This is a genomic window from Pseudorhizobium tarimense (assembly GCF_022968135.1).
Lineage (GTDB): Bacteria > Pseudomonadota > Alphaproteobacteria > Rhizobiales > Rhizobiaceae > Neorhizobium > Neorhizobium tarimense.
On record NZ_JALJRA010000006.1, the window covers coordinates 123829 to 232030 of the forward strand.

129 protein-coding genes and 3 tRNA genes (1 of these 132 cut by a window edge) are annotated in these 108202 nt (G+C 60.9%); 86 read left to right on the forward strand and 46 right to left on the reverse strand.

The features are described from left to right. Window positions 1-2: 2 nt before the first annotated feature. From MUU54_RS08630 to dnaE, 25 genes are all read left to right on the forward strand, one after another. A tRNA-Asp gene (locus tag MUU54_RS08630) sits at window positions 3-79 on the forward strand. Between the two features lie 61 nt (window positions 80-140). Next, window positions 141-217, forward strand: a tRNA-Asp gene (locus MUU54_RS08635). 397 nt (window positions 218-614) lie between these two features. Beyond that, entirely contained in the window at window positions 615-980 is a 366-nt protein-coding gene (locus MUU54_RS08640) for an NADH-quinone oxidoreductase subunit A (protein ID WP_247243629.1), read from the forward strand. Then, window positions 971-1552 carry a NuoB/complex I 20 kDa subunit family protein gene (locus MUU54_RS08645; protein ID WP_247243630.1) on the forward strand — a complete coding sequence of 194 codons (582 nt, stop codon included), beginning with the start codon at window positions 971-973 and terminating at the stop codon, window positions 1550-1552. Before MUU54_RS08640 ends, MUU54_RS08645 begins: the two co-directional genes overlap by 10 nt. A gap of 15 nt (window positions 1553-1567) precedes the next feature. Next, window positions 1568-2170, forward strand: a complete 603-nt coding sequence (locus tag MUU54_RS08650) for an NADH-quinone oxidoreductase subunit C (protein WP_247243631.1) — start codon at window positions 1568-1570, stop codon at window positions 2168-2170. Window positions 2171-2248: 78 nt separating this feature from the next. Then, the gene (locus tag MUU54_RS08655) at window positions 2249-3439 is read left to right on the forward strand and encodes an NADH-quinone oxidoreductase subunit D (RefSeq protein WP_247243632.1); all 1191 of its coding nucleotides are present in this window, start codon (window positions 2249-2251) and stop codon (window positions 3437-3439) included. 74 nt (window positions 3440-3513) lie between these two features. After that, on the forward strand, window positions 3514-4461 hold the full coding sequence (gene nuoE, locus MUU54_RS08660) for an NADH-quinone oxidoreductase subunit NuoE (protein ID WP_247243633.1): 948 nt from the start codon (window positions 3514-3516) through the stop codon (window positions 4459-4461). Between the two features lie 88 nt (window positions 4462-4549). Next, entirely contained in the window at window positions 4550-5854 is a 1305-nt protein-coding gene (gene nuoF / locus MUU54_RS08665; protein ID WP_247243634.1) for an NADH-quinone oxidoreductase subunit NuoF, read from the forward strand. Window positions 5855-5858: 4 nt separating this feature from the next. Further along, window positions 5859-6488: a helix-hairpin-helix domain-containing protein gene (locus MUU54_RS08670; protein WP_247243635.1), complete on the forward strand. Its 630-nt coding sequence runs from the start codon at window positions 5859-5861 to the stop codon at window positions 6486-6488. Between the two features lie 54 nt (window positions 6489-6542). Then, a complete protein-coding gene (gene nuoG, locus MUU54_RS08675; RefSeq protein ID WP_247243636.1) occupies window positions 6543-8624 on the forward strand; it encodes an NADH-quinone oxidoreductase subunit NuoG in 2082 nt (693 codons plus the stop codon). Window positions 8625-8632: 8 nt separating this feature from the next. Beyond that, complete coding sequence (nuoH, locus tag MUU54_RS08680; RefSeq protein ID WP_247243637.1) at window positions 8633-9679, forward strand: NADH-quinone oxidoreductase subunit NuoH; 1047 nt, start codon at window positions 8633-8635, stop codon at window positions 9677-9679. A 40-nt stretch (window positions 9680-9719) separates the two neighbouring features. Then, a complete protein-coding gene (gene nuoI / locus MUU54_RS08685; RefSeq protein WP_247243638.1) occupies window positions 9720-10211 on the forward strand; it encodes an NADH-quinone oxidoreductase subunit NuoI in 492 nt (163 codons plus the stop codon). 128 nt (window positions 10212-10339) lie between these two features. Beyond that, window positions 10340-10954, forward strand: coding sequence for an NADH-quinone oxidoreductase subunit J (locus tag MUU54_RS08690; RefSeq protein WP_247243639.1), 615 nt, complete (start codon window positions 10340-10342; stop codon window positions 10952-10954). Window positions 10955-10978: 24 nt separating this feature from the next. Then, window positions 10979-11287 carry an NADH-quinone oxidoreductase subunit NuoK gene (gene nuoK / locus MUU54_RS08695; protein ID WP_029618603.1) on the forward strand — a complete coding sequence of 103 codons (309 nt, stop codon included), beginning with the start codon at window positions 10979-10981 and terminating at the stop codon, window positions 11285-11287. A gap of 7 nt (window positions 11288-11294) precedes the next feature. Further along, the gene (gene nuoL / locus MUU54_RS08700) at window positions 11295-13295 is read left to right on the forward strand and encodes an NADH-quinone oxidoreductase subunit L (protein WP_247243640.1); all 2001 of its coding nucleotides are present in this window, start codon (window positions 11295-11297) and stop codon (window positions 13293-13295) included. Continuing rightward, a complete protein-coding gene (locus MUU54_RS08705; RefSeq protein ID WP_247243641.1) occupies window positions 13295-14806 on the forward strand; it encodes an NADH-quinone oxidoreductase subunit M in 1512 nt (503 codons plus the stop codon). The genes nuoL and MUU54_RS08705 overlap by 1 nt, the downstream gene beginning before the upstream one ends. An 18-nt stretch (window positions 14807-14824) precedes the next feature. After that, window positions 14825-16267 (forward strand): NADH-quinone oxidoreductase subunit NuoN, encoded by a 1443-nt coding sequence (nuoN, locus tag MUU54_RS08710; protein WP_247243642.1) that lies wholly within the window; start codon window positions 14825-14827, stop codon window positions 16265-16267. A 2-nt stretch (window positions 16268-16269) separates the two neighbouring features. Continuing rightward, window positions 16270-17040 (forward strand): biotin--[acetyl-CoA-carboxylase] ligase, encoded by a 771-nt coding sequence (locus tag MUU54_RS08715; protein WP_247243643.1) that lies wholly within the window; start codon window positions 16270-16272, stop codon window positions 17038-17040. Window positions 17041-17047: 7 nt separating this feature from the next. Next, window positions 17048-18715 carry a ribonuclease J gene (locus tag MUU54_RS08720; RefSeq protein ID WP_247243644.1) on the forward strand — a complete coding sequence of 556 codons (1668 nt, stop codon included), beginning with the start codon at window positions 17048-17050 and terminating at the stop codon, window positions 18713-18715. A gap of 11 nt (window positions 18716-18726) precedes the next feature. Further along, window positions 18727-19131: a methylmalonyl-CoA epimerase gene (mce, locus tag MUU54_RS08725; RefSeq protein WP_247243645.1), complete on the forward strand. Its 405-nt coding sequence runs from the start codon at window positions 18727-18729 to the stop codon at window positions 19129-19131. 78 nt (window positions 19132-19209) lie between these two features. Next, window positions 19210-19479, forward strand: a complete 270-nt coding sequence (locus MUU54_RS08730; RefSeq protein WP_247243646.1) for a DUF1467 family protein — start codon at window positions 19210-19212, stop codon at window positions 19477-19479. 443 nt (window positions 19480-19922) lie between these two features. Beyond that, window positions 19923-21245 carry a proline--tRNA ligase gene (gene proS / locus MUU54_RS08735; RefSeq protein ID WP_247243647.1) on the forward strand — a complete coding sequence of 441 codons (1323 nt, stop codon included), beginning with the start codon at window positions 19923-19925 and terminating at the stop codon, window positions 21243-21245. A gap of 44 nt (window positions 21246-21289) precedes the next feature. Continuing rightward, entirely contained in the window at window positions 21290-22597 is a 1308-nt protein-coding gene (locus MUU54_RS08740) for a lipoprotein-releasing ABC transporter permease subunit (RefSeq protein ID WP_247243648.1), read from the forward strand. 14 nt (window positions 22598-22611) lie between these two features. Continuing rightward, window positions 22612-23295: an ABC transporter ATP-binding protein gene (locus MUU54_RS08745; RefSeq protein WP_247243649.1), complete on the forward strand. Its 684-nt coding sequence runs from the start codon at window positions 22612-22614 to the stop codon at window positions 23293-23295. A gap of 312 nt (window positions 23296-23607) precedes the next feature. Next, window positions 23608-27096: a DNA polymerase III subunit alpha gene (gene dnaE / locus MUU54_RS08750; RefSeq protein ID WP_247243650.1), complete on the forward strand. Its 3489-nt coding sequence runs from the start codon at window positions 23608-23610 to the stop codon at window positions 27094-27096. A gap of 16 nt (window positions 27097-27112) precedes the next feature. Here dnaE and MUU54_RS08755 read toward each other — a convergent pair whose 3' ends face one another. The 3 genes from MUU54_RS08755 to MUU54_RS08765 all read right to left on the reverse strand — a co-directional run bounded on the left by MUU54_RS08755 (window position 27113) and on the right by MUU54_RS08765 (window position 30245). Then, entirely contained in the window at window positions 27113-28441 is a 1329-nt protein-coding gene (locus MUU54_RS08755) for a L,D-transpeptidase family protein (RefSeq protein WP_247243651.1), read from the reverse strand. Window positions 28442-28549: 108 nt separating this feature from the next. Continuing rightward, a complete protein-coding gene (locus MUU54_RS08760) occupies window positions 28550-29839 on the reverse strand; it encodes a DNA polymerase IV (protein ID WP_247243785.1) in 1290 nt (429 codons plus the stop codon). Window positions 29840-29936: 97 nt separating this feature from the next. Next, window positions 29937-30245 carry a DUF3572 domain-containing protein gene (locus MUU54_RS08765; RefSeq protein WP_247243786.1) on the reverse strand — a complete coding sequence of 103 codons (309 nt, stop codon included), beginning with the start codon at window positions 30243-30245 and terminating at the stop codon, window positions 29937-29939. Window positions 30246-30378: 133 nt separating this feature from the next. Between MUU54_RS08765 and MUU54_RS08770 the strand changes: the two genes are divergently transcribed. Together MUU54_RS08770 and MUU54_RS08775 are read left to right on the forward strand one after the other, a co-directional pair. Continuing rightward, window positions 30379-30750 carry a response regulator gene (locus MUU54_RS08770; protein WP_029618618.1) on the forward strand — a complete coding sequence of 124 codons (372 nt, stop codon included), beginning with the start codon at window positions 30379-30381 and terminating at the stop codon, window positions 30748-30750. 16 nt (window positions 30751-30766) lie between these two features. Continuing rightward, window positions 30767-32137, forward strand: a complete 1371-nt coding sequence (locus tag MUU54_RS08775; RefSeq protein WP_247243652.1) for a PleD family two-component system response regulator — start codon at window positions 30767-30769, stop codon at window positions 32135-32137. Between the two features lie 611 nt (window positions 32138-32748). Here MUU54_RS08775 and rpmG read toward each other — a convergent pair. The 10 genes from rpmG to MUU54_RS08825 form a co-directional block, all read right to left on the reverse strand. Then, window positions 32749-32916, reverse strand: a complete 168-nt coding sequence (gene rpmG / locus MUU54_RS08780; RefSeq protein ID WP_239999234.1) for a 50S ribosomal protein L33 — start codon at window positions 32914-32916, stop codon at window positions 32749-32751. A 92-nt stretch (window positions 32917-33008) separates the two neighbouring features. After that, on the reverse strand, window positions 33009-34193 hold the full coding sequence (locus MUU54_RS08785) for an MFS transporter (RefSeq protein ID WP_247243653.1): 1185 nt from the start codon (window positions 34191-34193) through the stop codon (window positions 33009-33011). Between the two features lie 190 nt (window positions 34194-34383). Beyond that, window positions 34384-34836 (reverse strand): DUF983 domain-containing protein, encoded by a 453-nt coding sequence (locus MUU54_RS08790; RefSeq protein ID WP_247243654.1) that lies wholly within the window; start codon window positions 34834-34836, stop codon window positions 34384-34386. A gap of 10 nt (window positions 34837-34846) precedes the next feature. Further along, the gene (gene rnr / locus MUU54_RS08795; protein WP_247243655.1) at window positions 34847-37189 is read right to left on the reverse strand and encodes a ribonuclease R; all 2343 of its coding nucleotides are present in this window, start codon (window positions 37187-37189) and stop codon (window positions 34847-34849) included. Next, the gene (topA, locus tag MUU54_RS08800) at window positions 37186-39846 is read right to left on the reverse strand and encodes a type I DNA topoisomerase (protein ID WP_247243656.1); all 2661 of its coding nucleotides are present in this window, start codon (window positions 39844-39846) and stop codon (window positions 37186-37188) included. Before topA ends, rnr begins: the two co-directional genes overlap by 4 nt. 408 nt (window positions 39847-40254) lie before the next feature. Beyond that, on the reverse strand, window positions 40255-40602 hold the full coding sequence (locus tag MUU54_RS24955; RefSeq protein WP_354532068.1) for a DNA-processing protein DprA: 348 nt from the start codon (window positions 40600-40602) through the stop codon (window positions 40255-40257). After that, entirely contained in the window at window positions 40551-40847 is a 297-nt protein-coding gene (locus MUU54_RS24960) for a hypothetical protein (protein ID WP_354532038.1), read from the reverse strand. Before MUU54_RS24960 ends, MUU54_RS24955 begins: the two co-directional genes overlap by 52 nt. Before the next feature lie 2 nt (window positions 40848-40849). Then, window positions 40850-41455 (reverse strand): glycerol-3-phosphate 1-O-acyltransferase PlsY, encoded by a 606-nt coding sequence (gene plsY, locus MUU54_RS08815; RefSeq protein ID WP_247243787.1) that lies wholly within the window; start codon window positions 41453-41455, stop codon window positions 40850-40852. Window positions 41456-41480: 25 nt separating this feature from the next. Further along, a complete protein-coding gene (locus tag MUU54_RS08820) occupies window positions 41481-42770 on the reverse strand; it encodes a dihydroorotase (protein WP_247243657.1) in 1290 nt (429 codons plus the stop codon). After that, window positions 42767-43708, reverse strand: a complete 942-nt coding sequence (locus tag MUU54_RS08825; RefSeq protein ID WP_247243658.1) for an aspartate carbamoyltransferase catalytic subunit — start codon at window positions 43706-43708, stop codon at window positions 42767-42769. Before MUU54_RS08825 ends, MUU54_RS08820 begins: the two co-directional genes overlap by 4 nt. A 121-nt stretch (window positions 43709-43829) precedes the next feature. Between MUU54_RS08825 and MUU54_RS08830 the strand changes: the two genes are divergently transcribed. Continuing rightward, window positions 43830-45482, forward strand: a complete 1653-nt coding sequence (locus tag MUU54_RS08830; RefSeq protein ID WP_247243659.1) for an acyl-CoA dehydrogenase family protein — start codon at window positions 43830-43832, stop codon at window positions 45480-45482. Here MUU54_RS08830 and MUU54_RS08835 read toward each other — a convergent pair. Next, window positions 45464-46399, reverse strand: a complete 936-nt coding sequence (locus MUU54_RS08835; RefSeq protein WP_247243660.1) for an AEC family transporter — start codon at window positions 46397-46399, stop codon at window positions 45464-45466. The genes MUU54_RS08830 and MUU54_RS08835 overlap by 19 nt on opposite strands. A gap of 157 nt (window positions 46400-46556) precedes the next feature. Here MUU54_RS08835 and MUU54_RS08840 point away from each other — a divergent pair, with 157 nt between their 5' ends. Together MUU54_RS08840 and MUU54_RS08845 are read left to right on the forward strand one after the other, a co-directional pair. Further along, on the forward strand, window positions 46557-47201 hold the full coding sequence (locus MUU54_RS08840; protein WP_247243661.1) for a TetR/AcrR family transcriptional regulator: 645 nt from the start codon (window positions 46557-46559) through the stop codon (window positions 47199-47201). A 308-nt stretch (window positions 47202-47509) separates the two neighbouring features. Beyond that, entirely contained in the window at window positions 47510-47833 is a 324-nt protein-coding gene (locus tag MUU54_RS08845) for a DUF6105 family protein (RefSeq protein WP_247243662.1), read from the forward strand. On the opposite strand, the gene ruvX is transcribed toward MUU54_RS08845, so the two are convergent. Then, on the reverse strand, window positions 47779-48264 hold the full coding sequence (ruvX, locus tag MUU54_RS08850) for a Holliday junction resolvase RuvX (protein ID WP_247243663.1): 486 nt from the start codon (window positions 48262-48264) through the stop codon (window positions 47779-47781). The genes MUU54_RS08845 and ruvX overlap by 55 nt on opposite strands. A 115-nt stretch (window positions 48265-48379) precedes the next feature. On the opposite strand from ruvX, the gene MUU54_RS08855 reads away from it, so the two are divergent. The 4 genes from MUU54_RS08855 to MUU54_RS08870 all read left to right on the forward strand — a co-directional run bounded on the left by MUU54_RS08855 (window position 48380) and on the right by MUU54_RS08870 (window position 51482). Beyond that, a complete protein-coding gene (locus MUU54_RS08855; protein WP_247243664.1) occupies window positions 48380-49084 on the forward strand; it encodes a metal-dependent hydrolase in 705 nt (234 codons plus the stop codon). An 86-nt stretch (window positions 49085-49170) separates the two neighbouring features. Then, entirely contained in the window at window positions 49171-49458 is a 288-nt protein-coding gene (gene gatC, locus MUU54_RS08860) for an Asp-tRNA(Asn)/Glu-tRNA(Gln) amidotransferase subunit GatC (RefSeq protein ID WP_247243665.1), read from the forward strand. A 57-nt stretch (window positions 49459-49515) separates the two neighbouring features. After that, complete coding sequence (gatA, locus tag MUU54_RS08865; RefSeq protein ID WP_247243666.1) at window positions 49516-50997, forward strand: Asp-tRNA(Asn)/Glu-tRNA(Gln) amidotransferase subunit GatA; 1482 nt, start codon at window positions 49516-49518, stop codon at window positions 50995-50997. A 20-nt stretch (window positions 50998-51017) separates the two neighbouring features. After that, a complete protein-coding gene (locus MUU54_RS08870) occupies window positions 51018-51482 on the forward strand; it encodes a GNAT family N-acetyltransferase (protein WP_247243667.1) in 465 nt (154 codons plus the stop codon). A gap of 27 nt (window positions 51483-51509) precedes the next feature. On the opposite strand, the gene MUU54_RS08875 is transcribed toward MUU54_RS08870, so the two are convergent. After that, window positions 51510-51767: a YjhX family toxin gene (locus tag MUU54_RS08875; RefSeq protein ID WP_247243668.1), complete on the reverse strand. Its 258-nt coding sequence runs from the start codon at window positions 51765-51767 to the stop codon at window positions 51510-51512. A 278-nt stretch (window positions 51768-52045) separates the two neighbouring features. On the opposite strand from MUU54_RS08875, the gene MUU54_RS08880 reads away from it, so the two are divergent. The 3 genes from MUU54_RS08880 to MUU54_RS08890 all read left to right on the forward strand — a co-directional run bounded on the left by MUU54_RS08880 (window position 52046) and on the right by MUU54_RS08890 (window position 54650). Further along, the gene (locus MUU54_RS08880; protein WP_247243669.1) at window positions 52046-52555 is read left to right on the forward strand and encodes a GNAT family N-acetyltransferase; all 510 of its coding nucleotides are present in this window, start codon (window positions 52046-52048) and stop codon (window positions 52553-52555) included. Window positions 52556-52639: 84 nt separating this feature from the next. Further along, window positions 52640-54142, forward strand: a complete 1503-nt coding sequence (gene gatB / locus MUU54_RS08885; protein ID WP_247243670.1) for an Asp-tRNA(Asn)/Glu-tRNA(Gln) amidotransferase subunit GatB — start codon at window positions 52640-52642, stop codon at window positions 54140-54142. A 4-nt stretch (window positions 54143-54146) separates the two neighbouring features. Continuing rightward, entirely contained in the window at window positions 54147-54650 is a 504-nt protein-coding gene (locus tag MUU54_RS08890; protein ID WP_247243671.1) for a GNAT family N-acetyltransferase, read from the forward strand. Between the two features lie 40 nt (window positions 54651-54690). Here MUU54_RS08890 and MUU54_RS08895 read toward each other — a convergent pair whose 3' ends face one another. Continuing rightward, window positions 54691-55086, reverse strand: a complete 396-nt coding sequence (locus MUU54_RS08895) for a hypothetical protein (RefSeq protein WP_247243672.1) — start codon at window positions 55084-55086, stop codon at window positions 54691-54693. A gap of 63 nt (window positions 55087-55149) precedes the next feature. Here MUU54_RS08895 and MUU54_RS08900 point away from each other — a divergent pair, with 63 nt between their 5' ends. The 3 genes from MUU54_RS08900 (at window position 55150) to MUU54_RS08910 (ending at window position 56632) form a co-directional block, all read left to right on the forward strand. Beyond that, on the forward strand, window positions 55150-55614 hold the full coding sequence (locus tag MUU54_RS08900) for a GNAT family N-acetyltransferase (protein WP_247243673.1): 465 nt from the start codon (window positions 55150-55152) through the stop codon (window positions 55612-55614). A 108-nt stretch (window positions 55615-55722) separates the two neighbouring features. After that, window positions 55723-56121 (forward strand): NADH:ubiquinone oxidoreductase subunit NDUFA12, encoded by a 399-nt coding sequence (locus MUU54_RS08905; protein ID WP_247243674.1) that lies wholly within the window; start codon window positions 55723-55725, stop codon window positions 56119-56121. Window positions 56122-56212: 91 nt separating this feature from the next. Next, window positions 56213-56632, forward strand: a complete 420-nt coding sequence (locus MUU54_RS08910) for a DUF2155 domain-containing protein (RefSeq protein WP_247243675.1) — start codon at window positions 56213-56215, stop codon at window positions 56630-56632. Between the two features lies 1 nt (window position 56633). Here the strand turns inward: MUU54_RS08910 and aat are convergent, their stop codons facing one another. The 6 genes from aat to MUU54_RS08940 all read right to left on the reverse strand — a co-directional run bounded on the left by aat (window position 56634) and on the right by MUU54_RS08940 (window position 63491). Next, on the reverse strand, window positions 56634-57251 hold the full coding sequence (gene aat, locus MUU54_RS08915; RefSeq protein WP_247243676.1) for a leucyl/phenylalanyl-tRNA--protein transferase: 618 nt from the start codon (window positions 57249-57251) through the stop codon (window positions 56634-56636). 10 nt (window positions 57252-57261) lie between these two features. Continuing rightward, entirely contained in the window at window positions 57262-58605 is a 1344-nt protein-coding gene (gene accC / locus MUU54_RS08920; protein WP_247243677.1) for an acetyl-CoA carboxylase biotin carboxylase subunit, read from the reverse strand. 8 nt (window positions 58606-58613) lie between these two features. After that, entirely contained in the window at window positions 58614-59084 is a 471-nt protein-coding gene (accB, locus tag MUU54_RS08925; RefSeq protein ID WP_247243678.1) for an acetyl-CoA carboxylase biotin carboxyl carrier protein, read from the reverse strand. A gap of 28 nt (window positions 59085-59112) precedes the next feature. Continuing rightward, window positions 59113-59550 carry a type II 3-dehydroquinate dehydratase gene (gene aroQ / locus MUU54_RS08930; protein WP_247243679.1) on the reverse strand — a complete coding sequence of 146 codons (438 nt, stop codon included), beginning with the start codon at window positions 59548-59550 and terminating at the stop codon, window positions 59113-59115. A 120-nt stretch (window positions 59551-59670) separates the two neighbouring features. Next, the gene (locus MUU54_RS08935; RefSeq protein WP_376742075.1) at window positions 59671-60429 is read right to left on the reverse strand and encodes a DsbA family protein; all 759 of its coding nucleotides are present in this window, start codon (window positions 60427-60429) and stop codon (window positions 59671-59673) included. Between the two features lie 212 nt (window positions 60430-60641). Then, window positions 60642-63491, reverse strand: coding sequence for an Rne/Rng family ribonuclease (locus tag MUU54_RS08940; RefSeq protein ID WP_247243680.1), 2850 nt, complete (start codon window positions 63489-63491; stop codon window positions 60642-60644). Between the two features lie 291 nt (window positions 63492-63782). Between MUU54_RS08940 and MUU54_RS08945 the strand changes: the two genes are divergently transcribed. The 4 genes from MUU54_RS08945 (at window position 63783) to prfB (ending at window position 69262) form a co-directional block, all read left to right on the forward strand. Further along, complete coding sequence (locus tag MUU54_RS08945) at window positions 63783-64106, forward strand: hypothetical protein (RefSeq protein WP_247243681.1); 324 nt, start codon at window positions 63783-63785, stop codon at window positions 64104-64106. Beyond that, window positions 64106-65332: an N-acetylmuramoyl-L-alanine amidase gene (locus MUU54_RS08950; protein ID WP_247243682.1), complete on the forward strand. Its 1227-nt coding sequence runs from the start codon at window positions 64106-64108 to the stop codon at window positions 65330-65332. Before MUU54_RS08945 ends, MUU54_RS08950 begins: the two co-directional genes overlap by 1 nt. Window positions 65333-65578: 246 nt before the next feature. Next, a complete protein-coding gene (locus tag MUU54_RS08955) occupies window positions 65579-68035 on the forward strand; it encodes a penicillin-binding protein 1A (protein WP_247243683.1) in 2457 nt (818 codons plus the stop codon). A gap of 95 nt (window positions 68036-68130) precedes the next feature. Next, window positions 68131-69262 (forward strand): peptide chain release factor 2 gene (gene prfB, locus MUU54_RS08960; RefSeq protein ID WP_247243684.1). Its coding sequence is split into 2 segments (ribosomal slippage): window positions 68131-68199 and window positions 68201-69262, totalling 1131 coding nucleotides; the frame shifts between segments, so codons are not numbered across the junction. 71 nt (window positions 69263-69333) lie between these two features. Here prfB and MUU54_RS08965 read toward each other — a convergent pair. Continuing rightward, entirely contained in the window at window positions 69334-70107 is a 774-nt protein-coding gene (locus tag MUU54_RS08965; protein ID WP_247243685.1) for an NAD kinase, read from the reverse strand. A gap of 172 nt (window positions 70108-70279) precedes the next feature. Between MUU54_RS08965 and MUU54_RS08970 the strand changes: the two genes are divergently transcribed. After that, window positions 70280-70355: transfer RNA gene (locus tag MUU54_RS08970), tRNA-Thr, on the forward strand. 82 nt (window positions 70356-70437) lie between these two features. On the opposite strand, the gene MUU54_RS08975 is transcribed toward MUU54_RS08970, so the two are convergent. Then, window positions 70438-71469, reverse strand: a complete 1032-nt coding sequence (locus tag MUU54_RS08975) for a tyrosine-type recombinase/integrase (protein WP_247243686.1) — start codon at window positions 71467-71469, stop codon at window positions 70438-70440. A 184-nt stretch (window positions 71470-71653) separates the two neighbouring features. Further along, window positions 71654-72133: a hypothetical protein gene (locus MUU54_RS08980; RefSeq protein WP_247243687.1), complete on the reverse strand. Its 480-nt coding sequence runs from the start codon at window positions 72131-72133 to the stop codon at window positions 71654-71656. Window positions 72134-72249: 116 nt separating this feature from the next. On the opposite strand from MUU54_RS08980, the gene MUU54_RS08985 reads away from it, so the two are divergent. Further along, window positions 72250-72558: a hypothetical protein gene (locus tag MUU54_RS08985; protein ID WP_247243688.1), complete on the forward strand. Its 309-nt coding sequence runs from the start codon at window positions 72250-72252 to the stop codon at window positions 72556-72558. Window positions 72559-72666: 108 nt separating this feature from the next. After that, window positions 72667-72816: a hypothetical protein gene (locus MUU54_RS08990; protein WP_247243689.1), complete on the forward strand. Its 150-nt coding sequence runs from the start codon at window positions 72667-72669 to the stop codon at window positions 72814-72816. A gap of 41 nt (window positions 72817-72857) precedes the next feature. Here the strand turns inward: MUU54_RS08990 and MUU54_RS08995 are convergent, their stop codons facing one another. The 8 genes from MUU54_RS08995 to MUU54_RS09030 form a co-directional block, all read right to left on the reverse strand. Continuing rightward, window positions 72858-73253, reverse strand: a complete 396-nt coding sequence (locus MUU54_RS08995; protein ID WP_247243690.1) for an HNH endonuclease — start codon at window positions 73251-73253, stop codon at window positions 72858-72860. A 102-nt stretch (window positions 73254-73355) separates the two neighbouring features. After that, on the reverse strand, window positions 73356-74102 hold the full coding sequence (locus MUU54_RS09000) for a recombination protein NinB (RefSeq protein ID WP_247243691.1): 747 nt from the start codon (window positions 74100-74102) through the stop codon (window positions 73356-73358). Further along, window positions 74099-74734, reverse strand: a complete 636-nt coding sequence (locus MUU54_RS09005) for a lambda exonuclease family protein (RefSeq protein ID WP_247243692.1) — start codon at window positions 74732-74734, stop codon at window positions 74099-74101. The genes MUU54_RS09000 and MUU54_RS09005 overlap by 4 nt, the downstream gene beginning before the upstream one ends. Next, window positions 74727-75587 carry an ERF family protein gene (locus MUU54_RS09010; protein WP_247243693.1) on the reverse strand — a complete coding sequence of 287 codons (861 nt, stop codon included), beginning with the start codon at window positions 75585-75587 and terminating at the stop codon, window positions 74727-74729. Before MUU54_RS09010 ends, MUU54_RS09005 begins: the two co-directional genes overlap by 8 nt. Continuing rightward, entirely contained in the window at window positions 75575-75808 is a 234-nt protein-coding gene (locus MUU54_RS09015) for a hypothetical protein (RefSeq protein ID WP_247243694.1), read from the reverse strand. Before MUU54_RS09015 ends, MUU54_RS09010 begins: the two co-directional genes overlap by 13 nt. Window positions 75809-75812: 4 nt before the next feature. Further along, complete coding sequence (locus tag MUU54_RS09020) at window positions 75813-76235, reverse strand: hypothetical protein (protein ID WP_247243695.1); 423 nt, start codon at window positions 76233-76235, stop codon at window positions 75813-75815. Next, window positions 76232-76492, reverse strand: coding sequence for a hypothetical protein (locus tag MUU54_RS09025; protein WP_247243696.1), 261 nt, complete (start codon window positions 76490-76492; stop codon window positions 76232-76234). Before MUU54_RS09025 ends, MUU54_RS09020 begins: the two co-directional genes overlap by 4 nt. Beyond that, window positions 76489-76827 (reverse strand): hypothetical protein, encoded by a 339-nt coding sequence (locus MUU54_RS09030; RefSeq protein ID WP_247243697.1) that lies wholly within the window; start codon window positions 76825-76827, stop codon window positions 76489-76491. The genes MUU54_RS09025 and MUU54_RS09030 overlap by 4 nt, the downstream gene beginning before the upstream one ends. A gap of 158 nt (window positions 76828-76985) precedes the next feature. Between MUU54_RS09030 and MUU54_RS09035 the strand changes: the two genes are divergently transcribed. Then, window positions 76986-77303: a helix-turn-helix domain-containing protein gene (locus MUU54_RS09035; protein ID WP_247243698.1), complete on the forward strand. Its 318-nt coding sequence runs from the start codon at window positions 76986-76988 to the stop codon at window positions 77301-77303. Between the two features lie 123 nt (window positions 77304-77426). Here the strand turns inward: MUU54_RS09035 and MUU54_RS09040 are convergent, their stop codons facing one another. The 3 genes from MUU54_RS09040 to MUU54_RS09050 all read right to left on the reverse strand — a co-directional run bounded on the left by MUU54_RS09040 (window position 77427) and on the right by MUU54_RS09050 (window position 78821). Then, a complete protein-coding gene (locus MUU54_RS09040) occupies window positions 77427-77744 on the reverse strand; it encodes a hemolysin XhlA family protein (RefSeq protein ID WP_247243699.1) in 318 nt (105 codons plus the stop codon). Continuing rightward, on the reverse strand, window positions 77731-78045 hold the full coding sequence (locus tag MUU54_RS09045) for a hypothetical protein (RefSeq protein WP_247243700.1): 315 nt from the start codon (window positions 78043-78045) through the stop codon (window positions 77731-77733). The genes MUU54_RS09040 and MUU54_RS09045 overlap by 14 nt, the downstream gene beginning before the upstream one ends. Window positions 78046-78110: 65 nt before the next feature. Next, entirely contained in the window at window positions 78111-78821 is a 711-nt protein-coding gene (locus MUU54_RS09050; RefSeq protein ID WP_247243701.1) for an XRE family transcriptional regulator, read from the reverse strand. Window positions 78822-78893: 72 nt separating this feature from the next. Between MUU54_RS09050 and MUU54_RS09055 the strand changes: the two genes are divergently transcribed. The 17 genes from MUU54_RS09055 to MUU54_RS09135 all read left to right on the forward strand — a co-directional run bounded on the left by MUU54_RS09055 (window position 78894) and on the right by MUU54_RS09135 (window position 88324). Beyond that, window positions 78894-79091, forward strand: coding sequence for a helix-turn-helix domain-containing protein (locus tag MUU54_RS09055; protein ID WP_247243702.1), 198 nt, complete (start codon window positions 78894-78896; stop codon window positions 79089-79091). Next, window positions 79088-79537, forward strand: coding sequence for a helix-turn-helix domain-containing protein (locus MUU54_RS09060; RefSeq protein WP_247243703.1), 450 nt, complete (start codon window positions 79088-79090; stop codon window positions 79535-79537). The genes MUU54_RS09055 and MUU54_RS09060 overlap by 4 nt, the downstream gene beginning before the upstream one ends. A 9-nt stretch (window positions 79538-79546) precedes the next feature. Continuing rightward, a complete protein-coding gene (locus MUU54_RS09065) occupies window positions 79547-79840 on the forward strand; it encodes a hypothetical protein (protein WP_247243704.1) in 294 nt (97 codons plus the stop codon). Continuing rightward, a complete protein-coding gene (locus MUU54_RS09070; RefSeq protein ID WP_247243705.1) occupies window positions 79837-80127 on the forward strand; it encodes a hypothetical protein in 291 nt (96 codons plus the stop codon). Before MUU54_RS09065 ends, MUU54_RS09070 begins: the two co-directional genes overlap by 4 nt. A 1-nt stretch (window position 80128) precedes the next feature. Further along, a complete protein-coding gene (locus MUU54_RS09075) occupies window positions 80129-80359 on the forward strand; it encodes a hypothetical protein (protein WP_247243706.1) in 231 nt (76 codons plus the stop codon). 221 nt (window positions 80360-80580) lie between these two features. Then, window positions 80581-81018 carry a hypothetical protein gene (locus MUU54_RS09080; RefSeq protein ID WP_247243707.1) on the forward strand — a complete coding sequence of 146 codons (438 nt, stop codon included), beginning with the start codon at window positions 80581-80583 and terminating at the stop codon, window positions 81016-81018. Between the two features lie 5 nt (window positions 81019-81023). After that, window positions 81024-81572 (forward strand): hypothetical protein, encoded by a 549-nt coding sequence (locus MUU54_RS09085; RefSeq protein ID WP_247243708.1) that lies wholly within the window; start codon window positions 81024-81026, stop codon window positions 81570-81572. A gap of 81 nt (window positions 81573-81653) precedes the next feature. Then, window positions 81654-82007, forward strand: a complete 354-nt coding sequence (locus tag MUU54_RS09090) for a winged helix-turn-helix domain-containing protein (protein WP_247243709.1) — start codon at window positions 81654-81656, stop codon at window positions 82005-82007. Beyond that, window positions 82004-82627: a hypothetical protein gene (locus tag MUU54_RS09095; protein ID WP_247243710.1), complete on the forward strand. Its 624-nt coding sequence runs from the start codon at window positions 82004-82006 to the stop codon at window positions 82625-82627. The genes MUU54_RS09090 and MUU54_RS09095 overlap by 4 nt, the downstream gene beginning before the upstream one ends. Next, on the forward strand, window positions 82624-84105 hold the full coding sequence (locus tag MUU54_RS24770; RefSeq protein ID WP_247243711.1) for a DnaB-like helicase C-terminal domain-containing protein: 1482 nt from the start codon (window positions 82624-82626) through the stop codon (window positions 84103-84105). The genes MUU54_RS09095 and MUU54_RS24770 overlap by 4 nt, the downstream gene beginning before the upstream one ends. Next, window positions 84105-84785 (forward strand): hypothetical protein, encoded by a 681-nt coding sequence (locus MUU54_RS09105; RefSeq protein ID WP_247243712.1) that lies wholly within the window; start codon window positions 84105-84107, stop codon window positions 84783-84785. The genes MUU54_RS24770 and MUU54_RS09105 overlap by 1 nt, the downstream gene beginning before the upstream one ends. Next, window positions 84782-85108, forward strand: a complete 327-nt coding sequence (locus MUU54_RS09110; RefSeq protein ID WP_247243713.1) for a hypothetical protein — start codon at window positions 84782-84784, stop codon at window positions 85106-85108. Before MUU54_RS09105 ends, MUU54_RS09110 begins: the two co-directional genes overlap by 4 nt. Continuing rightward, window positions 85105-85692, forward strand: coding sequence for a hypothetical protein (locus MUU54_RS09115; protein WP_247243714.1), 588 nt, complete (start codon window positions 85105-85107; stop codon window positions 85690-85692). Before MUU54_RS09110 ends, MUU54_RS09115 begins: the two co-directional genes overlap by 4 nt. Further along, window positions 85689-86141, forward strand: a complete 453-nt coding sequence (locus MUU54_RS09120; protein WP_247243715.1) for a hypothetical protein — start codon at window positions 85689-85691, stop codon at window positions 86139-86141. Before MUU54_RS09115 ends, MUU54_RS09120 begins: the two co-directional genes overlap by 4 nt. A gap of 125 nt (window positions 86142-86266) precedes the next feature. After that, a complete protein-coding gene (locus tag MUU54_RS09125) occupies window positions 86267-86773 on the forward strand; it encodes a hypothetical protein (RefSeq protein WP_247243716.1) in 507 nt (168 codons plus the stop codon). Between the two features lie 121 nt (window positions 86774-86894). Further along, window positions 86895-87800: a hypothetical protein gene (locus MUU54_RS09130; RefSeq protein WP_247243717.1), complete on the forward strand. Its 906-nt coding sequence runs from the start codon at window positions 86895-86897 to the stop codon at window positions 87798-87800. Further along, window positions 87800-88324 (forward strand): hypothetical protein, encoded by a 525-nt coding sequence (locus MUU54_RS09135; protein WP_247243718.1) that lies wholly within the window; start codon window positions 87800-87802, stop codon window positions 88322-88324. Before MUU54_RS09130 ends, MUU54_RS09135 begins: the two co-directional genes overlap by 1 nt. Window positions 88325-88410: 86 nt before the next feature. Here the strand turns inward: MUU54_RS09135 and MUU54_RS09140 are convergent, their stop codons facing one another. Continuing rightward, window positions 88411-88581 carry a hypothetical protein gene (locus tag MUU54_RS09140; protein ID WP_247243719.1) on the reverse strand — a complete coding sequence of 57 codons (171 nt, stop codon included), beginning with the start codon at window positions 88579-88581 and terminating at the stop codon, window positions 88411-88413. Window positions 88582-89234: 653 nt separating this feature from the next. On the opposite strand from MUU54_RS09140, the gene MUU54_RS09145 reads away from it, so the two are divergent. Beyond that, complete coding sequence (locus MUU54_RS09145) at window positions 89235-89558, forward strand: hypothetical protein (protein ID WP_247243720.1); 324 nt, start codon at window positions 89235-89237, stop codon at window positions 89556-89558. Beyond that, window positions 89515-91038 carry a phage terminase large subunit gene (terL, locus tag MUU54_RS09150; protein ID WP_247243721.1) on the forward strand — a complete coding sequence of 508 codons (1524 nt, stop codon included), beginning with the start codon at window positions 89515-89517 and terminating at the stop codon, window positions 91036-91038. Before MUU54_RS09145 ends, terL begins: the two co-directional genes overlap by 44 nt. Here terL and MUU54_RS09155 read toward each other — a convergent pair. Together MUU54_RS09155 and MUU54_RS09160 are read right to left on the reverse strand one after the other, a co-directional pair. Further along, entirely contained in the window at window positions 91032-91451 is a 420-nt protein-coding gene (locus tag MUU54_RS09155; RefSeq protein WP_247243722.1) for a hypothetical protein, read from the reverse strand. The genes terL and MUU54_RS09155 overlap by 7 nt on opposite strands. An 88-nt stretch (window positions 91452-91539) precedes the next feature. Further along, window positions 91540-91986, reverse strand: coding sequence for a GNAT family N-acetyltransferase (locus MUU54_RS09160; RefSeq protein ID WP_312038816.1), 447 nt, complete (start codon window positions 91984-91986; stop codon window positions 91540-91542). A gap of 92 nt (window positions 91987-92078) precedes the next feature. Here MUU54_RS09160 and MUU54_RS24775 point away from each other — a divergent pair, with 92 nt between their 5' ends. Continuing rightward, complete coding sequence (locus tag MUU54_RS24775) at window positions 92079-93461, forward strand: DUF4055 domain-containing protein (RefSeq protein WP_247243724.1); 1383 nt, start codon at window positions 92079-92081, stop codon at window positions 93459-93461. Here the strand turns inward: MUU54_RS24775 and MUU54_RS09170 are convergent. Both MUU54_RS09170 and MUU54_RS09175 read right to left on the reverse strand, forming a co-directional pair. Continuing rightward, window positions 93452-93655 carry a hypothetical protein gene (locus MUU54_RS09170; RefSeq protein WP_247243725.1) on the reverse strand — a complete coding sequence of 68 codons (204 nt, stop codon included), beginning with the start codon at window positions 93653-93655 and terminating at the stop codon, window positions 93452-93454. The two genes, MUU54_RS24775 and MUU54_RS09170, sit on opposite strands and share 10 nt — an antisense overlap. A gap of 98 nt (window positions 93656-93753) precedes the next feature. Continuing rightward, entirely contained in the window at window positions 93754-94167 is a 414-nt protein-coding gene (locus MUU54_RS09175) for a (R)-mandelonitrile lyase (protein ID WP_247243726.1), read from the reverse strand. A gap of 100 nt (window positions 94168-94267) precedes the next feature. On the opposite strand from MUU54_RS09175, the gene MUU54_RS09180 reads away from it, so the two are divergent. From MUU54_RS09180 to MUU54_RS09190, 3 genes are all read left to right on the forward strand, one after another. Then, window positions 94268-95059, forward strand: coding sequence for a hypothetical protein (locus MUU54_RS09180; protein WP_247243727.1), 792 nt, complete (start codon window positions 94268-94270; stop codon window positions 95057-95059). Between the two features lie 97 nt (window positions 95060-95156). Further along, window positions 95157-96161, forward strand: coding sequence for a hypothetical protein (locus MUU54_RS09185; RefSeq protein WP_247243728.1), 1005 nt, complete (start codon window positions 95157-95159; stop codon window positions 96159-96161). A 53-nt stretch (window positions 96162-96214) separates the two neighbouring features. Then, window positions 96215-96802 carry a hypothetical protein gene (locus MUU54_RS09190; RefSeq protein WP_247243729.1) on the forward strand — a complete coding sequence of 196 codons (588 nt, stop codon included), beginning with the start codon at window positions 96215-96217 and terminating at the stop codon, window positions 96800-96802. A 374-nt stretch (window positions 96803-97176) separates the two neighbouring features. Here MUU54_RS09190 and MUU54_RS09195 read toward each other — a convergent pair whose 3' ends face one another. Further along, window positions 97177-97590, reverse strand: a complete 414-nt coding sequence (locus tag MUU54_RS09195; protein ID WP_247243730.1) for a hypothetical protein — start codon at window positions 97588-97590, stop codon at window positions 97177-97179. Window positions 97591-98014: 424 nt separating this feature from the next. Here MUU54_RS09195 and MUU54_RS09200 point away from each other — a divergent pair, with 424 nt between their 5' ends. After that, entirely contained in the window at window positions 98015-98434 is a 420-nt protein-coding gene (locus tag MUU54_RS09200; protein WP_247243731.1) for a hypothetical protein, read from the forward strand. A 2-nt stretch (window positions 98435-98436) separates the two neighbouring features. Beyond that, window positions 98437-98925 (forward strand): DnaT-like ssDNA-binding protein, encoded by a 489-nt coding sequence (locus MUU54_RS09205; protein WP_247243732.1) that lies wholly within the window; start codon window positions 98437-98439, stop codon window positions 98923-98925. Window positions 98926-98958: 33 nt separating this feature from the next. On the opposite strand, the gene MUU54_RS09210 is transcribed toward MUU54_RS09205, so the two are convergent. Continuing rightward, window positions 98959-99798 (reverse strand): hypothetical protein, encoded by an 840-nt coding sequence (locus MUU54_RS09210; protein ID WP_247243733.1) that lies wholly within the window; start codon window positions 99796-99798, stop codon window positions 98959-98961. 106 nt (window positions 99799-99904) lie between these two features. Between MUU54_RS09210 and MUU54_RS09215 the strand changes: the two genes are divergently transcribed. The 4 genes from MUU54_RS09215 to MUU54_RS09230 are packed head-to-tail and all read left to right on the forward strand — an operon-like array spanning window position 99905 to window position 102005. Next, complete coding sequence (locus tag MUU54_RS09215) at window positions 99905-100312, forward strand: hypothetical protein (RefSeq protein ID WP_247243734.1); 408 nt, start codon at window positions 99905-99907, stop codon at window positions 100310-100312. A 27-nt stretch (window positions 100313-100339) separates the two neighbouring features. Further along, complete coding sequence (locus MUU54_RS09220; protein ID WP_247243735.1) at window positions 100340-100525, forward strand: hypothetical protein; 186 nt, start codon at window positions 100340-100342, stop codon at window positions 100523-100525. Continuing rightward, window positions 100522-101559 (forward strand): phage minor head protein, encoded by a 1038-nt coding sequence (locus tag MUU54_RS09225; RefSeq protein WP_247243736.1) that lies wholly within the window; start codon window positions 100522-100524, stop codon window positions 101557-101559. Before MUU54_RS09220 ends, MUU54_RS09225 begins: the two co-directional genes overlap by 4 nt. Continuing rightward, window positions 101559-102005: an HK97-gp10 family putative phage morphogenesis protein gene (locus tag MUU54_RS09230; RefSeq protein WP_247243737.1), complete on the forward strand. Its 447-nt coding sequence runs from the start codon at window positions 101559-101561 to the stop codon at window positions 102003-102005. The genes MUU54_RS09225 and MUU54_RS09230 overlap by 1 nt, the downstream gene beginning before the upstream one ends. Here the strand turns inward: MUU54_RS09230 and MUU54_RS09235 are convergent. Continuing rightward, window positions 101983-102177, reverse strand: a complete 195-nt coding sequence (locus tag MUU54_RS09235; protein WP_247243738.1) for a hypothetical protein — start codon at window positions 102175-102177, stop codon at window positions 101983-101985. The genes MUU54_RS09230 and MUU54_RS09235 overlap by 23 nt on opposite strands. Before the next feature lie 18 nt (window positions 102178-102195). Here MUU54_RS09235 and MUU54_RS09240 point away from each other — a divergent pair, with 18 nt between their 5' ends. Genes MUU54_RS09240 through MUU54_RS25190 form a run of 4 tightly spaced genes read left to right on the forward strand, consistent with a single transcriptional unit; the run spans window position 102196 to window position 103919 of the window. Continuing rightward, window positions 102196-102624, forward strand: coding sequence for a DUF4128 domain-containing protein (locus MUU54_RS09240; RefSeq protein ID WP_247243739.1), 429 nt, complete (start codon window positions 102196-102198; stop codon window positions 102622-102624). A gap of 12 nt (window positions 102625-102636) precedes the next feature. Beyond that, window positions 102637-103131 (forward strand): phage tail tube protein, encoded by a 495-nt coding sequence (locus MUU54_RS09245; protein ID WP_247243740.1) that lies wholly within the window; start codon window positions 102637-102639, stop codon window positions 103129-103131. Between the two features lie 9 nt (window positions 103132-103140). Then, entirely contained in the window at window positions 103141-103557 is a 417-nt protein-coding gene (locus MUU54_RS09250) for a hypothetical protein (RefSeq protein ID WP_247243741.1), read from the forward strand. Then, a complete protein-coding gene (locus MUU54_RS25190; RefSeq protein WP_435532479.1) occupies window positions 103557-103919 on the forward strand; it encodes a phage tail assembly chaperone in 363 nt (120 codons plus the stop codon). Before MUU54_RS09250 ends, MUU54_RS25190 begins: the two co-directional genes overlap by 1 nt. Here the strand turns inward: MUU54_RS25190 and MUU54_RS09260 are convergent. Next, window positions 103912-104307: a hypothetical protein gene (locus MUU54_RS09260; protein ID WP_247243743.1), complete on the reverse strand. Its 396-nt coding sequence runs from the start codon at window positions 104305-104307 to the stop codon at window positions 103912-103914. The two genes, MUU54_RS25190 and MUU54_RS09260, sit on opposite strands and share 8 nt — an antisense overlap. Window positions 104308-104367: 60 nt before the next feature. Here MUU54_RS09260 and MUU54_RS09265 point away from each other — a divergent pair, with 60 nt between their 5' ends. The 5 genes in view from MUU54_RS09265 to MUU54_RS09285 are tightly spaced (at most 1 nt apart) and all read left to right on the forward strand, a layout consistent with a single transcriptional unit that may run on beyond the window. Continuing rightward, window positions 104368-106527 (forward strand): phage tail length tape measure family protein, encoded by a 2160-nt coding sequence (locus MUU54_RS09265; protein WP_247243744.1) that lies wholly within the window; start codon window positions 104368-104370, stop codon window positions 106525-106527. Beyond that, the gene (locus MUU54_RS09270; RefSeq protein ID WP_247243745.1) at window positions 106527-107165 is read left to right on the forward strand and encodes a hypothetical protein; all 639 of its coding nucleotides are present in this window, start codon (window positions 106527-106529) and stop codon (window positions 107163-107165) included. Before MUU54_RS09265 ends, MUU54_RS09270 begins: the two co-directional genes overlap by 1 nt. Beyond that, a complete protein-coding gene (locus MUU54_RS09275) occupies window positions 107162-107314 on the forward strand; it encodes a hypothetical protein (RefSeq protein WP_247243746.1) in 153 nt (50 codons plus the stop codon). Before MUU54_RS09270 ends, MUU54_RS09275 begins: the two co-directional genes overlap by 4 nt. Then, a complete protein-coding gene (locus tag MUU54_RS09280) occupies window positions 107314-107946 on the forward strand; it encodes a DUF2163 domain-containing protein (protein WP_247243747.1) in 633 nt (210 codons plus the stop codon). Before MUU54_RS09275 ends, MUU54_RS09280 begins: the two co-directional genes overlap by 1 nt. A 1-nt stretch (window position 107947) precedes the next feature. Next, window positions 107948-108202, forward strand: the 5' portion of a protein-coding gene (locus tag MUU54_RS09285; protein WP_247243748.1) for a DUF6950 family protein. Its footprint extends 207 nt past the window's final position; only the first 255 of its 462 coding nucleotides appear in the window; the start codon lies at window positions 107948-107950; its stop codon lies beyond the right edge, outside the window.

The following is a 108202-nucleotide window of genomic DNA, read 5'->3' on the forward strand; positions in this document are numbered from 1 at the left end:
GCGCGGGTGTAGCTCAGTCGGTTAGAGTGCCGGCCTGTCACGCCGGAGGTCGCGGGTTCGAGCCCCGTCACTCGCGCCATTCGATCCTCGAAATGCCGATGTTCATGCCTTGAATGCCGGTCCAGCCGCAAGGCTTATGCGCGGGTGTAGCTCAGTCGGTTAGAGTGCCGGCCTGTCACGCCGGAGGTCGCGGGTTCGAGCCCCGTCACTCGCGCCACTTCTACGGATTTTCAGTCCCAGTCCTCCGTTATTTAGAAATTGCTTTAATTTCTTTTTCTGCCTCTTGTTTGGGAAGGGGAGGGTGTTTACATCGGGTCCGGGTCGAACGCGGCTGCTCGACCCGGTACGGCGGCAGATGTCGTTGTTTTTCCGAAACTACCTCGGCTTCGTTCTTCTAAAGGCTCGGCTGCAGCTTGCCCAAGTGACGTGGGGCTGCTGTCCAAAAGACTGTCCTGTTGAACTGTGCCACTTCGGCGCGGATCGAGGAGTCTAAATGTCTTGCGTGCGGGCGTGCGCTGCGGTAGTCACGGGCCAAATGCAGTGCACGTTCGCTTTGCCCGTGCATTGCTGATTGAGCGCCTCCCGGCGCTATCGGCAAGCAGGGATCGAATACCATGAGTGAACTCCTCACTTCCTACATCCCGATCGCGATATTTCTCGGCATTTCCCTCGTGATTGGACTGGCTCTGCTGATTGCGCCGTTCGCCGTGGCCTACAAGGCGCCCGATTCGGAAAAGCTTTCAGCCTACGAATGCGGCTTCAACGCATTCGATGACGCCCGCATGAAATTCGACATCCGATTCTATCTGGTGTCGATCCTGTTCATCATCTTTGATCTCGAGGTTGCATTCCTCTTCCCGTGGGCTGTGTCCTTCGGGGAAATCGGCTGGTTCGGCTTCTGGTCAATGATGGTCTTTCTCGCCGTCCTGACGGTCGGCTTCATCTATGAGTGGAAGAAAGGAGCGCTGGAATGGGAGTAGTCGATCACGGCAACACCCTCGTCGCGCCGCAACCCAAGGGCATCATCGATCCGAACACCGGCAAGCCGGTGGGCGCCGATGACCGGTTCTTTGGCGAGATCAACAACGAACTCGCCGACAAGGGATTTCTCGTCACCTCGACGGACGAGCTGATCACCTGGGCCCGTACGGGCTCGCTGATGTGGATGACCTTCGGTCTCGCCTGCTGTGCCGTGGAAATGATGCAGATGTCGATGCCGCGCTACGACGCCGAGCGTTTCGGCTTTGCCCCGCGCGCTTCGCCGCGCCAGTCGGACGTGATGATCGTCGCCGGCACGCTGACCAACAAGATGGCGCCCGCGCTCCGCAAGGTCTACGACCAGATGCCGGAGCCGCGTTACGTCATATCCATGGGCTCCTGCGCTAATGGCGGCGGCTATTACCACTACTCCTATTCGGTGGTTCGGGGCTGTGACCGCGTGGTGCCTGTCGACATTTATGTCCCGGGCTGTCCCCCCACGGCCGAGGCGCTGCTTTACGGCGTGCTTCTGCTGCAGAAGAAGATCCGCCGCACCGGCACGATCGAGCGCTAAGGGCGAGGACCTGACATGAATGAAGCCCTGAGAGATCTCTCGGCCTATATCGCCGAAGTGCATCCGGAACTGGTGCAGTCGTCCGACTTCGCCTTCGGCGAACTGACGCTGACGGTTGCGCCGGAGAACCTCGTTGCGATGCTGACCTTCCTGCGCGACGACGTGCAGTGCGCCTTCGTCAACTTCATCGATATCTGTGGCGTCGACTGGCCGCAGCGCGAGAAGCGCTTCGATGTCGTCTACCACCTGTTGTCGCCGCGCCAGAACACGCGCATCCGCATCAAAGTGCTGGTCGGCGAAGACGAGGCGGTGCCCTCTGCTTGCGGCGTCTACCCCGGCGCCGACTGGTTCGAACGCGAAGCTTGGGACATGTACGGCATCCTGTTTACAGGCCACCCGGACCTGCGTCGCATCCTCACCGACTACGGCTTCGAAGGTCACCCGTTGCGCAAGGACTTCCCGACGACCGGCTTCGTCGAGGTTCGCTATGACGACTCCGCCAAGCGGGTTGTCTACGAGCCTGTGGAGCTGCGCCAGGAATTCCGCAGCTTTGACTTCTTGTCACCTTGGGAAGGCACCGACTACGTCCTTCCGGGGGACGAAAAAGCGAAGGCCTAAGGAACTGGCGTCTCGGCGCCGGTCGCTGCTTTTCATTCCGCCCGTTGCGGCTTGGCCGCTCGGCATGGAGCTGACAGAATGAACGAACATAACGTCCGCAACTTCAACATCAATTTCGGGCCGCAGCATCCGGCAGCACACGGCGTGCTTCGGCTGGTGTTGGAGCTGGACGGCGAGATTGTCGAGCGCGTCGATCCGCATATCGGGCTGCTGCATCGCGGCACCGAAAAGCTGATCGAGACGAAGACCTACCTGCAGGCGCTGCCTTATTTCGACCGTCTCGACTACGTTGCGCCGATGAGCCAGGAGCATGGCTATTGTCTGGCGGTCGAAAAGCTGCTCGGCATCGAGGTCCCGATCCGCGGCCAGCTGATCCGCGTTCTCTATTCGGAAATCAGCCGTATCCTGTCGCACCTCCTGAACGTCACCACTCAGGCGATGGACGTTGGCGCGCTGACCCCGCCGCTCTGGGGGTTCGAGGAGCGCGAGAAGCTGATGGTGTTCTACGAGCGCGCGTCCGGCTCGCGCATGCACGCCGCCTATTTCCGTCCGGGTGGTGTGCATCAGGATCTGCCGCCGGAACTGGTCGAGGATATCGGCGCCTGGTGCGATCCGTTCCTCGGCACGCTCGACGACATCGACGAGCTTCTGACCGGCAACCGTATCTTCAAGCAGCGTAACGTCGATATCGGCGTGGTGAAGCTTGAAGACTGCTGGGCCTGGGGCTTCTCTGGCGTCATGGTGCGCGGCTCGGGTGCCGGCTGGGATCTGCGCAAGTCGCAGCCTTACGAATGCTATGCCGACATGGATTTCGATATTCCGGTCGGCAAGAACGGCGACTGTTTCGACCGCTACTTGATCCGCATGATCGAGATGCGGGAATCGGTGAAGATCATGAAGCAGTGCGTCAACCGGCTGCTGGGCGACGCCCGGGTCGGTCCGGTGTCGTCGCTGGACGGCAAGGTCGTTCCGCCGAAGCGCGGCGAGATGAAGCGTTCGATGGAAGCGCTCATCCACCACTTCAAGCTCTACACGGAAGGCTATCACGTTCCGGCCGGCGAGGTGTATGCAGCGGTCGAAGCGCCCAAGGGTGAGTTCGGCGTCTATCTCGTCGCCGATGGCACCAATAAGCCGTATCGCCTGAAGATCCGCGCCCCGGGCTATGCGCACCTGCAGGCGATGGATTTCATGTGCCGCGGCCACCAATTGGCGGACGTTTCCGCAATCCTCGGCTCCCTCGATATCGTGTTTGGCGAGGTCGATCGCTGATGGCTCATAAGCTTGCTTCAACGGGTGCTGCGGCAGGGCAGTGCGGTTCCAAGACTGATAAGGCGTAAGAAAGAATGTCCGTTCGTCGACTAGCCGAAGACAATGTGCAACCGGCAGCATTCGCCTTCACCGAGGAGAATGCCGGCTGGGCCGAGGCGACCATCCGCAAGTACCCGTCGGGGCGTCAGCAGTCCGCTGTGATTCCACTTTTGATGCGGGCGCAGGAACAGGATGGCTGGGTGACACGCGCTGCGATCGAGTTCGTCGCCCAGAAGCTCGAGATGCCGTATATCCGCGTGCTCGAAGTGGCGACCTTCTACACGCAGTTCCAGCTGAAGCCGATCGGCACGCGCGCCCACGTCCAGGTTTGCGGAACGACGCCCTGCATGCTGCGTGGCTCCGAAGACCTAATCAGGGTCTGCAAATCGAAGATCCACGCCGAGCCTCTCGAAGTCAACGAACGCGGCACGCTGTCATGGGAAGAGGTCGAATGTCAGGGCGCCTGCGTCAACGCGCCAATGGTCATGATCTTCAAGGACGCCTACGAGGACCTGACGCCTGAGCGGCTGGAAGAAATCATCGACGCGTTCGACGCCGGCCGCGGGAAAGAGGTGAAGCCCGGTCCGCAGGTGGATCGTCATTTCTCTGCACCCGAAGGCGCGCCTGTCACTCTGCTCGCTGCAGAAAAGCCTGCACGCAAGAAGCCGGAGCCGAAGCCGAGTGAGGCGGAAGCCTCTGCGGCCGGACCAGTACCCCCGACCGATGCCGCCCGCCCGAAGGATACGGCAGAAGAAAGCGATCCTTCCATCAAGACACCGCTGACCGACAAGGCCGCTTCAAAGCGCCGGGTGAAGGCCGCCGAAGAGCAGCCGCTTTCAGGCACGGCCGCAACGACGAAACCGGATCGCAAGCGCGCCGGCAGTGCCGCTGAAGGTGCGCCGCCGGAGCCGGGTGCCGTTTCCGGCGACGCCAAGCCAAAGCGCACACGCAAGAAGCCGTCGCCGGAAGGTGAGGCTTCGTGACCAGTGCTAGTTCTTGTGCGGCCTCACTGTTGAGCCGCATGATGCATATCAATGGCCGACGCGGGTCGGCGGACCGGTGGAACAGATCATGCTAAAAGACCAGGATCGCATCTTTACCAACATCTACGGTCTGAAGGACAAGTCCCTGAAGGGCGCGATGGGCCGCGGCCACTGGGATGGCACCAAGCAGATCATCGAGAAGGGCCGCGACTGGATCATCGATGAGATGAAGGCGTCGGGCCTGCGCGGTCGCGGTGGCGCTGGCTTCCCGACCGGCCTGAAGTGGTCCTTCATGCCAAAGGAATCCGACGGTCGCCCACATTATCTCGTCGTCAATGCCGACGAGTCAGAGCCCGGCACCTGCAAGGACCGTGACATCATGCGCCACGATCCGCATACGCTGATCGAGGGCTGTGTGATTGCCGGCTTCGCCATGGGCGCCCACACCGCCTACATCTATGTTCGCGGCGAGTATATTCGTGAGCGCGAGGCGCTGCAGGCGGCCATCGACGAATGCTATGACGCCGGGCTGCTGGGCGCCAACAACAAGAACGGCTGGGACTTCGACATCTTCGTCCATCACGGCGCCGGCGCCTATATCTGCGGCGAAGAAACCGCACTCCTGGAGAGCCTTGAAGGCAAGAAGGGACAGCCGCGCCTTAAGCCGCCGTTCCCGGCCAATATGGGCCTCTACGGCTGCCCGACCACGGTTAACAACGTCGAATCGATTGCGGTTGCCCCAACCATCCTACGTCGCGGTGCATCCTGGTTCTCCTCCATCGGCCGTCCGAACAATGTCGGCACGAAGCTGTTCATGGTCTCCGGCCATGTAAACAAGCCCTGCACCTTCGAAGAGGCCATGGGCCTGTCTTTCCGCGAGATCATCGATCAACACTGCGGCGGCATTCGCGGCGGCTGGGACAACCTGCTGGCGGTCATCCCCGGCGGTGCGTCGTGCCCGGTCGTGCGCGGTGAGGACATGGCCGACGCAATCATGGACTTCGACGGTATGCGCGAGGTGAAATCCTCCTTCGGCACCGGCGGCATGATCGTCATGGACAAGTCGACCGACATCATCAAGGCGGTCTGGCGTATCGCTGCCTTCTTCAAGCATGAGAGCTGCGGCCAGTGCACTCCGTGCCGCGAAGGCACCGGCTGGATGATGCGGGTGCTCGAGCGCATGGTGCGCGGCAACGCGCAAAAGCGCGAGATCGACATGCTCTTCCAGGTTTCCAAGCAGATTGAAGGCCACACAATCTGCGCGCTGGGTGATGCAGCCGCATGGCCGATCCAGGGCCTGATCCGGAACTTCCGTCCGGAGATCGAGGCACGGATCGACCGTTACACCCACAACGCGATGGCCGACGGTGCGGTCATGGAAGCTGCGGAGTAACAAGGTGAAGAAGCCGGTGACAGGGCAGCACGAGAGCCAGGAAGGAACGGCAGCCGAACGGCCGGCGACTGATCCTGCTCGCGCGCCCTTCGCCGACGCATTCGCGTTGAACCCGCTGATGGCCCAGTCCGCAGCCGCGATGGCGGCCGCGACCGCTCTCGGGATGACGATAGCGGGCCAGTTCGCTGGTGCTTTCTTCGGCGCCCTTCAGGGTGCGATGGAGGCGCAGAATCGCCTCGATACCGGTGCCAACCGGCAGGCGGCAGAACCGAAGGAAGCCCCAGTGCGCGCCGAGGCTCAGGCGCCATCCGCTGAGGCAACTGAGCCGAAGGTGAAACGGAAGCCCGAGCCGCCGAAGCCGGCAGTTGAGGCGAGCAGAACTGCGAGAAAACCGAGGGCTACGAAGCCGGTCGGGCAGCGATCAACCACGACGAAAGCTGCGGGCAACCTGAAGCAGATCTCAGGGATCGGCCCGAAGCTCGAGAAGGTGTTGAACGATATGGGCGTCACGCGCGTCGACCAAATCGCCGCATGGACGGCCGACGAGGTTACCAGATTCGACGAAGCGCTCGGGCTCGATGGACGGATCGACCGGGATGACTGGGTCGGCCAGGCCAAGAAGCTGGCAAAGTAAGGATTTTTCTCCGGCTGACGGCTGCGGGATTGAACACAGGACGTAAGTGATACGATGGCAAAGCTGAAGGTTGACGGCAAGGAAATCGAGGTTCCGGATCATTTCACGCTGCTTCAGGCGTGCGAGGAAGCCGGCGCTGAAGTTCCGCGTTTCTGTTTCCACGAGCGCCTGTCTGTGGCCGGCAACTGCCGCATGTGTCTGGTTGAGGTAAAGGGCGGACCGCCGAAGCCGGCGGCCTCCTGTGCCATGGGCGTGCGAGATATCCGCGGTGGCCCGAACGGCGAACTCCCAGAAGTCTACACCAACACGCCGATGGTCAAGAAGGCCCGCGAAGGCGTGATGGAGTTCCTGCTCATCAACCATCCGCTCGATTGCCCGATCTGCGACCAGGGTGGCGAGTGCGACCTGCAGGACCAGGCCATGGCCTTTGGCATGGACGCTTCCCGCTACACGGAAAACAAGCGCGCGGTCGAAGACAAGTACATCGGCCCGCTCGTCAAGACCGTGATGAACCGCTGCATCCACTGCACGCGCTGCGTCCGCTTTACGACCGAAGTCGGCGGCATTTCCGAGCTCGGCCTGATCGGTCGCGGTGAGGATGCCGAGATCACCACCTATCTCGAACATGCCATGACGTCGGAACTGCAGGGCAATGTGATCGATCTTTGCCCGGTCGGCGCGCTGACCTCGCGCCCGTTCGCTTTCACCGCTCGTCCGTGGGAACTCGGCAAGACGGAATCGATTGACGTCATGGACGCCGTCGGCTCCGCCATCCGCGTCGACACCCGCGGCCGCGAGGTGATGCGCATCCTGCCGCGCGTCAACGATGAGGTGAATGAGGAGTGGATCTCCGACAAGACCCGCTTCATCTGGGACGGACTGAAGACCCAGCGCCTCGACCGGCCTTATGTGCGCCGCGACGGCCGCCTGCAGGCCGCCAGCTGGGGTGAAGCCTTCGCCGCCATTAAGGCTGCGGTGTCCGCAACTTCCCCCGACAAGATCGGTGCAATTGCCGGCGATCTTGCCGCCGTGGAAGAAATGTACGCGCTGAAGGAACTCATCCGTTCGCTCGGCTCCGAGAACCTCGACTGCCGTCAGGATGGAACTGCTCTCGATCCATCGCTCGGCCGCGCGAGCTACCTGTTCAACCCAACCATCCAGGGTATTGACCAGGCAGGCGCGCTGCTCCTCATCGGCGCCAATCCGCGCTACGAAGCTGCCGTGCTCAACGCCCGCATCCGCAAGCGCTGGCGCCGCGGCGACTTCCCCATCGGCGTGATCGGCGAGGGCGGTGACCTGCGCTATGGATATGAATATCTCGGCACCGGTCCGGACAGCCTCACCGAGCTGGTCAACGGTTCGGGCAATTTCCTCGACAAGCTGCGCAACGCCAAGAACCCGATAATCATCGTGGGGCAGGGGGCTCTGTCGCGTCCGGATGGCGCCGCCATTCTTGCGGCTGCCGCCAAACTCGCAGGCTCGATCGGTGCTGTGACGGAAGAATGGAACGGCTTCGGCGTTCTGCACACGGCGGCCTCTCGCGTGGGTGGCCTCGATCTCGGCTTTGTTCCGGGGGGGAGCGGCGTCAATGCTGCCGACATGCTGACCAGCATGGACGTGCTCTTCCTGCTGGGGGCGGACGAGTTGGACTTCTCCCGCAAGGGCGCGAAGTTCACCGTCTACATTGGCAGCCACGGCGACAACGGCGCGCATCATGCCGATGTCATCCTGCCAGCGGCTGCCTACACGGAGAAGTCCGGCACCTGGGTCAACACCGAAGGGCGGGTCCAGATGGGCAACCGCGCAGGTTTTGCGCCGGGCGAGGCCCGCGAGGATTGGGCCATCATTCGCGCACTCTCTGACGTCCTCGGCAAGAAGCTGCCGTTCGACTCACTCTCCGCGCTACGTGCCAACCTCTACCAAGCCTATCCGCATTTCGCGGCGATCGATGAGATCGCCACAGCCAATGCCAATGAAATCGCCGCACTGGGTCAAAAAGCCGGTGACATGAGCAAGTCTGGATTTGCGTCGCCGATCAAAGACTTCTATTTGACGAACCCGATCGCCCGTGCATCGGCCGTGATGGCCGAATGCTCGGCACTGGCCCGCGACAACTTCAAGGCTGCGGCGGAGTAACAGGAATTATGGAAGATACATTTTTCTCGATCTACGCGTGGCCGGCGTTGGTGATGATTGCCCAGTCGCTGCTTGTCCTCGTCTGTCTTCTGGTCTTCATCGCCTACATTCTTTATGCCGACCGCAAGGTCTGGGCGGCCGTTCAGCTGCGCCGCGGCCCGAACGTCGTTGGCCCCTGGGGGCTCTTCCAATCCTTTGCGGACTTGCTGAAGTTCGTCTTCAAGGAGCCAATCATCCCGTCCGGCGCCAACAAGGGCGTTTTTCTCCTGGCACCTCTGGTCTCCGTGACGCTGGCACTGGCGACATGGGCTGTGATCCCGTTCAACGAGACCTGGGTGATTGCCAACATCAATGTCGGCATCCTCTATGTCTTCGCGATCTCGTCGCTTGAGGTCTACGGCATCATCATGGCCGGCTGGGCGTCAAACTCGAAGTATCCGTTCCTCGGCGCGCTTCGCTCGGCGGCGCAGATGGTGTCCTACGAAGTCTCGATCGGGTTCGTGATCGTCACCGTCCTCCTCTGTGTCGGCTCGCTGAACCTGTCGGACATGGTGTTTGCGCAGCGGGAAGGCCTCGGCACGATGATGGGTCTGCCGAATTCGTTCCTCGATTGGCACTGGCTGCCGCTTTTCCCGATGTTCATTATCTTCTTCATTTCGGGTCTGGCTGAAACCAACCGCCCGCCCTTCGACCTTCCGGAAGCGGAATCGGAGCTGGTGGCCGGCTACATGGTGGAATATTCGTCGGCACCGTACATGATGCTGATGCTCGGCGAGTATGCCGCGATCCTGCTGATCTGCTCGCTGACGACGATCCTCTTCCTCGGCGGCTGGCTGCCGCCGGTCGATATCTGGATCCTCAACTGGGTGCCGGGCATCGTCTGGTTCATCATCAAGGTCGTGCTGATCTTCTTCGGCTACTCGATGGTGAAGGCATTCGTTCCGCGCTACCGCTACGACCAACTGATGCGTCTCGGATGGAAGGTCTTCCTGCCGATCTCGCTCATCATGGTCATTATCACCGCATTCGTGCTCAAGCTGATGGGATGGGCCTAATCGATGCCCGTCTCACGCTGAAACGCACAGGAGAATTATGATGGGAAGTCTTACACAGACCGTCAGCTCGCTGTTCCTGAAGGAGTTCGTCTCGGGGTTCTTCCTGTCGATGCGCTACTTCTTCAAGCCTCGTGCGACGATCAACTATCCGTTCGAGAAAAACCCGGTCTCGCCGCGTTTCCGAGGTGAGCACGTCCTTCGCCGTTATCCCAACGGCGAGGAGCGCTGCATTGCCTGCAAGTTGTGCGAAGCCATCTGTCCGGCTCAGGCAATCACGATCGAAGCTGGGCCGCGCCGCAACGACGGCACCCGCCGCACGGTTCGCTACGACATCGACATGGTGAAGTGCATCTACTGCGGCTTCTGTCAGGAAGCTTGCCCGGTCGACGCGATCGTCGAGGGACCGAACTTCGAGTTCTCCACCGAGACCCGCGAAGAGCTCTACTACGACAAGGCGCGCCTGCTGGAAAACGGCGACCGTTGGGAGCGTGAGATCGCTCGCAACATGGCACAGGACGCGCCTTACCGCTGAGGCGCGAACGTCCGCCTGGAAGCGGGCGGATCGACAGGATTGAACAGGGCATTTGCCGGTGAATCTCATTTGCCGGGACAAATGGGGGAACGCATGCGCTCTCCCGAGAAGAACGAAAAGGCACCACGATGGGTCTGCAGGCTGTATTCTTTTATCTCTTCGCCTTCGTAGCGGTGGCGTCGGCATTCATGGTCATCTCGGCGCGAAACCCGGTTCATTCCGTTCTTTTCCTGATCCTGGTGTTCTTCAACGCCGCGGGACTGTTCCTGCTGACGGGAGCTGAGTTCCTCGCGATGATCCTGCTCGTCGTTTACATCGGCGCAGTGGCGGTGCTCTTCCTCTTCGTTGTTATGATGCTCGACATCGACTTTGCGGAACTTCGCTCTGGTGTGCTCCAGTATGCCCCGGTCGGTATCCTGATCGGCCTCATCGTCGCGGCCGAGCTAATCGTCGTGATCGGCGGCAGCGTCCTGACGCCGCAGGCGGCACGCGCCATCACGATGCCGATCCCCAACCCTGCCGTTCGTACCAATACCGCCGTCCTCGGCGACGTCCTCTACACGCACTACGTCTACTTTTTCCAGATTGCAGGTCTGGTGCTGCTGGTGGCGATGATCGGCGCAATCGTGCTCACGCTCCGCCACCGCCAGAACATCAAGCGTCAGGACATCTCGCGCCAGGTTGCCCGCTCGCCCGAAACTGCCGTCGAGGTGGTCAAGGTGAAGTCGGGTCAGGGCATCTGAGGCAGGCGAAGAAGGAATAGCAACATGGAAATCGGTCTCTCCCACTACCTGACGGTCAGCGCCATCCTCTTCATTCTTGGCGTGTTTGGTATCTTCCTGAACCGCAAGAACGTCATCATTATTCTGATGTCGATTGAGCTCATCCTGCTCTCCGTCAACCTCAACATGGTGGCGTTCTCGTCCTTCCTGAACGACATCGTCGGCCAGGTCTTCGCACTGTTCATTCTGACCGTTGCGGCCGCGGAAGCTGCGATCGGGCTTGCAATTCTCGTCGTCTTCTACCGCAACCGCGGCTCGATCGCGGTTGAAGACGTCAACATGATGAAGGGCTGACCGGGTCATGATCTACAAGGCTATCGTCTTCCTTCCCCTGATCGGCTTCCTGATCGCTGGCCTCTTCGGCCGCTCGATCGGAGCCAAGGCATCCGAATACGTCACCAGCGGCCTGATGATCGTCGCCGCCGTTCTCTCCTGGATCGTCTTCTTCAACGTGGCGCTTGCCCACGGTGAGGGCGGCGAGGTGATCAAGATCGAGGTCCTGCGCTGGATCCAGTCCGGCGGGATCGACATCGAATGGGCCTTCCGCATCGACACCTTGACGGCAGTGATGTTCGTCGTCGTCAACACCGTCTCGACGCTCGTTCACGTCTATTCCATCGGCTACATGCACCATGACCCGCATCGGCCGCGCTTCTTCGCCTACCTGTCGCTCTTCACCTTCGCCATGCTGATGCTGGTGACATCCGACAACCTGGCGCAGATGTTCTTCGGCTGGGAAGGTGTCGGTCTCGCCTCCTATCTGTTGATCGGCTTCTGGTACAAGAAGCCCTCGGCATCGGCTGCGGCGATGAAGGCCTTCATCGTCAACCGCGTCGGCGACTTCGGCTTCCTGCTCGGCATTGCGGGCATCTTCATGCTGTTCGGCTCGATCAACTTCGAGACGATCTTCGCCGCCGCCGGCAGTTATCTCCCGGCTGAAGGCGCCGCCGAGGGTGGCGAAGTGATTGCCAGCATCTTCGGCATGGACGTCACCCGCTACGGCGCGCTGACGATCGTCTGCCTGCTGCTCTTCATGGGTGCGATGGGTAAGTCGGCACAGTTCCTGCTGCACACGTGGCTGCCGGACGCGATGGAAGGCCCGACCCCGGTCTCGGCCCTCATTCACGCCGCAACCATGGTGACCGCCGGTGTCTTCCTTGTCGCGCGCATGTCGCCGATCTTCGAACTGTCGCCGGACGCATTGCTCTTCGTCACCATCATCGGCGCGATCACTGCCTTCTTCGCGGCGACCGTCGGCCTGGTGCAGAACGACATCAAGCGCGTCATCGCCTATTCCACCTGCTCGCAGCTGGGCTACATGTTCGTGGCGCTCGGGGTAGGGGCCTATGGTGCGGCCATCTTCCACCTATTCACGCACGCCTTCTTCAAGGCACTCCTGTTCCTTGGTGCGGGCTCCGTCATCCATGCCGTCGATGGCGAGCAGGACATGCGCTACATGGGTGGGCTGCGCAAGCATATTCCGGTGACCTTCTGGATGATGACGATCGGCACGCTGGCGCTCACCGGCGTCGGCATCCCCGGGACCATGATCGGCTTTGCCGGCTTCTTCTCCAAGGACGTGATCATCGAGTCCGCCTATGCGTCCCACTCTGTTGCATCCGGCTTCGCCTTCACCCTTCTGGTCGTGGCGGCACTGTTCACCAGCTTCTATTCCTGGCGACTTGCCTTCCTCACCTTCTTCGGCAAACCGCGGGCTTCGGCTGACGTGATGCATCACGTCCACGAATCCCCGCAGGTCATGCTGGTGCCGCTCTACGTGCTGGCGATCGGTGCTGTCATTGCAGGCTTCGTCTTCGAGGGCTTCTTCTTCGGCCACGAATATGCCGAGTTCTGGAAGGGTGCGCTCTTCACTCTGCCGGAAAACGAGATCCTGGAAGAGTTCCACCACGTGCCGCTCTGGGTAAAGTGGAGCCCGTTCATCGCGATGCTGATCGGCTTCGTGACCGCCTGGTTCATGTACATCAAGTCGCCTTCGACGCCGAAGCGCCTCGCAGAGCAGCAGAGCATTCTCTACAACTTCCTGCTCAACAAGTGGTACTTCGACGAGATCTACGACTTCCTGTTCGTCCGCTCGGCAAAGGGCCTCGGCCGCTTCCTCTGGAAGAAGGGTGACATCGGCGTCATCGACGCCTATGGCCCGAACGGCGTGGCTGCCCGCGTCGTTGATGTGACCCGCAGCGTCGTGCGTCTGCAGTCCGGCTATCTTTATCACTATGCGTTCGCGATGCTTCTCGGCATCGCCGCCCTCGTCACCTGGATGATGCTCGGGAGCTCAATCTAATGACCGACTGGCCAATTCTCTCGACGGTCACCTTTCTGCCGCTCGTAGGCGTCCTGCTTCTTCTGCTCACTCGCGAAGACAGCCCCTATGGCCGACGCAACATCCTCAATGTCTCGCTGCTGACGACGGTGTTCACCTTCATCGTGTCGCTGTTCATCTGGATCGGCTTCGACAATTCGAACCCGGGCTTCCAGATGATCGAGAAGCACGCGTGGCTCGGCACGGGCATCTCCTACCATCTCGGTGTCGACGGCATCTCGATGCTGTTCGTCATCCTGACGACATTCCTCATGCCCTTCTGCGTGCTCGCCAGCTGGCAGTCCGTGGAGAAGCGTATTAAGGAATACATGATCGCCTTCCTGCTTCTGGAAGTGGTCATGGTCGGCGTCTTTGTATCGCTCGACATCGTTCTCTTCTACGTCTTCTTCGAGGCAACCCTGATCCCGATGTTCGTGATCATCGGTGTGTGGGGCGGCAAGGATCGCGTCTACGCCTCCTACAAGTTCTTCCTTTATACGCTTGCCGGCTCCGTGCTGATGATGCTCGCCATCATGGCCATGTACTGGCAGGCAGGCACCACCGACATCACCGAGCTGCTGAGGTACAACTTCCCGGCCAACCTGCAGACCTGGCTATGGCTTGCAGCCTTCGCGGCCTTTGCAGTGAAGATGCCGATGTGGCCGCTCCATACCTGGCTTCCGGATGCGCACGTTCAGGCGCCGACGGCAGGCTCCGTCATCCTGGCGGGCGTCATGCTGAAGCTCGGCGGCTATGGATTCATCCGCATCTCGCTCGCGATGTTCCCGCTGGCATCCGACTATTTCGCCCCCTTCGTCTTTACGCTGTCGGTGCTGGCCATCATCTACACCTCGCTGGTGGCAATGATGCAGGACGACATCAAGAAGCTGATCGCCTACTCTTCCGTCGCTCACATGGGCTATGTGACGATGGGTATCTTCGCCGCCAACATGCAGGGCGTGCAGGGTGCGATCTTCCAGATGCTGTCCCACGGGATCGTATCGGGCGCGCTCTTCCTCTGCGTCGGCGTGATCTACGACCGTCTCCATACCCGCGAGATCGCGGCCTATGGCGGCCTGGTCAACAACATGCCGAAGTACGCGGTCGCCTTCATGATCTTCACCATGGCCAATGTCGGCCTGCCCGGCACCTCCGGCTTCGTCGGTGAATTCCTGACGGTCATCGGCGTCTTCCAGGTTAACACCTGGGTCGCGCTTTTTGCTGCCACCGGCGTCATCCTTTCCGCCTCCTACGCGCTCTGGCTCTATCGCCGGGTCATCTGGGGCGCGCTCGAGAAGGAAAGCCTTAAGGGACTGCTCGACCTTTCTGGACGCGAGAAGCTGATCCTCTATCCGCTCGTCGCTCTGACCATCTTCTATGGCGTCTATCCGGCACCGATCTTCGATGCGACGGCAGCATCGGTGGATCTGCTTGTCAACAACTACTCCGCAGCCCTGCAGGCGGCGAAAGACCTTGCACTGACAGTGCACTGAGACGGGACACGATAGGACATGACCTCTGAACTATTCCTCACAAGCCTGCAGCTCGCCATGCCGGAGATCATCCTGGCCGTGGGGGCGCTCGCTCTCCTGATGATCGGGGTCTTTTCCGGTGAGCGGTCGGCACCGACCGTGACCGGCCTCGCGGTAGCGCTGATCATCGCTTCGGGCCTGTGGCTTGTCCTGGTGCCGGGCGAGGGTGCAGCTTTCGGCGGCGCCTTCATCCTCGACCCGTTCGCGCGCTTCATGAAAGTCGTCGCCTTGATCGGCTCGGTCACCGCCATGATCATGACGGTCGGGCACGCCCGCTCCGAGCAGCTTGACCGCTTCGAATTCCCGGTCCTGCTGGTGCTGGCAACGCTTGGCATGATGCTGCTGATCTCGGCAAACGACCTGCTGGCGCTCTACCTCGGGCTCGAGCTGATGTCGCTGGCGCTCTATGTCGTCGCCGCCATCAACCGCGACAGCCTGCGCTCGACGGAGTCTGGCCTGAAGTACTTCGTTCTCGGCTCGCTCTCATCCGGCATGCTGCTCTACGGCATGTCGCTGGTCTACGGTTTCACCGGCAACACCGGGTTTGACGAGATCGCGCTGGTGCTCGCATCGGAGACCCGTTCGCTGGGCCTCGTGTTCGGACTGGTCTTCGTGCTCGCCGGCGTCTGCTTCAAGATCTCGGCCGTGCCCTTCCACATGTGGACGCCGGACGTCTATGAAGGCGCCCCGACGCCGGTCACGGCGTTCTTCGCCGCAGGCCCCAAGGTCGCCGCCATGGCGATCCTCGTGCGCGTCGTATCGGAAGCATTCCTCCCGGTCGTCGCCGACTGGCAGCAGATCCTTGTGTTCGTCTCGATCGCGTCCATGCTTCTTGGCTCCTTCGCTGCGATCGGTCAGCGAAACATCAAGCGTCTGATGGCCTATTCCTCCATTGGTCACATGGGCTTTGCGCTCGTCGGTCTTGCGGCAGGGACGGAAACTGGCGTTTCCGGCGTCATTCTCTACATGCTGATCTACATGGTCATGACGCTCGGTACCTTTGCCTGCATCATGGCGATGCGCCGCAAGGAAGGCGACAACGTTGAGAACGTTGACGATCTCGCGGGTCTCGCTTCCACCAAGCCCTTCATGGCGGTGGTGCTGACGGCGCTGATGTTCTCCATGGCCGGCATTCCGCCGCTCGCGGGCTTCTTCGCCAAGTACTTCGTCTTCATCGCGGCGATCGAAGCCAAGCTTTATGCGCTTGCCATCATCGGCGTGCTGAGCTCGGTCGTTGGTGCTTACTACTACCTGCGTATCGTCAAGCTGATGTGGTTCGACGAAGCGACGGGCGAGTTCGCCCGCATCGCTGGTGAGCTCCGGCTGGTGTTCGGGGTCTCCGGTCTCTTCGTGACCGCCTACGTGATCTTCGGCGGCCCCGTTGGTAGCGCGGCCAATGCCGCTGCGAAGTCCTTCTTCTGAGGATGGCTGGCAGAGGGGAGCGCTTCTCGCTGGAGGCGTTCCGCCACGAGGCGCTGGAAGACGTAGGCTCCACCAATACCGAGTGCCTCACACGAGCACGGGCCGGTGATCCCGGCAATCTCTGGGTCACCGCTGTCCGGCAGATCAGCGGTCGCGGGAGACGTGGCCGCACCTGGACGTCGGAACCGGGCAATCTCTACGCCTCCCTTTTGCTGATCGACCCGGCACCGATGCAACGGATCGCCTCTCTGCCTCTGGCGGTGGCGGTCGGCGTTCATGCGGCCATCCAGGCTGTGATGCCCAGGAATGCGGATCGGGTCCAGGTGAAGTGGCCGAACGACATCCTGATCGGCCGCAGGAAGTGCTGTGGCATCCTGATGGAGGGGGAGGGCCTTGCCACCGGACAGCATGCGCTGGTGATTGGCATCGGAATCAACATCCGCCACAAGCCCGACGTGGCCTCCTACGGCGTGACGCGGCTGGAAGATCACGGCTGCTTCGTTTCGCCGGAGGAGCTGTTTGCGCATCTTTACAAGGAGATGGCGTCCACTCTTGAGCTTTGGGATGAGGGGCGCGGCATTGCGGACGTCAGCCGCCGGTGGCTGGAAGTCGCCTGCGGCGTGGGGGAGGAGATCACGGTAAACCTTCCCGACCGCTCCCTGACCGGGCGGTTTGCCGGTATCGGAGCAGACGGACTGCTTCTCCTCGATCTGGGCGGCGGGCAGGTTTTGCCCATTGCCGCCGGTGATGTATTCTTCACACGAACGGAATAAGGACATTATGGCCAAGCAAGAAGATCTGGTGTTTCTCCCGCTCGGTGGTGTTGGCGAGATCGGCATGAACCTCGCCCTCTATGGTTACGGAACACCGGCCAAGCGCCAGTGGATCATGGTAGACTGCGGTGTCACTTTCCCCGGGCCCGAGCTTCCTGGCGTTGATCTCGTCCTTCCCGATATCCGTTTCCTTGCCAAGGAGCGCGACAATCTCAAGGGCATCATCATCACCCACGCCCACGAAGATCACTACGGTGCCCTCAACGATCTCTGGCCGGGCCTGAACGTACCGGTCTATGCCTCGGCCTTCACCGCCGGCCTGCTGGAAGCCAAGCGGAACTATGAAGGCAACAGGCCGGAAATCCCTGTGACGCCATTCAAGGCAGGCGACCGCATCAACGTCGGGCCCTTCGAGATCGAAGCGATCGGCGTCAATCACTCGATCCCTGAACCGATGTCGCTCGTCATCCGCACGCCGCTCGGCAATGTGGTGCATACGGGGGACTGGAAGATCGACGGGGCACCGTCTCTTGGTCCGCTCACCGACGAGGTCCGTTTCCGGGCCGTGGGAGACGAGGGCGTGCTGGCGCTGATGTGCGATTCCACGAACGCCGAGCGCGACGGCGTTTCTCCGTCCGAGGAGGAAGTCTCGGAAGGTTTGCGCAAGATTATTGAGGACGCCGAAGGCCGTGTGGCGATCACGACCTTCTCCTCCAACGTCGGCCGGATCCGCTCGATCGCGCAGGCGGCACAGGCCGCGGGGCGGGAGGTTCTGCTCCTGGGTAGTTCCATGAAGCGCGTCGTGGCCGTGGCGCGCGACATCGGGCTGATGGAAGGCATCAAGCCGTTCATCGCCGAAGAGGAGTATGGCTATATCCCTCGCGACAAGGTGGTCGTCGTCCTGACGGGCAGCCAGGGCGAGCCCCGCGCGGCGCTCGCCAAGATCTCGCGCGACGAAATGCGCAATGTCGCACTCGCCGCGGGCGATACCGTCGTCTTTTCCTCCCGGACCATCCCAGGCAACGAGCGCGCGATCATCGACATCAAGAACGCCCTGATCGATCAGGGCGTCCACATCGTCACCGATCGCGACGCCCTGGTGCATGTCTCGGGCCACCCGCGGCGCAACGAGCTCCTGAAGATGTACGAGTGGACCCGGCCGCAGATCCTGGTGCCGGTCCACGGTGAAGCCGCTCATCTGACGGCACAGGCGGAACTCGCCGCACAGGCGGGCATCGCCACCATTCCGCGCGTACGCAACGGCAATCTTCTGCGGTTGGCGCCTGGCCCGGCGGAAGTCATCGACGACATCGCGCATGGACGGATCTTCAAGGACGGCAAGCTGATCGGCGACTTCGATGAGATGGGCATCGGCGAACGCCGCAAGCTTTCCTTCGTCGGGCACGTGGCGGTCGGCATCGTGCTCGACAGCCGCTACGACTTCCTCGGCGATCCGGATCTCGTTAGCGTAGGCTTGCCGGAGTTCGACGAGGAGGGTGAGGACATGGAGGATACCCTCTATGACGCAGTGCTCAGCGCCGTGGAAAGCATCCCGCGCGCCCGCCGCAAGGATCTCGAGATGCTGCGGGAGGCGGTGCGTCGCGCCGTCCGCGCTGCCGCAAACGAGGCATGGGGCAAGAAGCCGGTCGTCACCGTCTTCGTCAACAAGGTTTAGGGGAGTAGAGCATGCTTGGCCGCGTCAACCACATCGCGATTGCCGTCCCGGACTTGGGGTCGGCGACCGCAACCTATCGTGATGTGCTCGGCGCCAAGGTCTCGCAGCCTCAGGCAATGCCGCAGCACGGCGTGACCGTCGTCTTCATCGAACTCGACAACACGAAGGTCGAACTCCTCGAGCCGCTGGGCGAGGAATCGCCGATCCGCACCTTTCTGGGGAAGAACCCGTCCGGTGGAATGCACCATATCTGCTACGAAGTCGCCGACATTGCCGCTGCGCGGGACCAGTTGAAGCAGGCTGGCTTGCGGGTGTTGGGAGATGGCGAGCCAAAGCTCGGGGCCCATGGCAAGCCGGTACTTTTCCTCCACCCGAAGGACCTTGCAGGCACGCTGGTGGAGCTGGAAGAGGTGTGACACTCCGCCCCGGCGGATGCGTTTGAGCTGCGCGGCAGTTGTCGTTATAAGCGCCACAAACCTTCAGGAAAATTCTTGATGTCGCTCCTGCCGATCTTTGCCGTCTATTTCATCATCTGGTGGATCACGCTGTTTGCGGTCCTGCCGATGGGCATGCGGTCGCAGCATGAAGAAGGCGATGTGACGCTGGGGACGGTTGAAAGCGCGCCGGCGCGGTTCCGTCTGGGGCGTGTCCTGCTCCTGACAACAGTCATTTCTGCCGCGATCTACGCAAGCTGGTATGCAGCGTCGACGTATTTCGGCTTCAGCCTTGGCAACCTGCCGCGCATCGTGCCGAATTTCGAATAGAACGTGGAGAAGAGGGTAGGCCAAAAAAAAACAAGGCCAGCTGGCCTTGTCTGAAGTTTCGCGTGATCCTTAACCGTTGCCGGGGCAGCGACGAGCGCGCCTAAGATCTGATCCTCCCAAGACTTGACCGCGAACCAGCAAAGATTTGATCTCCTTGCCTGTTTTATGAGCTGACCCTAGCCCAACAATTGGGCCTTGTCACCCTCTTTTTTGCATTTTTGTTACACTGCTGGAAATAATTTGCTGTTGACAAAAATGTCGCAGACTTGTCACAAATTTTGCCGCCTTTATCTGATTTGGACGTTGCGCCGGCCCATTGGCGCCGCACCTGCATGCTTCATGCGACGCGGGTTCCAATACCCCTTTGAACCGGCTATGACGCTGCAAAAGCCAGCGGAGTGGCCGATTCCCGCAAGGGAGGCCCCCAAACCTCGGATAAATTAATGCGTCTGTCCCGCTATTTCCTGCCCATCCTGAAGGAAAACCCCAAGGAAGCCGAAATCGTCTCCCACCGGCTCATGCTGCGCACGGGTATGATCCGTCAGCAGAGCCAGGGGATCTATTCCTGGCTGCCGCTCGGCAAGCGGGTGCTGGACAAGGTCAATGCCATCATTCGCGAGGAGCAGAACCGCGCCGGCGCCATCGAGTTGCTGATGCCGACGCTGCAGTCGGCCGAGCTCTGGCAGGAAAGCGGCCGCTATGAGGCCTATGGCAAGGAGATGTTGCGCATCAAGGACCGCCAGGAGCGGCCGATGCTCTACGGGCCGACGAACGAGGAGATGATCACCGACATCTTCCGGTCTTACGTAAAGTCCTACAAGAACCTGCCGCTGAACCTATACCATATTCAGCTGAAGTTCCGCGACGAGATCCGTCCGAGGTTCGGCACCATGCGCTCGCGTGAGTTCCTGATGAAGGACGCCTATTCCTTCGACCTGACGCTCGAAGACGCAATTCACTCCTATAACAAGATGTTCGTCGCCTATCTGCGCACCTTCGCCCGGCTTGGTGTGCGGGCAATTCCGATGCGCGCGGATACCGGTCCAATCGGCGGCAATCACAGCCACGAGTTCATCATCCTGGCGGAAACCGGAGAATCGGAAGTCTTCTCCCACCGAAACTTCATCGAGTTCGACATCCCTGCAGAGGACACGGATTTTGACGACGTTGCGGGGCTGCAGGCCATCTTCGACAAGTGGACATCGCTATATGCGGCGACGTCGGAGATGCATGATGAGGCGGCTTTCAGCGCGATTGCTGAAGGCGACCGGCTTTCAGCCCGAGGCATCGAAGTTGGCCACATCTTCTACTTTGGCACAAAATATTCGGAGCCAATGGGCGCGAAGGTGCAGGGACCTGACGGAAAGGAGCACCCTGTCCACATGGGATCCTACGGCATTGGACCCACGCGCCTTGTTCCGGCCATCATCGAAGCCTCGCATGACGAGAACGGAATCATCTGGCCTGAGTCGGTGACCCCGTTCGATGTCGTGCTGATTAGCATGAAGCCTGGTGACGCAGCCTGTGACAGCGTCTGCGATCAGCTTTATCGAGAGCTAGGTAACGCCGGCAAGGACGTGCTGTACGACGATACGGACGACCGCGCCGGGACCAAGTTCGCGACGGCAGATCTGATCGGTGTACCGGTGCAGGTCATCGTTGGTCCGCGGTCCGCCGCAAGCGGCGAGGTCGAAATCAAGAACCGCAAGACCGGCGCCCGTGAGGTCATGACGGTAGAGGCGGCAATGAACAAGCTGATCGGCTGATCCAACGAAGGTCGGCAGTCGAGGAAACGGGTAGAGGACGGAGCATGGCAAGCGTGGCAGCCGATCGCGGAACGGAAGCAAGCGGCCACGGCCCTGCGGCAAAGCCATTCTCTGCCTTTGAACGGATGGTAGCCTGGCGCTACCTTCGCTCCCGGCGCAAGGAAGCCTTCATCTCCGTCATCGCCGGCTTTTCCTTCATCGGCATCATGCTGGGAGTGGCCACCCTCATCATCGTGATGGCCGTGATGAACGGGTTTCGCACAGAGTTGATCTCCCGCATCCTCGGCATCAATGGCCACATGATCGTCCAGCCGATCGACGGGCCCTTCACCGACTACGCGGATCTTGCAGTGAAGTTTGAAGCCGTTCCCGGCGTTCGCATGGCGCTTCCCCTGGTTGAGGGGCAGACGCTCGCCTCCGGCCGCGGTGGCGCTGGATCCGGTGCCCTCGTGCGCGGCGTTCGTCCGGAGGATCTGGAGAAGCTCCAGGAGGTTGCGGGCAACATCCGCCAGGGCGACATCGTCGGCTTTGCGTCAGGGCAGGGCGTGCTCGTCGGATCGCGTCTGGCCGCCTCGCTCGGCATCAATGCTGGCGACGACATCACCCTGATCTCGCCGGAAGGCGACGTCACGCCGATGGGCGTCAATCCCCGCGTGAAATCCTACCCGGTCTCGGGCGTCTTCGAGATTGGTATGTCGGAATACGACGCAACGATGATCTACATGCCGCTTGAGGAATCGCAGCTCTACTTCAATGCCGACGGTCTGGTGCAGTCGATCGAACTCTTCATCGACAATCCGGATGCGGTGGACGGGCTGCGTCCGTTGGTGGAGGCGGCAGCGGGGCGGCAGATCCACATCACCGACTGGCGCCAGCGCAACCAGACCTTCTTCTCAGCGCTTCAGGTCGAGCGCAACGTGATGTTCATGATCCTGACGCTGATCGTGCTGGTCGCGGCGCTCAATATCATTTCCGGCCTCATCATGCTGGTGAAGGACAAGGGGAGCGATATTGCGATCCTGCGCACGATGGGTGCCAGCTCCGGCGCCGTCATGCGCATCTTCTTCATGACCGGTGCTGCGATCGGCACGGTGGGAACGTTGGCAGGCGTTCTGCTCGGGGTGATCGTCTGCCTCAACATCGAATCCATCCGCCAGTTCTTCTCCTGGGTTTCGGGAACCGTGCTCTTCGATCCGGAACTTTACTTCCTCAGCCAGTTGCCGGCGGAAATGAGCTTCGGTGAGACGTTCTCCGTCGTGGTCATGGCCCTGGTACTGTCGTTCCTGGCAACGATCTTCCCCGCATGGCGCGCGTCCAAGCTCGACCCTGTCCAGGCCCTCCGGTACGAATAGGACCTACCTTCTTCATGGCATCCAAAACCGTTCTGCAGCTGAAGTCCATCGAGCGCCATTATGGCGAAGGCGACATGATGCTCTCCATCCTGAAGGACGCCGACTTCGAGCTCCGGAGTGGCGAGACCGTTGCTCTGGTGGCACCGTCAGGCACCGGCAAGTCGACGCTGCTACACCTCGCCGGCCTGCTGGAGCATCCGGATGGCGGCGAGGTGATCATCGGCGGAAAGTCCTGCAACGGATTGTCTGATGACGAAAGAACAGCCATCCGCCGCAGCGAAATTGGCTTCGTCTACCAGTTTCACCACCTCCTGCCAGAGTTCTCCGCGCTCGAGAACATCATGATGCCGCAGCTGATTGCCGGTCTTCGCGAGGCCGAGGCCAAGGAGCGGGCGGCGCAGCTGCTGGACTACATGCGCATCGGCCATCGGGGAGATCATCGCCCTGCCGAACTCTCCGGCGGCGAGCAGCAGCGCGTGGCAATCGCCCGTGCCGTTGCCAATGCCCCGCGCGTCCTCCTGGCCGACGAACCGACGGGCAACCTCGACCCGAAAACGGCATCCTACGTCTTCGATGCGCTCGAAGCCTTGGTGCGTCAGTCCGGGCTTGCGGCGATGATTGCCACCCACAACCACGATCTTGCCGCCCGCATGGACCGCCGCGTCACGATCGATGGCGGCAGGGTCGTCGATTTCTAGCTCCTCACCATCGCCTTAACCTGCTGTTTACCGAAAACGCCCTCACAGGCGTTTTCTTTTTGTTCTTGTTCTTGACGCGAGCACAAAAAGGGAACAAAAATAAAACATACAGGAACAAAGGAGATGACAATGACTGACCTCATTCGTGACATTGCCGCGTTTGCTTCCATTGCGACTTTCGTCGCAAGCCTTTCGATGCTGATGATGGCAATGTAACCTCAGGCGACGAAAGCCGTTGAAGACTACCATCTGAACTGGACTTCGTTCTCCGTCCGCCGGAAAATCACCTGATTCATAAGGTGAGTGACGAGCATGGCAGACACGGCGGGAGAATTGGCGAATGTGGGCGGTGACGCTCCGGAATTCGTTCATCTGCGGGTGCACTCGGCCTATTCGCTGCTCGAAGGTGCGCTGCCACTCAAGAAGATCCTCTCCAAGGCGGTGGCGGACAAGCAGCCTGCCATCGCCATCACCGATACGAACAACCTCTTCGTCGCGCTGGAGTTCGCGCAGAAGGCGATCGGCGAGGGGCTGCAGCCTATCATCGGCTGTCAGATCTCCATCGACATGGAAGACCAGACGGACGACAGGCGCGGCGGCCAGCTTCCCAAGCCCCCCGCGATCATCCTGCTTGCCTCTACGGCAGAGGGTTACGAGCGCCTCGTCGACCTCGTCAGCCGCGCCTATCTCGGCGGCGAAGGACAACAGGCGCTGCACATCCGCGCCTCATGGCTTGAAGAAGCAGGCACCGCCGGGCTGATCGCTCTTACGGGCGCGCGCAACGGGCCTGTCGATGCCTGTCTTAAGGAAGGCAATGCTGCGAACGCGCAGAAGCGGCTGCTGCGTCTGAAGGAGCTTTTCGGCGATCGTCTTTACGTGGAGTTGCAGCGCCATGGTGGCTATGACCGCCGCCACGAGAACAAGATCATCAACCTTGCTTATGAGCATGACCTGCCGCTGGTGGCGACCAACGAGGCCTTCTTTCCGTCGCGCAGCGACTACGATGCTCATGATGCGCTTATGGCGGTCGCCCACAACGCGATGGTTTCCGACGACAGCCGATTCCGGCTGACGCCGGACCATTACCTAAAGAGCAGAGCCGAAATGGCAGCTCTCTTTGCCGATCTTCCCGAGGCATTGGAGAACACGGTTGAGATCGCCCAGCGCTGTTCCTTCATCCTGGATACGCGCAAGCCGATTCTGCCGCGCTTTACCGGCGCGACAGACGACCCGGAAGAGGCCGAACGGGCCGAGTCTGCGGAACTGAGGCGGCAGTCGGTCGAGGGTTTAGAGCGCCGCATTGCCGAGCTCGGCATGACGCCCGGCTACACTGAGCAGGACTATCGGGAACGTCTGGATTTCGAACTCGGTGTCATCGAGCGCATGAAGTTCCCGGGCTACTTCCTGATCGTTTCCGACTTCATCAAATGGGCCAAGCAGCAGGACATCCCGGTCGGCCCGGGGCGTGGTTCGGGTGCCGGCTCCCTGGTCGCCTACGCGCTGACCATCACCGATGTCGACCCGCTGCGCTTCTCGTTGCTGTTCGAGCGCTTCCTCAACCCCGAACGCGTCTCGATGCCCGACTTCGATATTGACTTCTGCCAGGATCGCCGCGAGGAGGTGATCCGCTACGTCCAGCAGAAATACGGTCGCGAGCAGGTAGCGCAGATCATCACCTTCGGTTCGCTTCAGGCGCGTGCAGCGCTACGCGACGTCGGCCGCGTGCTCGAAATGCCTTATGGCCAGGTCGACAAGATCTGCAAATTGGTGCCGAACAACCCGGCCAATCCGACTCCGCTTTCCAAGGCGATCGAGGAGGAGCCCAAGCTGCAGGAGGAGGCGGAGAAGGAGCCGGTCGTCGCGCGCCTTCTCGACATCGCCCAGAAGATCGAGGGTCTTTACCGTCATGCCTCGACGCACGCGGCCGGTATCGTGATCGGCGACCGGCCGCTCTCCAAACTCGTGCCAATGTACCGCGATCCGCGTTCCGACATGCCGGTCACCCAGTTCAACATGAAGTGGGTGGAGCAAGCGGGTCTAGTGAAGTTTGACTTCCTCGGCCTGAAGACGCTCACCGTCTTGAAGACGGCCGTGGATTACGTCGCAAAGCGCGGCATTCACGTGGATCTCGCCAAAATTCCGCTCGACGATCAGAAGACCTACGAGATGCTCTCGCGCGGCGAAACCGTCGGCGTCTTCCAGGTGGAAAGTGCCGGCATGCGCAAGGCGCTGATCGGCATGCGCCCGGACTGCATCGAAGACATCATCGCGCTCGTTGCCCTCTACCGCCCGGGCCCGATGGAGAACATCCCGGTCTACAACGCGCGAAAGCACGGCGAGGAAGAGATCGAGTCGATCCATCCGAAGATCGATTATCTTCTGAAGGAGACCCAAGGCGTTATCGTTTATCAGGAACAGGTGATGCAGATCGCCCAGGTTCTGTCCGGCTATTCGCTCGGTGAAGCCGACCTTCTGCGCCGCGCGATGGGCAAGAAGATCAAGGAGGAGATGGACAAGCAACGGGCCCGCTTCGTCGATGGCGCCATCAAGAACGGCGTGTCCAAACCCCAGGCCGACCTGATCTTCGACCTGCTCGCCAAGTTCGCAAATTACGGCTTTAACAAGTCGCACGCGGCCGCCTACGCGATCGTTTCTTACCAGACCGCCTTCATGAAGGCACATTACCCGGCGGAGTTTCTCGCCGCGTCGATGACCTTCGACATGGCGAACACCGACAAGCTCAACGACTTCCGGCAGGATGCAGCACGTCTTGGCATCGCCGTTGTGCCGCCGTCCGTGCAGACCTCGTTCCGCCGCTTCGAGACCGACGACAACAAGATCTACTACGCGCTCGCCGCCATCAAGGGCGTCGGCGAATCGGCGGTCGAGCACATCGTCGAGGTTCGCGGCGACAAGCCTTTCGCGTCCATCGAAGACTTTTGCCTGAGGATTGATCCGAAGCAGATCAATCGCCGCGTCATGGAAAGCCTGATCTCCGCCGGTGCCTTCGATTGCTTCGGCCACGACCGTGCCGAACTGGTCGGCGGGCTCGACCGCATCATCGGCTATGCCCAGAGGGCGCAGGAGAACAAGACGAGCGGCCAGTCGGACATGTTTGGGTCTTCCTCGGCAACGGGGCCGGAGACGCTCGTCTTCCCGCCGTTCAGCCCATGGATGCCATCCGAAAAGCTGATGCGGGAGTATCAGGTCCTCGGCTTCTACCTTTCGGCGCATCCGCTCGATTCCTACAATGACGTGCTGGCGAAGATGCGCGTTCAGAACTTTGCCGAGTTCTCTGCCGCTGTGAAGCAGGGGGCAACGGCCGGGCGGCTGGCGGGCACCGTGACCGGCCGTCAGGAGCGCAAGACGCGCACCGGCAACAAGATGGGCATCGTCACCTTCTCGGACGCCTCGGGGCAGTATGAAGCGGTTCTCTTCTCTGAAGCGCTCGCGCAGTACCGAGACCTGCTGGAGCCCGGCAAGTCGCTCGTCATTACCGTGCAGGCAGATGAGCGGCCGGAAGGCATCGGCTTGCGCATCCAGACGGCGGCATCGCTCGAGGAGCAATCGGTGCGCATGCAGAAGGCATTGCGGGTCTATGTGCGCGATTCCGGCCCCCTGAAGACCGTCGCGCGGCACCTGAATGCCAAGGGCGACGGGCTGGTCTCCTTTATCGTGATCAAGGAAGACGGCCGGCGAGAGATCGAGGTCGAGTTGACGGAGAAGTTCCGGATCTCACCGGAGATCGCCGCTGCTTTGAGAGCGGCGCCCGGTGTGGTGGACGTGGAACTCGTCTCTTAGTTGGGGCGCTTCGGGCTTAGTAGAGCCCGACGCCGTTGCGGTAGGAACGGGGTGCCGCCCGACGGCGCTGCGGCTTCTGCGCAGGTTCCGGCTTGGTCACGGCCACTGTAGCGCTCGAGCGGGTCAGGGTGATGAAGTCGGTGCCCTTGCCGGTTTCCGGCCCCAGCCCCTCGTCGGTGACCGTCAGTGAGCTTCCCTCGCTCAACAGCGTGCCAATACGCTCGCGAATGTCGGACGGGATGTCCAGCCGGTCGAGTGCCTCTGTGGCGGTCGAAGGCAGCGCGTCCGCCTTGATGCCCATCCGTTGCCGTTCGCTCGGGCTCAGTACGTTTGTAAGCGTAAGCGCATGCCATTTTGCGGTCTCGTGCTTCCTGTCGACGTCGCTTGCCGTAAAGAAATGGGTCCCAAGCGGGATCTCCGGCCTGCTGAGGCCGATCGGGGCTTCAAATACTGGCTTGAAGTTCTGCCGGACCATGAGCTGTGCGGCCGGTGGCTTGTCGCGTCCTGCAGAACGGTAGAGGGCATCAAGAAACTCTTGCGTCAGAAGCTCGCCGCCTGCTGGCAACTCCTTCCAGCGCTTGTAGCCGGCAATAGCCGAGCGCGTCATGGAGCCTGCGAGCCCATCCGGCGTGCCGGCATCAAACCCAAGCTCGTTGAGCATCGCCTGGACATCCAGGATCGTGTCGCGCTGGTCCCGACGCTTGATCAGCATCTTCAACGGCGCAGGGTCCTCCTCCATGGAAATGGAAGAGGTCACGGTCATGTCCGGCGATCGTTCAGCCGAGTTCATCGCCACTTCGTAAGGCGCAGAAGTCTTTCGCTTCACCGTCGGCCTGAGTTCGATGTCCGACATCAGCGGCTCCGTGGGCAGCGGCTTCAGCGGCTCAAACAGATTGGCGTGGCGGATCGGAACCGGGATCACCTGTTCATCCGAGATCACCACATGAACGCCGCGCTCCGTCATGCCGAAAAGGGTCTTGGCAAAATCGGAGGGAATGCGCACGCAGCCGTGAGATGCCGGATAGCTGGGCACATGCCCCTCATGCAGCGCAATTCCGGACCATGTCAGGCGCTGCATGAACGGCATGGGCGCGTTCGAGTAGATATTGGACTCGTGGTATTTGCGCTTCTCCAGGATCGAGAAGATGCCGCTCGGCGTTCGATGACCGGCCTTGCCCGTGGAGACCCGCGAGGTGCCAACGACCTTGTCGCCGTCGTAGACAGTCATCGTCTGGTTGTCCTTCGAGACGATGATCTGCAACGTGGGTGCGGTTTCGGCAAGGACGGAATGGGAAAGCATGGTCGCGGACAGGAGCCCGAGACCGAACGCGATGCGACGCAGCATGAATGACCTCTTACGCAGTACTCGGCGGGCAACATAGCGCAGAGGATTTAATGAAGATTTTCCGGCCGATTGTGGAATGCGGTTAACCAGCTCGCTTGCGATCAATTTTCATTGATCGCCGCGGCGAGTTCCGAACGTGTAGCCGGTCTGCACGGCAGCCTTGCCGAACTTATCGCGCAGGCGATCCATCGCCGCCTCTGCGGCCGCACGACGGCCAGCGTCCCGGTCCACGAGGTCCGGCGGATCAGCTCTCGCCGGATCACAGAGATCGGTCACGCCAATCCCGATCAGCCGAAAGCGGCTACCGTCGGTCTCGCGCTCCAGCAGCGTCAGTCCCGTGCGGAAGATCCGGTCCGCAAGCTGCGTCGGGTCCTCCAGCCGGCGGTTTCGCGTGCGGCTCTTGAAGTCGAAAGTCTTGAGCTTCAGCACCACCGTGTGCCCCGCCACTGATTGCTTCTTCAGGCGCGCAGAGACTTTTTCCGACAGACGCCGCAGGATTGGCACCAGGTCCTCGTGACGGGAAATGTCTTCGAAGAAGGTCGTCTCGGCAGATACGCTCTTGGCGGGATCGTTGGGATGGACCTCTCGGTCGTCGATGCCACGGGAAAGGCGGAACAGGCGCTGGCCCATTGACCCGTAGCGGTGCATCAGATCGCTCTCCTCCATCGTCTGCAACTGGCCGACCGTCCGAATCCCATCCGCTTCCAGCGTCGCATTGAACGCCTTGCCGACGCCCCAGATGGTGGTCACCGGCCGAGGCGCCAGAAATGCCAGCGCCTCTTCCCGCCCTACGACCGAAAAGCCGCGAGGCTTCTGCAGGTCCGAGCCGACCTTCGCCAGGAACTTGCAGTAGGAGAGGCCGATCGAGATGGTGATGCCGACTTCAGCCTCCACCCGTTTGGCGAACTTCCCAAGCGTGCGTGCGGGCGTATCGTGATGCAGGCGCTCGGTGCCTGCGAGGTCGAGGAAGGCCTCATCGATGGAGAGCGGCTGTACGAGCGGTGTGAGTTCCAGCATCATCTGCCGCACCTCTCGCCCGACCTTCGCGTACTTCTCCATGTTGGGCCGGATGACGATGGCGTCTGGGCAGGCCTCCAGCGCCTTGAACATCGGCATGGCGGAGCGAACGCCGTGGATGCGGGCGATGTAGCAGGCCGTGGAGACGACGCCGCGCTTGCCGCCGCCGATGATCACCGGCTTGTCCGCAAGCTCCGGATCGTCCCGTTTCTCGATGGCGGCATAGAAGGCATCACAATCAATATGAGCGAGCGAAAGCTGGTGGATCTCCGGATGGTAGACCAGACGGGGGCTGCCACACCTGTAGCAGCGGCGCACGTACGCCTTCTGCTCCGCAAGGCAGTCGCGGCAGAAACCTGGTCTTGTCTTGGAAGTGTCCATGGTCGGCGGAACAGAAGTTGAACGCGCCGACACTACGCCTGCTGAGTTCTCGGCTCAACCGCAATGAAACGCTAGCGATGTGTCACGCACAACTTCGTCAGTACTGGCCAGAATCAAGCCCTGGCTTGGAGTAGTGCCGCCAGGCTCCTTCCACCGTTTCCGGTGCCGTCCCGGTGGCTTGGCAGAACGACAGCAGCGACGGTTCGTGGCTGACGAGGAAGTCGATCATGCCGGCGAGGAAGCCCGGATCGTTCACGGCGCCTCGCAGCTGGCTCGCGTCCAGGCCTGAAAGTGCCAGGAAACGTCCCAGCATCTCTGGTTCGCAGGCAAGCCAGCCAAGGATTGCGATGGCCGTCTGTTCTGCCTGTTCAGCACCGAGCGTGGCGTTTTTGGAATCGCGGCGCATTGCAGTCAACGGGTTACCTCTTTTTCAACCAAATGCTCCTAGGGTCGATTCCACATACAAAGTGAAATCGGCTTCGGCGCAACTAGATATACTCGATATCGAAGGGTTCCAGGCAGGATTTGAGGACAGCCGCATGCCCAAGCGGGTCATGATTGTCGAAGACAATGAGCTCAATATGAAGCTCTTCCGCGATCTGATCGAAGCTTGCGGCTATGAAACCATCCAGACGCGTAACGGCATGGAGGCGATGGACCTTGCACGCAAGCACCGTCCGGATCTCATCTTGATGGATATACAGCTGCCGGAAGTCTCTGGCCTTGAGGTGACCAAGTGGCTGAAGGAGGATGATGAACTGCACATCATCCCGGTGATTGCAGTCACGGCCTTTGCAATGAAGGGCGACGAGGAGCGCATCCGACAGGGCGGCTGCGAGGCCTATGTCTCCAAGCCGATCTCGGTTCCGAAGTTCATCGAGACGATCAAGACATATCTGGGCGACGCATGAGGCGAGGGGACTGGTCATGACGGCGCGCATCCTGGTAGTTGACGACGTCCCCGCCAACGTGAAGCTGCTCGAGGCGCGGCTGCTGGCCGAGTACTTCGACGTTCTGACGGCCGATGATGGCTTCAAGGCACTCGAGATCTGCAACAGCACTCATGTCGATCTCGTCCTGCTCGACATCATGATGCCTGGCATCAGCGGCTTTGAAGTTTGCGAGCGGCTGAAGGCTGATCAGCGGACGGCCCATATTCCCGTTGTCATGGTCACCGCCCTCGACCAGCCGGCGGACCGAGTGCGCGGGCTCAAGGCCGGTGCTGACGATTTCCTCACCAAGCCCGTCAACGACCTGCAACTCATCTCGCGGGTGAAGAGCCTTGTGCGCCTGAAGACCCTGAGCGACGAACTGCGCATCCGCGCCGACACCGCCCACAATATCGGCCTTGAAGAAATGCTGAAGGGCGCGGATGGCCGCGAAGAACCGGGGCAGGTGCTTCTCGTCGATAGCCGAGCAAGTTCGCAGGAGCGCATCATCAAGGCGCTGAAGCCAGTTGCGCAGGTAGTCGCGATGTCGGACCCGCAGGCAGCCCTATTCGAGGCGGCTGAGAACCCGTTCGACCTCGTCATCGTCAATGCCAGCCTCGACGAATACGACCCGCTCCGCCTCTGCTCCCAACTCCGGTCGCTGGAGCGGACGCGCTTTCTGCCGCTTCTTCTGGTGACGGAGCCGGGTGCGGAAGATGTGATCGTGCGTGCCCTCGACATCGGCGTCAACGACTATATCATCCGGCCCATCGATCCGAACGAGATGGTGGCGCGCAGCCTGACGCAGATAAAGCGAAAGCGTTACAACGACAGGCTCCGGACCAGCGTGCGCCAGACGATCGAGTTGGCCGTGACCGACGGACTGACCGGCCTCAACAATCGTCGCTATCTCGACAGCCATCTGAAGACCCTGTTCAATCGCGCCGCCGCTCGTGGTCGCGCGCTTTCCGTCTGCATCACAGATATCGACCGCTTCAAGCAGGTGAATGATACCTACGGCCACGACGCGGGAGACGAGGTGCTGAAGGAATTTTCCGCTCGCATCCGCTCCACGGTTCGCGGTGCCGATCTCGCCTGCCGCTACGGTGGGGAGGAGTTTGTCGTGGTGATGCCCGATACAGACGCCTCACTTGCGCGCCTGATTGCAGAACGTCTGCGTGGCCTGATTGAAAACGAACCCTTCGTGCTTTGCCGCGCGGGCGTAACACTGAACATCACCGCCTCGCTGGGGATCGCCTCGAACGAGCAGGGGGCGGAAACGCCGGAGCAGTTACTCAAGCAGGCGGACAAGGCGCTCTACGAGGCGAAGAATGGCGGCCGCAATAGGGTCGTTGCTGCTGCCGCCTGAGCAAGTGGCCGTGAAGGCAAAAGACGGTGCGCTCATGATGCCACGCAAGTTCAGGTGCAAGATCTGCAAGACCGTTGGCTGAGGCATCTGTTGGAAATGTCTTACTAACTTCCTCTGTTGCAAGGAGCAGGGGTCGGTCGAGGTTGATACTCTTGAGGTGCTGTTGCGAAGGATAGATGTCGCAGCTGTCGCCGGTGAGAGAGGTTGTAAAAAAGCTGTAATGAAGGGATGTTTATCTTCAAGGCGGGCGATGGATTTATTGCGACACAGATTCAACATCTCGCAATTTTAACCAACTTAAGACGTGCTCCGAGCGGCGTTCAAGAATTTGTTGATTTTCCATCCGCTTTGCGCGATTCTAAATGCAGAAATACCTACGCCTTTCGGGTTTGAGATACCCCATGATGCTCAGGTCCGCCGCATCTCCTGGATCGTGGGGTCGGTCGATCGGTCTGCATATAAAAGCGGTTCCTCGTGCCGCCTTGCGACCGGTCGACCCCCAATTGAAAGCGCCGCCTCCTTGCCAGAGCGGCGCTTTTTCTTTGCGATCCATGCGCAACAAAAAAGGCGCGACACCTTTCGGTTCGCGCCTTCGAGCCGGAGCCAATCAATTACTTAATCTTGGCTTCCTTGAATTCGACATGCTTCTTGGCGATCGGGTCGTACTTCGTCTTGGACATCTTGTCCGTGAAGGTGCGGCTGTTCTTCTTGGTCACGTAGAAGAAACCGGTGTCTGCCGTCGACAACAGCTTGATCTTGATGGTTGTAGCTTTCGCCATGGTGCTCTGCCTTTAGGAAAAATGAAGCCGCGGACGGCCGGATGGTGTCCACGGCGAAATCTGGCGCGAAACTACAAATCGCGCCCGAAAAGTCAAGTCCGTTTCGGTCTAAAAAGGAACCTGCCGATGGACAACACGACATAAAGACCAAAGAAAGCCGCCAGCGCCCATGCAAATCCGTTGTTGCCGGTAACGTCGATGGCAGCTCCAATCGCCTGGGGGCCCGCCACGGTGCCCACCGCGTAGCAGAAGACGAAGGCAGCGTTGGCGGCTGCAAGATCGGTACCGGTGAGTCGCGATCCCAGATGTGCGAGGCCGACGGTATACAGACCGGACACACAGCCGCCCCAGAACAGGAGGACGAGCGCTGTCAGCACCCAGTTCTCGATCAGCAGAGGAAGGAGGAGCGAACCGATCAGCCCCATCACCGCCATGGCCGCGAGCAGGGGACGCCGGTCGCTCAGCTTGTCGGAATACATGCCGAGCGGGATCTGGAAGATCATGTTGCCGATGCCCATGACCGTCAGCAGCAACGCTCCTTGCGACTCGTTGAAGCCTGACCGGAGGGCGTAGACCGGAAACAGTGACAGACCGCCGGCCTCGACCGCGCCGAAGACGAAGACCGCAGCCGTCGCCGTCGGTACGAGAAAGATGTAACGGAAGAAATGGCGTCCCGGCTTTTCATCAAGCACCGGACTCTCGTTGCGGGCGATGAAGATCGGTATTGCGGCAAGCGAGATTGCGCCAGCTCCCACAAGGAAGGGCATGATGCCGTCGCTGCCGATGGCCGAGAAGATCAGCGGCCCCATCGCGAACCCGACGGAGAGCACCGTCGCATAGATGCCAAGCACAAGGCCCCTTCGCCGCGGCGGGGCTGCCGCATTGATCCAGAATTCAGAGAGGATGAAGAGCGTCGTCGTTGCGCCGTGGAATGCGAAGCGGAGCGGAAACCACAGCCAGAACGCCTCCGCGTAATAGAAACCGAGCGCACTGACGGCCGACACCGCGACCGCCCACAGCATTGTCCGCGCAACACCAAAGTCATGCGCCAATCGCGTGGTGATGGGTGCGGCGACCATTGCGGCAATGCCAGCCATCGCCGTGTTCAGTCCGATCAGCGTCGAGGAGATGCCGCGCTTCTCCAGGATGATGCTGAGCAGAGGCAGGCCGAGGCCGATCGCGATACCGACCGCACTGATGGCGGAGATCGCTGCAACGAGAGAGGGCCAATGGATTTCTTCGAGGTGACCGTTCAGGTGGTTCTTGGGACGGGACATCCTGGATCTCTAGTTTGCGGGCCGGATGAACCGTCCATGAAGCATCAAATTGTGCATGGCCATTCCGCGTTTCAGCAGGACATCAATCTCCAGTGTGATTCTGACATCTTCGAGAACGGGAAGCTTATAGGTGGGGGTAATGAAGAACGGGGCTGTGACGTGTTCGGCCTGCAGCATCGCTTCTTGCCGGTCATGGCTCGGAGCCACCGTGCCGGCGCATCATCTCCTCCTCCGAATCGCCTCCGAATCCATGCATGTGATAGGCCCACTGCAGACCGATGACACCGCCCTTGATCGGCTGGATCGTCAGAAGCGCCGCCAACACCGCAAGCGGAATCCAGATGGCCAGGTGGACCCACGGCGACAGGATGAAGATCATTTCGGTCAGCATGTAGCCTGTGAGCAGCACGTGCCCGACAACGAAGATCACGAGGTAGGCAGGAAGGTCGTCGGCGCGATGGTGGTACATCTCCTGCCCGCAGACTGCGCATTCATCTACCGGCTTGAGAAAGGCGCGGAAAAGCCGACCAGTGCCGCAGGAAGGGCAACGGCTCTTCATTCCGCGGATAATCGAGCCCACCGGCGAACGCTCATCCGAAGCGCCCCCGCCAAACTGAACTGGCTGCTCGCCGGTCTTCTGCATTTTTCTGCTCCTATCGCCGCCCGCGGGGCGGCCGCGTGCCCGGCTTGACCCGACGCTGCGAGCGATCGCGTCGACCGGACTTGTGGAAGGATCGGGCGGCGGCCGGCATCTTGCGGCCTTCGCTCAGCATGTCGAAGCGCAAGGCGCCGGCAAGTGGAATGGCTTCCACAAGCTTCACCTCTACTGAATCTCCCAGCTGGTAGCCGAGGCCGCTCTTCTCGCCGATCAAGGCCTGATGCGCCTCATCATAGATAAAATAGTCCGTTCCAAGCGTAGATATGGGCACGAAGCCGTCGGCGCCATAGGTTGGGAGCGTGACAAAAAGCCCTGCCTTCGTCACGCCCGCGACGCGCGCTTCGAAGTCCTGGCCGATGCGTCCGCTCAGGTGGTGTGCGATGAGGCGGTTGATTGTATCTCGCTCGGCCGCCATCGCCCGCCGTTCGAACGTAGAGATCTCGGCGGCAATGTCGTCGAGCGCCGCTTCCTCTTCCGGCGTGATGGCGCCTTCGCCGAGTCCGAGCGAGCCGACGAGCGCACGATGCACGATCAGGTCGGCATAGCGGCGGATTGGCGAGGTGAAGTGCGCGTACTTCATCAGGTTGAGGCCGAAGTGCCCGATGTTCTCGGGGCTATAGATTGCCTGGCTCTGCGAGCGGAGCACCATTTCGTTGACCATCGTCTGGTGAGGCGTATCGAGCGCACGCGCCAGGATGCCGTTGAAGGAGTTGGCGCGAAGCTGCCCGCCCTTCGCCATGGCGAGCCCTATGGTGGCCAGAAACTCCCGCAGCGTTTCCTGCTTCGACAGCGCCGGCGCATCGTGAACTCGATAGACGAGCGGTTGGCGCTTCTTCTCCAGCGTCTCAGCAGCCGCTACGTTCGCCTGGATCATCATCTCTTCGATCAGCTTGTGGGCGTCGAGCCGCTCGGGAATATGCACGCGGTCGACCGTACCATCCGGCTTCAGGATCAGCTTGCGCTCCGGCATGTCGAGTTCGAGTGGCTGTCGACGGTCGCGGCCGCGCTTCATGATGGCATAAGCATTCCAGAGCGGCTTCAGGATCGGCTCGAGCAGGGAACCTGTCTTTTCGTCCGGCTTACCATCGATGGCCGCCTGTGCCTGCTGGTAGGAGAGCTTTGCGGCGCTCCTCATCATAATGCGATGGAAGGTATGTCCCGCCTTGCGGCCTTCATGGGAAAATACCATCCGAACGGCGATGGCCGGCCGGTCCTCGCCTTCGCGAAGCGAGCAGAGGTCGTTGGAGATGCGTTCCGGCAGCATCGGGACAACGCGATCCGGGAAATAAACCGAGTTGCCGCGCTTCAATGCTTCGCGGTCCAGAGGAGAGCCCGTACGCACGTACCAGGACACGTCTGCGATGGCGACAGTGACGATCACGCCGCCAGGATTGTCGGGCGAGGGATCCGGCTCGGCATAGACGGCGTCGTCGTGGTCTTTTGCGTCGGCAGGGTCGATCGTGATGAGCGGCACGTCGCGCCAGTCCTCCCGCTTCGACATTGGCGCAGGGCGGGCGGCCTCTGCCGCGTCCAGGACCGCCTGGGGAAACACATGCGGAATGCCGTGCGCATAGATGGCGATCATCGAAATCGCCTTCTCCGAACCGACGGAGCCAACAACGGACAGCACTCGCGCACGCGACAGACCCAAGCGGCCGCTGCGGACGAGTTCGACCTCGACCAGGTCGCCGTCCTTGGCATCGCCGAGGCCGTCGGTCTCGATGACCATCTCTTCGCCGCGCCGCTCGATCGGCATCAGCCGTGTCTCGTGCTCGGTCATCCGCACGACGCCGAGAGAGGCGCCCTTGCGACGATCGATGATCTTGATGACGCGTGCGGTATAGGCCGGACCCGATCTGTCCTTGTTGGCGAAGATTTTCGCAAGTACCCGGTCGTTGAGTCCGGCAGCGGGCGTTTTTCCCTTGCCGCGGCTGTCCGATGTCTGGCGGATCAGGACGGCTGGAGCAGTCCCCTGGTCCTCCGGCCATTCGGCCGGCCGGCCGATCAGTTCGCCCTCCTTGTCGCGGGTGGTGATGTCGAGAACGGTGACGGGGGGGAGGGCGCCGGGCCGAGAGAGTGACTTGCGGCTCTTCTTCAATAGCCCCTCGTCCTCCAGATCGCGCAGCAGATCCTTCAGTTCAACGCGGGCCTCACCCTTCAGGCCAAACGCCTTCGCGATCTCCCGCTTGGAAGCCCTGTCCGGATTGTCCGCAATGAATTCGAGAAGGACCTCGCGCGGCGGCACGGCTCCGTGGATAATCGGCGCTTTCTCTCCTGAAGCCGACTTGCCTGCCGTTGCAGCCTTGGTCTGGCTTTTCTCGCGCGGTTGTCTCGTCACGTGGCCGTCTTCTTCGCTTTCGTTGCTGCCTTCGCCTTTGCCGCCGCTTTCGCCTTCGGCTTGGCGGCAGACTTGGTCTTCGATGCAGCCTTCTCGCCGGAGGCCGCCTTTGCCGGCTTGTTCTTGGCCGGAGCCGCCTTGCCGCCCTTTTCAGTGATGAGCGCCATGGCTTCTTCCAGCGTTACCGACTGAGGGTCGTTGCCCTTCGGCAGCGTGGCGTTCACCTTGCCCCAGTTGACATAGGGACCGTAGCGCCCATCCCGGACGGTGACGGCCCCGCCATCCGGATGATCCCCCAACGTCTTCAGAGCAGCCGGTGTTCCGCGTCCACGACCGCCGGGTCCTTTGGCCTGCTTTTCGGCGAGTACGGTGACGGCACGGTTGAGCCCGATGGTGAAGACATCTTCGACCGTCTCCAGGTTCGCGTAGGTGCCTTCGTGCAGCAGGAAGGGGCCATAGCGGCCGATGCCGGCGGAGATCATCTTACCCGATTCCGGATGCTTTCCGATGTCGCGCGGCAGGTTGATCAGCGCCAATGCCTTCTCATGGTCGATCTCTTCCGGCTTCCAGCCCTTCGGCAGCGAAGCGCGCTTGGCGTCCTTGCCTTCGCCGCGCTGGATATAGGGCCCGAAGCGACCCGAGCGGAGGGTCAACTCCTCGCCCGTCATCGGATCGGCACCGAGCGCCTTCGGCTCGTTCAGACCGTTTGCCTCGGCCTCCGCGCCTTCGGATGACAGCTGGCGCGTGTAGTTGCATTCCGGGTAGTTGGAGCAGCCGACGAAGGCACCGTATTTCCCGAGCTTCAGCGACAGCTGCCCTGTACCGCAGACCTGGCAGATGCGCGGATCGCTGCCGTCCTCCCGCTTCGGGAAGACAAGCGGTGCCAGCGCCTCGTTCAAGGCGTCGAGCACGTTGGTGACCCGCAGCTCCTTGGTGTCCTCGATCTGGGCGAAGAAGTCCCGCCAGAATTCCCGCAGAACCTGCTTCCAGTCGAGCTCCCCGGCGGAGATGCGGTCGAGCTTTTCCTCGAGATCCGCCGTAAAATCGTATTCGACATACTTGGTAAAGAAGTTCTCCAGGAAGGCCGTCACCAGGCGGCCCTTTGCCTGCGGGATGAGCTTTCGCTTTTCCGCCGTCACGTATTCGCGGTCACTCAGCGTCTTCAGCGTCGCTGCATAGGTGGAGGGACGCCCGATGCCGAGCTCTTCCATCTTCTTGATCAGCGACGCTTCGGAATAGCGCGGCGGCGGCTCGGTGAAGTGCTGGCTTGCGTTCACCTTGTTCTTGTTCAGCTTTTCCCGGGCGTTGATTTCCGGCAGGCGACCGTCCTCGTCGTCGTCCTCGCCTTTGTCGCCTTCCTCGCGCTGGTCCATATAGGCGCCGAGGAAGCCGTCGAAGCGGATCACGGAGCCCACTGCGCGCAAGCCCGCTTTCTGGCCGCCATTGTCGGCGGTGATCTCGACGGTGGTGCGCTCGATTTCGGCGGACGCCATCTGGCTGGCGATGCCGCGCTTCCAGATCAGCTCGTAAAGACGCGCCTGGTCCGCATCGAGATAGCGGCGCACCTTTTCGGGCGAGCGGCTGAAGTCGGTCGGGCGGATCGCTTCGTGGGCTTCCTGCGCGTTCTTCGCCTTCGTCGAATAGAAGCGAGGCTTCTCAGGCACGTAGCGCTCGCCGAACTGATCCTGGACGGCGCGCCGCGCACCGTCGATCGCCTCGGGCGCCATCTGTACGCCGTCGGTACGCATATAGGTGATGAGACCGACGGTCTCCCCGCCGATATCCACGCCTTCATAAAGCTTCTGCGCCACCTGCATTGTCCGCGAGGCATTGAAACCGAGATTGGACGAAGCGGCCTGCTGCAGGGTCGAGGTCGTGAAGGGCGGGCCAGGATTGCGTTTGACAGGCTTGGCCTCTACGCTTTCGACGAGGTAGCTGGCGCCGTCGAGGAGTGCCTTCAGCCGGTTGGCATCATCGCCGGTCTTGATCGAGCGGTTCTGCAGCCGCTTTCCGTCGGCAGAGACAAGCCGCGCCTCGAATTCGTCGCCGCGCGGGGTCCGCAGCAGTGCGGAGAGGTTCCAGTATTCTTCCGAAACGAAGCGTTCGATCTCGGTCTCGCGATCGCAGACGAGGCGAAGGGCCACAGACTGCACGCGGCCGGCCGAGCGAGCGCCCGGCAGCTTGCGCCACAGCACCGGCGAAAGGTTGAACCCGACCAGATAGTCTAGGGCGCGGCGCGCGAGATAGGCATCCACCAGCGGCGCGTCGATGTCGCGCGGGCTCGCCATGGCGTCGAGAACCGCCTTCTTGGTGATGGCGTTGAATACGACCCGCTTCACCGGCTTGTCACCGAGCACGCGCTTCTTCTTCAGGAGGTCGAGCACGTGCCAGGAAATGGCTTCTCCTTCCCGGTCCGGGTCGGTCGCGAGAAACAGTCCGTCGGAGTCTTTGACGGCGTCGGCGATGTCTTTCATCCGCTTCTGAGACGCGCTGTCGACTTCCCAAGACATCTCGAAGTCCTGATCAGGCAGAACCGATCCGTCCTTTGCAGGAAGGTCGCGCACGTGACCAAACGATGCGAGAACCCTGTAGCCCGAGCCAAGATACTTGTTGATGGTCTTGGCCTTGGCCGGAGATTCTACGACGACAACATTCATGTGCACTTCTCTAACGTGAGGCGGCGCCCGGAATTGCGTGAGAGTTCCGGGCCGATCTGGGATCCGACATGGATGGCCTTTTCGTCCCGGTCAAGTGGCAGGGTCAAATTAGCCTTGCAACGCTATGCAACCTATAGAGGATTGAATCTGACGGTTACAATTCACGGTGAGTGAGGTATCTTCTCCTCGGAGCGTGGGTTCTCCTGCTTGGAGAGGCGCAACTTGGACAGGATGTATCATGGGTTCGGAACGTCATACTTCCGGCAACGGAGAGGCTATCGCCGACATCCGGTAGATGCTGGGCCAGTTGCACCAGTGGCCTCTAAGGAAGGAGCGAGCATGCTCTGCTACCTGATCGAGATGGCCTATGTGGAAGCCGGCGACGTGCAGCGCGGCCGGCGCCCTCGCTCAGTCAACCACGGAAATAGAGACAAGTCCTCCGGGGTGAAGTTGATCCAGCCCGCCGGCAAGTACTGCGATCGTGCCCGCATCAAGGCTAGCCCGATGAGCGGCGGTGTCGATGCGGCGGGCTAGGCCCGAGGTGATGGTGTAGCCGGCGCGGCCGGCCTCGCGCGCAATCATCGCCGCAACCTTCGCGCGCTGATGGAGGCATTGCGCGAGCCGACGATGCCGAACCAAGGGGAGGCGGCGGTCGCCGAATATACTTTGACGGCGAGAAGCGGGAGGCGCGCCTTCGATCTGTCTCAGGGCCGGCGGATAGTCCGCGTCCCCGATGCCGACGACCCGCGTGCGCAGACGTTGAGCAACTCCAGCTCACGTTCGGCATCCTCTTTGGAAGCGATGCGGATCGTGCAGGACGCGCCGCCTCGGCTAAAAAGCTCAGGCAGCAGGTCGAGCGCCGCTTCTGCAGAGCCGGAATGGTTGATGAGATCGCGGAAGGTGGCGGGGCCAACATTGTCGCTGCGGATGAGGCGAAGCCAGGCAACCCTTTGCCTGTCGGTGAGCGCACTCCCGTTTGGTCTTGCGCCGCCCTCAGGCATTGCTATCCCTTTTGGCCGATCTTGCCTTCAGTCCCTGCCAGCAGCCGTCTGATATTGGTTTCGTGCCGCCACCAGGAGACCGCCGTCATGATCGCCATGACAAGGGCGATCTTTTCTTCGCCCATTACCCACAAAGCGACCGGAATCACAAGCGTCGCCACCAGGGCCGACAGCGAGGAATACTTGCTGACGAAGGCAACCGTCAGCCACACGGCGGCGAAAACGAGAACCCAAAGCGGTGCGACGCCGAGAAGCGTGCCGACATAGGTGGCGACGCCCTTGCCGCCCTTGAAGCCGATCCACACCGGAAACAGATGACCGAGAAAGGCTGCCAAGCCCGCCAGAAGGCCGGCTTCAGGCCCTGCGATATATGTACCCGCAACAGCCGCGGCCGTCGCCTTCAGCGCGTCGAGAAGAAGTGTAGCGGCTGCAAGCTTCTTGTTACCCGTCCGCAAGACATTGGTTGCGCCGATATTGCCGGATCCGATCGAGCGGATATCACCCAGCCCGGCTGCCCGCGTCAGGATAAGCCCGAAGGGGATGGAGCCCAGCAGGTAACCGAGCACGATAGCCGCAACGGCGACGCCGCCACCGATCTGCCAGTTCATCAGGTCGTTCACCGGCTCGTTCTCCTCAGAGCGAATGGACGCAGGCGCCGCCGACATAGGTCGCCACAGCGCGACCGGAGAAGCGAGCGTCTTCGAAGGGTGTATTCTTGGAGCGCGACAGGAGCATGTCCTTGGCAACCAACCAGGGCTCGTCGAGATCGATGAGCGTGATGTCGGCCTTCGCGCCCGGCTTCAAGGTGCCGGCGTCCAACCCGAAGATCTGCGCCGGTCGAGTCGACATGGCATCGATGAGGCGCATCAATGGAACCTGTCCGGAGTGGTGCAGGCGAAGCGCCGCAGCCAGCATCGTTTCAAGACCCACAGCGCCATCCGCCGCATCGGCGAAGGGCAGGCGCTTCGTATCGACGTCCTGCGGATCATGGGAGGAGACGATGATGTCGATCGTCCCGTCGGCAAGCGCCTCGACCATAGCAACGCGGTCGCCCTCCGTCCGAAGTGGAGGCGAGAGTTTGAAGAAGGTCCGGTATTCGCCGATGTCGTTCTCGTTGAGAGACAGGTGGTTGATCGAGATGGCACAAGTAACGTTGGCGCCGCGCTTGCGCGCTACCCGCATGGCTTCCGCCGATTCCGGCACCGATATCTTGGCCGCGTGATATTTGGCCCCTGTGAGGCCGGCCATCCGCAGGTCGCGCTCGAGCGGGATGATCTCGGCTTCCTTCGGCACCCCGGCAAGCCCGAGCCAGCTTGCGAACAGGCCTTCGTTCATAACGCCGTTGCCGATGTATTTTTCACGCGGCTCGAGCGCGATCACGGCGCCGAATTCCCGTGCATAGGTCATCGCCCGCCGCAGGACCAGGGTATCGGACAGTCCGCGCCGGCCATTGGTGAAGGCGACGGCGCCCGCTTGCTGCAGGAGGCCAATCTCCGTCATCTCCTTGCCGGCAAGCCCCTTGGTCACGGCAGCAGCGGGATAAACGTTGACGGAAGCCTTGTCGCGGGCCGTCTTCTTGACGAACTCCACGAGCGCGATGTCGTCGAGCACCGGATCGGTATCCGGCATCATGATAAATGAGGTGACGCCGCCGGCGGCCGCAGCACGGCTTGCCGACTCGATTGTCTCGCGGTGCTCGGCGCCGGGTTCGCCGACGAACACACGTGCATCCACCAGACCAGGAACCGCCAGAAGTCCGCGACAATCACGGATCCCCGCACCTTCCGGCGCGCCCTGATTGCGGGCGTCGGCGCCGGCGGCGAGAATTCGGCCATTCTCGCCGACGATGATAGTGCCGACTTCGTCGAGATTGCGGGACGGGTCGATGATGCGGGCGTTGTTGAGGACGAGGGACCGTGTCATGCCCGTGGCCCCTGGTTTTGCGACAGAAGCAGCGTCTCCATCACGGCCATGCGCACGGCGACCCCCATTTCAACCTGTTGCTCGATTACGCTCTGCGGTCCGTCGGCAACTTCGGAAGCGATTTCGACACCGCGGTTCATCGGACCCGGATGCATGACCAGCGCATCCTCCTTGGCCGTCCTCAACTTTTCGGCATCAAGGCCGTAGAAGTGGAAGTATTCGCGGATCGAGGGGACGAAGGAGCCGGACATGCGCTCCCGCTGCAGGCGCAGCATCATCACCACGTCGGCATCCTTCAGACCCTCTTCCATCGAGTGGAACACTTCCGCTCCCATCTGCGCGATGCCGGAGGGGAGGAGAGTTGCCGGCGCGATGACGCGCACGCGCGCGCCCATGGCATTCAGCAGCAGGATGTTGGAACGCGCAACCCGCGAATGCAGCACGTCGCCGCAGATGGCAACGATGATGCGCGACAGCTTGCCTTTCGCGCGGCGGATCGTCAGCGCATCCAGAAGCGCTTGTGTCGGATGTTCATGTTGCCCGTCGCCGGCATTGACGACGGAGCAGGCGACCTTCTGAGCAAGCAATGCCGCAGCGCCGGCCGAGGAATGCCGCAGCACCAGCACGTCCGGGTGCATGGCATTCAGCGTCATCGCCGTATCAATCAGCGTCTCGCCCTTCTTCACCGAAGAGTTGCCGACAGACATGTTCATGACGTCGGCGCCCAAGCGCTTGCCGGCGAGTTCAAAGGAGGATTGCGTCCGGGTCGAGGCTTCGAAGAAGAGGTTGATCTGTGTCAGCCCCCGCAGCGTCGAGGTCTTCTTTTCCCGCTGGCGGCTGATCTGAACCGCCTCGTCGGCCTTGTCCAAAAGATACGTAATGTCCTGTTCGGTGAGTCCCTTGATGCCGAGGAGATGGCGGTGAGGGAAGAAGACCATGGGGCGTCTCCGCTTGCGTTCGGGCGTCTATAATGACTGGCTGTGAAACCGGCAAGCGAAGGGGCGGGAAAAGTCCGCTCATCCTCATGCATTTTTCAGAGAAACGGGCTAGAAGCCAAGCATGACACAGAATAGCCGGACAGAACAAAAGCTTGCAGAGCTGAACCAGCCCCACCCCTGGTCCGGCATCAACGCCTACAGATCGGATCCCTTGATCGTCGACCTCACCGCAGGCCTGCACCGCAGCCTGCGCGAGGAATTCGATTCGATCGGCCACTACTCCACCTCGCCGGAGGCGCAGGAACTGGCGCGGATGGCGAATGAAAGCCCGCCGAAGCTGCGCACCCACGGGCCGCGCGGAGAGCGGCTGGATGTCGTGGAGTTCCATCCGGCCTGGCACGCGCTGATGCGTCGCTCGATGTCCATCGGCCTGCATTCGTCCGTATGGGAAGGTATCCCCGAGGCCAAGGGCAGTGAACACAAGGCCCGCGCCACCCGCTTCTACCTGACGGCGCAGCTGGAGTGCGGTCACCTCTGCCCGCTTACCATGACGAGCGCATCCGTTGCCGCCCTGATGGCCTCCCCACGGGTGCAGAAGGAGTGGGCACCGAAGATCCTGTCGCGAAAGTACGATTCGTCCAATCGGCCGGCGCTGCAGAAGAGCGCCATCACGCTCGGCATGGGGATGACCGAAAAGCAGGGCGGCACGGACGTGAGGGCCAACCGCTCGACGGCAGAGCGGGTGGGCGAGGGCATCTATCGCCTGTCAGGCCACAAGTGGTTCATGTCGGCGCCGATGAGCGATGCCTTCATCATGCTGGCGAAGACAAACGAAGGAATCGGCTGCTTCCTGGTGCCGCGTCTCCTGGAGGATGGCTCGGCCAATGGCCTTCAGTTCCAGCGCCTGAAGGACAAGCTCGGCAACCGCTCCAATGCCTCGTCGGAAGTCGAATTCACCGATGCCTTCGGCTATCTGCTGGGCGAGCCCGGTGCCGGCATCCGCACCATTCTGGACATGGTGACCTTGACGCGGCTCGATTGTGCGCTGGCCTCCGCCGGCATCATGCGGGCTTCGCTCGCCGAGGCGGTCCATCACTGCCGCGGCCGCAGCGTTTTCGGGAAGAACCTCATCGACCAGCCGCTGATGACGCGGGTTCTGGCGGACATGGCGCTTGACGTTGCAGCGGCCACCGCGCTTGCCTTCCGTCTGGCGGACGCATTTGATCGGGCTGCCGCAAATCCCGCGGACGCAGCTTACGCCCGCGTGATGACGCCGGTGATCAAATACTGGAACTGCAAGATCGCGCCGTCGCTGATCTACGAAGCGATGGAGTGCCTTGGCGGCAACGGCTATGTCGAGGAACGGCCGGTGGCGCGGCATTATCGCGAAGCTCCGGTCAACGCCATCTGGGAAGGTTCCGGCAACGTGATGGCGCTTGATGTCCTGCGGGTTTTGTCGCGCGGCAAGGATCTGTTCGACATGGTGCTTGCCGGCTTTGAGCGTGATCTCGGCGCATCCGGGCGCAAGACGATCGAGGTGCTGCGGGCTGCGATGGCGCTCTGCGAAACGGACGAGGGCGCAGCGCGTCTCCTGGTGGAGCAGTTGGCGCTGGCAGCGGGTGCTGCGGAGCTTGCACGCCTGGGCGCGGGCAAAATTGCCGATGCATTCCTGGAGACGCGGCTCGCTGGTGGCTGGCGCTCCACTTACGGCATGCTCGATGCACGCTTCGATGCAAGCTACATCGTTGACCTACTCTATCCTGCCGCGAGCTGATCGGCGGCCATCAGGACGAGCGGAACCGTCAGGAACGAGATGACCGTCTGCACGGTGGCTGTCGCCGCATAGAGTTCGGCATCGCCACCCATCTTCTTGGCGAGGATATAGCCGTTCATGGCCGTGGGGACGCTGGCGCTCAAGGCAAGCAACGCAATCGCCGGCCCGGTGACACCGGCAAGCAGTGCGCAGGCGACCATCAGCATCGGGAAGAACGCGAGCTTCAGTGCCGACGACAGGAGCACCAGCGGATGCGGCTTCAGGGCATCCGAGACCCGCAGCCCAGCGCCGACCGCGATCAGCCCGAGGCTGAGCGCTGCCCTCGCGACGAGATCGACCGTCGTCATCAGCGGGGCGTAGATGGGCACCCCGATCTGGTTGACCGCGACCCCGAGCATGCTGCTGATGATGAGCGGGTTGGTCACGATCCGCAGCAGGAAAGCCCGGTAGGTCGTCCTGCTGCCGGAGAACCACAAGAGAACGCTGACATTGATAAGGTTGATCGGAACGATGATCACCGCCATCACCAGCGCCACCACCGTCAATCCAAATTCACCGTAGATCTTTTGCGCGATCGCAAGCGCGATGAACGCGTTCCATCGCGTCGCCGTCTGGAAGACGGAGCTGAAGGCGGAAGGGGCAACACCCAGCCGCTTGAACGGCACCCAGAGCGCCAGCACGAGCGCGCACATCAGCAGCACGGCGATGACGGCTGTGAAGCCAAGCGTGCCGATCTCCATGCTGGAGAAATCGGCCGTTGCCAGCGTGTGAAAAAGCAGAGCGGGAAACAACACATAGTACCCGCACTGTTCGAGCCCTTCCCAAAAAGTCCCGTTGATGAGCGGGCTGCGCTTCAGCGCCACGCCAAGCAGGACGAGAAGGAAGATCGGCAGGATACTCTCGAAGATGATCAGCATGAAAAGCCAGTCTGGGAAGGGGCGAAAGGGGTGAGCGAGGCTTAGCGGCATGCCGGAGCTGGCGCAATGCCTGCCAATTCTGTGAATGGCTAAGCGTGGCGCATTGTGCCGCGTCGTCTTGCGGCTTATCGGCGATGAAGCCGTTGGAGTACCGTCTATGCTTGCAGTCGAGGAAGCTTTCGCCCCGTCCGTGCCGGAGAAGCGCGTCAAGAACCGCGCCCAGACCGAATCCGCCATTCTCAACGCGGCGCGGGATCTGCTGGCGGAGGAGGGGTTCCAGCACTTCGGCATCAACGCCATTGCCCGGCGGGCAGGCTGCGACAAGCAATTGATCTACCGCTATTACGGCGGCCTGGACGGCCTTCTCGATGCCATCGGCGCCGATCTCGGCGATTGGGTGAAGGACCGCATTCCGGAAGACACGGGCGGCATGTTCCTGCTCACCTATGGCGACCTGATGGAACGCCTGGCGCTTCTCTACATGGACGCGCTGCGTCACGATCCGCTCGTCTGCAAAATCATCGCCTGGGAAGTCTCGAAGGATACGCCGCAGGTGAGACGGCTGGCCGAGGCGCGGTCGCGGGCATTGGCGAAGTGGCTCGATCGCATGCGTGGCAGTCTATCGGCGCCCAAGGGCGTCGATGCGCCAACGGTCAACGGCATCCTCTTTGCTGCAATCCAGCACCTCGTCATCTCCTCCGTCGCAACAGGCGAGTTTGCTGGCCTTCCGCTCCGCAGCGAGAAGGACTGGGACAAGGTGACGTCTTCCGTGCGCCGCCTCGTGCGCGGCATCTACGGCTAGGATTCGGCTGAAGGCCGCCACCTTATCCACAGTTGAGGGCGCCGCGTTAACCATACGTGACGGATTGCGTTGCGCGCTGGGAAGCGTCCCCTAAGTTAAGGTTAATCGAATGTTAACCATGGACGGATCGAGCCGTTGCGGCAGGGAACGACAAGTTCGGAATGGGCATCGCTAAGCATCATGACGATGCTTTTCGCGGTGCTGGCGCTGGATATTGCCGTACCTGCGTTCGTGCTGAGCCTGATGGCTCTGCTGAGGTGGTTGGCGTCGGTGGAGTTTCACCTTGTTCAGCCGGGAAGGAGGACCGCATGAAGTGGTTCCTGATTCTGTGGGCCGGACCGATCCTGCTGCTCGGCAGCTGGTACGGACTGTCCTACAACGACATGAGTTTCGGCATCTTCATGCTGACCCGGCAGGCCCACGACCTGGTTTTCCAGGTCTATAGCCAAGTGCTCGGCATCCCCGCAGAGGACATCCCGCCGCTGGTTGCCCGCGCCATCGTCGTCGACAGCTTCGTTGTCTTTGCCATCATCGGCTTTCGTCGCCGCAAGAAGATCGCGGCCTGGTGGCGTGATCGTCAGGCCTCGTCAGAGGCTCTTGCCAGCGAGGAGAGCCTGTCGAGAGCGCCCTGAAGGATGAAGCTTGCCGCCGCCGAATCAATCCGTTCGGCGCGCTTGGCGCGTGAGACGTCCATCTCAAGGAGCGCACGCTCTGCCGCAACGGTAGACAAACGCTCGTCCCAGAAGACGAAGGGCAGCTCCGTCTTGTCGCTCATCGAGCGGACGAAGGCACGTGTCGCCTGAACACGCGGGCCGGCCGATCCGTCCATATTCATCGGCAGCCCGATGATGAAGGCGGCGACCTTCTCCTTCTCGGCGAAGGCGAGCAGAACTTCGGCGTCCTTGGTGAACTTCGTGCGCTTGAGCACCGGGCGAGGGGAGGCGAAACGACGCCCCAGATCCGACATGGCGATGCCGATCGTCTTGGTGCCGAGGTCGAGGCCGGCAATCGCATGGCCTCTCTCCAGTGCTCCGGCCAGTTCCTCGATTGTCAGCACTGTCATCCGTTTGGCATCCCCTGCGTAGAAATAGTTGTGCCGCCGCTTCCATTCAGTGGCAGCCGGAATATGTGTTTAACACTCTCAACTATTTCCGCATCACCTATCGAGGGAGACTTTCATGAAGATCACCTGGCTCGGCCATTCCGCGTTCCGCATCGAGACCGCTAAGGCCAAGATCCTGCTCGACCCCTTCTTTACCGGTAATCCCGGCTTCTCGGGCCTCGACGCCAAGGACGCCGTTGAGGGGATCAGTCACATTCTACTCACCCACGGCCATGGCGACCATGTCGGCGATACGATCTCTCTTGCCAATGAAACCGGCGCCGTCGTGCTGGCCAACGCGGACCTCGCCACATGGCTCGGCAAGAAGGGAGTGGCGAAGACGGACATGGGCAACACCGGCGGCACCGTCTCGTTCGAAGGCTTCACCGTCACCTTCACGCAGGCCCAGCATTCCTCCGCGCAGATCACCGAGGACGGCGTGTCCCATGCGCTCGGCAATGCCAACGGCCTCATGCTGCATTTCGGCGACGAGCCGTCCGTCCTGCACATGGGCGATACCGACATCTTCACCGACATGGGACTGATCAACGAGCTGCACCAACCGGATATCGGGCTCGTGCCGATCGGCGACCGCTTCACCATGGGCGGCGCCGTTGCAGCCCTTGCCTGCCAGCGTTTCTTCGATTTCAAGCACGCCATCCCGTGCCACTACGGTTCCTTCCCGATCATCGACCAGACGGCGGATAAGTTCGTGAAGGGGATGGAGGGTACGCGGACGCGCGTCGAGGCTCCCACGCCCGGCACGACGCTCAGCTTCTGATTGGCCGCTCCCCAAGCTGTGCGAGGTGTTGCGAACGGCGGACGTGGACATTATAGCGGTAGGAAATTCTTGCCCGGAGTAATGCCATGTCCGTCGATCTCGCCACCGTCAAGCGCGTCGCGCGCCTCGCCCGCATCGCCGTCAGCGAGGACGAGGCTGAACGGATGGTGGGTGAGCTGAACGGCATCCTCGGCTTCGTCGAGCAGCTCGGCGAGGTCGATGTGACCGGCGTCGAGCCGATGACTTCGGTGACGCCGATGGTCATGCGCAAGCGTACCGACGAAGTGACCGACGGCAGCAAGGCCGATGATATCGTTGCCAACGCACCGGCGACAGACCGCAATTTCTTCCTCGTGCCGAAGGTCGTTGAATAGCATCAGCTCCGCTGCTGCCGCCCGACCATTCCACACATCCGCTGAGCGACTAATAACATGACCGAACTCACCAGCCTCACCATTGCCGAAGCACGCGAGAAGCTGAAGGCCAAGGATATCACGGCCGTCGAGCTGACGCAGGCCTATGTCGACGCGATCCAAGCGGCCAACGAGGCGCTGAATGCCTATATCGCCGTCACGCCTGAAAAGGCGCTGGAGATGGCGAAGGCGTCGGACGAACGTATCGGTGGCGGCAAGGCCGGTGCGCTCGAAGGCATCCCGCTCGGGATCAAGGATCTCTTCGGCACACGCGACGTCCACACCCAAGCCTGCTCGCACATTCTCGACGGCTTCCAGCCGAAGTACGAGTCGACCGTTACCCAAAACCTCTGGGACGACGGCGCCGTGATGCTCGGCAAGCTCAACATGGACGAATTCGCCATGGGGTCGTCCAACGAGACCTCCTACTACGGGCCGGTGATCAACCCCTGGCGGGCGGAAGGCTCTAATCAGCAACTGGTGCCCGGCGGCTCGTCCGGCGGTTCTGCCGCTGCCGTTGCCGCGCATCTCTGCGCTGGCGCTACGGCAACCGACACCGGCGGCTCCATCCGCCAGCCGGCAGCCTTCACCGGCACCGTCGGCATCAAGCCCACCTATGGCCGCTGCTCGCGCTGGGGCGTCGTCGCCTTCGCATCCTCCCTAGACCAGGCGGGCCCGATTGCGCGCGACGTGCGCGATGCGGCCATCCTCCTGAAGTCGATGGCGAGCGTCGATGCCAAGGACACCACCTCCGTCGATTTGCCGGTTCCGGATTACGAAGTTTCGCTCGGCCAGTCGGTGAAGGGCATGAAGATCGGCATTCCGAAGGAGTATCGCGTCGAGGGCATGCCGGAGGAGATCGAAAAGCTCTGGAGTCAAGGTGTCGCCTGGCTGAAGGATGCCGGTGCCGAGATCGTCGACATCACCCTGCCACACACGAAGTACGCCTTGCCGGCCTATTATATCGTCGCCCCGGCAGAAGCCTCGTCCAACCTCGCCCGCTATGACGGCGTCCGCTACGGCCTGCGCGTCGACGGCAAGGACATCGTCGACATGTACGAGAAGACACGTGCTGCCGGCTTCGGGGATGAGGTTAAGCGTCGCATCATGATCGGCACCTATGTGCTCTCGGCTGGCTACTACGACGCGTATTACCTGCAGGCGCAGAAGGTTCGCACGCTAATCAAGCGTGACTTCGAGACGGTCTTCGATGCCGGCGTCGATGCAATCCTGACGCCCGCTACCCCATCCTCCGCCTTCGGCGTCGCCGACGAGGATCTCGCAGCCGATCCGGTCAAGATGTACCTCAACGACATCTTCACCGTCACGGTGAACATGGCAGGCCTCCCGGGCATCGCCGTTCCCGCCGGCCTCGACCACAAGGGCCTGCCGCTCGGCCTGCAGCTGATCGGCAAGCCGTTCGAGGAAGAAACGCTCTTCAAGACCGCCCACATCATCGAACAGGCCGCCGGCCGCTTTACGCCGAAGAAGTGGTGGTAGGCGAGTTCACAATCCGGAAAATGACTGTCGCCGATCACACTGTGGTCGGCGATGTCGGTTTCGCGGCCTGGAAATCGAGCAACGCGTTCGAGGATGTCTATCTCGAACCTCAGGTGATCGAGCGAGTGCGGCGAGCGTTTTCGGTCTTTGCTGCTGAGACGACGAGCGATGTCCACATTGCCGAGCGCGAGGGCAGGGTGATCGGCTGGGCCGCACGAGATGGAGCGCCGGATTGCATCTCTGATCTGTGGGTGGATCCAGCCCATCAGCGCAGGGGAGTCGGGCGCACACTCATTCTGCACCTTCTCGACATCATCGCTGACGAGGGCCATCCACTCGCCCGCATCCAAACCCACGCTAGCAACGCCGCAGCCGTAAGTCTCTACGAGCGCTGCGGTTTCACCATCGTCTGGCAAGGCAAGGAGTTCTCCAAGAGTATGGGCGTGGAACTGGAGAAGGTGCATCTGGAGAAGCTTCCGGGATGAATATGGCGCCCGAGGGCGCCATATTCATCATCGGTTATCTCGCTCCGCCCGCACCAGAACGAGCCCGCGCTCGGTGATGCGGTACGGCCGCCCACCGATGGAACGGATCGCCTTCTTCTGCTTCAGCTTGCGGAAGGTGATGAGGTCGAGCCCGCTGAAGACCCAGCCTTCACGGGTGAAGAGCTGGAGCTTCTCGATCTTGCGGTTGTCATCGCGGATGAGTTCGATCCTGCCGCCCAGGGCGAGCAGGTGGAGAATGCGCTGTTCGGCGCGGGATATGTCCATTGCCGGGAATCCTGCAAATCGCTCGGAATGCGAGCGCACAAAAACGTTGCCGGTGTCGCAAGGGCATCGGCGGCTCGTTCTTGTCGGGCCAAGCGGGCTGATGAAGCGCGCTGACCCTTTACCGGGACTCGGACTGGTTAGACATCGAAACTCCAACAGGACAACCTATTGCTAAACCCGTTCCAAATGGCCGTCAATGCGATGCGAAGGGGGGCAACGGCAGTGCTCTTGGCAAAATCCCAGACTCAGTGGTCTACTGCCGAGAGACAGGGGCGGCCATGGCGACCATTCGCAGCGCGCGGGAAAACGAGACCGAGACGTTGAGGGAGATAGGCCTGAGGGCGTGGGAAAAAGCCATGCTCAATGTCGGCGAGATGGCCGGCATCCGGGATAATGCTCGCATGGCCTTCGACACGTTCACGCGCCAGGCCTGGTTGACGATCACCGTCATCGAGCAGGGCGGCATTTTGGCTGGTTGGGCGGCGCGAGAGGCGCTCGATGAACTGATCAGCGACTTCTGGATCGATCCGCCATTCCAGCACCAGGGGCTTGGCAGTGCGCTGCTGTCGGCAGTCGAGGCGGACATCGTACGTCAGGGATTCGACAGCGCACGCATCGAGACCCATGCCCGTAACGACGAGGCGGTCAGCTTCTTCGAAAAGCACGGCTACCGCATCCACTGGCTGTCCGCCGCCTATTCGCCAAAGCTCGATCGCGAGATTCAGTCCGTCGGACTGACGAAGGTTCTGGTGGAGGATGAGGTCGAAACCTACGGCCCTGGCCTTTAGCCTCCGCGGCACTTCTGCTTGCACCACCGCCCCATTTGCTCTACCTCACGGACAACCCCAACAAGACGATTTCAAGAGCATTCCATGACCATTGTCGATGTCCGCACGCCCGATCCGAAACGTCTCATCCCCGGCGCCACCGGCGATTGGGAGGTGATCATCGGCATGGAGGTGCATGCTCAGGTCCTGTCGAATTCCAAGCTCTTTTCCGGCGCTTCCACGGAGTTCGGCAAGGATCCCAATGCCAACGTCTCGCTCGTCGACGCCGCCATGCCCGGCATGCTTCCCGTCATCAACGAGGAATGCGTCAAGCAGGCGGTGCGCACCGGGCTCGGTCTGAAGGCGAAGATCAACAACCGCTCCGTCTTCGACCGCAAGAACTATTTTTACCCGGATCTTCCGCAGGGCTATCAGATCTCGCAATTCAAGGATCCGATTGTCGGCGAGGGCAAGATCGTCATCTCGCTCGGCCCGGATCGCCAAGGTCAGTTCGAGGATGTCGAGATCGGCATCGAGCGCCTTCACCTGGAGCAGGATGCCGGTAAGTCGATGCACGACCAGCATCCCACCATGTCCTTCGTCGACCTCAACCGGTCGGGCGTGGCCTTGATGGAGATCGTGTCCAAGCCGGACATGCGCTCTTCGGACGAGGCTAAGGCGTACATGACGAAGCTGCGCTCGATCGTTCGCTATCTTGGCACCTGCGACGGCAACATGGACGAAGGCTCGATGCGCGCCGACGTGAACGTCTCCGTGCGCCGCCCGGGAGAGGCTTTCGGCACGCGCTGCGAGATCAAGAACGTCAACTCCATCCGCTTCATTGGTCAGGCGATCGAATACGAGGCCCGTCGCCAGATCGGCATCCTGGAGGACGGCGGCTCAATCGATCAGGAAACCCGTCTCTTCGACCCGAACAAAGGCGAGACCCGATCGATGCGGTCGAAGGAAGAAGCGCATGACTATCGCTACTTCCCCGATCCGGATCTGCTGCCGCTGGAGTTCGACGCTGCCTTCGTCGAGGCCCTGAAGGAGCACCTGCCGGAACTGCCGGACGACAAGAAGGAGCGCTTTGTTCGCGAACTAGGTCTCTCCGTCTACGACGCTTCCGTGCTCGTATCGGAAAAGGCGATTGCCGATTATTTCGAGGCCGTGGCCGCCGGCCGCGACGGCAAGGCGGCTGCCAACTGGGTCATCAACGACCTGCTGGGCGCCTTGAACAAAGCCGGCAAAGCCATTGAAGAGACTCCGGTTTCCCCGGCCCAGCTTGGCGGCATCATCGATCTCATCAAGTCGGAGACGATCTCCGGCAAGATCGCCAAGGACCTCTTCGAAATCGTGTGGAACGAGGGCGGCGATCCCGCTGAAATCGTCGAAGCGCGCGGCATGAAGCAGGTGACAGACACCAGCGCCATCGAAGCAGCAGTCGACGAGATCATCGCCGCCAATCCGGATCAGGTAGCCAAGGCCCAGGCGAAGCCGGCTCTGGCCGGCTGGTTCGTCGGTCAGGTCATGAAGGCGACCGGCGGCAAGGCAAACCCGCAGGCAGTGCAGGCACTGGTGAAGGCGAAGCTGGGCATCGAGGAATAGGCCCGTGGTCTATTTCGTCCGAACCGCTGGAGAGGAGGACGTGGAGAAGATCCGCGCCCTTTTGGCGGAGACGTTCCACGCAACTTACGATCCCTTCTACGGCGCGGAGAAGGTGACGCAGCTGATTGCCGGCTGGCATTCGCCTGCGGCCATCCGCAGCCGAATAGGTAAGAAGGACGGCGAGTTTCTGGTTGCCGACAGCGGCAGGGATATCGGTGGCATCGGCTATGCAGCCATGTATCCCAAGATGGAAAAGACGGTGATGCTGCATCAGCTCTATGTCAGGCCGTCGGTCCAGGGCGAGGGCATCGGTCGGGACATCTTCGCAGAACTTGAGACTTGCTTCCCGGACACGGAGATCATGCGGGTCGAGGTGGCGCTGCAGAACCTTCGCGCCATATCGTTCTATGAACGGCTCGGGTTCACCGAAGTCGATCGCATGGAAGAATGGGGCGGTCCCAATTCCGGTCTGCCGGCGGTGGTGCTCGAGAAGCCGATGCCGCGTTAGTCGTTACTGAACCTCTGGCGGTTCGTATTCCGTCCCCTTATCATCCAGTAGCCGAACGGCGCTGCATTCCGATCAGGTCCGTTCGGCGGGTGCGATCGCAGACGGCATCGGCGGCTGCAAGCTCACCCTCTCGGCTGTCGAAGCCGCAGTGCACCTCGTGCCAGTGCGGACCTTCGCGGCGCGGGACGAAGAGGTCGACGGACCAGCCGGCGGGAAAGCAGGCTGTCGTCTCCAGGCAATCTTCCTGTGTACCTCCGCCATCGATGCACCGCCTCTTGGCACAAGCCAGCGCCTCGCGGATGCTGCCGCCCACACAGACGCCGCTGCTCATCTCGGGAGCCTGCGAGAAGGCGATGGCGTTCTGTGCGCCCGCTGGAGATGACACGCTCCATAACAGGATCCCGCAGAGGATCCATCGGACCGTTCGTTGTCTCATCGAGCAAAATCCTTAGAGTGCCGTTCACTTGAAGCATCCATGGATTCGGTCTCGGAGAAAAGCATGGCGCCAGAAATCACTATACGTCGAGCTCATGAGGAGGATCTTCCTGCTCTCATCGGTTTGTTTGCCGAAGACTCGATCGGCGGCCATGGCGACACCACCGAACCGGATGCTTTTGAGGATTATCTCCGCGCATTCAACGTGATCGACGCCTCTGCAAACGAGCAGCTGTTCGTGGCCGAGCTTCACCGTGACGTTGTCGGCACCTTCCAGATCATGTTCAATCGCACGCTGACCGGGCGCGGCGGGCTGTCCATGATCATCGAGGCGGTTCAGACGAGGGCGGATATGCGCGGGCGGGGGATTGGTGCAATTATGATTGACTACGCCCTGCAGGAGGCCCGCCGGCGCCAATGTCGGTTGGTACAACTGACGTCAAACATGGCCCGCACAGACGCCCATCGCTTCTATGAGCGGCTCGGTTTTTCCAAGAGCCATTTTGGCTTCAAGATGAAGCTGAAATGAGGGTTTGCGCAATTGGGAATCGCTGGACATCGGGTTCGGCAGGTTGCATAACCCCTCAAAGGTCACATCGCGCTCACCGCAGCGTTTGCCAGAGCTGACGAAGAACACATGAAAAAACTCCTGCTTCAGATATTCACCTGGTGGAACGGCCAGACGATCGGCACCCGCTTCTACACCTGGCGCTTCGGCAAGAAGGTCGGTGAAGACGAGTTCGGCAATGTCTATTACGAAGGCCCGCAGACGTCATTCGGCGTGCCGCGCCGCTGGGTGATCTTCAACGGCGTTGCGGAAGCATCGGCGATTCCGCCTGGCTGGCACGGCTGGATGCATCACCGCACCGACGTCGCACCGTCGCAGGAAACATATGTGCTGCGCGAGTGGGAAAAACCCCACAAGCCCAACCTCACCGGCACCCCGGCGGCCTATCGGCCGAAGGGTTCGCTTGCAGGTGCAGGTGAGCGGCCACGCGTCACCGGCGACTACGACGCCTGGACGCCTGGCTCCTGAGCACCTGTTTTGGCCACATTCGGCTTTTAGGCGAGGGATGCGCCGAGGGCGCATTCACACCTTCCGGATCTGACGCAGGATGGGACCGTCGATGAGGATCTTCTCTCGCAAGCTTGCTCTCGGCCTCGCCGTTGCAGCCTTCCCCGCGCTGATGGCGACATCCGTGCCGGCGGCGCGCATCTCCAATCCGGTAGCCGTCTTTGCTGGCATCGATAAGATCACCGGCCGCATCACGACCTTCGACGTATACATCGATGAGACCGTTCAATACGGCGCGCTGCAGGTGACGCCGAAGGTCTGCTACTCCCGCGACGAAACGGAAGCGCAGCGGGTCGATGGTTTCGTAGAAGTCGACGAGATCACCCTGGACCGTAAGATCCGCCGGATCTTTACCGGCTGGATGTTTGCCGACAGCCCCGGCCTCAACGCCGTCGAGCATGCGATCTACGACGTCTGGCTGACCGGCTGCAAGCAGGAGTCGGATGTTCCTCCGCCGCAAGCGACGAACTGACCTAGAACTGCAGGTGCGGCGAGGCGACCGCCTCCTTCAACATTTCCAGATAGTCCTCCTTCGGCACGTCGATGGCGCCGAAGGTCTTCAGATGCTCAGTCGTGAACTGGGTGTCGAGAAGGCTGAAACCCTTGGCCTGTAGCCGCTCGACCAGGTGCACGAGACAGATCTTCGAAGCATTGGTTCTACGGGAAAACATGCTCTCGCCGAAGAAGGCCGAGCCGAGCGATACGCCGTAAAGACCGCCCACCAGTTCGTCTCCCTCCCACGCCTCCACGCTATGCGCATGCCCCATGCGGTGGAGCTCGGAGTAAAGCAGGCGGATGGTGGCGTTGATCCATGTGTTCGCCCGGTCCGCCGCCGGTTCGGCACACAGGTCGATCACACGGTCGAACGCGGTGTTCACTCGTATGTAGAAGGGCTTCTTGCGGATGGCCTTTGCGAGGCTCCTGGAGACATGGAAGTCGTCAAGCGGAAGAACCCCCCGCACCTCCGGTTCGACCCAGAATATCTCCGGATCGTCGGCAGATTCCGCCATCGGAAAGAGACCGATCGAATAGGCGCGCAGCAGAATGTCCGGCGTGATGGTCGGATAATATCTGCCGCGTCGCCCGATCATGCGTCTCCCGTTACTGCTTGTGCCCCGCCAGATAGTTTTCCAGCCAATGGATATCGTAGTCGCCGTTGGCGATATCTTGGTTGGAAACGAGATCCTGGAAAAGAGGCAGCGTGGTCTTGACCCCGTCCACGACAAATTCGTCGAGCACGCGGCGCAGACGCATCATGCATTCCACCCGGGTCCGGCCATGAACGATCAACTTGCCGATCAAGCTGTCGTAATAGGGCGGGATCTTGTATCCGGCATAGGCGCCGGAATCGACGCGCACGCCAAGGCCACCCGGCGCATGGAAATGCGTGATTGTACCGGGCGAGGGGACGAAGGTCCGAGGATCCTCGGCATTGATGCGGCACTCGATGGCGTGGCCGGAGAACACGATCTCCTCCTGCGTCACTGAAAGTCCGGCGCCGGAGGCAACCCGGATCTGTTCGTGCACGAGGTCGATGCCGGTGATCGCTTCGGTGATCGGATGCTCCACCTGCAGGCGGGTGTTCATCTCGATGAAATAGAACTCGCCGTTTTCGTAGAGAAACTCGATTGTACCGGCGCCACGGTACTTCATCTTCTTCATGGCGTCGGCGCAGATCTGGCCGATCTTCATGCGCTGTTCGACGTTAAGGGCAGGGGAGTTTGCCTCTTCCCAGACCTTCTGGTGGCGCCGCTGCAAGGAGCAGTCGCGCTCACCGAGATGAATCGCATTGCCGACGCCGTCACCGACCACCTGGATCTCGATGTGCCGCGGCTTGCCGAGGTATTTTTCCATGTAAACGGCAGCATTGCCGAACGCGGCGGCGGCTTCAGTCCTCGCGGTGTTGAACGCCTCATCCAGGTCGGCTTCGGTCTTTGCGACCTTCATGCCGCGACCGCCGCCGCCGGCAGTGGCCTTGATCAGGACCGGGAAGCCGATCTGCCGCGCCGTCTCCAGCGCGTTCTCTGCCGTCACCTCGCCATCGGAGCCGGGAACGACTGGGATGCCGAGTTCGACCGCCGTCTGCTTGGCGGTGATCTTGTCACCCATCAGGCGGATGTGCTCGGCCGTCGGGCCGATGAAGGTGATCCCGTGGGCGTCCAGGATCTCGGCGAACTTCGCGTTCTCCGAGAGGAAACCGTAGCCGGGATGCACGGCATCGGCCCCGGTGATCTCGCAGGCGGCAACGATCTGGTGGATATTGAGGTAGCTGTCACGCGAGGGCGGCGGTCCGATGCAGACACTTTCATCTGCAAGGCGCACGTGCATGGCATTGGCATCCGCGGTCGAGTGAACGGCAACGGTGGCGATGCCGAGCTCCTTGCAGGCGCGCAGGACGCGAAGCGCAATCTCGCCGCGGTTCGCTATGAGGATCTTCGAAATCATTGAGCGTCCTATTCGATGACGACGAGCGGCTCGCCATATTCGACGGGCTGCCCGTCAGTGACCACGATCTCAACGACCTTGCCCGAACGAGGGGCGGGGATCTGGTTCATGGTCTTCATCGCTTCGATGATGAGAAGCGTCTGGCCTTCCTTGACGGTCGCACCGACTTCCACGAAGTTCCGGGATCCCGGAGCGGGCGCCAGATAGGCGGTGCCGACCATGGGTGCCGTGACTGCATTGCTGTTGTCGCGGGCAGCCGGGGCCGCCGGGGCGGCAGCTGCTGCAGGGCCAGCCGCAGCCGGAGCGGCCATGGGAGCGGCTGCGATGGGAGCCTGGACGTACTGCATTGCAGACGCGCGGGACACGCGAATGCGCAGATCGTCCTGCTCTACCTCAATCTCGGTGAGGTCGGTGTCGTTGAGGATGTTCGCGAGGTCGCGGATCAACCCCTTATCGATACCGTTCTTATTATCAGACATGGCAAACCCTGTTGTTCTGTTTATCTTGTCAGTCAGTGATGCTTTTCAAGGCATGTAGTGCGAGAATGTAGCTCGTCGGCCCAAAGCCGCAGATCACGCCCTTGCACGCCGGCGCGATCATCGAATGATGGCGGAATTCTTCACGCGCGTGCACATTGGAAATATGGACTTCGATGACCGGTACGGTGATCGCCCGAATGGCATCATGAAGCGCAATCGAGGTATGGGTGTAGGCGCCTGCATTGATCGCCACGCCTACAGCAGCTTCACCGGCTTCATGCAACCAGTCGACGAGCGCGCCCTCATGGTTGCTCTGGCGGAAGTCGACGGTGAGGCCGAGCTCACGACCTGCACTCAGACAGTCATTCTCGACGTCCTTCAGCGTCTTGCCGCCATAGATGCCGGGTTCGCGCTTACCCAGCATGTTGAGGTTGGGGCCGTTGAGGACGAAGACCGTCTTGCTCATCTTTGGATCAATGTTCCGTCTGAAGTCAGGGGGCACCTATAGACCGGCAGGCAGGCAAGGAAAAGCCCCCGGCCGTTGAAACGCCGGGCTTTCCCCATGGGCTGTCGCTCGAGGTTAACCTCAGCAGGTGCTCTGTCCGCAGGCGCGGACGTTGGAGACCTTCTCTTCAATGGCCTCCTTGCCGACGGCACCAAACAGCGCTTCGTTGCCGACCACATAGGTTGGGGTGCCGGTCACGCCGAGACTGTTTGCAAGCTGGTAGGCCTGCCGAACGATGCTGTCATTCGGGTTTTCTTCCATTGACTTGCGGACCGCGGCTTCATCGAGACCGAGAGAAGTAGCGACGTCCATGGCGTTCTCTTCGTTCGCCAAGCCGGTACTGCCAAGGAGCGTGCGATGAAATTCCGGATACGTCTCCGGCGCAAGCAGGCGCACTGCATTCGCCACCCGGTGTGCAGCAATCGAATCCGGCCCGAGGATCGGGAACTCCTTCAGCACGAAGCGAACGTTGGGGTCCTTTTCCAGGATGGCTTCCATGTCGGCCAGAGCATGCTTGCAGTAGCCGCAATTGTAGTCGAAGAACTCGACGACGGTGACATCCCCGTCCGGATTGCCAAGCACGATGTCATTCTTGGAATTGAAGATGGCATCATGATTGGCAGCGACCGCCTGCCCGGCGAGCGCAACGCGCTGCTCCTGCTGCTTGGCTTCCAGCGCCGACTGCACTTCCAGCATGATTTCCGGGTTCTCGATGAGGTACTCGCGAATGAAGTCGCCCATCTCCTTCTTCTGCTCCTCGTCGAGGGCCGCAGCAGGCGTCAGCCACAGCGCCGAAATCAGCATGGTGCCCAAAGCGAGTGTCTTGGAGGCGGCAGGCATTTATTGATCCTCGTGGCTCTTGTACAGGCGTCGTCGCACCTGACTAGCGTTGATTTGCGGCGAACCTAAGCCAGCCCGCGGACGATAGAAACAGCCAATTAGCGTGAGGAACAGTTTCTGCCGTCACAACCACGTTTGAATGGCGGCCCGTGCCGCCCAAAAAAATGAGGCCGCAAAACATGCGGCCTCTTGCGACGAATGGTTCGCTCGCCTCAGAAGAAGCCGCGGCGCTGCCACCAGCCCGCCTTTTTCGGCTTCGAAGGCTCATCGTCACCATCACCGTTCTCGCCAGTCGGCTCCGAACTCTTCACCACCGGATCGGAGGAGCTGATGTTGGATGCGCGGTTGGCGCGAGCGGGCTTCGCCTCGGTTTCGTCCGGCTGCTGGTCGGCAGAGGTTGCGTCCTCGCCAAGCGCTGCGTCGACCTGCGGCGCCATAACCGTCTGGGTCACAGGCTCTGCGGCTTGGGCTGCCTCGGCCACCTCTTCGACCGGCTTTACCTCAGTGACAGCGTCCTCGGCGGGCGCAGCGGCTGCCTTGCGGCGCGTCCGGCGCGGCTTAGCGGCAGGGGCAGCCTCCGGTTCCGGCTGTTCCGCCGCTACAGCTTCCACGGCAGGCGCTTCTTCCCCTACCGTCGGTGCAGCATCGCCGTCTGCCGGTTTTGCCTCTTCGCCGGAAGCATCCGACAGCTGAGCCTCGCTCTCGTCGCCAAGCTCCTGGCCGTCTTCCGGACGGTTGCGGCGTCCGCCGCGCTTGCCACGACGGCGGCGCTTGCGGCGACCGCCTTCGCTCTGCTCCTCGTCTGCGTCTACGCCTTCGCGCGCTTCTGTCTCGTCGTCGGCTTCGTCGGCGTCATCGTCGCTGGCCGAGCCGGCGTCGTCGCCGTTCTGGTCGAAGCTGCCGGCCTCGCTGCGGTCACCGTTGCGGTTGCGACGGCGACGGCGACGCTTGCGCTTGCGGCCGTTCTGCTCCTCATTTTGTGCTGGGGCAGCAGGCGCTTCGGCCTTTGCCTCCGCCAGCTCCTCGTCCTCTTCCTCCTCGACGACGATATCGTCGTCCTCGTCTTCATCGACCGGCATCGCGGCGAACTGGATGAGGCTTTCAACCTTGACCGGGTTTTCGACCGGCTCACCGCGATCAATCGCAAAATGGCTGGAGCCGATTCCGCTGTCGGACTCAATGAAGATCGAGACGCCGAAGCGCTTCTCGTAATCCACCACGTTGTGGCGCTTCTGATTCAGCAGATAGAGAGCAGTCTCCGGGGTCGTGCGCACGGTGATGTCGTGCGTCGTATTCTTCAGCAGATATTCCTCGATCCCGCGCAGCGCGTGCAGCGCGATGGACGACTGCGAACGCACATGGCCAGTGCCGCCGCAATGGGTGCAGATCTGCGTCGTCGATTCAAGCACCGAGGCGCGGATGCGCTGGCGCGACATCTCGAGCAGGCCGAAATGCGAGATCCGGCCGACCTGGATACGGGCGCGATCGTTCTTGAGGCAATCCTTCAGCTTCTTCTCGACCGCCCGGTTGTTGCGCTTCTCCTCCATGTCGATGAAGTCGATGACGATCAGGCCGGCGAGGTCGCGCAGACGCAGCTGGCGCGCGACTTCCTCCGCCGCCTCCAGGTTGGTCTGCAGTGCCGTGTCCTCGATCGAATGCTCGCGGGTCGAGCGGCCGGAGTTCACGTCGATCGCAACCAGCGCTTCCGTCTGGTTGATGATCAGGTAGCCGCCGGATTTCAGGGTGACCTGCGGCTGCAGCATGCGGTCGAGCTGCGCTTCGATACCGGAGCGAGCGAAGATCGGGTGCAGGTCGCGATAGGGCTGAACCACCTTGGCGTGGCTCGGCATCAGCATCTTCATGAAGTCTTTCGCTTCGCGATAGCCTTCCTCGCCTGAGACGATGATCTCGGAAATGTCCTTGTTATAGAGGTCACGGATGGAGCGCTTGATCAGCGAACCTTCCTCGTAGACCAGGCAGGGCGCAGTCGACGCCAGAGTGAACGTCCGCACGTTTTCCCAAAGGCGCATCAGGTATTCGAAGTCGCGCTTGATCTCGACCCGCGTCCGATTGGCGCCCGCAGTGCGCAGGATGACGCCCATGCCCTGCGGCACATCGAGCTCGCGGGCGATTTCCTTCAGCCGCTTGCGGTCCTGCGGCTGCGTGATCTTGCGGGAAATGCCGCCGCCACGCGCCGTGTTCGGCATCAGCACCGAATAGCGGCCGGCAAGCGAAAGATAGGTGGTGAGGGCAGCACCCTTGTTGCCGCGCTCTTCCTTGGCAACCTGAACGAGAAGGATCTGGCGCCGCTTGATCACTTCCTGGATGCGGTACTGCTTGCGCGGCTTGCGCACGACGCGATCAGGAACCTCTTCCATGGCATCTTCGGCGCCAACGGATTCGATCTCTTCCTTCTCGCCGTTGTCATCCTCGTCATCATCGTCGTGATTGCGGCGTCCGCGCACATCCTCGGAGATGGAGTCAGTCTCGACCATGGCCGCCATCTCGCCGGGCGTGCCCTTGTCCTCACCCTCGTCGGACGGCCCTGCAGCCGCCTCGCTTGCTTCGGCCTCGACCGCCTTTTTGCGCGAACGGCTGCGGCTCGGCTTGGCCTTCGGCTTCTCCGCCTCCACAGCGGCTTCTTCGCCGGGGCTCGCCTCGGCAGCCTCCGCGCCGGCCTCCGTCTGAGCCTCCACAGGTGCGTCAACAGAGGGCTGTTCAGCCGAGGCCAGATCGACCGGATCCACCGAATCGGCTTCGGCAATCTTCTTCTGCTCTTCCGCCTCGGCCTGCATCAGGGCCTGACGATCGGCGAGCGGGATCTGATAATAGTCGGGATGGATTTCTGCGAAAGCGAGGAAGCCGTGACGATTTCCGCCGTAGTCAACAAACGCAGCCTGCAGCGAGGGCTCAACCCTCGTGACCTTCGCCAGGTAAATGTTTCCGCGTATCTGCTTCTTGTGCTCGGACTCGAAATCGAACTCTTCGATACGATTGCCGCGTACGACGACTACCCGCGTCTCCTCTTCATGAGACGCGTCGATAAGCATTTTGTCTGCCATAGATATTCTGCTCCTCGGCGCAGCCGAGCAGGTGCAAAAAGGCCTGCCGCAAGGACAGGCCCGTCATGCAAGATGGTGATTGCGCCGGAAAAAATGGTTCTCTCGGAACGGCGTTGCGGCGACGACCGGACGGCTGACGGAGATCTTGGCTCCTTCAGGGTATCCAGGTTCTGAAACATTTGCCGCGACATGGAAGTCCAAAAGAGAACGACGATATTATAAGGCCTCGAGGGCCCGGTGAGGTGCTCCGTGCGAGCGTGGGTGGCGCGCCACCCGGTATGAGGCCGGCCAATGCCGGAAGTGATCAATATCAGGAGTAAGATGTACAGACGGCGGATGACCGATCCGGTTTCGGCGCCAGGTTCCAAAAGGCTGGCAGGCCTGCCGGTGGACTATCCCGTCAACACCTTATTCCTCATCCGCCTTGTATGGTTTCTGAGGCATAATAGCAAGGGAAAACCCGTGCGCGCCATATTGTCGATCGAATTAACAGGCTACTGGAAGCCGTTGATTCGTAAGTGCTGGTGCGCGAACGTGTCGGGAATTGCGCGACTGACGAGAATACCCGGGGCGGGCAGGCTGCAATTGGGGGCAGTGAAGGAATGGGTGCTGTGATGGGCCGCAGCGTGTGGTCGGCATGTCTGCGCGAGCGAATCGTGCAGAAGGCTGCGGCGGTTCTGCTCGTGCTGGCGTCGGGACAGCTCGGCTTTGCCGAAGCCGCGGCTCCCAAGCCGCTGCTCGCCTATGCGGCACGAATCGCCGGTGACGAGGCAAGAACCCGCATCGTCATCGACTTTGAGGAAAAGCCCGAGTTCTCCGTTCATTACGTCGCCGCTCCCGAGCGTGTGGTCGTTGACCTTCCCGCCACCGCCTTCGGCTTCAAGCAGGAGGACCTTTCGGCGCGGGGCCTCTTCAAGGACATCCGCTACGGCACGATGGACGAGAGCAGTGCACGCATTGTGCTGACGGCAAAGCGGCCGGTGCAACTGACCCTGGCGGAAGTGCAGGAGTCCGACAGCGGTTATCGGCTGGTGCTGGATGCCGAGATGGCAACGGCCGAGGCGTTCGAAGCCCTCGTGCGCAAGCAGAGCTGGGAGACCGATCAGGAGGGTGATCGCGACACGCCCATTGCGTCTGCCGACGATGGAGAATTCGTTGTCGCGGTCGATGCCGGCCATGGCGGGATCGATGCGGGTGCGACGGGTGTCGAGACCAAGACGCCCGAAAAGGAGATCACACTTTCCTTCGCCAAGGCGGTCGCCGATCGGCTCAATGCCAAACCCGGCATCAGGGCCTACCTGACCCGCGACGACGACACCTTTCTCACCTTGTCGGAGCGGGTGACGCTGGCAAGGCAGGCAAAGGCAGATCTCTTCCTGTCCCTGCACGCCGACACGCTGAGCCAGCGCGACATCCGCGGTGCAACCGTCTACACGCTTTCCGATCGGGCGTCGGACCGCATGGCGGAGAACCTCGCGGCCCGAGAAAACCTTTCCGATGAACTCGCCGGCGTGAGCCTCAAGGACGAGCCGCCTGAGGTCGCCGACATCCTGATGGATCTCACTCGGCGCGAGACACAGGCCTTCTCGATCACGCTTGCCCAGAATGTCCTGGATTCTTTCGAAGGGCAGGTCGGGCTGATCAACAATGCCCATCGTTATGCCGGGTTCCAGGTCCTACGCGCACCTGACATCCCGTCGGTTCTGCTGGAATTGGGCTTCCTCTCCAACCCCGAGGATGAAAAGCTTCTTCTGGATCAGGGATGGCGGGAAAAGGTGAGCGGGCTGCTGGTCGATTCTGTCGAGCGCTACAAGAATCTCGCGGTTGCCAACGGCGGCTGAGTGACGGCAAGGGTGGCGCGCCGGCAACACCGGTTAAGCAATTGGATGTCTTGCTCTGCGGCGGCTCGGTTGCGCCCGCTAGGGCCCTATTTTGCTCACATTCGAGCCGTTACTCGCAGCCAAGTGATGCAGTGACTCGCGCGTCCGGATCTGTTCGGCTTGCGCTGAGACCACCGCCGTGCAAAAGCGGGTCATTCATGCGATGGTGTACTGGGCACCGAATTTTAGCCGAACGGTAGCTTCGATATGATCAGACTTATTGGGTATTTCTTTGGACTGGCATGCGTCCTTTTTTTGGGCGTGGCTGCGGTCGTCGCGATCTATCTCGCGGGCGTCGCCAGGGATCTGCCGAACTACGAAGTCCTGAATTCCTACGAGCCGCCTGTGGCGACACGGGTTCACGCTGGCAACGGTGCCTTGATGGCCGAATATGCGCGCGAGCGGCGCCTCTTTCTTCCCATCCAGGCGGTACCGGACCGGGTGAAGGCGGCCTTCCTTTCGGCCGAAGACAAGAATTTCTACAACCACCCCGGCATCGACCCGGCGGGCCTTGCCCGTGCAATCGTCAACAACTTCCAGAATCTCGGCTCCGGCCGCCGTCCGGAGGGGGCCTCGACGATCACGCAGCAGGTGGCAAAGAACTTTCTGCTCAGCAATGACCAGACGATCGACCGCAAGGTGAAGGAAGCGATCCTCTCCTTCCGCATCGAGCAGACCTATTCCAAGGACAAGATTCTCGAACTCTACCTCAACGAGATCTTCTTCGGCTTGAATTCCTACGGCATTGCCGGTGCAGCGCTCACCTATTTCGACAAGTCGGTCACCGAGCTGACGATTGCGGAATCGGCCTATCTGGCAGCCCTGCCCAAGGGGCCGAACAATTACCATCCCTTCCGACGTGAAGCTGCAGCCATCGAGCGCCGCAACTGGGTGATCGATCGCATGGCCGAGAACGGCTACATCACCCAAAGCGATGCCGACGAGGCGAAAAAGCAGCCGCTTGGCGTCAAGCCCCGCCGCGGCGGCACCCATCTCTTCGCTTCTGACTACTTCGCTGAGGCCGTTCGCCGCCAGATCAAGGAGAAGTACGGCGACGACAAGCTTTATGAGGGTGGGCTCTCCGTCCGCACCTCGCTTGATCCGGAGCTTCAGGTCCTGGCTCGCCAGGCCCTGCACAAGGGTCTTGTCGACTACGACGAGCGGCGCGGCTTCCACGGCCGCGTCAAGACGATCAGCGTGGCCGGCGACTGGGGTCCCGAACTCAGCAAGATCGAGCCCCTGCGCGATGTGCCGGAATGGCAGCTGGCGGTGGTGACCGCCGTTTCAAGCAAGGAAGTCAATATCGGCCTGCAGCCATCGACCAATGGCGGCGGCGATGTCGAGGCGCCGCGCCAAACCGGCGTAATCCAGGCCGAGAATATGAAGTGGGCCTATCGCGATGCGAAGGGCGAGCGGAAGACGGCCAAGTCGCCGGAAGGCGTTCTTGAGCCCGGCGACGTGATCTATGTCGAGGCGATCAAGGACGAGGAGGGCCAATACCGCCTCCGGCAGCCGCCGAAGGTGCAGGGCGGTTTCGTCGCCATGGACCCCAACACCGGCCGCGTGCTTGCCATGGTGGGTGGCTTCTCCTATGCCGAATCCGAGTTCAACCGCGCCACCCAGGCGATGCGCCAGCCAGGCTCGTCCTTCAAGCCTTTCGTCTACGCAGCCGCGCTCGACAACGGCTACACGCCCGCCTCGGTCATCCTTGATGCGCCGATCGAGATGGTCTCCGGCGGCGAAGTCTGGCGCCCGGAAAACTATGGCGGCGGCTCCGCTGGTCCGCAGACGCTCCGCCTCGGCATCGAGAAGTCGCGTAACCAAATGACTGTCCGCCTGGCGCAGGACATGGGGATGGAACTGGTTGCGGAATATGCCGAACGCTTCGGCATCTATGACAAGATGCTGCCGGTGCTCGCCATGTCGCTTGGCTCCGGCGAAACCACCGTGCTGCGCATGGTCTCGGCTTACGCGGTGATCGCCAATGGCGGCAAGCAGATCAAGCCGACCGTCATCGACCGTATTCAGGACCGCTACGGCAACACCATCTTCCGTCACGAGGAGCGTACCTGCGACGGCTGCAATGCAACCGCTTGGAACGGACAGGACGAGCCGATCCTGGTCGACAATCGCGAGCAGGTGCTCGACCCGATGACCGCCTACCAAATCACCTCCATGATGGAGGGCGTGGTCAAGCGCGGCACGGCGGCCGGCAAGATCAACATCACCGACCGTCCGGTTGCCGGCAAGACCGGAACCACGAACGACGAGAAGGACGCCTGGTTCGTCGGCTTTACGCCGAACCTCGTCGCCGGCGTCTACATCGGCTTCGACACCCCGGCGCCTCTGGGCCGCGGCGGCACCGGCAGCGGGCTTGCCGCACCGATCTTCGCCGATTTCATGGAGAAGGCGGTTCAGCGCCTGCCGGCCGAGCAGTTCCACGTTCCGGAAGGCATGCAGTTCATTCCGGTGAACCGCACGACCGGCATGATGGCCTTTGAAGGTGAGCCCGATACCATCGTGGAAGCCTTCAAACCCGGCACGGGCCCGGCGGACGTTTTCGCCGTCATCGGCGACACAGAATATCTGCCGCCCGAGCAGATTCTGGAGACATCGCCCCAGGCCCAGCAGGCCGTAACCTCAGGCGCCGCCGGGCTGTTCTGAGGAGACAAGAGGGCGAAGGCGCGGCCTTTACATCCGTGCCTTGCCCCCTTATGTCCACCCCGTCTTTCCATCGTATCAGTGCAAGAAAGAGAGCCATGCGGGCTGAAATCATTGGTGTAGTCGACGAAATCAAGCAGGCCATAAGCCTGCTGAGGAGGCATCTTTGACTGGGATCAGGCGGTAAGACGACTGGACTGGTTGAACAACAAGGCAGAGGATCCGAACCTCTGGAATGACGCCACCGAAGCGCAGGGCCTGATGCGCGAGCGCCAGCAGCTCGACGACAGCATCGCCGGCGTCAAGCGGCTCGAACAGCAGCTTAACGACAATGTCGAGCTGATCGAACTTGGCGAGGAAGAGGGCGACGAAAGCGTCGTCAAGGATGCCGAGGAGGCGCTGAAGGCGCTGAAGACGGAAGCCGACCGCCGCCAGGTCGAAGCGATGCTTTCTGGCGAAGCCGATTCCAACGACACCTATATGGAAGTGCATTCCGGCGCCGGCGGCACGGAGTCCCAGGACTGGGCCAACATGCTGTTGCGCATGTATATCCGCTGGGCCGAAAAGCAGGGGTTCAAGGTCGAGGTGCTCGAGGTTCACGAAGGCGAAGAAGCGGGCATCAAGTCCGCGACGATCCTCGTCAAGGGCCACAATGCGTATGGTTGGCTGAAGACGGAATCGGGCGTCCATCGCCTGGTGCGCATTTCGCCCTATGACAGCAATGCCCGGCGCCACACCTCCTTCTCCTCCACCTGGGTCTATCCAGTGGTCGACGATTCGATCAACATCGAGGTGAACGAGAGCGACTGCCGCATCGACACCTATCGATCGTCAGGCGCCGGCGGACAGCACGTCAACACGACCGACTCGGCGGTTCGCATCACGCACATCCCGACCGGCATCGTCGTAGCGTGCCAGCAGGAGCGCTCTCAGCACAAGAACCGTGCCAAGGCCTGGGACATGCTGCGTGCTCGCCTCTACGAGGCGGAGCTGAAAAAACGCGAGGAAGCGGCCAATGCCGAGGCGGCTTCGAAAACCGACATCGGCTGGGGTCACCAGATTCGCTCTTACGTGCTTCAGCCCTATCAGCTGGTGAAGGACCTGCGTACGGGCGTGGAAAGCACCGCACCCGATGATGTCCTGAACGGCGATCTCAACCCGTTCATGGAAGCCGCACTCGCCCATCGCATCAGCGGCAAGGGCGATGCCGAGTTCGCCGACGTAGAATAAGGCATTCGGCATCTACCTGAAGTTTGGACCGGCCGCCTTTGTGCGGCCGTTTCTGTATCGGGCGGTGCCTACTAGCTGTTGAACTGTTCGGCGAGAATGCGGTCAGACCACGAATGGTCCCTGTCGGAAAGGATGCGCGCGGTCATGTCCTCCGACTGCTTGATCTGCACATGCAGCACCGACTTCACCTCGGTATTATCCGCAACGGCGTTCACCGGCCGCTTGTCCGGCTCCAGGATGTGGATGTCGACACGCACCTGATTGGGAAGCAGCGCCCCCCGCCAGCGACGGGGGCGGAAGGCGCTGACGGGCGTCATTGCCAGAAGCGGTGCCTCCAGCGGCAGGATCGGGCCGTGGGCCGAGAGGTTGTAGGCGGTGGAGCCGGCCGGTGTTGCGGTCATCAGGCCGTCGCAGATCAGCTCCTCAAGCCGCACGCGCCCGTCGATTTCCACCTTCAGCTTGGCCGCCTGGTAGGACTGCCGGAACAGGTAGACCTCGTTGATCGCCAAGGCGATGGAACTCGTGCCGTCGGCGTTAGTCGTCTTCATCTGCAGGGGATGCAGCACGTTTTCCAGTGCCGCCTCGATCCGCTCCGGCAGCCGTTCTGTGCCGTAGTCGTTCATCAGGAAGCCAACAGAGCCGCAGTTCATTCCGTAGACGGCCTTTCTTGAGCTCATCGTCTCGTGTAGCGTGTGCAGCATGAAGCCATCGCCGCCAAGCGCGACGATCACATCCGCCTCGTCGGTCGGCGCATTTCCGTAGAGCGCGATCAGCTCGTCCCGAGCGGCAAGCGCCTCCGGAGCGGAGGACGCCGTAAAGGACAGTGATTTGGCTCGTACCGACATGGCTCACCTCATTGGATCGGCCATACCTAGACAAGAAAGTCGTTTTGAGACAAGGGCTTTGCGCCGGCGCCCGGTACGATCGCTCCACCAGTGATTTCTGTGACAGGGCGTTAATAAGCCAAATTCTCCCTTTACAGAGCATCAGAATCTGCTAACAGGGCATCATCGAATTGCCCTTGTAGCTCAGTTGGTAGAGCACCTGATTTGTAATCAGGGGGTCCCGGGTTCGAACCCTGGCGGGGGCACCATCTTTCCCTTATTTTCCAGTGCTTGTAAGGCTTCCGTAATGGAAGCCATTTTACAGGCTTACGCGCATTTTACCGTTTGAACTCACTTCGTTCCGCGGCTGATGGCGTCAATGACCTCCTGCCCAGCCAGGTAATGGCGCCGAATAATTCCCTCCGCATCCTCCTTGGAATGCCCTGAGATCTCGGCAATCAGCCGGATCTTCTCTTCGTGCGATCGATCAAGATGCGCGTAAGCGTATGTGATGGCGGTTCCCCGCAAGTCGTGGAACGTGACGCCCTTGATCCCCAGCCGGGCCATCTCCTTCCGCCATGACGCCTTGAACCCGCTCGAGGTCCAGTTCTGGCCGAAGGAGTTCACAAGCACCCGCTGGCGCTCCTTCTCCTTCGCTTCCCTCAATATCGGCAGGATGTCCGGTGCGGCCGTGATCCGTACCCTGGCGCCGGTCTTTCCCTGCTTGATCGATACCCGTTCGCCGTCGAAGGCGATCATGGGCATGGTCAGCAAATCGGCTTGTCGTTGCATGGTCCAGAGAGCCATGCAGGCGACGGCGCGGATGTGAGGGGCTGCGCTGGTGAGGACGGTGTTGATCTGGTCCATTGTCCAGACGGTATCGCGGCGGCTGCCTTCGTGAAGGCGCTCTACGCGCTCCAGAGGGTTGCGCAGGATGGTCTCGTTGTCCTTGGCCCAAGCGAAGACACGGGCCAGAAGCCCCAGATGCATGTCAGCAGAGCGGGGCGCTTCCTTCATGGTATCTCGCCACTCCAGAAACAGCTTCCTGCTTCCACGGGCTTCTATGGCCGAAATAGGGAAGGTGTCGAATTTGGCATTGATGATGCCGAACATCCGGTCGTAGTCTTTGCGGGTGGACGGGGCGAGGGCCTTGAACTTCGCTGTGTCCCTGAACTCTTCGATCAGTGAGCTGATCGTGCCCTCAATCGTCTTTGACGCTCTGTCCCGCGTCAGGCGAACATATTCCTGCGTGAACGCCTTGGTGCCGGGCTTCGCCATGATCCGCGGCGCACCCTTTCCCCGCCACGCGTAGTAGTAGGTTGCCGTCGAGCCGTCAGCCAGCTTGACGTTGACCTTATGCACGCCCACGAGCTTTCCTTCCATCCTGCCAATCCCTCAGAGCCTTTTCAGCCGTATCTTCCTCTCGATCGACCACGGCAAAGCTCTTGGGCGCGAACTCGATTTCGCCCGATGGGTGCATGACCACCCTGACGTTGTGCATTGCTGCGGCAGCTGCAGCATCCGAGATTTCTGATCTGGTGTAAGTGCGGGCTCGGCTCATGGGCTGTCATCCACAGGATGTCCACAGGCTCCAGACCCCCCGCTCCCTCGACACGGGCGGTTGGGTTTGCGCCAGTCGATCGGCAATGATCTTCTGTGCCTGATCGGGCGTGTAGCTTACATCATCAGGAACGCCGATCTTCTCGACCAGCAGCCAAGCCAAGACTTCCTCTGCCGCAGTCATGGGAGTGTCGCCACCATCTGCCATCGGCGCGGCTCCATCGTACAGACGCCCCTCTGGGTGGAACGGTGCCCATCCGATCACGCGGCCTTGTCCTTCGCAGAAGCAATCCTGCGACCAAGACCAACCGGCGAACTGCCACTCGTCGATCTCGCTGTCCTCGAAGTTACTGAAGCCGATAGTCCAGGCCTGAACGGCATCTTCCAGCGGGTGCTCGCCTTCGCCGGAATAGTCCACGAGGAGGCGGACAAGCGTGTTGTCCTTCGGGGCGGTGTCCATCGGCAGAGCTTTGATGTTGTTGGTCATCACTTCATCTCCTCGTAATCGAGGAAGTAGCCCTTGCCACACACGTCACAGCGATACCGTTCGCCGTCCATGCCGCCGCCAACTTCCTTCATGTTTGGGCAATCTCGGGTGGATGGATGAGCGATCCCGCAAGGCTTCGGACCCATCGAACTCTGTTGGGGAGCGGGGGTGGGCTTGCCTTGATCTGTATCGCCCGGCATGTTGTGCCGTTGCAACTCATTGTCGTGGGCTACATGAAGAAGTGGACGTTCAGGATCCTCGGGCTGACATTCATCGCCGCGGCTGTCCTTCAATACATCAGCTACAATATGCCTTCCCCCGACGGTTCTGATCCGACCGCTCTGGCATCGGTGTTCGGTTGGGCCTGGACTGTGCTTATCGCGTTCCCCGGCATTCTGCTGATTGCCGCAAGCTCTCGGCGCTGACACTTGTGACTCGGGTGAGGGGGGCTCGACCTGATCAGATACCCACACTTCTGTCAGTAGATCGTCGCTAGCGTCCGTGCTGTTCTCCTCAGCGAAAGGAGAACCATCATGCTCAAGGCTACCCACTTCGCCGTGCAGATCAGCAGTAAGGTTTGGCTTGTCACCTTCGTCAGCGAGCTCGGCGAAAGCGAGACGCGGAGAATGACCAGCGACGAGTTCATCGCGATGATCCAGGCCGAAGCCCGGTTCGCGGACTGATGCGAAATTCTCATGGATGCCGGGTGTCGGCTGACGGTTGGTCATTGCTGACGTCCTCCTACAATTTCGCCGGTGTCCCGGTTGACGACCGTTCCATCCATTAGGCGCTTGAATCTTGTATGTGAGAGCGACGACTTCGGCTTCGTGATGCCGAGGTGCTTCTTCTTCACCCGGGCGATCTTCGACTTGACCTTCATCTCCATCGCCGTCTTCCGGCGGTGGGCCTCTTGCAGGGCTGGGAATAGGTTCGTCTCACGGTGCTGACCGCCGAGGATCAGAGCAACCTTGTGCTCGAGGTCCCATTCATCACCTGGCTGGATCTTCTGTCCGGTGAGGTGGCAGATGCCGTTCTCGCGTTCGAAGATCCTCAAACGAACACGGGGCGGAACCTTGGTGTCATCGGTCTTGCCGATCCATTCCTCGACGCTCCTAGCCATGCCGCACCTCACGACGCTGCCGAGCGATATACCGGGCGTTGGACTTTGCGCCTTTCCAGGCCAGCCAGCCATATAGAGCGCGGCGGATGTAAGCGGGGATGTTCATGCCAGATCCTCCGGCTTGCACTCCAGCACCTCACACAGCCACGACTTGGCCTGCGCAACGGTGCGCTTGCCGGTGGCGACTGCACGGGTGCTGACGCGGATGGATTCGATCTGCGGGTGAAGTTCGGCAGGCAGTCGTTTCATCCAGTCTGCCTTGCCTTGTTCGAACGCTTCATCGCGCTCGCCTTCGTCGGTCCACTTGACGACCGCCAATGCGAGGAATTCTTTTGCGCAGTCGAGAATGGTGAATGAGCCCGAGGACTGGGCGTTGTCATCCTCGGGCTCATCACTTGCCGAAGGATCAGGGGAAGAATCCTCGGCTTTATCCGGCGTGGAGGGGGCGCCGCCGGAATTCGGTTGTTGCGGTTCCTTGAAGGTCACGCCGTGCTCTGCACCGAAGGCATAGACGAGCTCGATCAGGTTGCTCATCTCCTCGATCGTCATGGTTGAGGTGTGCATGCCAAGCGGGACGAATGTGCCCTTGTCGATACCGGGCACGACGCGAGCATGACGGAGAGACGCGGTGAACATATCCTTCCAATCCTCGGCGTCGATTTTCTGCCCGTACCACTCGACCTGTTCGGCGACCTCGTGAAGCATGGCCCACATCTTCGCAGACTGCTCCGTTGAGCGACTTTTCTTGCGGAAGGTGACAACGGTCCCGGCTTCCACGTTTCGCGCCCAAGCGGCGATTCTGGCGCGATCATCGGGCGTCTGGATGGTGACAGTCTGGCGCGTGCTCATGCGGCCTCCTGATCGTAAAGCTTGACCAGAGCGGACACCTTCGCCTCGACTTCATCCGCCAAGAACTTGCGAACCTCATCCTCGAGCTCGGCAATGACAGCGTCGTCGCGCATTATGCGGGTGACGAAGACCTGCATGGCTTCGGGAAGGCGCGGATCGTAAGAGACGAAGTCGCACCACTTCCGGCCCGTGCAAGCCATCTGCCACATCATCTGCGTGACATACTTCGCCGGGACCGTTTGCTTGATCAGCGTGTCAATGTGCGTTGCCGTGTTGGGGCACTTGATCTCAACCAGTCCGCTTTCGCCCACAAGTCCGTCAGGAGAGGCGCCAGCATCTGGAATGGATGGATGCACCACGAACGCAACCTGCTCGACTGTGACGTCATGCAGGAACTCGTAGGATGCCCGTGCAGCCGGCTCCTGATCGGTGCCCCACTGCATCGCGGCATTGGTGAAGCCTTCGGCAGTAACGCCGGTAAGGCGCTCTGCGATCAGCTCAGCCGCGTAGTTGGCGCGGGACGCTCCCCATCCTGATTTCGTCCTGGTTACGACGTCGGCTACGCGGGATGCTGTAACCTTCCCGCAGCGGAGCGCATGCCATTCTGGCGAACCTTGAATGATCTCATCCATTTGCAGCCACCTTTTTCTTCTTGGCTTCAAGCATGCCGATGGCTCGGCGGAATTTGGCTGCCGGCATGGCGGCGATGCTTTCGATCTGCAGGGCGGCGCAGAATTTCTCGATGTCGGATTCCGTCTCATCGATCAGGCCGAGGACGATCTCGCGCTCTGCCTCAGTGATCACGCCACTGTTTTCGTCAGCCTTTGCCCCGTCATCATCAGCTGCCGCCGCCAGCCCCAGCGCTGCCTTGAGAGTGTAGCGCTGCAGGTAGGTGACGGTGGATCCGATCTGCTGGATGCTGTTCTTGTTGCCGCTGTCGTCCCTGCCAGCCATGAGGGTGTTTTCCTCGTGGTGGCCGTCACTGTGCTCGATGATGCAGGTGACAGCGATCGGCTGGTTCGGCTCGGCTGTCGTCCGGTACCGCACCGACAAGCCGTGGCGGGACAGGACGGGCCCGACCTGATCCATGATGCCGGCCAGATCTTCGTATTGGTAGTTGGTCCGGCCCTTGGAGGTGGTGAAGTCAACCTTGCGCGTCTTGACGATGCGCGGAAGCTCAGACTTCACGGCTGACATTGCCGCCGCAAAAGCTCTGCGGGCTTGGTTCGACTCCCAACGTTCCTGAAGATCCATCAGCTTAGAAAGCGTCTCAACTGACGCTCCTTGCGAAACAGCTCTGTCGAGCATTTCCATGGGCGTCATAGGAGCCGAAGCCGGTGCTGGCATCTGTTCTCCTGGGCGCTGGATATCAACTGCTGTGCTCATCTGCCTTGCCTCCATGGCCTGTTGTGCTTTTGCGACGACGCCGAGCGCCAAGCCGCCGATGTGTTGTTCTGTGCCCGGTCGATCGATCAGTTCCCCCATGACGCGACCTGCTCCTGGTTTGCATGGTTGGTGCGCTCCCACGCCGGCAGGACCATCTGCGATGTCCAGACGTAGGCGAGGAGGAGGGCGGCGGTTGTCGGCGCTGCGACGGCGATAATGAAACCGCGGTCGCGGCGGCGCTTGCTCTCGTTGAGGCGGCGGTCCTGCTCTCGTGAGCGGGCGGTGAACGTGCCGAGGTCGGTTGCGTTAGGCAGAGGCATCGGCTCAATCCCCACTGTCCACGGTCATGTCGAGACCGCAGTGTTTGCAGGAGCCGGGATGCCAGCCGCGCGAATGATTTGCACCGAGAGCGTCGAGCTTCTCGTGTTTGCAGATGGCAAAGCGGACGACGATCGGCTGATGGATCATCTTCTTTGCATCTTGGTCATAGCGACCGCTTCGATAGACCACAGCATAGCCGCCGCCATCGAACCTGCCGCCCATACCAGCGGGCGTGAGGAAAAACTGAGCCCAATTCTTCCGACCGTTGATGTTCCCCCAGCCCCAATGTGGAACCAAGCTATGCCCGCCAGAAGCCAGGTTGGTGAGAAACAGTAGGGGGTCGACCTCTTCGGCGTTCGGGATCTCGACTTCGCCTTTTAAGATCGGCGCGTAGTCATCCTCGATCGTATAAGCCTTCGCGCTCATGCTGCCTCTCCTGTCGTGCTAGAGGGAGCGGGGGCGGGGTTGCAGATGTCGCAGCGGCGGGTGCAAAGGTCGCAACCGGATTCCGCGTCTTCGCAGCAACCGTCGATGCATTCGGACACGAAGCCTTCGCCGCCGCAGTTCCAGCAGTCCTCGCTATCGTCATCGATGAAGTACGGGCCGTGATCCTCGCCGGTCATCTGGCGGAGGTATTCGCCGTCAGCCTCAAGGGCCTTCTGCATTTCCTTGTCGAAGATCATTCCGCGGCCTCCCGGAACTGGACCGGCTGCGGGACCATCCACGCGGGGATCTTCCACTCGCGCTTGAACTTCTCCGCCCGGGTAAGGCCAACGAAGCCTTCGTTGATCGGTGTTGGCTGGAAAGGCTCGAACAATGGGCCAGTGCAGCCCTGCGCGATGCCCTGTTCACGAAGGCAATCGGCCCAACGCAGGTCGCGGATGTAGCTGTCCCAGTAGCTGGAGGTATTCCAGCCACGGCGCGAGATACGGCGGATCATCTCAATCGACTTGTCGATGTCCTGCAACGTGATCCGCAGCGCGTCGGCGGTCATCATCTGTGCTTGTACTGATGCCATTTCCCCATCCTCAAATCGGTCGGGAGACGCTGAACTCTCTCCCGCTGGCGCCTTCGGTTTCCCGTTGGCTGATGAGAGGAATATGCCATCTGGCAAAAAAGATGACAAGTGGCAAAATGCCATCTGGCAAAAATAATTGCCATGTGGCACAAGAGGGAATGCTGAAAAGAAACGATAGGGGCGAGGCAGCCGCGGCCTTCTACGACAAGCGGCGGAAGTGGCTCGACTTCACATGCGAGATGTCGGGCTTGTCAGATCGGGCGTTCAGGGTAGGGCACTGGCTCGCCAAGAAGATGAACGGCGATGACCAGTGCTGCTGGTACACCCAGGCACAGATCGCGAAGCTGATGGGGAAGTCGCAGGACTATGTCATCCGTGCCGTGGCGGAACTGGTCGACGCCGGCGTGATGCTCGTGGTGAAGGATCACCGGAGACCGAACCGCTACTACATCCGCCTGCCGTTCGATTTCGGCTAGGGTCGCAGATTTGCGGGTCAGTAGGGTCGCAGATTTGCGAGTCCAATTTGTAAAGCTGAATTTCTAAAGGTTATCTCTGAGAAGATGATTCTTGCTCTGAGGGTAGTTGTTGGAAGGGTGGAGCTATAGCCACCCAAAGCCTTTTGCCATCAACCCAGCCAGGCCGAGAGCGACCGAAATAATAGCGCCGAATAGGATGCGGAAGTCGGTTGTTCGGATGGACGTAATGTCCCCCCGCATATCCTTGATGTCGGTCTTAAGTTCCGCGACGTCACGTTGGATGAATTCAACGGCGGCTTCAAGCTTCGCTACTCGTGCTTCCATGCCGCCATCATTGCCACCATTCCCGCCCGACTTCAACTCAGAGCGGCCGAACGACTCCATCCAGCCCATGGCCTTCCGGCCAATCTCGTTCTGATTTGCGCTTTCAGGAACCGGCATCAGCTTCTCCCTTGGCTGGAGCGAGATTCGTAACCCCCTGGCCAATCCCTTCCATCAAACTGTGGAGAGGGCCCCTCATCTTGTCGAAGTGGTACCGTTGCTCTGATGTGAGCGGCATTGTTTCGACCGCCTGGCCGATCGCGAAAACGATATCCAACACAGAGATCATGTTCTTGTAGACCTCCGCGATGTGCCGAATTTCTGCTGGCCGATGGTCATCATCGAATGTTTCACCGATGAAGGTCTGGAAATACTGGCTAGCCGTTTCATGGTCGGCGGGTCTGTGCGTCTCGTCACTCAATGCGTCGTCCCTCCGCGCCTCATGCTATAGTCAGCCCTGGTTGGATGCCGCCTTGCTTGCTCATATCATCCCCTCCACTGGAACCATGCGACCACCCGGCCGTAGACGCGAACGTCCTCTCGGAGCAGCTCGTCCGGCTCGCCGTACTGAGCGCGGTTGTCCGATATGACCATAATCTTGTCGGAGCGCGGCACGAGCTTCAGGCGCTTGATCACCAGCCCGTCGCCGTAGTCGCAGGCGTAGATGTCTTCCGGATTCGGATAGACGTGCGTCGTGTCGATGAAGACGGTCGATCCTTTCGCCAGCGTCGGTTCCATGCTGTCGCCAACGACCGGCAGCGCCTTCACCCGATCAAGGTTGCGCCAGCCGCCCTTGATGCTCTCCGGGAAGCTCCAAAAGCCGTCCGACATGGCCGGGTCAATCGGAGCGCCGTCTTCCCGGTATTCCACAGCCTGCAGACCGCCGCCGCCTGCGCCTGAGATGATCGTCAGGTTTTCCACGTCGCCAGCAGTCTCGGCGGGCTGAGTGTGCGCCGGTAGATCGGCAGCCCTTTCCAGGTCCTCGTGATTGAAGTCCGTCGTCAGCTCAGTCGGCTCGACGCTGAGCGCCCGCGCAATGCGGATGACGTTCTCCAGGCTAAGGCCACGCTTGCCGCCTTCGATGCGAGACAGGTGGGTGTAGGAGATGCCGGTGCGCTCGGAAAGGTCTTCGAGCGTCACGTCTTTTTGCTTTCGGATTTCGCGGATTCGGTTTGCCATCAGCCAGGTATTTTCCATCTGGCAAAGAATTCCAGCGCCATGTGGCAATTGCCAGTTGACAAAGGTGTGCCATGTGGCAAATTGCGCTGCATGAAGCTCGAGACGTACCTCACCGAGAACAAGATCAAGCCCGCCGCTTTTGCGGCCACGCTTGACGTGGCTCCGTCCACCATCACGCGGATTATTCGCGGCGAGCGTACGCCGCGGATCGACCTCATCGCCAAGATCCAGACCGCGACCGGCGGGCAGGTGACGGCCGCAGACTTCATGGCTGAGGTGGCGGCGTGAGCACGCTTTCCGAACGGATCATCTTCCGCCTTGAGCAGATCGGCAAAACGCCGGCAAGAGCCTCCTCTGAGGCTGGTCTCGGCAACACGGCAATCCGCGACATCATCACCGGCAAGTCGAAAGCGCCGACGCTGGCTACCATCGAGGCGCTCTGCGAGCCTCTGGAATGCAGCCTCGGCTATCTGGTCGGTGTCGAAGAGCAGACGAAGGCCAACGAGCATCCACCTCTGGCGAAGTTCTGGATGGTGCACGGCATTAACCAGCGTCCACCAGCTTACAAGCACTGGACGTTCGAGAGCGCTGAGCGCGAAGCAAGACGCCTGAGCGTGGCTCATCCCGGCGTTGTCTTCGTCGTCCTCGAGGCGGTTACAGCCTTCGCTTCCGAAACACCCCGAACCGTTGAAATCAGCGTCGATGTGAACGCTGACGACGGCATTCCATTCTGAGGGCGGACGATGACCTGGAACTTCGACATCACCACCGCACCACGCGAGACGCTGACGAAGCGTCACGGCAAGACCACCACCGGCAAGTCGATCACCTACGACGCCAGCGAATACACGCCGCTCATCGTCGCCACCAAATGCGGGAAGGTCATACGCAGCTACTGGATCGAGAAAGAGCAGCGCTGGGCTGGGCTGGCAAAGGGTGAGCAGCCGGTCGCGTGGATGCCTTGGCCTGTTCATCCGAACGCCGTCTCCGACCTAGGGCTGAACATCGTCACCAAGCAGAGCGAGGTGGCGGCGTGAGCAACTTCCGCGTTGGGCAGAAGGTCGTGTGCGTGAAGAACATGACCACTGATATCGGTCTCCCTTACCCTGAGGTAGGGACGGTCCACACCGTCAGAGATGTCATCCTGTGCCCTTACAGCAAGCGGTACGGCCTTCGTCTCGAAGGTTGGCACCTTGGCATCCATCCAGACGGCGTTGAATTCATTCTCATGTGCGAGGCGTTCCGCCCCGTAGTCGAGCGCAAGACGGACATCAGCTGCTTCAAGGCCATGCTGAATCCATCCAAGCAGACGGTGGAGGCCTGAGATGACCACGGCCATCATCGCTATCGTCATCACCGTCCTCATCATCGCTGCTGTGTGCGCCCTGATCTATTCGCAGGTCGATCCGGTTCGGCCGGATCCTAGTGAGCTTGCCGACAAGCGGGTTTCGGACATCATCTGCGGCACTGGCACTGAGGCGCCCCTACCGGCTTCCAATATCGTCCACGACAAGCGCGGCTGGGCGTACATGCGCAACGAACGGGAGATCATCTGATGGTCACCTTCTTTGCTGTCGCTGGCTGGATCGTTCTCACCTTGCCCGTTGGCATGTGGGTGGGGCGGAAACTCAAGAAATTAAGAACCGAGAGCACGGCGCGTCTGATCTTGGCGGACGGTCGCGCCTGTCTCTCTCCACGGTCTTCGTCTTCGGGCGGCGGCTGATCTCCTTTCGAATGCCGCGCCTCTCATGGGTTCAACCTAGTCGAGGCGCGAAACATGGCACGGACTGAAACTCACCAACCGGTGGAAACGAAACAAGCAGGGGCGAAGGCAATGTCAGCAGTAGATTCGTTCAGTTTGGACGACGAGACCCGGGCATACGCTCGGAAGCTATTTAAGCGCCGCGTCGAAGGATGGGGCGACGAGGCGAGGGCACTGGAGGAGTGCGCCAGCTGGACCGGAATGACGCCGCGCAGTTTCAAGCGCCTGATCACCGGAGAGACCAAGCAAGCCGGAACTTTCTTCTCCCGGGTCCGCAAGGGCTACCTCGACTATTGCGCCCGTAAGGTCGCGGAACTGCAGAACGAAATCCAGGCGGAGAAGGCGAGGTACGGGAATGTTCGCATTGGAGATCTGGATCATGAAGTGGAGGCTCTTGTGGCGAAAGTTGAAGCCGCTCGGGCCGTCAAAATCCTCCAGCAACGAGAAGGATGAGGCGAATGACAGCAGCTCAGATCGGTGACAACAGCAAAGCCGAGAAGGAACGTCGTGTTCTGTTCGGCTACTACCACCGGAAGGATCGTGACATCGCGGCCCGCATGAAAGCCCTGGCCGAAGAGAAGAAGGCCAACCGGCAGAACGCCAAGGCCTCAGGCTTCCCGGCTCAGAAGCTCGATCACTACCTCAAGGCGTTCGAGGCCGAAGATCAGCAGAAGCCGGTCGAGCGCCTCAAGTCGGATCGGGAGAACCTCGCCTGGCTTGGCCTCATTCCCGATGATCCCCGCGGCGATTTGCTGGCAGACCGCGCCACCGATGAGCAGATGGTTCAGGCCAAGGGCTTCCACGCCGGTCTGACGGGGCTTGATCGGGTGTCCGGTTATGACGCCGGCAGCGCATCCGACAAGCTCTGGCTGGAGAGCTTCGACGCCGGCCGCAAGGAATACGAGACAGAGGTGCCCGACCTCCTCAAGCGGATCGAAGCCCAAGCCTCCAAGGAGGAATCGCCCTCAGACGGCGACCCGTTCCCCGATCAAGACACGATGCACTGATCCACCGCGGCGGCCTTCCTCCTCCCGGGCCGCTACCTCCGGAGCGCGAATGCTCCGATCTTCTTTCCCACGGTGAAGACGATGAACGCACATCCACGAATAGCGAGCTTCACATGCCCTTGCTGCAAAGGCTTCATCGGTGAGGCGGCGCCCCTTGACCAGGTCATGGAGAGCGTCACCCAGCCGTCGCGCCGGATCATCCTCGAAATGCTCGCCAGCAAGCCCGGCTCTCCTGTGCTTCGTGATCGCATCTTGGACCGCCTGTACGGCGACCGCGCAGACGGTGGGCCTGATACCGGCGACCATGTGGTGAAAGCGATGGTGAGCCAACTGCGGCGGCAGATCGAGCCGTTCGGCTGGACAGTGACCGGCTCTCGCGGCGGCTCCGGCAATCTCGCGCAGTGGCGGCTTATACCGGTGGAGGCAGGACAATGACCTGGATCCTCGGCTTCGACCCGTCAAAGTCCACCGGCTGGGCGACCTTCAGCCCGGAGCGCCGCAAGGCAGATGGCAACTTCGCGCATGTCCGCTGCGGCGTGTTCCAGATGCCGGAAGGCGCCGACCACTATTACACCGGTGACCAGATCGGCCTGAAGGTCACTGCAATGCTCCGGGAGTTCAAGCAAGAGAACGGGCAATTCCCTGACTTCGCCGTGCTCGAGCAACAGATCCTCGCCAAGGTCGGCAACACCAGCGCCGACGCGATGATCTATCCGTGGGTTGCTACCTCGGCCATCGTCGCCACTCTCGCGAACTTCGGAATCCCTTATGGCACGCTGATGCCGTCCTCCTGGCGCAAGTCGTTCTTCGGGGAAGGCTTCAAGCCACCGCTCGACAAGAAGCAGAAGAAGGATTGGAAGTCGGCCGCCGTCGAGGAATGCGAGCGGATCGGCATCACCCTCCCGAAGCAGAAGGCTATGGCGCACAATGCCGCTGAGGCTTCTGCTCTCGCGATCTGCTGGGGCGTGCGGGACATGAAGGTGCATGCCGGCCGCTATCACCAGCCGTGGCTCAACCTCGTCATGCAGCGGAATGAGCGGAGTGTGGCAGCGTGAGCGGCCCCGTCGATCGCAGCCAGTTCGACCGCATCAGCGAGGACGACGCCTTCGAAGCCGCTGAAGACTTCCTCGCATGTATGCTGGCGAACAATCAGGTGCTGGCCGAATGCGGGCTCGAACCGGAGGACTTCGAAGAAGACATCCACCAGCTGATATTTCGTGAGGGCATGGCGCTCTATCGGAGTGGGCAACCTGTGACGGCCATCAGTCTGAAGCCATACATGCCGAAGGTGCTCAGCCCGAGCCGCAGCGGCCAGTCAGCCCGTGGCGACAACGATGGGGGCATCATCACAGCCGATTACATGACCGGCTTGATGAGCCAAGGCTTCAGCCCCCTGACCATGCAGAGGCTCGAGCCAGCCCTTCACATCATCAAGAGCGTGTCTCTCGGTCGTCAGCTCGCCAGAGAGGCTGAAATAGCCTCAGAGCTCGCCAAGGAAGGGCATACGCTCCTCACGCTGGACGATGAGATCGAACAACTGGAAATGCGCCTGAAGGAGCGCAGGACGCGATTGGCGGCATTGAAGGCCGGCGCAGCGCCTGGGGCATCCTATCTCGCCATGTTCGAAGCCTCAGCCCGTCGTGACGGCGTGGTGGGCGTGCCGATCGCTCTGCCGGAGGTCGCGAAGGTTCTATCGGAGCCGGTATTCGAGGCGGGGAATCTCTACGGTCTGCTGTCCTCGTCGGGCGAGGGCAAGTCCAGCCTCACCATGCAGTTGATCTATCACGCGGTGAAGGAGGGGCACCCGGTTCTCTTCCTCTCCTATGACCAGTCGGCGGCGCAGTGCGTCCGGCAGATGATCGCCCAGGTTCACGAAATCAGTGTCAAGCAGCAGCGCGAGCCGAACCGCCTCATGACACAGCAGGAGCGCGACCGGTGCGTTCTGTTCGCCACCCAGATCAACCAGCAGCCGTTCGACATCATCCGGTGCCAGCGGGAAGGGGTGACGCAGCTGGTCGCCTATGCCCGGCGCTTCATCAAGAAGCGGGCCAACGGCAAGACGCCGTTCATCGTCATCGACCACATTGGGAAGGTGAAACCTCGCGACCCGAAGCTATCGGCGGATCGGATATCTGGCGAGGTGACGGTCGAGCTCAAGGCGCTGGCTGACGAGATGGCCGCCTCAGTTCTCATCCTCAATCAGCGGAACAGCTTCGGCACCCGGCGAGACAATCCACGCCCCATTGCAGCTGACCTCTACGGCGGGGAGGGCGCCAAGGCCGACTATGACGCGATCCTCTACCTCTACCGGGCGGAGAAGTACAAAGCCGAGCGCGTGGCCACGGCGGCCAGCGATTCCGACTGGAAGAAGATCAACAAGGTCTTCGTCGGTGACATCGAGGGCATTGCCGAGATCGGCAGCGTCAAGGTCCGCTTCGGTGACCCGACCATCCGAGAAACGCTTCGATTCGAGGCGGAATACACCCGCTACCGGTCGATGAAGCCGACGCGGCCGCAAGAGGAGTTGTTCTGATGCAGCAGAAGCTCCCCTTCATAGCGCCTCGCCGCAGCTCCACCCGGTCCCTGCGTGTCCTCGTCGCGTGCGAGTTCTCTGGCACTGTCCGCAACGCCTTCCTCGATCGAGGGCATGATGCGTGGTCCTGCGACCTTCTGCCCGCTGAGGATGGCAGCAACCGGCATATCCGCGGTGATGCCCGGGACATCCTCAACGATGGCTGGGACATGCTCATGGTAGCGCATCCCCCATGCACGCGGCTTTGCAACTCTGGCGTCCGGTGGCTGTCCGTACCGCCGCCTGGTCGTACAGAAGAAGAGATGTGGGCAGAGCTCGATGAAGGGGCGGCTCTCTTCTCCGCCTTCTGGAACGCGCCGATCGACCGGATCTGCATCGAGAATCCCGTGATGCACAAGCACGCCAAGGAGCGGATCGATAACTACGAGGAGTTCGCGCAGAGCGTCCAGCCTTGGCAGTTCGGCCATCCGGAGGTGAAGCGCACATGCTTATGGCTGCGCAACCTGCCGCCGCTCGTCCCGACCAACATCGTGGAAGGGCGACAGGCGCGTGTCCACCGTATGCCGCCCGGGCCAGATCGGTGGAGAGAGCGTTCCCGGTTCTTCTCCGGCATTGCGGCCGCCATGGCCGATCAGTGGGGCGAGTACGCCACGCAGCAGTTCTATCAGGAGGCAGCATGACCAACCGTTTCGACTTTGGCTCCATGCCGGTGAAGGGAGGCTTCCTGGCCTTCTACCGCATGGTGCATCACTCGAAGAACTTCATCCTGCGGGACGGCAAGCTGGACCGTCTGTTCGCCACGGCCGAGGAAGCCGAGCTAGAGGCCGGCAAGGCGTTCAAGGAATACCTCAACAGCCCGATCAGCGGCATGACAAACGCCGGAGAAAGTCAGTGGGATGCCGCCAACGCTGCATTCAATCTCCCGGTGACAGAGCGGCCGACCGTCATCAAGCAGCGCGGGAAGGGGAAGCGGATTGAGGTTGATCGGAGGGCGATCGCATGAACATGCACCAGACCATCTCCACGAGCATAGAGGCCCGTATCTATGCCAACGCGAAGAAGGCGAAGCTAGCCTGCTATGGGCGGCCGAAGGTTGTGAATGTCGCCAGTGGGATCAAGAAGGAAGCTCCCAAGCCCGCGAAGGCTCTATCGGACCCGGACGCATCGCCTATGGCCTTCATCAAGGCGAAGTGTGCGCAGCATGGCATAAGCTACGAGACGTTCATACACCGTGATCGTAATCGGCGCATGTTGGAGATCCGAAAGGAGATCATTCTCGCCACGCATGAGCGGTTCCCGCATCTCAATCCATCCCAGCTCGGGCGGCTTGCCCACAGGAAGCATTGCACGATCCACTACACCCTCGGGAAGAGCCACTCGAAGAAGGCTCAGATGGCAGAGATCAACAAGCGGGATCTGAAGGCCAAGGCGCTCTACAAGCAGGGTCTGGCGCTGGAAGAGATCGCGGCGGTTCTCGATATCGCGGCGGTTCTCGATATCGCGGTCAACACCGTGAAAGCGATCAAGGACTGCAGGGGATGGGACAAGCGCGGACGGATCAAGGCTAGGGCGAAGGTGAAGGGATGACAGACACGCGCCGCCACCGCTGCGATATCTACAAGGTTGCGCGTCAGTGCGGCGTACGGCTGTTTGACGGCCACTTGCACAGTCCCACCAGCCGGAAGCCATTCGAGTGCTTTTGCAAGCCTACGGTGCGAGAGATCGGCCGGGATCATGGCGAGGATCACCTTCGCCTCGTATTCATGCTTATGACCGGCACCAAGGGGAACGCGCTGGAGCTTTACAGCGACATGATCAAGGCGGTCTCTGCTATACTGATAGAGAACCCGGAGCTCGTGAAATCGCCAAGCCTCATCAGTGACTTCAACGCCATCGACCTGGGGAGCGTCAGGCGTAAGGCCAAGGGCATGAGGAGCCCGTTTCCAAGGTGGATGTGTCTCTACACCCTCATCCTCATCAAATTCTATCGGCCCATCCAGGGTGACTTACTCGATATGATCGGAGAAGCGGCGTGAACGTAGCGGTATTTCAGGACTGGACAGCGGACCAGGTGAAGGCGAGGATCATAGAGGCGTCGGAAACCCTGAGGGCATTTCCCGGCGCTCTCGGGCCTCGTATGGCAAGCGGAGCCTTCAGTGAGATGGTCGCGGCCCACATTGCGACGGAATACGACAGCGCCCCACGATATCGGCGCATCATCTCCGCCGGCGCTCTCTCCCGAATGGAAGAGACGTGGACATGGATCAACAGCTACCTTGCCGAAGCAGATCGCAAGCTGATCTACGACTACGGCTTCATCAAGAGCCGGAAAGGCATGTTTCTGGAGCAGTATCTATCAAGAAATGAGATCGTCCGCAGAACTTTCGAAAGGAAGATTAATAGGTGCTGTCAAACCATTGCATCAGCACTGAACCGTAAGCATTTGGTTCGGTTGGATATTCCTCTGGACGGACTGTCGCAAATCGACGTAAAAGACGAACCAACAACGGTAACGTCCGAAAAGCGCGTCCAGAGGCCAAGCCACTGGAGAGCCGAGGGCGCCAAGCCGCAGATCGACCCTGATCTTCCTTCGGAAAGAACACTCGACCACCGGGCAATCCGGGCGCGGCATTCTGACAAGAACCGGAGCCTCGGCGTCCGGTCATGAGGCCAAGGCCGTGTAGAGCGGTCCCGGAGCGCGAATGCCGGACTAATCGGCCCCCTGCGGGTTGTGTTGCAGAATCGCTAAGCCAGCGGTAGCCTTTGCCCATTGGGTGGGGGTAAACAAAATGCCGTTTGCGATAGGGCTTAGGTTCTACAGGATACATGTCCACAAAAACAATGATAGGACGCCTATCAAGTTCGCAGCGGGCGAGGAAGGTGACCCTTACAAGTTCCTGAGCGACTTTGTCTCTGCACGGACTTCACCCACGGAAGAAGTGCAGAGGTCCTGGTTCTTTACTCCAAAACCATCTGCCTTGCGTACGATCCATGGTGTTGTGAACTACGGAACCCATGGGTTCGAGAGCAAGCTCATCGACGTCAAAACGAAGAAACACAACTACCAGCGCAAAGCGACCGATCTAGAAGAAATCCCGCTATATTTCCAGTTCTGGCTCCCGGAAGGGGAGCGGTATGGCTTCGCTGCATTCCAGTCTTTTCAGGGCAGGTCCTGCATCAACTTTATAACAAAAGCCGCAGATGAGGCCTATGCCAAAGCCTTCAAGGGCCACCGTCTAGCGTTCCATAAGCTACTTGCTGGCGACCTTAGAGATGGGGGTCTGGGAAGCGCGCCGGTGAAAGAACTTAGGTTGCTAAAACGGGACGTTCCGAAAGATAAGGCCGATAAGTACCTCAACGGCACCTCGCTTGACGAGGTGGAATATGAGGTGACCTTGCGCGCAAAACGCCGACGTTCGCTTGGCATCTTCAACGATTTCAAGAGGATGGCGGGAAAGGGTCAAAAGCCTGCTGTCTTCACAATGGACGGCGTTGACTTCGATGAAGTTAAAGCAAACGTCGAGTTCGCAGGAAGGCGGCGTATGGTAGGAATTTTTGGAAGCGGGACTGACGCGGGCGTGATCGAAGTATCAGATAAAGTCGCGAGAGGCAGTGACGGCCACCCGGTGTTCCAGTCCATAGCTGATGAGGTCGACGAGTTGATGGAAACTTTCTTTGATGCCGTGAACGGCTGATGAAGGCGAACGTTCTCCACATCGTAGCCGCTCATTTCCGCACACTGCAGGATGACCGGACTGGCAGAACATCCGTCCAGGATGTTGCGGTGTTCTACGTTGTGCCTGCAGCGATAGCCACGCTCGCATGTTATGCGCAGATAGATATCGGTAAAGACGTTTACAGCCTTGCTGTTTCGGTTTTTGCAATCTTTGCAGCGCTTCTCTTGAGCGTGCAAATTGCGCTTTTCGGGATATTCCAGAGAGGATGGGCCCCTCCTCCCGATCCGAAATTAGAGAAGCGCCAGGCGGAAGCACTGGAGTCGCGCCGTGAGCTATTGAAGGAGTTGAATACAAACATCTCGTACCTGACCGTCGTATGCTGCGTGTTCATCGTTCTTCTTGTTTTGTTTTACGTCCTCGCGTTTCCGGGGCTGCTAGAGCTTGGCCTCTTCTGCTTCGTATTTTCCCACTTTGCGCTCACGCTCTTCATGGTCATAAAGAGAGCGCACGCGCTGTTTCAACGTGAATATGACGTAACGTAGGTGAGACGACTTCTCAGCCGCAGAAGTTACCCCTTCCCGACCACCGCAGCCCCGCCCCGGAAACGGAGAGCGGGGCTTTGCATTGATCAGCGACGGGTAAGGATCGACTTGACCTGCTGAATGACCATTTCGATGATGCCTAGTTGGGATTCAACGGCCTGAACCTTCCCTTCGAGCTGCTTAAGCAGCGCTCCTGAGTTCATGTATTCCGTCACTCCAAGTATCGCGCTGCAGCCAGAGCAGCAGATCGCCATCATCTTATACCGCCCGCCCGTGGGAGAGATTTCTGTAATCTTCGTCCCGATGTGGTTGCAATGCCCGCACTTCGCCATTCGTATCCCCCCAAGGTAAACCCATGCCAGTCCTGAAAATCGCCCGGCACGAGAGGTTCGCCCAGGAACGGCTGGAAGGCAAGACAAAGGGCGCCCATTGCTGGACGCCCTCAGGTCACAGGATCAAGTTTAGTATCGCGACGACCGCCCAGAGGCAGGAAGCGACGTTCACATGAACCGTAACGGTCCAAGAGGTGCGTTTCCTCATCGGAATGCCCTTTCTGGACCACGCCGGCGCAGCCCATAGGGTTGCGAGTGAGCGCACCGTCGAAAGGCTTGTACCCGGCTTTCACGGCAGCATCGGTCCACGTTCGGCGTTTGCAACCGCTTGGCGTGGCCCCGTTCGACTCCAGAATGAGCTTCGCTTGGCTGTGACGGATAAGCGTCAGTGAGCTGCTACCACCCGTTCTGGACGGGCCCTGCGATATGAGCCTAGGTTTCTTGGAGTGTCGAATTCCAATTCCATCGGGGTCGCAGGTGCCGCAAGAGTACATAGCTCTGATTTTTAATCAAACCGGAAATCAAACATGCGCGGTGGACCACGGAAAGGCGCGGGGCGCCCCAAGGGAGCCCGTACAGTGCGAACGAGCAAGGTCGCCGAACGGGAGCACCAGAACGGCTTAACGCCGCTCGAGGTCATGCTGAAGGCAATGCGAGCCCATGCCGATAAAGACGATTGGGACGCTGCAGCCTCAATCGCCAAGGACGCGGCACCCTACATGCACGCGAAGCTGGCGAGCGTTCAGCACACTGGACGCAACGGCGGGCCGATCCAGACCGTCGACCTGACGAACGTAACGGATGACCAGCTGAATGCACTCGAAGCCATCTTTGGCCCGCTTGCCACCGCCAGCGGTAATGATGAGGGCGATACGGGAGGAGAGGGCGAGGCGGCAGGCTGAGCGACAGCGCCGTGACGTTGAGCAGAATGCGGAGCGGATCCGTGCGCGGTGCAAGACCCTCGCCGGCTTCGTTGCAGAGGCATGGCCGATCCTGGAGCCGAAGGCAAAGCTGGTATGGGGCTGGCCGCTCCAGGCGATGGCGGATCACCTCGAGGCAGTCAGCCGCGGCGAGATCACGCGGCTCCTGACCAATTGCCCGCCGGGACTGATGAAGTCCCTGCTGCACTCGGTCTTCTGGCCGGCGTGGGAATGGGGACCAGCTGACCTGACCCACATGCGCTACCTAACGTCGTCCTACTCCCAGGACAACGTGATGCGTGACAACACGAAGATGCGTCGCCTGGTGGAGAGCGAGTGGTACCGCTCCCTGTGGCCGGAGGTGCAGCTTCGGTCCGATCAGAACGCAAAGGGGAAGTTCGAGAACACCAGGTCCGGCGGGCGTGAGGGAAGACCATTCGCCTCCATGACCGGGGGCCGTGGCGACCGAGTAATCATCGACGATCCGCACTCGACCGAGACCGCGGAGAGCGATGTGGAGCGGGCTAACACCGTCCGCATCTTCCGGGAGTCCATCTCCGACCGCGTGAATGACCTGGAGCGGTCGGCAATCGTCGTCATCATGCAGCGCCTGCACGAGAACGATGTCGCTGGGACAATTCTGAAGCTGGGACTGCCGTATGTGCATCTCTGCCTGCCCATGGAATACGACCCGAAGCCGTACAGGTCGAGCGGGCGGATCATCGACCCGACAGAGCCGACGCGGATTGGCTTCGTGGATCCACGCACGGCCGATGGGGAGCTGCTGCTACCGGAGCGCTTCGCCCGTGAGGCAGTCGAGGCACTGAAGGTGGTCAAGGGCTCCTATGGCTATGCTGGCCAATACCAGCAGCGGCCGACGGCACGCGAGGGCGGGCTCTTCAAGCGGCAGTGGTTCGAGGGCAAGATAATCCGGCAGGCGCCGCCTGGCACGCGCTGGGTGCGCCACTGGGACCTTGCCGCTACGAAGAAGACGACGGCAGCCAGAACAGCGGGGGTCAAGCTGGGGAAGGCACCTGACGGCTCCTATGTCGTCGGCCATGTCGTCACCACACAAGATGAGGGCAACGCAGTTCGTCGCCTCATCAAGACGACGGCCGAAATGGACGGCACGGACGTGATGATCAGCCTACCGCAAGATCCGGGGCAGGCGGGCAAGGTACAGGCAAAGGATTACGTCTCGATGCTCGCCGGCTGGACGGTGAAAGCCGATCCGGAAACCGGAGACAAGGTGACGAGAGCGGAGCCATTCTCCTCTCAGTGTGAGGCCGGCAACGTCTTCCTTGTCCAGGGCGCATGGAACGAGGCTTATCTCGACGAGCTCTGCCTGTTCCCGGGCGGCGCGTTCAAGGACCAAGTCGACGCCACATCGGGCGCGTTCGGCAGGCTTGTGGGCAATCGAGAGTCGAAGACAACCACAACCACCGTGAGAGGGCTCTACTGACGGCCATCGGTCGTTGGGATCGCCTCGAATGATGTAGCCGCGCCAGTCTCTGGGTTGAGGCCGCAGGCAAACTTGAGAGGGATCCAATCGTCGCCAGCGCGGACCTCGCCGGTTCCGGTCAGCAGCTCGTCGCTTTCTAGAACAAGAGTAGCCGGATCGTCGGTCCCGAGGAAAACACGATCTGCTTCTTTGAAGGACCGCTTCAACTCAGTTAATGCCAGTGGGCGGCAGATGAGCTCAGCGACTTTCTTGGCGTCTGGCCATCCGTTTGCGAGTGTACGCTCTTCTTCCGCTTTGAGCTCGTTGATGCCCTTGCTGATCACCTTCTGCTGAGCAGCGGACAAGATGCTCGCTGCGCTAGCATTGCTAATGGCCAGAACTGAGCAGGCTGAGACTGCTGCGCCGTAGAACAACGTATGTGACCGCATTGTCGTCTCTCCCTAACGTTGAGGGCGAGCCTAGGTGTCGGGCTTTACCGGCTAGTTAACGGCTCAGCGCGCTTCAGGCCCCCCGCCTCATTTTCAGCAGTGGGAACGGAAGGCCGTTGTCGTCCGTGTCTCGGCGCCCGGCAGTGGAGAAGCCGAGGCGTTCGTAGAAGCCGATGGCGTTCATGTTCGTCTCGTACACCTCGAGTGCGAGCTCCTTCTTGAGCGCGATTGCGTGATCCACCAATGCTCGACCAACTCCTTTGCCTTGGACAGAAGGCGAGACGAAGAGGCCGCCAATCCAGGTGTCTAGGAGGCCAATGAAGCCGACTACCGTCCCGTCCATCTCGGCAACCCACGTTTCGGCCTTCTCCAGATAAACGTCACCCACGAGGACACGTTGCTCTTGGAGCTGCTCCGAGCTGAAGAACGGATGCGCAATGGTTGAGGTCGCCAGCCATATGTCAAGTACTGCGGCCTTGTCGGTCGGCGAGTATGGGCGAATGGCAAGATCGGCAGTCATGGGCATCCTCTGTTTGGAACGGTGACGGTCATACTCAGCGGATACGGCATTTCAACCCTCCGCTGGTTCAATCATCTTAAGAGGCTCGAACGGTGACTGACGCTGTTGATACGAAGCATCCGCTGTACATCGAGCGGGCGGATGAATGGTCGCTGATGCGTGACGCCACAGCCGGCGAGAAGGAAGTGAAGGGGGCGGGAACGCAGTACCTGCCGCAGCCTTCGGGCTTCAAAGCTCAGGATGACGGCGGCCAGGCACTATACGATGCCTACCAGAAGCGGGCGCAGTTCCCTGAGATCGTCCATCCAACGATCCACGGCATGGTCGGGGTCATCCATCGGACAGAGGCGCAGATCGAGATGCCGGCGGCAATGCAGCCGCTCTGGGAGAAGGCGACGAAGGACGGCCTGCCGCTCGAAGCGCTTCACCGGCGGATTACGGCAGAGCTACTCACCACCGGCCGATATGCGTTGCTAGCTGATGCGGCCACGGAAGGCTCCGACCTACCTTGGCTTGCAGGGTACACGGCTGAGGCGCTCATCAACTGGTCCGATGATCGGGCGATGTTCGTCCTCGACGAGAGCGGCTTGAAGCGGGAAGGCTTTCGTTGGGAGCAGGAGCAGCGCTTCCGCGTGCTGGAGATGCGTGAAGGCAACTACACCGTTCAGACGTTCACGGGGACGGAGCGAGCTGCGGGCAATGAAGTGATGCCGGCGGGCCGGGGCAACACAAAGCTGAACGACATACCGTTCGTTGTCATGGGCGCGCGCGATCTGTCGCTGGCGCCGGAACTGCCGCCGCTGCTCGGCGTCGCACGATCGGCCATTGCGCTGTACCAGCTCTCCGCTGATTACCGTTGGCAGCTGTTCATGACTGGGCAGGAGACGTTGGTGGTCATTAATGGCGATCCACCGTCGGCCGTTGGGGCAGGGGCGGTCATCGCGATCAAGCAAGGCGACAACGCTGGTACCCCTGACGTGAAGTATGTCGGTCCGGCTGGTACCGGCATTGCTGCCCACCGCACGGCAATCCTCGACGAGCGGCAGAATGCGGCTCAGTCCGGCGCCAGGCTGTTCAACAGCAGCGAGAACAAGACCGCAGAGAGCGGTGACGCGCTGCGCATCCGGTTCGCTGCTGAGACGGCCACGTTGACGTCAATCGCGCTATCCAGCGCTCAGGGTCTGGAGAAGGCGCTGCGGCACATCGCGGTCATGATCGGGCAAAGTCCCGATGCGGTGACAGTGAAGCCGAACCTGTCCTTCGTCGATGCAACGCTGACGCCAGAGGAAGCAGCATCGCTCGTTTCGCTCTGGCAGAATGGCGCGATCTCCTACGAGACGCTCTATGAGAACCTGCAGCGTGGGGAGATCGCCAGCGCCGAGCGGGATCACGAGGCGGAGTTGAAGCTAATTGATGAGGAGCGATTTGGCAGCGAGGAGGAACGCAACGCCGCGGCCGGCCTGCCTCAGACGTAGCTGTCGAAGAAGGCCGTTACGGCGTCCGCCCATTGCTGGAGAAGGGCAGGATCGTTCCAGACCATCCACACACCGATCGCCAAGGCGACTAGAAGCGCTACTCCGATCAGCTTTCGGACGACAAAGAACACGAAACCGATCACTACCACCGCGATCACGCCTGTGATGATGAGAGAGTAGAGGTCGTCCGGCATCTTTGCCTCCTGAATCATCCGATCTGTTCGCACACCCTTCCGCCGCCTCAGGACGGCTTTTTGATGTCCGGCAGGAACGATCAGGAGGACCGAAACGGTTAGCGATGGCTACGGGGCGACGCGGAATACTCTTCGTCGCTGACTGGCTCAAGCCATTCGGCACTGATGCCGTCCAGCGCCTCGTGAATGGCGATGTGGGTCATTCCGGTGTCTGGCCGAGCCCCGTGCCAGTGCTTCTCACCCGGAGCAATCCAGATGGAGTCGCCAGGGTTAATCGGCTGGATCGGCTCGCCCTCCTTCTGGATGAGTCCGGAGCCAGCGATCACGTGCAGGGTCTGCCCGAGGGGATGAGTGTGCCAGTTGGTGCGGGCGCCCGGATCAAAGCGAACAATGACGGAACGAACTCGTGCCGGCGCTTCTGCTTCGATGATCGGATCCTGCCACACCGAACCGGTGAAATACTCGGATGGAGCACGTCGTGACGGCGCTGAGCCGCTGCGTCGAATGTCCATTCTCATCTCCTCTTTGCGGGGCGCTGGCCCCTCGTTTCCCAGTCGCTAGTCGGCGGCATTCTATGCGCCCACTCAGGGCGCGCAACTCAGGAGAAGGCCAGTGGCCCTAAAGGCAATCATCGACAGCCTCGACAGTGTCGAGGAGCAGTACCGCTCGCTCTATGAGGAGAAGGACGGCAAGTTCATTCTCGCCATCGAGGGCATCGAAGCCCATCCCGGCGCCGCGGCGCTCAAGTCGGCCCTCGATCGCGTCCGCGGCGAGAAGCGCACCATCAGCGAAAAGCTGACCGCCGCCGAAAGCCGGCTGGAAGGCCTGCCGGAAGACTTCGACGCAGATGCATACGAATCTCTTCGCACCCAGGCAGAAGGCAAAGAGCCGCCGAAGATCGAGGAGCGCCTGACAGCGCAGAAGACGCAGCTCGAGGCGAAGTTTGCCAAGGAACGCGAAAAGCTGGAAGAGCGGGCCAACAAGCTCGACGGCACTCTCCGGCGCGTCATGGTCGACGACGGACTGACGAAGGCTCTGCTTGATGCGGGGATCGACAAGACATTCCTGCCGGCCGCCAAGGCGCTCCTGAAGGAGAAGGGCCAGATCAAGCTGGTCGAGGACGACGATGCCATTCATGTCTTCGCGGACGATGGCGTCAACGATCGCACACCACTCAGCGACTATGTCCGCAACTGGGCCGGCCAGGACGAGGGCAAACCCTTCGTTGCCAAGGCAACCGGTGGCGATGCCAAGGGCGGCGACGGCCGGCAGTTCAGCGACAACCCGTGGGACAGCAGCAACGGCAAGAAGCCGAACCTGACCAAGCAGCAGCAACTCATCCAGGAGAACCCGTCCAAGGCTCGCCAGATGGCGCAGGCCGCAGGCGTCACTCCCAACTGGTAACACCGGGCGTCAGTGGCGCCACCCATAGACGAGGTCATGCCCAGTGGGGTGACCGAGACAATCCACCCCACATCCTCCAAACGACAGGAGCCTCGACATGGCAACCACTCGTCTGAGCGACGTCATCTATGGCCCGCTCTTCCTTCCCACGACGATACAGCGCATTGCGCAGCTCTCGCGCATCCGCAATTCGCCGATCGTCTCCACCGACGCTGAACTGCAGCGTTTCGCCAATGGTCCCGGCGATCTCGTCCAGATGCCATTCTGGAACGACCTGACCGGCAACTCCAACGTCTCGACGGATGACCCGGCGCAGACAGCCACGCCTAACAAGCTGACTCAGGGCCAGGACATGGCTCGCAAGATCCGCCGCAACAACGGCTGGCAGTCGGCGAACCTCGTCGCTTCCATGCTGGCGGAAGATCCGCTCGATGCCGTAGCTCAGCTCATTGCTGAGTACTGGGTTCGTGAAGAACAGCGGATCATGGGCGAGCAGATGCGCGGCGTCTTCGCGTCGGCCGGCATGGCGGGCAACGTTCTCGATGTCGCTTCGGAAGACGGCGCAGTGTCGCCCGTCAACCTGGACGCCGAGATTGCTGCCAATGCCTATGCACTGCTCGGCGAATACGGCACCACGCTGTCAGCCGTCCTCATGCACTCGCGGGTGTTCTACAACCTGCGCGCTGCCCGGGCGATCGAGAAGTTCAAGGATCCGGCGACGGGCCTCGACTTCGACATGTGGGACGACAAGATCGTCTATGTCTCCGACCAGTGCCCACGCGAGGCAGGTACGACGTCCGGCTTCAAGTACACCTCCTACCTCTTCGGCAATGGCGCCATCGGCTATGCCGAGGCCACCGGTGAGGGCGGACCGAAGAAGCCGGTCGAGATCGACAGCGTTGCGGCTGCCGGTAACGGTGAAGGCGTGGAGACCGTCTGGTATCGCCGCCATTGGGTCATGCACCCCCGCGGCGTCTCCTTCTCCGGCACACCCGCTTCGGCATCCGGCGTGACCGATGCGGAGCTCGCTAACGGCGCGAACTGGACGCGGGTCTATGATCCGAAGCTGGTTCGAATGGTCGCCGTCGTCACGAACGGCTGAGGGCAGGGGCTTCGGCCCCTCTCCATTCACCCCCTCAATCTGGAGAAATGACAATGACCGATCATCAGAATGATCCGCAGCTTGCGGAAGCGATCGCGCGCCGTGACGAAAGCCGGTCGCAGATCCTGCGCTCCCGCGCCAACCGAATGGGCGGCAGTGCCGTTGACCGTCTCGCCAATGCCTTCGACAAGATGGCTGAGCAGGCGGAGAAGGCGGCTCGGCAGTCCTCTACCGCCCTTTCCAGCATCGAGCCGATCAAGCCCGATCCGGAAGGCACCAGCCGTCCGCTTGCGGACAGCGAAGGCAACTTCGCAGCAAATGCCGAAGTCTCTGCTGTTGGGGGCATCGGCATCAAGGCCAGCAACACGGATGTGTCGACCGGACAGGCGGCACAGACGGCAGAGCAGGCAGGCGAGGCAGTGACGCCCGGTGCGCAGAAGATCGTTGGCGATCAGTCCGCAGATGGCATCGGCAACGCCGGCGAAACCAACGCGAGCGTCAAGATCGAGATCCCGGCCAACTGGAAGGACCTCACCTGGCAGGAGCGTCGGTCGCTTGCTTCCAAGCTCAGCGACGATCCGATCAGCAACGGCGAAGAAGCCAATGCTGCGATCGAGGCCGAGCTCAAGCTTCGCGGCTGAAACACCGGCTGGGGCTGAACCGGCCCCGGCCGGCCTCATTGGAGTGTGAGCAAAGCTGAACATGCTGCTCGACAAGCGCATCGCCGCTGCAACGGAAAGGGTAGCGCCCGCAAGCCGCTACGTTCCCTTCGTGAAGTTGGCAAACCGAGACCCGCATTTACCTACGCGGTAGCCGTAACGAGCGCCCTGACCGCAAACGCAGAGAAGCCCGCGTAAAGTGGAATGGGCGGGCTTCTCCGGAGGTCGAGGCCCTGCCGCTGCTCGGCTTAGGACGAACACTGTACGATAAAGCACGGTCGCAGATACCTATCTTAAAGAGGTAGAGCGGTTCTGCAGCCACACCCTAACCTCCGGGAGCAGCGAGAAGCGCAGAGTTATCGGGGTAGATGCTCACGCAACAGGGTCACGAGCTCGGTTTTCAGTGCATTGGTGGCGTCTCCGAGCGCAGCCAGATCGGCTTCTACCCTTTGTTGATCAGTCTGCGTTCGGGCGGACAGTGGGGGGGTCCCTTCTCGAACTACGTTATCCATCCGCTTGTGCAGGGTCTTCAGGTCTTGATGATGGACGTCCATGGCATCCAACTTTTCAATCAGTCCGTCGGCGTATACTCTTATGAGCATTTTTAGCTCGTTCATTTCCTTGCCCGGATGCTTACGTAGCGTGAGCCATTCGTTTGCGTCCCTCAACTGGGTGTTCAGCAAGAGCTGATTTTGCAACTCGTAGCCATCGTAGACCGATTGGCTTAGCTCGTAGGCCTTCTCAAGGCGCTCTAGGATAAGTCTTTTCACCGCGCCTGCGGATTGTCTTCGATGTAGTATCCAGGCTGTTCCCCCAGAAATGAGAGCGCCTAATAGCACGCTAAGCAACGGTAGTAAGTTGAGTGTAGACATTCTCGCCTCTAGTTGCGCTACCTTCTAGTGGCGTTGGTCTAGTCGGGAATGAATAACAGGACCTGAAGATCCGGGAGCAGGTGGTAACGCGCGGGACGGCATCAGCATCATACTGTGGGGCGCGATCATCTTTGTTGTCGCGGTCGCGTTCTGACCGGCTCGCCCAGGGTTGCGCCACTCCGATTGGAGCAATGGCTTCGTCTCTCGGCCAATCGGCGGCGCCTGCCGGTCTATGTCCGTTCATCTTGGTTCTCCTTCCCGAGACCAAACGAACACCAAGACCAAATGGGGTCCCGCACCACTCAACATCTGGAGGCATCGCATGAGCAACGTTGTCGATCTCGGCAGGCGCGAACCGCTTGTATGGTGCTGCGCTGCCTGCGGGTGCTCCACATTCAAGCTATATGAGGGTGGGATCACGGAATGTGCCGGGTGCGAGTTGAAAGGCTCAGACAACGGCGAGTGGATCAGAGAACTTCCCGAGCCTGCTGGGCCTGTGAAGGACAAGCTGACGGACAGCAAGGTCATCTCGTTCAGTGATGCCTCACCTGCGGCAGCGCTGCGCTCGATGCTGCAACGGGTGGATGCGGACAACCTAGTCTGCATAATCGCGATGGAGACGAACGGCCGCGTCCGCACGTGGGGAGGCATAGACACGCAAGATCGCATTGATTGGCTTGATCGTCGGCTACGTGAAGCGCGTGATCTGCTAACCATGCTCGCGCCGACGACGAAGGAGTGATCATGGCAGACTACTACGGCACTCTTCCGACTGCGCTGGCCTATCACGAAGCACGAGGCAATGCGGCATGGACCGCGGCGAGTGTCGACGATCGCAAGCGCACTGCTGCTCTGGTGCGCGCTTCGCAGGCTCTCGATGCTCTCTACGGTGCGCGCTACCCCGGCGTGGTCGCTTCTGCAGATCAGGTTCTCCTCTGGCCGCGTGCTGATGTAGTCTGGCGCTGCGAGGATCTGCCTGCGGACGTAGTGCCAGCGCCAGTCGAGAAGGCGACCTACGAGCTTGCATTGAGGGAGCTGGTGAAGCCAGGATCGCTGGCGCCAGACGTGGCCGCCGGACCGCAGAAGGTGCTGACAGAGGTCAAGGGCATAAAATGGAGCGTCGTCGGTGACGTATCCGGCAAAGCCGTGCTGCCGATCGTCGAGGGCATCCTCGCCGAGATCCTGCCTGCCACCCCAACCGGCACCACCGTCTCAACACTGGCGAGGTTCTGAGCCTGCTCCAATGTATGGGAGTGCTCTCGGGAATCAAACCCGACCCTGCATTAGGGCCGCAGCGTAGTCAGTACGATAATCACAGGCCGGAACGAGATTATAGGCGCCGTTGAAAAATCGCTGCTGCCGGATCGACCAGTGCGCTTTTATGTCTTCGTCGCCATCACGTATCCGCAAGACCAAGTGAGCTTTTAGTCTACCCTTCGGTAGCGAAAAGAAGCCCAGCGCCGCAAGCGTCGGCTGCTGGACGTCCGTCGTCGGCGTGACCAGACACCATGGACGTCCAGCAGCCAAGGCCTCCGCTTCACCGATGATGCGGTCGGTCTGGCCTGAACCAATGAAGCTAAGCACTGACACTGCAATTCCTATACTGGACAAGGGGACCGCGATCATCTTGCTGCAGCGGAGAGCAGCGAAGACGGCGACAGCAACGCCCGCAAGTGCGATGCCAAGATCTAATAAATGTCCGCCCTGGAGCCCACCCAGCAGACGGGCAAGGAGAATGACCAAAAACACTCCTGCGATGCCGCCCCAAAACGCAAGGTTGATCAGGTCGATCCAAATACGCCAGTGACTGTACTGTCCGATGCCTAGAACCTCGTCAGTAGCAGGACCCTTTGCGACCACTATGAGAAATCGCACGGCTAAGGCCAGCACCACCACTGAAGTGAACATTAGTAGCATCAAGAGTCCAAATGTATGACTGACGTTTTCGTCGGACCAATGGACCGGTTGTGCGAAAAGGTTTGCGGCCAGTAGTGCACCGGCGGAAAGACAAGCCGTCCTCCACATTAGGGTGAATGGCAATAAGGGGCTGGCCAGACCGAGGGCGAAGTACGTCCAGTAGAGAGTTCCCAGAAGATCATCAGTCATAGCGCACTCTCGCACCGGCGTTGGCCTCTCTGCCTAAGCGCCTTCCGTTGATGGAAGAGTAACAGAACAGTTCAGTTTAGATGCTTTGGCCGAAAGGAACACAATCATGCCTGAGGATTGGAGCGCTATTGCCGCTGAAGTGGCCGACGCCATCAGCTCGGTCTCCGACGTCTCCCAGCCTGACGGCTACCCGGTCACGCTGCGCATACCCGGCGCAACAGATCCAGATCGGCCATGGGATCCGACCATCGGCCCGCCGATATACCGCACGCTGTATGCCGTGGAGGGCTTCCAGGAGATCCGCGACCAATCCGGCACGCTGATCGGCCAGACGCGCCATACGCTGACCGTGACGGCCGATCCTGAGGCTGTGCCGATGAAGAGCCATCAGGTGGCAATCAATTTAAAGGCGGAGGATGCCACAGAGGCAAGCCCGTGGGTGGAGATTGCAGAGGTTCGTCCTCTCTCTCCTGCCGGCGTGGCCGTCCTGTACGAAATCGATCTGGTGAACTGATCACAATTCTAAGGAAAGGAAACTCCGATGGCTGACAGCAAGCGCAAGCTGGTCAAGGTGGTAGTGACGCAGGCATTCCGCCGCTATAAGATTGGCGACACTCCGATGCTGACTGCTCATGAGGCAAAGGCGCTCGAGCAGCAGGGTATGGTCAAAGCGGCCACTCAGGCTGCTGAGAAGCAGATCGCCAAGGCGAGCGCACCCGCTGCATGACCTTCGAAGAGCTCCTCAACACCTATGAGCCTCGCCTTGCAGCGGCGTTTCGCGAAGGTGTTGAGGCCATCAAGTCTGCCATCGTTCTCCAGCGCGTGATTGAGCGCCTGGAGCGTGGCGACCTGAATGGGGCGATCGAGGCCATGATGCTAGAGCCGGAGGCATTCTCTGCGCTCGACCTCGCTCTGCAGGAAGCATTCAATGCCGGGGGCATCAATGCCGTTGGCGAGTTGCCGACGGTGCGGGATCCGGAAGGCGCGAAGGTCGTCTTCCGCTTTGGCGTCCGCAACCCGGAGGCTGAGGCCATCCTTCGCGAGCTGTCGTCTTCGATGGTGACGCACATCACGGAGGATCAGCGCCAGGGCGTTCGCTATGCGCTGGAGCAAGGCTTGCAGCGAGGCGCCAATCCTCGCCAGACGGCTCTTGATGTGGTCGGCAGGGTCAATCGGGTGAGCGGCAAGCGTGAGGGCGGTGTCATCGGTCTGACGCAGCGCCAGATCGAATACATCGAGCGGGCCCGGCAAAACCTCCTTTCTGGCGATCCGGAGTTGATGAAGAAGTATCTGGACCTGACGACACGGGATAAGCGCTTCGACCGCACCGTTCTCGCTGCCATCCGCGACGGCAAGGCGCTCGAGGCAGAAGATGTGCAGCGGATCGTCAGCCGCTTGAACGACAACAACCTTCGCCTTCGCGGCGAGATGGTGGCCCGCACCGAAACCATGATGGCGCTCGGCTCTGCCCGGGATAACGCTATTCGCCAACAGATCAACGCCGGCAAGATCGAAGCCCGCGATGTGGTGAAGATCTGGCGTTCTGCCGGTGATAACCGCGTGCGTCATACCCACAGGGCGCTCAACAACACGCAAGTCCCGATCGATGGCGTCTTCATCAGCCCATCGGGAGCGGCGCTACGGTACCCAGGAGACCCGAGGGCACCGATCAACGAGATTTCCGGGTGCAGGTGCCACGTCACCTATAAGATCGACTATATCGGCGCCGTGGAGCGCAGGTTCCGTGCCGAGGCTGCCTGATGGCGAAGCTGACATTCTCTGCGCAGGTGGCGGCATTCGCTGAGAAGGTGCCGGGCGCAATCGAAGCGGTGTTCAAGGAGAGCGTGCAGGAAGTCGTGGAGGAGATGCAGAAGCCAGTCGCGCAAGGTGGCAGCATGCGCGTCGACACCGGTTTCTTGAGAGCATCTCTGATGGCCTCGACTGCTGCAATGCCTCGCATTCACCCGGGAGCGCAGCCGCGTGAGGGAGGCTCATACTCTGCCGACTTCGGCCAGGTCGAAGCAGTCATAGCCGGGGCCGATGTGCACGACACGCTCTATTTCGGCTACACGGCCGCGTACGCTGGCTTTCGCGAGTTCGGCAGTAATGGTCAGCCTCCTGACGCCTTCGTGCGCTCAGCTGCCCAACAGTGGCAGGGAATAGTCGAAAGGCAGGCGGCAGAGCTCAAGCGTCGTCTTGGGCTTTAGCGTCATCTGATCGCTTCACCAGCGCGGCCTGCAGGGTGAACAGCACCTTCCGGGCGGTAGCCAGGACGTTGTTACCAAACTCGCTTGATCCGCTCTCTCGGGCCAACAGGTTCCACGCCTCGCCCAGCTTGGCATGAACCTGGTCGTCGGTGAGGGGCGGCTTTTCTGACATGGATAGGGGTTTACACGAATGGCCACTGGTGTGGAAGCGAACATCTTTGCTGCGCTATCCAGCAGGCTATCGGACCTCACGCTCAACCCAGCGCTGCCGATCGCTTGGCCTAATCTTCAGTTCCCGCCCGAGGGGCAGACGAAGCCGAGGGAATACCTTGAGGTCTTCTTCCTGCCAAACCGGACTGTGACGCGGACGCTGTCGCTCGGTCACCAGCAACATCGGGGCATCTTTCAAGTCACCGTCCACCATCGGGACGGGGCGGGCATGGTGAAGCCTTTGCAGATCGCTGACCAGATCATCGCGCACTTCCCGCTTGGCCTCATCCTCGACCAGAGCGGTGTCCGGGTGAAGATCTACCGCAAACCATACGCCATCCCGCAGCCGCCTCAGAATGGCTCGGTGACGGTCCCTGTCACCATCGAGTACGAAACCTACCAGCCATAAAGGAGCACACCGATGGCTATAACGACTGCTACTGGAGCGAAGTTCTTCATCGGCGGCACGACCTCCATCGACTACACCTCTGATGCCACGGCCATTGCCGCCTTTGAGGCTCTTACCTGGGTTCCGATTGGCGAGGTCGAGGACGGCGGCGAGATCGGTGACGAATCCGCCGATGTCACCTTCCAGTCTCTGAGTGACGGCCGCGTTCGTCACCTCAAGGGCGCTCGTGATGCTGGCACTATTTCCCTTGTTGTCGGTGATGACCCGCTCGACCCGGGCCAGATCGCGCTTCGTGCGGCCGAGCAGACGAAGTTCCTCTACAACTTCAAGGTGGAATACGAAGACGCTCCGAGCGCGGACTTCTCCAACAGCGTCGACTATTTCCGCGGGCTGGTGATGTCCGCTCGCAAGCAGATCGGCGCCGGAGACAATGTTCTTCGCCGCACGTTCGCAATCGGGATCAACACCGAGATCCTGACCGTCGAACCTGCCGACACCACGCCGTAAGGAGCGCCAATGTTCGACCTCGAAAAATTCGAGCAGGAAGTCTCGTTCAACTTCGAAGACACCTTCACCGTCGAGATCATCCACCCTGTCTCTCGCGAGAAGACGGGGCTGGAGATCGAGGTGGCCTCCTACCGATCTGAACGAGTGAAGCGGATCCAGCGCAAGCTGGCGAATGCTGCCATCCGTGAGAACCGCAAGAACCCGAAGAAAATCGGAACCGTGGAAGAGGTTGAAGAGCGCACGAACGAAATCGTCGCGGCTTCCGTCGTCTCTTGGAATATGACCCGGGGCGGCCAGGCTGTTCCCGCCACGCCTGAGGAGGTGATGAAGATCATCTCTGATCCTCGCTACTTCTTCATCGCAGAGCAGGTGGATGCTGCGGCTGACGAGGACGCGAATTTTACGAAGCGGTCGCGGAAGGCCTGATCGCCTACGCGACCGCGTTCTTCCTTCCTCGCCGCAGGAATGATCCGCCACCAGAGGAGCCTGAATTCGGGCTCCATATCTGGGGATGGTTCATCGAACTCCACAACACCCGCCAATCCGGCTTTTCGGCCAATCCCATCACCTACAGCGAGATCGAGAGCTTCTGCCGGTTGTCGGGCGCTATCATCTCGCCGTGGGAGCTTTCCGTCATTCGGAGCATCGACGCTGAGGTGCTTTCGGTCATCAACAAGACCGGCGGGCACAAGCGGGAGGCGGCCACAGAGGCGGACGTGGCGGAATCCAAGCAGCGTATCCGTGCGGCGGCGAAGAACCGGCGCGTGGTGAAGCGCGAAACTACCTGAACTCCTCCTTCGTGCCGTCTTCGTAGAGCACGGAACGGACACAGGTTGTTGTTGAGACCTCGTCATGGTTCAATTTCAGTAGACGTTCAAAGGTATTTGGCCAACGCTTCGTCATCGTCACGGCTGTTCCGCTCGGAATTGCCAAGTCGCGATTGACTGTATCTGCAGCGATATGACCGCCGAGGGCATCTCGGAACTTGAAATCGGCGTCAATCATCCGGATGTCCTTCTTTAGGTTTGATTTTAGTGTCAGTGTAAGTTCAAGCGCCTCGTCTTGATTGCTCCGGATCGACCACTCTTCGATAGATAGAACGTCAGCATCGCAAGCTGCATATGCCTGTCCTCCCGCGAGGCTTAGGCAAAAGAGAAAACCAGCAAACGTACGCATGAATCATCCTCCAGGTTGAAAGCCGGGACGATATGTCGTGACCATAGGAAAGGCAAAGGCATGGCTGAGTTGGCTTCCCTCGGAATCGAGGTACAGGCGAAGAACGTCGATCAGGCATCGTCCAAGCTCGACAAGCTGTCTGGGGCAGCGAAGCGTGCGGAGAGCGCCGTTGAAGGGCTGGGACCTACATCTTCCAAGGCTGGCCAGATGGCTGCTCGGGCAGCGGATGAGGCCGCGACGGCGCTTAATGCAGAGGCGGCGGCTGCAACCAAGGCCGCAGGAGCCATGCGGCTCCACGCTCAGGCCGCCAATCAAAACATGCGAGGAATGAACGCCGCGTCATTAAACGTCGGCAATCTGGCCGCGCAGTTCCAAGACATCGGCGTGTCTGCCGCTATGTCGATGAACCCGCTTCAGATCGCCCTCCAGCAGGGAACGCAGATCAGCGCCGTGCTTGGCCCTATGGGCGCGGCGGGTGCAGTTAAGGCTCTCGGTGGAGCGCTTCTTGCCGTCATCGCTCCAATCTCGCTTTTGACCATTGCTCTCGTCGCGCTCGTCGCTGCTGGGCTCCAGATGGTTGACTGGCCCAAACTGGCTGCCTCAGCCCTCCGAGGTGTAGCATCCGTTCTGGATGAGATTGCGCCGTATGCTGTAGCCGCGGCCGGCGCTCTGGCGCTTCTTTATGCACCCGCCATCATCGGCGGTGTGGTGAGCCTCATTGCCCTTCTAGGGAGACTGTCGGCGGCTGCATTATCTCTGGCGGCGTCTTTCGCGATCGCCAACCCTGCCACGGCCTTCATTATCGGCCTCACCGCAGCTGTCGCCGCCGCCAACATCTTCCGCGAAGAACTGGAGCAGATCTTCGGTTTTGATATCGTCAAGGCTGCAAATGATGGGGTTAACAGTGTCATCGGAGCTTTCGTTGGGGGGTACCAGGCCCTGAAAGCTGTGTGGTCTCAACTTCCAGCCGCCCTCTCTGATGTCGTGTACTCAACGGCGAAAAAAGTCATCGATGGGATCGAGATCATGGTTCAGGCCGCGATCGACGGTTTGAACAATCTCATCAACAAGTATGCCCTCTGGACTGCATCCATCGGTCAGCCTCTAAGCCCAGAGACGTACAACAGTATGATCCTTGGGCCGGTTGAGTTTGGCAATGTCACGAATCCAAACCCCGGTGCGGCATCTGGAGCGATGGGCGCAGCTCAGGATGCCTATAACGCTGCCCAAGGAACCGACTACACCGGACAGGCCTTCGACTACATCGGCCGCGGCGCATCGGCGGCAGCCGACAAGGTCAAGGCGCTTGCCGGATGGATGGAAACCGTTGACGACAAGAAGAAGAAGGGCCGTGGCGGCAAGACCGAAGCCGAGAAATACAGCGATATTGTCGACGGTGCGAACCGCCGGATAGCTTCTCTTGAGGCTGAACGCGCTGCCCTTGGTATGACTGAAGAAGCCGCTGCGGCCCTGCGATATGAAACGAGCTTGTTGAATGAGGCGCAGCAGAAGGGCATCACGCTCACTGAAGCTCAGAAGGGCGAACTCTCTGCTCTCGGCTCTGTCATGGCTTCGATTGAGTTCGCTACGAAGAAGGCGAGAGAAGCGCTTGATTTCGCCAAAGACGTCTCCCGCGGATTTGTGGATGACTTTGTCTCAGGTCTCGCGAACGGCGAAAGCGCATGGAAGAGCTTTGCGAATGCAGCTCTAAACGCTCTCAGCAAAATCGCTGACAAGCTCATGGATTCCGCCTTTGACAGCCTCTTTGGTGGCGGCGGCAGCCTTGGAGGCATCTTCGGCGGCCTGTTCGGCGGTGGTAAAAGCTTCTTCCCATCGGCTCCTGTCGGGCTCTATGCCAGCGGCGGCTACACCGGCAATGGTGCGGCCCATCAGGCAGCGGGCATCGTCCACGGTGGCGAGTTCGTCTTCTCAAAGAAGGCGACCGATCGGATCGGCGTTCGCAACCTAGACGCCATGCACAAGCGGGCGAAGGGTTATGCCAGCGGCGGCCATGTCGCACCGGTTATGCCGGCCAACAACAATGGAGTTGCAAGCGCGACCGGGCAGGCTGAAAGCGTGCATGTGACTGTCGGCGTTGCAGTGGACGATCAAGGCGGGCTGCAGGCTTACGTGAAGAGCGTGACACGCCAGGCTATCAGCCAGTCTGAAGCAAAGCTCCCGGCTCGGATCGCGGATTTGCAGATGAGGAGAAAGGCATAATGGCAGCCATCGACCTGCCATTTGACGAGGTAGTCGAGTGCACCTTCACACTGATGGAGGGCACCGTCTCCTCTGGCTTCAACCGTGGCACCGCCTTCAACATCAGCCAAGTAGCTGATCCTGTCTGGAAGGCTACTGTCGAGACTGCTCCGCTCGACCGGAACGACCGCCAGAAGTGGCATGCTTGGAAGCTATCCCTCAAGGGCGGCTTGAACCGCTTCCGATGCTTCGACATTGGTCAAATGGCTCCGCTTGCATATGAAGGGGCACAGACACCGCAGGAAATCGCCTCTGGATGGGCAGGGACCGCGACGGTGGCCTCGCTTGGCCTGTCGGGGGTGCTGACGCTTGGAAGCGTTCCTGCGGGCTATGTGGCCTCTGCTGGTGATCGGGTGGAGTTGAGCCAAGGCGTCTATACCGCGCTCTATGAGATCCTTGCTCCCGCCACTGCAACATCAGGCGGCGCGCTGGCTCTCACGGTGGCGCCCTTCCTCCATACCTCGACATTCACGACTGCCGCTGTCGCCCGTCTTTGGCGCCCGCGTGCGCTATTCATCATGGATCACTCCACCTGGTCGCATCAGGTGGTGGCGAATCCTACTCCCGCAACCTTCGAAGGGTATCAGGTGCTGAGATGACCGAGATCGATCAGGCCACGGAACTGAAGAACCCGGCTCCAGCGCCGGAGACGGAAGCAGAGCCGCAGCCAGAACCGAAGTACAATCCGGAGTTCAAGAAGGCGGTGGTCGCCGTCGTGCTTGAGATGAAGCGCAAGCGGGTCATCTGATGCTCTCGACCGCAGTCAAGAACCTCTACAACGAGGGCCGCATCTCCACGCGGCAGATGATCTGGCTCCAGTTCGGCTCCGGCATCTATGGATTCATCGCCCGCAATGAGCCACTGATGTGGGAGGGTGTGGAATACAAGCCGTTCGGCCTGATCGAAGTATCGGATCTCGGAAGCGGGACCGGCACCACGGCAGACGGCAGCTTTACCCTTACGCTTGCAGAAAGCCCAGACGATGGCCTGACGCCTGCGGTTCTGGTGCAGATCGAGAACGAGGATTACCGGGACCGGCCTGTGCGAGTTATGGATGCGCATTTTCATCCCGACACAGGCGAGCTAATCCAGGTGGAGACGGTTGCGCGCGGCTATCTCGATGTCGTCGAGCACGCTGTTGACCCGGAGCGTGGCTACGTCCTCGCGGCTCGCTGCGAAGGCCGCCAACTCGACTACAGCCGCAAAAATGGCCGCGTTCGCTCCACCGCCGACCAGCAGCGCCGCGCACCGGGCGACAAGTTCTTCGAGCACGCCGGCAGGGCAGGGCGCGTTGAAGTACTATGGGGCAAGCCTGGAAGTTCAAATGTGCCAAGTGGCAGTAACTACAACGACATCTTTACGAAGTTGATAAGTAATTAACATGACCAGACATCCCGACTGGGAAGAACGCCTCAACGTGGTTGTGGCGAAGCATCAGGCTATGCCCGGTGAATGGGGCGAGTCGGACTGCTGGATCATGGCAATGGACGCCATCGAAGCCGTCACGGGCGAGCGCATCCTGCCGCACCTCCAGAGGTATTCGACCGAGGCGGAGGGCTACAAGCACTTCCGCAAGGCCGGCTACAAGGAGACGGTTGAAGAGGCGCTGGCTGACGCTCTTGGCGAGCCGATCTCG

Bases quoted from the DNA above. Each gene is read 5' to 3' on its own strand.
- MUU54_RS08640 (WP_247243629.1), top strand. From the start codon at position 615: ATGAGTGAACTCCTCACTTCCTACATCCCGATCGCGATATTTCTCGGC.
- MUU54_RS08645 (WP_247243630.1), top strand. From the start codon at position 971: ATGGGAGTAGTCGATCACGGCAACACCCTCGTCGCGCCGCAACCCAAG.
- MUU54_RS08650 (WP_247243631.1), top strand. From the start codon at position 1,568: ATGAATGAAGCCCTGAGAGATCTCTCGGCCTATATCGCCGAAGTGCAT.
- MUU54_RS08655 (WP_247243632.1), top strand. From the start codon at position 2,249: ATGAACGAACATAACGTCCGCAACTTCAACATCAATTTCGGGCCGCAG.
- nuoE (WP_247243633.1), top strand. From the start codon at position 3,514: ATGTCCGTTCGTCGACTAGCCGAAGACAATGTGCAACCGGCAGCATTC.
- nuoF (WP_247243634.1), top strand. From the start codon at position 4,550: ATGCTAAAAGACCAGGATCGCATCTTTACCAACATCTACGGTCTGAAG.
- nuoG (WP_247243636.1), top strand. From the start codon at position 6,543: ATGGCAAAGCTGAAGGTTGACGGCAAGGAAATCGAGGTTCCGGATCAT.
- nuoH (WP_247243637.1), top strand. From the start codon at position 8,633: ATGGAAGATACATTTTTCTCGATCTACGCGTGGCCGGCGTTGGTGATG.
- nuoI (WP_247243638.1), top strand. From the start codon at position 9,720: ATGGGAAGTCTTACACAGACCGTCAGCTCGCTGTTCCTGAAGGAGTTC.
- MUU54_RS08690 (WP_247243639.1), top strand. From the start codon at position 10,340: ATGGGTCTGCAGGCTGTATTCTTTTATCTCTTCGCCTTCGTAGCGGTG.
- nuoK (WP_029618603.1), top strand. From the start codon at position 10,979: ATGGAAATCGGTCTCTCCCACTACCTGACGGTCAGCGCCATCCTCTTC.
- nuoL (WP_247243640.1), top strand. From the start codon at position 11,295: ATGATCTACAAGGCTATCGTCTTCCTTCCCCTGATCGGCTTCCTGATC.
- MUU54_RS08705 (WP_247243641.1), top strand. From the start codon at position 13,295: ATGACCGACTGGCCAATTCTCTCGACGGTCACCTTTCTGCCGCTCGTA.
- nuoN (WP_247243642.1), top strand. From the start codon at position 14,825: ATGACCTCTGAACTATTCCTCACAAGCCTGCAGCTCGCCATGCCGGAG.
- MUU54_RS08715 (WP_247243643.1), top strand. From the start codon at position 16,270: ATGGCTGGCAGAGGGGAGCGCTTCTCGCTGGAGGCGTTCCGCCACGAG.
- MUU54_RS08720 (WP_247243644.1), top strand. From the start codon at position 17,048: ATGGCCAAGCAAGAAGATCTGGTGTTTCTCCCGCTCGGTGGTGTTGGC.
- mce (WP_247243645.1), top strand. From the start codon at position 18,727: ATGCTTGGCCGCGTCAACCACATCGCGATTGCCGTCCCGGACTTGGGG.
- MUU54_RS08730 (WP_247243646.1), top strand. From the start codon at position 19,210: ATGTCGCTCCTGCCGATCTTTGCCGTCTATTTCATCATCTGGTGGATC.
- proS (WP_247243647.1), top strand. From the start codon at position 19,923: ATGCGTCTGTCCCGCTATTTCCTGCCCATCCTGAAGGAAAACCCCAAG.
- MUU54_RS08740 (WP_247243648.1), top strand. From the start codon at position 21,290: ATGGCAAGCGTGGCAGCCGATCGCGGAACGGAAGCAAGCGGCCACGGC.
- MUU54_RS08745 (WP_247243649.1), top strand. From the start codon at position 22,612: ATGGCATCCAAAACCGTTCTGCAGCTGAAGTCCATCGAGCGCCATTAT.
- dnaE (WP_247243650.1), top strand. From the start codon at position 23,608: ATGGCAGACACGGCGGGAGAATTGGCGAATGTGGGCGGTGACGCTCCG.
- MUU54_RS08755 (WP_247243651.1), bottom strand. From the start codon at position 28,441: ATGCTGCGTCGCATCGCGTTCGGTCTCGGGCTCCTGTCCGCGACCATG.
- MUU54_RS08760 (WP_247243785.1), bottom strand. From the start codon at position 29,839: ATGGACACTTCCAAGACAAGACCAGGTTTCTGCCGCGACTGCCTTGCG.
- MUU54_RS08765 (WP_247243786.1), bottom strand. From the start codon at position 30,245: ATGCGCCGCGATTCCAAAAACGCCACGCTCGGTGCTGAACAGGCAGAA.
- MUU54_RS08770 (WP_029618618.1), top strand. From the start codon at position 30,379: ATGCCCAAGCGGGTCATGATTGTCGAAGACAATGAGCTCAATATGAAG.
- MUU54_RS08775 (WP_247243652.1), top strand. From the start codon at position 30,767: ATGACGGCGCGCATCCTGGTAGTTGACGACGTCCCCGCCAACGTGAAG.
- rpmG (WP_239999234.1), bottom strand. From the start codon at position 32,916: ATGGCGAAAGCTACAACCATCAAGATCAAGCTGTTGTCGACGGCAGAC.
- MUU54_RS08785 (WP_247243653.1), bottom strand. From the start codon at position 34,193: ATGTCCCGTCCCAAGAACCACCTGAACGGTCACCTCGAAGAAATCCAT.
- MUU54_RS08790 (WP_247243654.1), bottom strand. From the start codon at position 34,836: ATGCAGAAGACCGGCGAGCAGCCAGTTCAGTTTGGCGGGGGCGCTTCG.
- topA (WP_247243656.1), bottom strand. From the start codon at position 39,846: ATGAATGTTGTCGTCGTAGAATCTCCGGCCAAGGCCAAGACCATCAAC.
- MUU54_RS24960 (WP_354532038.1), bottom strand. From the start codon at position 40,847: ATGCCTGAGGGCGGCGCAAGACCAAACGGGAGTGCGCTCACCGACAGG.
- plsY (WP_247243787.1), bottom strand. From the start codon at position 41,455: ATGAACTGGCAGATCGGTGGCGGCGTCGCCGTTGCGGCTATCGTGCTC.
- MUU54_RS08820 (WP_247243657.1), bottom strand. From the start codon at position 42,770: ATGACACGGTCCCTCGTCCTCAACAACGCCCGCATCATCGACCCGTCC.
- MUU54_RS08825 (WP_247243658.1), bottom strand. From the start codon at position 43,708: ATGGTCTTCTTCCCTCACCGCCATCTCCTCGGCATCAAGGGACTCACC.
- MUU54_RS08830 (WP_247243659.1), top strand. From the start codon at position 43,830: ATGACACAGAATAGCCGGACAGAACAAAAGCTTGCAGAGCTGAACCAG.
- MUU54_RS08835 (WP_247243660.1), bottom strand. From the start codon at position 46,399: ATGCTGATCATCTTCGAGAGTATCCTGCCGATCTTCCTTCTCGTCCTG.
- MUU54_RS08840 (WP_247243661.1), top strand. From the start codon at position 46,557: ATGCTTGCAGTCGAGGAAGCTTTCGCCCCGTCCGTGCCGGAGAAGCGC.
- MUU54_RS08845 (WP_247243662.1), top strand. From the start codon at position 47,510: ATGAAGTGGTTCCTGATTCTGTGGGCCGGACCGATCCTGCTGCTCGGC.
- ruvX (WP_247243663.1), bottom strand. From the start codon at position 48,264: ATGACAGTGCTGACAATCGAGGAACTGGCCGGAGCACTGGAGAGAGGC.
- MUU54_RS08855 (WP_247243664.1), top strand. From the start codon at position 48,380: ATGAAGATCACCTGGCTCGGCCATTCCGCGTTCCGCATCGAGACCGCT.
- gatC (WP_247243665.1), top strand. From the start codon at position 49,171: ATGTCCGTCGATCTCGCCACCGTCAAGCGCGTCGCGCGCCTCGCCCGC.
- gatA (WP_247243666.1), top strand. From the start codon at position 49,516: ATGACCGAACTCACCAGCCTCACCATTGCCGAAGCACGCGAGAAGCTG.
- MUU54_RS08870 (WP_247243667.1), top strand. From the start codon at position 51,018: ATGACTGTCGCCGATCACACTGTGGTCGGCGATGTCGGTTTCGCGGCC.
- MUU54_RS08875 (WP_247243668.1), bottom strand. From the start codon at position 51,767: ATGGACATATCCCGCGCCGAACAGCGCATTCTCCACCTGCTCGCCCTG.
- MUU54_RS08880 (WP_247243669.1), top strand. From the start codon at position 52,046: ATGGCGACCATTCGCAGCGCGCGGGAAAACGAGACCGAGACGTTGAGG.
- gatB (WP_247243670.1), top strand. From the start codon at position 52,640: ATGACCATTGTCGATGTCCGCACGCCCGATCCGAAACGTCTCATCCCC.
- MUU54_RS08895 (WP_247243672.1), bottom strand. From the start codon at position 55,086: ATGAGACAACGAACGGTCCGATGGATCCTCTGCGGGATCCTGTTATGG.
- MUU54_RS08900 (WP_247243673.1), top strand. From the start codon at position 55,150: ATGGCGCCAGAAATCACTATACGTCGAGCTCATGAGGAGGATCTTCCT.
- MUU54_RS08905 (WP_247243674.1), top strand. From the start codon at position 55,723: ATGAAAAAACTCCTGCTTCAGATATTCACCTGGTGGAACGGCCAGACG.
- MUU54_RS08910 (WP_247243675.1), top strand. From the start codon at position 56,213: ATGAGGATCTTCTCTCGCAAGCTTGCTCTCGGCCTCGCCGTTGCAGCC.
- aat (WP_247243676.1), bottom strand. From the start codon at position 57,251: ATGATCGGGCGACGCGGCAGATATTATCCGACCATCACGCCGGACATT.
- accC (WP_247243677.1), bottom strand. From the start codon at position 58,605: ATGATTTCGAAGATCCTCATAGCGAACCGCGGCGAGATTGCGCTTCGC.
- accB (WP_247243678.1), bottom strand. From the start codon at position 59,084: ATGTCTGATAATAAGAACGGTATCGATAAGGGGTTGATCCGCGACCTC.
- aroQ (WP_247243679.1), bottom strand. From the start codon at position 59,550: ATGAGCAAGACGGTCTTCGTCCTCAACGGCCCCAACCTCAACATGCTG.
- MUU54_RS08935 (WP_376742075.1), bottom strand. From the start codon at position 60,429: ATGCCTGCCGCCTCCAAGACACTCGCTTTGGGCACCATGCTGATTTCG.
- MUU54_RS08940 (WP_247243680.1), bottom strand. From the start codon at position 63,491: ATGGCAGACAAAATGCTTATCGACGCGTCTCATGAAGAGGAGACGCGG.
- MUU54_RS08945 (WP_247243681.1), top strand. From the start codon at position 63,783: ATGCCGGAAGTGATCAATATCAGGAGTAAGATGTACAGACGGCGGATG.
- MUU54_RS08950 (WP_247243682.1), top strand. From the start codon at position 64,106: ATGGGCCGCAGCGTGTGGTCGGCATGTCTGCGCGAGCGAATCGTGCAG.
- MUU54_RS08955 (WP_247243683.1), top strand. From the start codon at position 65,579: ATGATCAGACTTATTGGGTATTTCTTTGGACTGGCATGCGTCCTTTTT.
- MUU54_RS08965 (WP_247243685.1), bottom strand. From the start codon at position 70,107: ATGTCGGTACGAGCCAAATCACTGTCCTTTACGGCGTCCTCCGCTCCG.
- MUU54_RS08975 (WP_247243686.1), bottom strand. From the start codon at position 71,469: ATGGAAGGAAAGCTCGTGGGCGTGCATAAGGTCAACGTCAAGCTGGCT.
- MUU54_RS08980 (WP_247243687.1), bottom strand. From the start codon at position 72,133: ATGACCAACAACATCAAAGCTCTGCCGATGGACACCGCCCCGAAGGAC.
- MUU54_RS08985 (WP_247243688.1), top strand. From the start codon at position 72,250: ATGAGCGATCCCGCAAGGCTTCGGACCCATCGAACTCTGTTGGGGAGC.
- MUU54_RS08990 (WP_247243689.1), top strand. From the start codon at position 72,667: ATGCTCAAGGCTACCCACTTCGCCGTGCAGATCAGCAGTAAGGTTTGG.
- MUU54_RS08995 (WP_247243690.1), bottom strand. From the start codon at position 73,253: ATGGCTAGGAGCGTCGAGGAATGGATCGGCAAGACCGATGACACCAAG.
- MUU54_RS09000 (WP_247243691.1), bottom strand. From the start codon at position 74,102: ATGAGCACGCGCCAGACTGTCACCATCCAGACGCCCGATGATCGCGCC.
- MUU54_RS09005 (WP_247243692.1), bottom strand. From the start codon at position 74,734: ATGGATGAGATCATTCAAGGTTCGCCAGAATGGCATGCGCTCCGCTGC.
- MUU54_RS09010 (WP_247243693.1), bottom strand. From the start codon at position 75,587: ATGGGGGAACTGATCGATCGACCGGGCACAGAACAACACATCGGCGGC.
- MUU54_RS09015 (WP_247243694.1), bottom strand. From the start codon at position 75,808: ATGCCTCTGCCTAACGCAACCGACCTCGGCACGTTCACCGCCCGCTCA.
- MUU54_RS09020 (WP_247243695.1), bottom strand. From the start codon at position 76,235: ATGAGCGCGAAGGCTTATACGATCGAGGATGACTACGCGCCGATCTTA.
- MUU54_RS09025 (WP_247243696.1), bottom strand. From the start codon at position 76,492: ATGATCTTCGACAAGGAAATGCAGAAGGCCCTTGAGGCTGACGGCGAA.
- MUU54_RS09030 (WP_247243697.1), bottom strand. From the start codon at position 76,827: ATGGCATCAGTACAAGCACAGATGATGACCGCCGACGCGCTGCGGATC.
- MUU54_RS09035 (WP_247243698.1), top strand. From the start codon at position 76,986: ATGCTGAAAAGAAACGATAGGGGCGAGGCAGCCGCGGCCTTCTACGAC.
- MUU54_RS09040 (WP_247243699.1), bottom strand. From the start codon at position 77,744: ATGCCGGTTCCTGAAAGCGCAAATCAGAACGAGATTGGCCGGAAGGCC.
- MUU54_RS09050 (WP_247243701.1), bottom strand. From the start codon at position 78,821: ATGGAAAATACCTGGCTGATGGCAAACCGAATCCGCGAAATCCGAAAG.
- MUU54_RS09055 (WP_247243702.1), top strand. From the start codon at position 78,894: ATGAAGCTCGAGACGTACCTCACCGAGAACAAGATCAAGCCCGCCGCT.
- MUU54_RS09065 (WP_247243704.1), top strand. From the start codon at position 79,547: ATGACCTGGAACTTCGACATCACCACCGCACCACGCGAGACGCTGACG.
- MUU54_RS09075 (WP_247243706.1), top strand. From the start codon at position 80,129: ATGACCACGGCCATCATCGCTATCGTCATCACCGTCCTCATCATCGCT.
- MUU54_RS09080 (WP_247243707.1), top strand. From the start codon at position 80,581: ATGGCACGGACTGAAACTCACCAACCGGTGGAAACGAAACAAGCAGGG.
- MUU54_RS09085 (WP_247243708.1), top strand. From the start codon at position 81,024: ATGACAGCAGCTCAGATCGGTGACAACAGCAAAGCCGAGAAGGAACGT.
- MUU54_RS09090 (WP_247243709.1), top strand. From the start codon at position 81,654: ATGAACGCACATCCACGAATAGCGAGCTTCACATGCCCTTGCTGCAAA.
- MUU54_RS09095 (WP_247243710.1), top strand. From the start codon at position 82,004: ATGACCTGGATCCTCGGCTTCGACCCGTCAAAGTCCACCGGCTGGGCG.
- MUU54_RS09105 (WP_247243712.1), top strand. From the start codon at position 84,105: ATGCAGCAGAAGCTCCCCTTCATAGCGCCTCGCCGCAGCTCCACCCGG.
- MUU54_RS09110 (WP_247243713.1), top strand. From the start codon at position 84,782: ATGACCAACCGTTTCGACTTTGGCTCCATGCCGGTGAAGGGAGGCTTC.
- MUU54_RS09115 (WP_247243714.1), top strand. From the start codon at position 85,105: ATGAACATGCACCAGACCATCTCCACGAGCATAGAGGCCCGTATCTAT.
- MUU54_RS09120 (WP_247243715.1), top strand. From the start codon at position 85,689: ATGACAGACACGCGCCGCCACCGCTGCGATATCTACAAGGTTGCGCGT.
- MUU54_RS09125 (WP_247243716.1), top strand. From the start codon at position 86,267: ATGGTCGCGGCCCACATTGCGACGGAATACGACAGCGCCCCACGATAT.
- MUU54_RS09130 (WP_247243717.1), top strand. From the start codon at position 86,895: ATGCCGTTTGCGATAGGGCTTAGGTTCTACAGGATACATGTCCACAAA.
- MUU54_RS09135 (WP_247243718.1), top strand. From the start codon at position 87,800: ATGAAGGCGAACGTTCTCCACATCGTAGCCGCTCATTTCCGCACACTG.
- MUU54_RS09140 (WP_247243719.1), bottom strand. From the start codon at position 88,581: ATGATGGCGATCTGCTGCTCTGGCTGCAGCGCGATACTTGGAGTGACG.
- terL (WP_247243721.1), top strand. From the start codon at position 89,515: ATGATGAGGGCGATACGGGAGGAGAGGGCGAGGCGGCAGGCTGAGCGA.
- MUU54_RS09160 (WP_312038816.1), bottom strand. From the start codon at position 91,986: ATGACTGCCGATCTTGCCATTCGCCCATACTCGCCGACCGACAAGGCC.
- MUU54_RS09170 (WP_247243725.1), bottom strand. From the start codon at position 93,655: ATGCCGGACGACCTCTACTCTCTCATCATCACAGGCGTGATCGCGGTG.
- MUU54_RS09175 (WP_247243726.1), bottom strand. From the start codon at position 94,167: ATGGACATTCGACGCAGCGGCTCAGCGCCGTCACGACGTGCTCCATCC.
- MUU54_RS09185 (WP_247243728.1), top strand. From the start codon at position 95,157: ATGGCAACCACTCGTCTGAGCGACGTCATCTATGGCCCGCTCTTCCTT.
- MUU54_RS09190 (WP_247243729.1), top strand. From the start codon at position 96,215: ATGACCGATCATCAGAATGATCCGCAGCTTGCGGAAGCGATCGCGCGC.
- MUU54_RS09200 (WP_247243731.1), top strand. From the start codon at position 98,015: ATGAGCAACGTTGTCGATCTCGGCAGGCGCGAACCGCTTGTATGGTGC.
- MUU54_RS09205 (WP_247243732.1), top strand. From the start codon at position 98,437: ATGGCAGACTACTACGGCACTCTTCCGACTGCGCTGGCCTATCACGAA.
- MUU54_RS09210 (WP_247243733.1), bottom strand. From the start codon at position 99,798: ATGACTGATGATCTTCTGGGAACTCTCTACTGGACGTACTTCGCCCTC.
- MUU54_RS09215 (WP_247243734.1), top strand. From the start codon at position 99,905: ATGCCTGAGGATTGGAGCGCTATTGCCGCTGAAGTGGCCGACGCCATC.
- MUU54_RS09220 (WP_247243735.1), top strand. From the start codon at position 100,340: ATGGCTGACAGCAAGCGCAAGCTGGTCAAGGTGGTAGTGACGCAGGCA.
- MUU54_RS09225 (WP_247243736.1), top strand. From the start codon at position 100,522: ATGACCTTCGAAGAGCTCCTCAACACCTATGAGCCTCGCCTTGCAGCG.
- MUU54_RS09230 (WP_247243737.1), top strand. From the start codon at position 101,559: ATGGCGAAGCTGACATTCTCTGCGCAGGTGGCGGCATTCGCTGAGAAG.
- MUU54_RS09235 (WP_247243738.1), bottom strand. From the start codon at position 102,177: ATGTCAGAAAAGCCGCCCCTCACCGACGACCAGGTTCATGCCAAGCTG.
- MUU54_RS09240 (WP_247243739.1), top strand. From the start codon at position 102,196: ATGGCCACTGGTGTGGAAGCGAACATCTTTGCTGCGCTATCCAGCAGG.
- MUU54_RS09245 (WP_247243740.1), top strand. From the start codon at position 102,637: ATGGCTATAACGACTGCTACTGGAGCGAAGTTCTTCATCGGCGGCACG.
- MUU54_RS09250 (WP_247243741.1), top strand. From the start codon at position 103,141: ATGTTCGACCTCGAAAAATTCGAGCAGGAAGTCTCGTTCAACTTCGAA.
- MUU54_RS09260 (WP_247243743.1), bottom strand. From the start codon at position 104,307: ATGCGTACGTTTGCTGGTTTTCTCTTTTGCCTAAGCCTCGCGGGAGGA.
- MUU54_RS09265 (WP_247243744.1), top strand. From the start codon at position 104,368: ATGGCTGAGTTGGCTTCCCTCGGAATCGAGGTACAGGCGAAGAACGTC.
- MUU54_RS09270 (WP_247243745.1), top strand. From the start codon at position 106,527: ATGGCAGCCATCGACCTGCCATTTGACGAGGTAGTCGAGTGCACCTTC.
- MUU54_RS09275 (WP_247243746.1), top strand. From the start codon at position 107,162: ATGACCGAGATCGATCAGGCCACGGAACTGAAGAACCCGGCTCCAGCG.
- MUU54_RS09280 (WP_247243747.1), top strand. From the start codon at position 107,314: ATGCTCTCGACCGCAGTCAAGAACCTCTACAACGAGGGCCGCATCTCC.